This is a genomic window from Lautropia dentalis (assembly GCF_003892345.1).
GTDB lineage: Bacteria > Pseudomonadota > Gammaproteobacteria > Burkholderiales > Burkholderiaceae_E > Lautropia > Lautropia dentalis.
Genome location: NZ_RRUE01000002.1, coordinates 1,435,962 through 1,551,304, shown reverse-complemented (window position 1 = coordinate 1,551,304; position 115,343 = coordinate 1,435,962). Strand labels below are relative to the sequence as shown.

100 protein-coding genes, 2 tRNA genes and 1 pseudogene (2 of these 103 cut by a window edge) are annotated in these 115,343 nt (G+C 65.8%); 67 read left to right on the top strand and 36 right to left on the bottom strand.

Annotated features, from left to right (window positions below; all coding sequences use genetic code 11):
* The 5 genes and pseudogenes from EHV23_RS15370 to EHV23_RS14300 form a co-directional block, all read right to left on the bottom strand.
* Positions 1–707, bottom strand: partial view of an ATP-binding cassette domain-containing protein gene (locus tag EHV23_RS15370; protein ID WP_158615998.1) — the start only. The gene continues 1,621 nt to the left of window position 1, outside the view; only the first 707 of its 2,328 coding nucleotides appear in the window; it begins with the start codon at positions 705–707; its stop codon lies beyond the left edge, outside the window.
* Positions 708–873: 166 nt separating this feature from the next.
* Positions 874–1,176: a type II toxin-antitoxin system RelE/ParE family toxin gene (locus tag EHV23_RS14315; RefSeq protein ID WP_125096657.1), complete on the bottom strand. Its 303-nt coding sequence runs from the start codon at positions 1,174–1,176 to the stop codon at positions 874–876.
* On the bottom strand, positions 1,173–1,367 hold the full coding sequence (locus EHV23_RS14310; protein WP_125096656.1) for an antitoxin: 195 nt from the start codon (positions 1,365–1,367) through the stop codon (positions 1,173–1,175). The genes EHV23_RS14315 and EHV23_RS14310 overlap by 4 nt, the downstream gene beginning before the upstream one ends.
* A gap of 161 nt (positions 1,368–1,528) precedes the next feature.
* Positions 1,529–2,776 carry a multidrug effflux MFS transporter gene (locus EHV23_RS14305; RefSeq protein ID WP_125096655.1) on the bottom strand — a complete coding sequence of 416 codons (1,248 nt, stop codon included), beginning with the start codon at positions 2,774–2,776 and terminating at the stop codon, positions 1,529–1,531.
* Positions 2,777–3,097: 321 nt separating this feature from the next.
* Positions 3,098–3,778: pseudogene (locus EHV23_RS14300) on the bottom strand (YiaD family glycine zipper/OmpA-like lipoprotein); the annotation flags it as partial.
* Between the two features lie 566 nt (positions 3,779–4,344).
* Between EHV23_RS14300 and serC the strand changes: the two are divergent.
* From serC to EHV23_RS14275, 5 genes are all read left to right on the top strand, one after another.
* Positions 4,345–5,427, top strand: coding sequence for a 3-phosphoserine/phosphohydroxythreonine transaminase (serC, locus tag EHV23_RS14295; RefSeq protein WP_125096654.1), 1,083 nt, complete (start codon positions 4,345–4,347; stop codon positions 5,425–5,427).
* A gap of 32 nt (positions 5,428–5,459) precedes the next feature.
* Positions 5,460–6,461: an orotidine-5'-phosphate decarboxylase gene (pyrF, locus tag EHV23_RS14290; RefSeq protein WP_125096653.1), complete on the top strand. Its 1,002-nt coding sequence runs from the start codon at positions 5,460–5,462 to the stop codon at positions 6,459–6,461.
* 89 nt (positions 6,462–6,550) lie between these two features.
* A tRNA-Met gene (locus EHV23_RS14285) sits at positions 6,551–6,627 on the top strand.
* Between the two features lie 386 nt (positions 6,628–7,013).
* Positions 7,014–7,682 carry an AzlC family ABC transporter permease gene (locus tag EHV23_RS14280; protein WP_203229016.1) on the top strand — a complete coding sequence of 223 codons (669 nt, stop codon included), beginning with the start codon at positions 7,014–7,016 and terminating at the stop codon, positions 7,680–7,682.
* Positions 7,679–8,038, top strand: a complete 360-nt coding sequence (locus EHV23_RS14275; protein WP_238990474.1) for a branched-chain amino acid transporter permease — start codon at positions 7,679–7,681, stop codon at positions 8,036–8,038. The genes EHV23_RS14280 and EHV23_RS14275 overlap by 4 nt, the downstream gene beginning before the upstream one ends.
* Before the next feature lie 97 nt (positions 8,039–8,135).
* On the opposite strand, the gene EHV23_RS14270 is transcribed toward EHV23_RS14275, so the two are convergent.
* From EHV23_RS14270 to EHV23_RS14245, 6 genes are all read right to left on the bottom strand, one after another.
* Entirely contained in the window at positions 8,136–8,966 is an 831-nt protein-coding gene (locus tag EHV23_RS14270) for a histidine phosphatase family protein (protein WP_125096651.1), read from the bottom strand.
* A gap of 131 nt (positions 8,967–9,097) precedes the next feature.
* On the bottom strand, positions 9,098–10,015 hold the full coding sequence (locus EHV23_RS14265; protein WP_238990473.1) for an adenosylcobinamide-GDP ribazoletransferase: 918 nt from the start codon (positions 10,013–10,015) through the stop codon (positions 9,098–9,100).
* 20 nt (positions 10,016–10,035) lie between these two features.
* Entirely contained in the window at positions 10,036–11,136 is a 1,101-nt protein-coding gene (gene cobT / locus EHV23_RS14260) for a nicotinate-nucleotide--dimethylbenzimidazole phosphoribosyltransferase (RefSeq protein ID WP_125096650.1), read from the bottom strand.
* A 151-nt stretch (positions 11,137–11,287) separates the two neighbouring features.
* Positions 11,288–13,165: a cobyric acid synthase gene (locus EHV23_RS14255; RefSeq protein ID WP_125096894.1), complete on the bottom strand. Its 1,878-nt coding sequence runs from the start codon at positions 13,163–13,165 to the stop codon at positions 11,288–11,290.
* A gap of 248 nt (positions 13,166–13,413) precedes the next feature.
* A complete protein-coding gene (cobO, locus tag EHV23_RS14250) occupies positions 13,414–13,983 on the bottom strand; it encodes a cob(I)yrinic acid a,c-diamide adenosyltransferase (protein ID WP_125096649.1) in 570 nt (189 codons plus the stop codon).
* A 461-nt stretch (positions 13,984–14,444) separates the two neighbouring features.
* Positions 14,445–15,485 (bottom strand): ABC transporter substrate-binding protein, encoded by a 1,041-nt coding sequence (locus EHV23_RS14245; protein WP_158615996.1) that lies wholly within the window; start codon positions 15,483–15,485, stop codon positions 14,445–14,447.
* A 487-nt stretch (positions 15,486–15,972) separates the two neighbouring features.
* On the opposite strand from EHV23_RS14245, the gene EHV23_RS14240 reads away from it, so the two are divergent.
* The 7 genes from EHV23_RS14240 (at position 15,973) to EHV23_RS15655 (ending at position 27,303) form a co-directional block, all read left to right on the top strand.
* Positions 15,973–16,452, top strand: a complete 480-nt coding sequence (locus EHV23_RS14240; protein ID WP_125096647.1) for a hypothetical protein — start codon at positions 15,973–15,975, stop codon at positions 16,450–16,452.
* Between the two features lie 191 nt (positions 16,453–16,643).
* Positions 16,644–18,065: a tRNA (N6-isopentenyl adenosine(37)-C2)-methylthiotransferase MiaB gene (gene miaB, locus EHV23_RS14235; protein WP_125096646.1), complete on the top strand. Its 1,422-nt coding sequence runs from the start codon at positions 16,644–16,646 to the stop codon at positions 18,063–18,065.
* 185 nt (positions 18,066–18,250) lie between these two features.
* Entirely contained in the window at positions 18,251–19,651 is a 1,401-nt protein-coding gene (locus EHV23_RS14230; RefSeq protein WP_125096645.1) for a tetratricopeptide repeat protein, read from the top strand.
* Positions 19,652–20,177: 526 nt separating this feature from the next.
* Positions 20,178–23,153 carry a FecR family protein gene (locus EHV23_RS16435; protein ID WP_158615995.1) on the top strand — a complete coding sequence of 992 codons (2,976 nt, stop codon included), beginning with the start codon at positions 20,178–20,180 and terminating at the stop codon, positions 23,151–23,153.
* Between the two features lie 286 nt (positions 23,154–23,439).
* Positions 23,440–24,438, top strand: coding sequence for a PhoH family protein (locus tag EHV23_RS14220; RefSeq protein ID WP_125096643.1), 999 nt, complete (start codon positions 23,440–23,442; stop codon positions 24,436–24,438).
* A 202-nt stretch (positions 24,439–24,640) separates the two neighbouring features.
* A complete protein-coding gene (gene ybeY / locus EHV23_RS14215; RefSeq protein WP_125096642.1) occupies positions 24,641–25,120 on the top strand; it encodes an rRNA maturation RNase YbeY in 480 nt (159 codons plus the stop codon).
* Between the two features lie 149 nt (positions 25,121–25,269).
* Positions 25,270–27,303, top strand: coding sequence for an apolipoprotein N-acyltransferase (locus tag EHV23_RS15655; RefSeq protein ID WP_238990472.1), 2,034 nt, complete (start codon positions 25,270–25,272; stop codon positions 27,301–27,303).
* 107 nt (positions 27,304–27,410) lie between these two features.
* Here EHV23_RS15655 and EHV23_RS14205 read toward each other — a convergent pair whose 3' ends face one another.
* The 4 genes from EHV23_RS14205 to EHV23_RS14190 form a co-directional block, all read right to left on the bottom strand.
* Complete coding sequence (locus EHV23_RS14205; RefSeq protein ID WP_125096641.1) at positions 27,411–27,845, bottom strand: DUF29 domain-containing protein; 435 nt, start codon at positions 27,843–27,845, stop codon at positions 27,411–27,413.
* A 63-nt stretch (positions 27,846–27,908) separates the two neighbouring features.
* On the bottom strand, positions 27,909–28,343 hold the full coding sequence (locus EHV23_RS14200) for a DUF29 domain-containing protein (protein ID WP_125096640.1): 435 nt from the start codon (positions 28,341–28,343) through the stop codon (positions 27,909–27,911).
* 63 nt (positions 28,344–28,406) lie between these two features.
* Entirely contained in the window at positions 28,407–28,841 is a 435-nt protein-coding gene (locus tag EHV23_RS14195) for a DUF29 domain-containing protein (RefSeq protein WP_125096640.1), read from the bottom strand.
* A 177-nt stretch (positions 28,842–29,018) separates the two neighbouring features.
* The gene (locus EHV23_RS14190; protein WP_125096639.1) at positions 29,019–29,351 is read right to left on the bottom strand and encodes an iron uptake protein; all 333 of its coding nucleotides are present in this window, start codon (positions 29,349–29,351) and stop codon (positions 29,019–29,021) included.
* Between the two features lie 246 nt (positions 29,352–29,597).
* Between EHV23_RS14190 and EHV23_RS14185 the strand changes: the two genes are divergently transcribed.
* Positions 29,598–31,103: a hypothetical protein gene (locus tag EHV23_RS14185; RefSeq protein WP_125096638.1), complete on the top strand. Its 1,506-nt coding sequence runs from the start codon at positions 29,598–29,600 to the stop codon at positions 31,101–31,103.
* A 259-nt stretch (positions 31,104–31,362) separates the two neighbouring features.
* On the opposite strand, the gene EHV23_RS14180 is transcribed toward EHV23_RS14185, so the two are convergent.
* From EHV23_RS14180 to EHV23_RS14170, 3 genes are read right to left on the bottom strand one after another with little or no spacing between them, the layout of a single operon-like run.
* Complete coding sequence (locus tag EHV23_RS14180; protein WP_203229015.1) at positions 31,363–33,183, bottom strand: acetyl/propionyl/methylcrotonyl-CoA carboxylase subunit alpha; 1,821 nt, start codon at positions 33,181–33,183, stop codon at positions 31,363–31,365.
* A complete protein-coding gene (locus EHV23_RS14175; protein WP_125096637.1) occupies positions 33,180–35,039 on the bottom strand; it encodes a 5-oxoprolinase subunit B/C family protein in 1,860 nt (619 codons plus the stop codon). Before EHV23_RS14175 ends, EHV23_RS14180 begins: the two co-directional genes overlap by 4 nt.
* Entirely contained in the window at positions 35,039–35,815 is a 777-nt protein-coding gene (locus tag EHV23_RS14170; RefSeq protein WP_125096636.1) for a LamB/YcsF family protein, read from the bottom strand. Before EHV23_RS14170 ends, EHV23_RS14175 begins: the two co-directional genes overlap by 1 nt.
* 210 nt (positions 35,816–36,025) lie before the next feature.
* On the opposite strand from EHV23_RS14170, the gene EHV23_RS14165 reads away from it, so the two are divergent.
* From EHV23_RS14165 to otnI, 12 genes are all read left to right on the top strand, one after another.
* Entirely contained in the window at positions 36,026–37,093 is a 1,068-nt protein-coding gene (locus EHV23_RS14165; protein ID WP_158615994.1) for a helix-turn-helix transcriptional regulator, read from the top strand.
* Complete coding sequence (locus tag EHV23_RS14160; RefSeq protein ID WP_125096634.1) at positions 37,093–37,500, top strand: hypothetical protein; 408 nt, start codon at positions 37,093–37,095, stop codon at positions 37,498–37,500. Before EHV23_RS14165 ends, EHV23_RS14160 begins: the two co-directional genes overlap by 1 nt.
* 310 nt (positions 37,501–37,810) lie before the next feature.
* Positions 37,811–39,331 (top strand): TonB-dependent receptor, encoded by a 1,521-nt coding sequence (locus EHV23_RS16530; RefSeq protein WP_125096633.1) that lies wholly within the window; start codon positions 37,811–37,813, stop codon positions 39,329–39,331.
* A complete protein-coding gene (locus tag EHV23_RS16525) occupies positions 39,279–39,431 on the top strand; it encodes a TonB-dependent receptor (RefSeq protein WP_203229049.1) in 153 nt (50 codons plus the stop codon). Before EHV23_RS16530 ends, EHV23_RS16525 begins: the two co-directional genes overlap by 53 nt.
* A 173-nt stretch (positions 39,432–39,604) precedes the next feature.
* Positions 39,605–40,930 (top strand): MFS transporter, encoded by a 1,326-nt coding sequence (locus EHV23_RS14150; protein ID WP_158615992.1) that lies wholly within the window; start codon positions 39,605–39,607, stop codon positions 40,928–40,930.
* Between the two features lie 199 nt (positions 40,931–41,129).
* Positions 41,130–41,969 carry a class I SAM-dependent methyltransferase gene (locus EHV23_RS14145; RefSeq protein ID WP_125096631.1) on the top strand — a complete coding sequence of 280 codons (840 nt, stop codon included), beginning with the start codon at positions 41,130–41,132 and terminating at the stop codon, positions 41,967–41,969.
* 124 nt (positions 41,970–42,093) lie between these two features.
* On the top strand, positions 42,094–43,875 hold the full coding sequence (locus EHV23_RS14140; protein ID WP_125096891.1) for an ABC transporter ATP-binding protein: 1,782 nt from the start codon (positions 42,094–42,096) through the stop codon (positions 43,873–43,875).
* A 66-nt stretch (positions 43,876–43,941) separates the two neighbouring features.
* Positions 43,942–45,753 carry an ABC transporter ATP-binding protein gene (locus tag EHV23_RS14135; RefSeq protein WP_125096630.1) on the top strand — a complete coding sequence of 604 codons (1,812 nt, stop codon included), beginning with the start codon at positions 43,942–43,944 and terminating at the stop codon, positions 45,751–45,753.
* Positions 45,754–45,865: 112 nt separating this feature from the next.
* Positions 45,866–46,303 (top strand): D-aminoacyl-tRNA deacylase, encoded by a 438-nt coding sequence (gene dtd, locus EHV23_RS14130; protein ID WP_125096629.1) that lies wholly within the window; start codon positions 45,866–45,868, stop codon positions 46,301–46,303.
* Positions 46,304–46,354: 51 nt separating this feature from the next.
* The gene (locus EHV23_RS14125; protein ID WP_125096628.1) at positions 46,355–47,026 is read left to right on the top strand and encodes a TenA family protein; all 672 of its coding nucleotides are present in this window, start codon (positions 46,355–46,357) and stop codon (positions 47,024–47,026) included.
* Between the two features lie 29 nt (positions 47,027–47,055).
* Positions 47,056–47,439: a DUF488 domain-containing protein gene (locus tag EHV23_RS14120; protein WP_125096627.1), complete on the top strand. Its 384-nt coding sequence runs from the start codon at positions 47,056–47,058 to the stop codon at positions 47,437–47,439.
* Between the two features lie 169 nt (positions 47,440–47,608).
* A complete protein-coding gene (gene otnI / locus EHV23_RS14115; RefSeq protein WP_125096626.1) occupies positions 47,609–48,442 on the top strand; it encodes a 2-oxo-tetronate isomerase in 834 nt (277 codons plus the stop codon).
* Between the two features lie 7 nt (positions 48,443–48,449).
* On the opposite strand, the gene xth is transcribed toward otnI, so the two are convergent.
* Entirely contained in the window at positions 48,450–49,253 is an 804-nt protein-coding gene (gene xth, locus EHV23_RS14110) for an exodeoxyribonuclease III (protein WP_125096625.1), read from the bottom strand.
* A 710-nt stretch (positions 49,254–49,963) separates the two neighbouring features.
* Between xth and EHV23_RS16430 the strand changes: the two genes are divergently transcribed.
* Complete coding sequence (locus EHV23_RS16430; protein ID WP_275265108.1) at positions 49,964–50,086, top strand: hypothetical protein; 123 nt, start codon at positions 49,964–49,966, stop codon at positions 50,084–50,086.
* 191 nt (positions 50,087–50,277) lie between these two features.
* Positions 50,278–51,417 carry an RpnC/YadD family protein gene (locus EHV23_RS14105; RefSeq protein WP_238990470.1) on the top strand — a complete coding sequence of 380 codons (1,140 nt, stop codon included), beginning with the start codon at positions 50,278–50,280 and terminating at the stop codon, positions 51,415–51,417.
* Positions 51,418–51,433: 16 nt separating this feature from the next.
* On the opposite strand, the gene EHV23_RS16425 is transcribed toward EHV23_RS14105, so the two are convergent.
* On the bottom strand, positions 51,434–52,573 hold the full coding sequence (locus tag EHV23_RS16425; protein WP_125096624.1) for a Gfo/Idh/MocA family protein: 1,140 nt from the start codon (positions 52,571–52,573) through the stop codon (positions 51,434–51,436).
* A 378-nt stretch (positions 52,574–52,951) separates the two neighbouring features.
* Between EHV23_RS16425 and glyQ the strand changes: the two genes are divergently transcribed.
* From glyQ to EHV23_RS14055, 9 genes are all read left to right on the top strand, one after another.
* Entirely contained in the window at positions 52,952–53,854 is a 903-nt protein-coding gene (gene glyQ, locus EHV23_RS14095; protein ID WP_125096623.1) for a glycine--tRNA ligase subunit alpha, read from the top strand.
* Positions 53,851–56,238, top strand: coding sequence for a glycine--tRNA ligase subunit beta (gene glyS / locus EHV23_RS14090; RefSeq protein WP_125096622.1), 2,388 nt, complete (start codon positions 53,851–53,853; stop codon positions 56,236–56,238). The genes glyQ and glyS overlap by 4 nt, the downstream gene beginning before the upstream one ends.
* A 126-nt stretch (positions 56,239–56,364) precedes the next feature.
* On the top strand, positions 56,365–57,309 hold the full coding sequence (locus tag EHV23_RS14085; RefSeq protein WP_238990468.1) for a lysophospholipid acyltransferase family protein: 945 nt from the start codon (positions 56,365–56,367) through the stop codon (positions 57,307–57,309).
* The gene (locus EHV23_RS14080) at positions 57,310–58,296 is read left to right on the top strand and encodes a M48 family metallopeptidase (RefSeq protein ID WP_125096621.1); all 987 of its coding nucleotides are present in this window, start codon (positions 57,310–57,312) and stop codon (positions 58,294–58,296) included. It abuts the gene before it with no gap.
* A gap of 65 nt (positions 58,297–58,361) precedes the next feature.
* The gene (locus EHV23_RS14075; RefSeq protein WP_125096620.1) at positions 58,362–58,904 is read left to right on the top strand and encodes a hypothetical protein; all 543 of its coding nucleotides are present in this window, start codon (positions 58,362–58,364) and stop codon (positions 58,902–58,904) included.
* Between the two features lie 99 nt (positions 58,905–59,003).
* Complete coding sequence (locus tag EHV23_RS14070) at positions 59,004–59,609, top strand: hypothetical protein (protein WP_125096619.1); 606 nt, start codon at positions 59,004–59,006, stop codon at positions 59,607–59,609.
* Positions 59,552–59,761, top strand: a complete 210-nt coding sequence (locus EHV23_RS16680) for a M48 metallopeptidase family protein (RefSeq protein ID WP_125096889.1) — start codon at positions 59,552–59,554, stop codon at positions 59,759–59,761. The genes EHV23_RS14070 and EHV23_RS16680 overlap by 58 nt, the downstream gene beginning before the upstream one ends.
* Before the next feature lie 291 nt (positions 59,762–60,052).
* Positions 60,053–60,472 carry a hypothetical protein gene (locus EHV23_RS14060; protein WP_125096618.1) on the top strand — a complete coding sequence of 140 codons (420 nt, stop codon included), beginning with the start codon at positions 60,053–60,055 and terminating at the stop codon, positions 60,470–60,472.
* Positions 60,473–60,674: 202 nt separating this feature from the next.
* A complete protein-coding gene (locus tag EHV23_RS14055; protein WP_125096617.1) occupies positions 60,675–61,163 on the top strand; it encodes a hypothetical protein in 489 nt (162 codons plus the stop codon).
* 135 nt (positions 61,164–61,298) lie between these two features.
* On the opposite strand, the gene EHV23_RS14050 is transcribed toward EHV23_RS14055, so the two are convergent.
* Complete coding sequence (locus EHV23_RS14050; protein ID WP_125096616.1) at positions 61,299–63,401, bottom strand: peptidase domain-containing ABC transporter; 2,103 nt, start codon at positions 63,399–63,401, stop codon at positions 61,299–61,301.
* A gap of 168 nt (positions 63,402–63,569) precedes the next feature.
* Here EHV23_RS14050 and EHV23_RS14045 point away from each other — a divergent pair, with 168 nt between their 5' ends.
* From EHV23_RS14045 to EHV23_RS14030, 4 genes are all read left to right on the top strand, one after another.
* Positions 63,570–63,983 (top strand): hypothetical protein, encoded by a 414-nt coding sequence (locus tag EHV23_RS14045; protein ID WP_125096615.1) that lies wholly within the window; start codon positions 63,570–63,572, stop codon positions 63,981–63,983.
* A gap of 163 nt (positions 63,984–64,146) precedes the next feature.
* Positions 64,147–64,356, top strand: a complete 210-nt coding sequence (locus EHV23_RS14040) for a hypothetical protein (protein WP_125096614.1) — start codon at positions 64,147–64,149, stop codon at positions 64,354–64,356.
* Positions 64,357–64,900: 544 nt separating this feature from the next.
* Entirely contained in the window at positions 64,901–66,163 is a 1,263-nt protein-coding gene (locus tag EHV23_RS14035; RefSeq protein WP_158615991.1) for a TolC family outer membrane protein, read from the top strand.
* Between the two features lie 10 nt (positions 66,164–66,173).
* Complete coding sequence (locus EHV23_RS14030) at positions 66,174–67,442, top strand: HlyD family secretion protein (RefSeq protein ID WP_125096612.1); 1,269 nt, start codon at positions 66,174–66,176, stop codon at positions 67,440–67,442.
* On the opposite strand, the gene EHV23_RS14025 is transcribed toward EHV23_RS14030, so the two are convergent.
* The 3 genes from EHV23_RS14025 to EHV23_RS14015 all read right to left on the bottom strand — a co-directional run bounded on the left by EHV23_RS14025 (position 67,418) and on the right by EHV23_RS14015 (position 72,541).
* Positions 67,418–68,461: a ribosomal RNA small subunit methyltransferase A gene (locus EHV23_RS14025; RefSeq protein WP_125096611.1), complete on the bottom strand. Its 1,044-nt coding sequence runs from the start codon at positions 68,459–68,461 to the stop codon at positions 67,418–67,420. The two genes, EHV23_RS14030 and EHV23_RS14025, sit on opposite strands and share 25 nt — an antisense overlap.
* A 125-nt stretch (positions 68,462–68,586) precedes the next feature.
* Entirely contained in the window at positions 68,587–70,143 is a 1,557-nt protein-coding gene (locus tag EHV23_RS14020) for a peptidylprolyl isomerase (RefSeq protein ID WP_125096610.1), read from the bottom strand.
* A 46-nt stretch (positions 70,144–70,189) separates the two neighbouring features.
* Positions 70,190–72,541, bottom strand: coding sequence for an LPS-assembly protein LptD (locus EHV23_RS14015; RefSeq protein WP_125096609.1), 2,352 nt, complete (start codon positions 72,539–72,541; stop codon positions 70,190–70,192).
* 307 nt (positions 72,542–72,848) lie between these two features.
* Between EHV23_RS14015 and EHV23_RS14010 the strand changes: the two genes are divergently transcribed.
* The 20 genes from EHV23_RS14010 to EHV23_RS13920 all read left to right on the top strand — a co-directional run bounded on the left by EHV23_RS14010 (position 72,849) and on the right by EHV23_RS13920 (position 90,346).
* Entirely contained in the window at positions 72,849–73,913 is a 1,065-nt protein-coding gene (locus EHV23_RS14010; protein ID WP_125096608.1) for an aminoglycoside phosphotransferase family protein, read from the top strand.
* A 12-nt stretch (positions 73,914–73,925) separates the two neighbouring features.
* Positions 73,926–74,636, top strand: coding sequence for an N-acetylmuramate alpha-1-phosphate uridylyltransferase MurU (murU, locus tag EHV23_RS14005; protein WP_125096607.1), 711 nt, complete (start codon positions 73,926–73,928; stop codon positions 74,634–74,636).
* A gap of 161 nt (positions 74,637–74,797) precedes the next feature.
* Entirely contained in the window at positions 74,798–76,249 is a 1,452-nt protein-coding gene (locus EHV23_RS14000; protein ID WP_125096606.1) for a Rossmann-fold NAD(P)-binding domain-containing protein, read from the top strand.
* A 422-nt stretch (positions 76,250–76,671) separates the two neighbouring features.
* A complete protein-coding gene (gene dusB / locus EHV23_RS13995) occupies positions 76,672–77,700 on the top strand; it encodes a tRNA dihydrouridine synthase DusB (RefSeq protein WP_125096888.1) in 1,029 nt (342 codons plus the stop codon).
* The gene (locus tag EHV23_RS13990; RefSeq protein ID WP_125096605.1) at positions 77,697–77,954 is read left to right on the top strand and encodes a helix-turn-helix domain-containing protein; all 258 of its coding nucleotides are present in this window, start codon (positions 77,697–77,699) and stop codon (positions 77,952–77,954) included. The genes dusB and EHV23_RS13990 overlap by 4 nt, the downstream gene beginning before the upstream one ends.
* A gap of 1 nt (position 77,955) precedes the next feature.
* Complete coding sequence (purH, locus tag EHV23_RS13985; RefSeq protein ID WP_125096604.1) at positions 77,956–79,566, top strand: bifunctional phosphoribosylaminoimidazolecarboxamide formyltransferase/IMP cyclohydrolase; 1,611 nt, start codon at positions 77,956–77,958, stop codon at positions 79,564–79,566.
* 3 nt (positions 79,567–79,569) lie between these two features.
* The gene (gene ruvC / locus EHV23_RS13980; protein WP_125096603.1) at positions 79,570–80,079 is read left to right on the top strand and encodes a crossover junction endodeoxyribonuclease RuvC; all 510 of its coding nucleotides are present in this window, start codon (positions 79,570–79,572) and stop codon (positions 80,077–80,079) included.
* 258 nt (positions 80,080–80,337) lie between these two features.
* A complete protein-coding gene (gene ruvA, locus EHV23_RS13975; RefSeq protein ID WP_125096602.1) occupies positions 80,338–80,922 on the top strand; it encodes a Holliday junction branch migration protein RuvA in 585 nt (194 codons plus the stop codon).
* Positions 80,923–80,925: 3 nt separating this feature from the next.
* Positions 80,926–81,954, top strand: a complete 1,029-nt coding sequence (gene ruvB, locus EHV23_RS13970) for a Holliday junction branch migration DNA helicase RuvB (RefSeq protein ID WP_125096601.1) — start codon at positions 80,926–80,928, stop codon at positions 81,952–81,954.
* Between the two features lie 87 nt (positions 81,955–82,041).
* Positions 82,042–82,497 carry a tol-pal system-associated acyl-CoA thioesterase gene (gene ybgC / locus EHV23_RS13965; RefSeq protein WP_125096600.1) on the top strand — a complete coding sequence of 152 codons (456 nt, stop codon included), beginning with the start codon at positions 82,042–82,044 and terminating at the stop codon, positions 82,495–82,497.
* Between the two features lie 88 nt (positions 82,498–82,585).
* Entirely contained in the window at positions 82,586–83,272 is a 687-nt protein-coding gene (gene tolQ, locus EHV23_RS13960; RefSeq protein WP_125096599.1) for a protein TolQ, read from the top strand.
* 2 nt (positions 83,273–83,274) lie between these two features.
* Positions 83,275–83,745 carry an ExbD/TolR family protein gene (locus EHV23_RS13955; protein WP_125096598.1) on the top strand — a complete coding sequence of 157 codons (471 nt, stop codon included), beginning with the start codon at positions 83,275–83,277 and terminating at the stop codon, positions 83,743–83,745.
* Between the two features lie 19 nt (positions 83,746–83,764).
* Entirely contained in the window at positions 83,765–84,877 is a 1,113-nt protein-coding gene (gene tolA, locus EHV23_RS13950; RefSeq protein WP_125096597.1) for a cell envelope integrity protein TolA, read from the top strand.
* 14 nt (positions 84,878–84,891) lie between these two features.
* Positions 84,892–86,169, top strand: coding sequence for a Tol-Pal system beta propeller repeat protein TolB (gene tolB / locus EHV23_RS13945; RefSeq protein ID WP_125096887.1), 1,278 nt, complete (start codon positions 84,892–84,894; stop codon positions 86,167–86,169).
* Positions 86,170–86,196: 27 nt separating this feature from the next.
* On the top strand, positions 86,197–86,775 hold the full coding sequence (gene pal / locus EHV23_RS13940) for a peptidoglycan-associated lipoprotein Pal (RefSeq protein ID WP_125096596.1): 579 nt from the start codon (positions 86,197–86,199) through the stop codon (positions 86,773–86,775).
* Between the two features lie 42 nt (positions 86,776–86,817).
* Entirely contained in the window at positions 86,818–87,642 is an 825-nt protein-coding gene (gene ybgF / locus EHV23_RS13935) for a tol-pal system protein YbgF (RefSeq protein ID WP_125096595.1), read from the top strand.
* Between the two features lie 305 nt (positions 87,643–87,947).
* Positions 87,948–88,023, top strand: a tRNA-Lys gene (locus EHV23_RS13930).
* 69 nt (positions 88,024–88,092) lie between these two features.
* Positions 88,093–88,362, top strand: a complete 270-nt coding sequence (locus tag EHV23_RS15360) for a hypothetical protein (RefSeq protein ID WP_158615989.1) — start codon at positions 88,093–88,095, stop codon at positions 88,360–88,362.
* A complete protein-coding gene (locus EHV23_RS16675; protein ID WP_125096594.1) occupies positions 88,286–88,654 on the top strand; it encodes a DUF2335 domain-containing protein in 369 nt (122 codons plus the stop codon). Before EHV23_RS15360 ends, EHV23_RS16675 begins: the two co-directional genes overlap by 77 nt.
* A 121-nt stretch (positions 88,655–88,775) precedes the next feature.
* A protein-coding gene (locus EHV23_RS13920) for an IS3 family transposase (protein ID WP_125096502.1) occupies positions 88,776–90,346 on the top strand; the annotation gives its coding sequence in 2 pieces (ribosomal slippage) (positions 88,776–89,223 and positions 89,223–90,346; 1,572 coding nt in all).
* A gap of 142 nt (positions 90,347–90,488) precedes the next feature.
* Here the strand turns inward: EHV23_RS13920 and EHV23_RS13915 are convergent.
* On the bottom strand, positions 90,489–91,790 hold the full coding sequence (locus EHV23_RS13915; protein ID WP_125096593.1) for a DUF2130 domain-containing protein: 1,302 nt from the start codon (positions 91,788–91,790) through the stop codon (positions 90,489–90,491).
* 416 nt (positions 91,791–92,206) lie between these two features.
* On the opposite strand from EHV23_RS13915, the gene EHV23_RS16240 reads away from it, so the two are divergent.
* The 5 genes from EHV23_RS16240 (at position 92,207) to EHV23_RS13885 (ending at position 101,854) form a co-directional block, all read left to right on the top strand.
* On the top strand, positions 92,207–94,534 hold the full coding sequence (locus EHV23_RS16240; RefSeq protein WP_238990466.1) for a diflavin oxidoreductase: 2,328 nt from the start codon (positions 92,207–92,209) through the stop codon (positions 94,532–94,534).
* A 281-nt stretch (positions 94,535–94,815) separates the two neighbouring features.
* The gene (gene cysI / locus EHV23_RS13900) at positions 94,816–96,627 is read left to right on the top strand and encodes an assimilatory sulfite reductase (NADPH) hemoprotein subunit (protein ID WP_125096592.1); all 1,812 of its coding nucleotides are present in this window, start codon (positions 94,816–94,818) and stop codon (positions 96,625–96,627) included.
* A gap of 1 nt (position 96,628) precedes the next feature.
* Complete coding sequence (locus EHV23_RS13895) at positions 96,629–98,113, top strand: NAD(P)-dependent oxidoreductase (protein ID WP_125096591.1); 1,485 nt, start codon at positions 96,629–96,631, stop codon at positions 98,111–98,113.
* Between the two features lie 131 nt (positions 98,114–98,244).
* The gene (locus EHV23_RS13890) at positions 98,245–99,939 is read left to right on the top strand and encodes a GMC oxidoreductase (RefSeq protein ID WP_125096590.1); all 1,695 of its coding nucleotides are present in this window, start codon (positions 98,245–98,247) and stop codon (positions 99,937–99,939) included.
* A gap of 85 nt (positions 99,940–100,024) precedes the next feature.
* Positions 100,025–101,854, top strand: coding sequence for a TonB-dependent siderophore receptor (locus tag EHV23_RS13885; protein ID WP_238990465.1), 1,830 nt, complete (start codon positions 100,025–100,027; stop codon positions 101,852–101,854).
* A 41-nt stretch (positions 101,855–101,895) separates the two neighbouring features.
* Here EHV23_RS13885 and dhbA read toward each other — a convergent pair whose 3' ends face one another.
* The 11 genes from dhbA to EHV23_RS13830 all read right to left on the bottom strand — a co-directional run bounded on the left by dhbA (position 101,896) and on the right by EHV23_RS13830 (position 113,112).
* Positions 101,896–102,720: a 2,3-dihydro-2,3-dihydroxybenzoate dehydrogenase gene (dhbA, locus tag EHV23_RS13880; protein ID WP_125096589.1), complete on the bottom strand. Its 825-nt coding sequence runs from the start codon at positions 102,718–102,720 to the stop codon at positions 101,896–101,898.
* A 207-nt stretch (positions 102,721–102,927) separates the two neighbouring features.
* Complete coding sequence (locus tag EHV23_RS13875) at positions 102,928–103,569, bottom strand: isochorismatase family protein (protein WP_125096588.1); 642 nt, start codon at positions 103,567–103,569, stop codon at positions 102,928–102,930.
* 57 nt (positions 103,570–103,626) lie between these two features.
* Positions 103,627–104,745, bottom strand: coding sequence for an isochorismate synthase (locus EHV23_RS13870; RefSeq protein WP_238990464.1), 1,119 nt, complete (start codon positions 104,743–104,745; stop codon positions 103,627–103,629).
* A gap of 121 nt (positions 104,746–104,866) precedes the next feature.
* The gene (locus EHV23_RS13865; protein WP_238990503.1) at positions 104,867–106,021 is read right to left on the bottom strand and encodes a TonB-dependent receptor; all 1,155 of its coding nucleotides are present in this window, start codon (positions 106,019–106,021) and stop codon (positions 104,867–104,869) included.
* On the bottom strand, positions 105,906–106,973 hold the full coding sequence (locus EHV23_RS13860) for a TonB-dependent receptor plug domain-containing protein (RefSeq protein ID WP_125096585.1): 1,068 nt from the start codon (positions 106,971–106,973) through the stop codon (positions 105,906–105,908). Before EHV23_RS13860 ends, EHV23_RS13865 begins: the two co-directional genes overlap by 116 nt.
* 80 nt (positions 106,974–107,053) lie before the next feature.
* Positions 107,054–107,437, bottom strand: a complete 384-nt coding sequence (gene crcB, locus EHV23_RS13855) for a fluoride efflux transporter CrcB (protein WP_203229042.1) — start codon at positions 107,435–107,437, stop codon at positions 107,054–107,056.
* A gap of 145 nt (positions 107,438–107,582) precedes the next feature.
* Positions 107,583–108,641 carry an ABC transporter substrate-binding protein gene (locus EHV23_RS13850; protein WP_125096583.1) on the bottom strand — a complete coding sequence of 353 codons (1,059 nt, stop codon included), beginning with the start codon at positions 108,639–108,641 and terminating at the stop codon, positions 107,583–107,585.
* Complete coding sequence (locus tag EHV23_RS13845) at positions 108,631–109,650, bottom strand: FecCD family ABC transporter permease (protein ID WP_203229014.1); 1,020 nt, start codon at positions 109,648–109,650, stop codon at positions 108,631–108,633. Before EHV23_RS13845 ends, EHV23_RS13850 begins: the two co-directional genes overlap by 11 nt.
* A 14-nt stretch (positions 109,651–109,664) precedes the next feature.
* Positions 109,665–110,666, bottom strand: coding sequence for a FecCD family ABC transporter permease (locus EHV23_RS13840; RefSeq protein WP_158615988.1), 1,002 nt, complete (start codon positions 110,664–110,666; stop codon positions 109,665–109,667).
* A 97-nt stretch (positions 110,667–110,763) separates the two neighbouring features.
* Positions 110,764–111,684, bottom strand: a complete 921-nt coding sequence (locus tag EHV23_RS13835; protein WP_203229013.1) for an ABC transporter ATP-binding protein — start codon at positions 111,682–111,684, stop codon at positions 110,764–110,766.
* Between the two features lie 114 nt (positions 111,685–111,798).
* Positions 111,799–113,112 (bottom strand): MFS transporter, encoded by a 1,314-nt coding sequence (locus tag EHV23_RS13830; RefSeq protein WP_125096580.1) that lies wholly within the window; start codon positions 113,110–113,112, stop codon positions 111,799–111,801.
* A 481-nt stretch (positions 113,113–113,593) separates the two neighbouring features.
* Between EHV23_RS13830 and EHV23_RS13825 the strand changes: the two genes are divergently transcribed.
* Both EHV23_RS13825 and EHV23_RS13820 read left to right on the top strand, forming a co-directional pair.
* Positions 113,594–114,616 (top strand): ABC transporter substrate-binding protein, encoded by a 1,023-nt coding sequence (locus EHV23_RS13825; RefSeq protein ID WP_125096579.1) that lies wholly within the window; start codon positions 113,594–113,596, stop codon positions 114,614–114,616.
* Between the two features lie 307 nt (positions 114,617–114,923).
* Positions 114,924–115,343: the start of a FecCD family ABC transporter permease gene (locus EHV23_RS13820; protein ID WP_125096578.1), read on the top strand. 639 nt of this gene lie beyond the right edge of the window; the window shows 420 of its 1,059 coding nt (coding positions 1–420); the start codon lies at positions 114,924–114,926; its stop codon lies beyond the right edge, outside the window.

Genomic DNA, 115,343 nt, shown 5'->3' with positions numbered 1-115,343 from the left:
TGCAGCCGCAGTGCCAGTACCGACAGCACGTTGACCAGCCCGTCCGAGAGGCTGGCCCAGTATTCGCGGTCGGCCGCATTCTCCTCGCGCGCCAGCCGCATCATGATTTTGTCGAACGACACGATGATGGCCGCCAGCAGCAGATAGCCCACCACGGCCACCCCGCCCACCCACGGCGAGATGAACCACAGCGCCACCACCGGCCCCACCAGCCGCACCACGCTCTGCAGATAGATGAACTGGCTCTGCGCGAAGTCGTACAGCGCCCGCGTGGTCTGCTGCACCCGGTGCGCCGTTTCCACCCCATGCTGCGCTTCATGCCAGCCCAGTGGTGCCGCATACAGCCGCTCCATCAGGTCGGTAGACACGCGCTGGCGCACCACCAGCGCCACGTTGCGTTCCAGAATGCGCCCCGGCCCGTGCATCAGCCAGCTGGCCAGCGTGGCCAGAAACACCAGCAGCAGCATCTGTCCGGCCTGCGAAAGGCCGTCGATGCCCTGTGCCTGCAGCGTGTTGATGGCCGACCCCGCCAGCGCCGGCACGGCCAGCTTGAAGCCCTGCGAGCCGATCAGCAGGATCACGGCCCACATCAGCGTGCTGCGCCGCCCGGCGGCAAAGCGCCAGAGTTCGCGGTACAGAAAGCCGATGCCGAGCGGAGGGTTGGCGGAAGATGAGGTTGAGGTGGAAGAAGCGGTCTTGTCAGTCATGAAGGAGGCCCTGGTTGATGGCCCTATTCTGACTGATCATGCCTGGCTGTTGTGCCCGGCGGGGTTGGCGCGCCGAGATTTCTGACTATTGGGCATCACATCCTGCAGCGCCCGCTACCAAACCCGGAAAATATCCACTGAGGGTACAGGCAGACGGAACAGCGACTCACCGGGGAAACTTCTGGCTTCCATGGACGATGGCCAGCACCGTGACGCCCTCATCCGATGCCTTGTAGAAGATCACGTAAGGCTGGACCGCAATTTCGCGGGCATCCGGGAACCGGTCACTCACCTTGAACAACCGCGGAAAGCGCCGGAGAGGCTGCACGGCCGCCTGCAGCCGCCCTACAATCGCCAGCGCATTCTGTGGGCTTTGCTCGTTGATGTAGCTGGCTATTTCCAGCAAATCGGACTCCGCCTGCTCACTCCAGACGATAGGCAATACAGGTGGCAGTGAGTCCCTGCTCATCGAGCCTGTCCAGCCTGGGACAGGATCCGCTGGCGAACCTCCGCCATCAGCTGATCGTGATCCTTGCCGGGACCAGTCTCGGCCAGGGCACGTGCGATTTTCTCCCTGACCCACTCCGTATAGCCTGGCTCTTCCTCGGCAGCGGGGTCTTCATGGATCAGGGGATCTTGGGTAGTGATTGCAGCGTTCATGGAAGCTCCAGGATGTATCCGGACATCATACGGGGCGCCGAAAGGCCCGACAAGCCCCGGGCGGGCGCCCGTGCAATGGCCCAGCGGAACCTGCAGAGGCTCCCGGGACCTGTCATGCCCTCCCCCACACGAATCCCTCGGGCCGTCTCCACGAAAGCCGCTCAGGTGTGGGGCGCATCCGTCCCTGCAGGGAACGCCCACGCTGCCCCCCAAGCCAGCACACTCGCCACCAGCGACACCCCCACCATCGGCGCAGGGCTCCCGTTGGACAGGGATGCCACCACCAGGCCGAACAGTGCCGTCACCGCCATCTGGATGAAGAAGAACAGCCCGGACACGGCACCCACCGCCCCGGCATGCGGCTGCATCACCGCAAACTGGCAGGCCGGGATGCTCATGCCCACCGACAGCATGATCGGCACCATCGGCAGCACGATGGCCAGCAGCGACCCCGGAAACACCAGCGTCGCCGCAGCCCAGACCACCGCAAACAGCAGGTTCAGCCGCAGGGCCCGTCCGATGACGCCCTCGGCACCCCAGGCGCCAAAACGGCGCCGGAACACCGATGCCCCGCCCAGATATCCGAGGATGGTCAGCGCAAACACCCCCGCATACTGCACCTGCGACAGCCCCAGCGTGCGCTGCAACACCAGCGACGATTCCGCCACGAACGGAAAATAGGTGCAGTAGATGGCGCTGATGATCAGCGAATGGCGCAGGAAATGCCTGTCGTGCAGCAGGGAACCATAAAGACGGAGAAGTCCCGGCTGCACGGGAAGCTCGCGATCATCCTCTCCGGCATGATGATTTCCGGCAGGATGAACCGGTCCGTGCCGCCCCGGCTTCGTCTCCGGCACCACCGTACACAATGCCAGCAGCACGCCCGCGGCCACCACCGCCAGCACCACGAACACCCAGCGCCAGCCCAATGCCACATCGATGACACTGCCGATGAGCGGCGCCACCACCGGCGACAGCGCCATGCCGGACGACATCCAGCTCAGGTACGAGACCTGCTCGGCCTTCTGAAAACGGTCCCGCACGATGACGCGGCCCACCACCGTGCCGCAGCACCCCCCCAGCGCCTGCAAAAGCCGGGCTGCAATCAGCATGCCGCCCGAATCTGCCAGGGCACAGGCGATGGTGGCCAGCAGATAGAGCGCCGTGCCACCGATCAGCACCGGTCGCCGGCCGTAGCGGTCGGCCAGTGGCCCGCAGACCAGCATCGACACCGCATAGCCCGCCATGTACACCGTCATGGTCAGGCTCAGCTGGAATTCGGACAGCTGCAGTGCCTGCCCGATCACCGGCAGCGACGGCAGATAGATGTCGATGGTGATGCGCGGCAGGCACACCACGGCCAGCAGGATCAGCAGCCAGGCTGCGGGGGAGAGTCTGTCCCTGTTCATGTGTCTCCTCCGTGGGAACAGGTAAAAAAAATCCGGCCCTGTCAGCCCGCATCCCTTTCCGGACGCGAACCGGCAAAGCCGGATTCGGGGAAAGGCCGATCACTGAATGGTCGACGAATACCCGTCGTTGCCGTTGTACGTCCCGTCCTGGCTCCACTGGCCACTGCCGCTGCGGTAGCTGTTTCGCTGTCCCCCCTGCTGCAGGGTGCTGCGCTGGCCATGCTGGTAGCCGTTGTTGTACTGGCCGCCGTTCTGGTTGTACTGCCCGTTGCCGTTGTTCTGGTACTGACCGTTCTGACCATTGCCGTACTGGCCGGCGCGCTGCTGCTGTTCGGGGCTGGCGGCCTGACCCACGTAGATTTCCACGCGGCGGTTCTGGGCTCGACCAGCCGGGGTGCTGTTGTCGGCGATCGGGTCACGGCTGCCGCGGCCGTCGATCATGATGCGCGAGACCTGCACGCCACGGGCCACCAGATAGTCACGGGCGCTGGCAGCGCGGTTGACCGACAGCGGGTTGTTGATGGCGTCCGTGCCCGTGCTGTCGGTGTGACCGATGATCTGCACGGTCGTGGCCGGGTTGGCCACCAGCGTCTGGGCGAAGCGGTCCAGAATGGGCTGGAAGTTCGGCAGGATCGCTGCACTGTTGATGCGGAACGAGATGTCGCTCGGGATGTCCAGCTGCAGCAGGTTCTCGCGGGTCTGCGTCACCTGCACGCCCGTGCCGGCGGTGGCCTCTTCCATGGCGCGCTTCTGCTCTTCCATCTGGCGTGACCAGATGTAGGTGCCCACGCCGGCGATGGCGCCACCGATCAGCGCGCCGTTGCGCACGCCCTTGGCGCCGGAGGTGTTGCCACCAAGGGCAGCCCCCACCGCGGCACCGATGCCGGTGCCGATGGCCGTGCGACGCTGGGTGTCATCCATGCCCGCACAGCCGGCCACCAGCAGCGCCGTGGCCACGGCGGCCACCACCGCCTGGCGGGCACCGGCGCCACGACGGCCCATTTTCCGGGACGCGCCCTGCTCGCCCTGCGCCGGCATCGCCACGGTCTGGGCGGACATCATCACGGCCTTGGCCGGCTGTTCGACAAACTTCGACATGCTGTTCACTCCTTGGGATCTGATCATGTCTGCAAAAGCCCGGAAGCCGCACAGACCTGGCGTCCGGCCTGCCTGACGCGGTGCAGACAATGGGCCAGATTATCACCTGATCCCGGCGCAGACCGTCAATTCCCGTGACGGCCGTTCATCGGGCCGGCCGCTGCACCGCACGGCATGTCCACACTGCGTCCAGTACAACGCTTCATGGACACAATGAGACGACTGGTTGGGCGCCCATCTGCGGCTGTGAGCAGGCCGTGTACAGCAAAGTGCCATGGAAACTTTCCGCCCCCGTCCAGCCGTCCGGCAGTTCACCCGGGCTGTACGCCGGCAGTGTTGCACGGTCTGGCAAGACGGTCCCAGCTTGCACATGATGCCCTGTCGGCACACGGCCCGAACCAGCGCGGGGATGAACAAGTCCATGACACGCTCTAGAATGGCGGGCAGCAACCGCCCGAAGGAGTCTACCCATGCGCAAGCCGTTCAATTTCAGTGCCGGTCCGGCCGTGCTGCCCGAAGCCGTCCTGGCCCGGGCCGCCAGCGAGATGTCCGACTGGCATGGCACCGGCATGTCGGTGATGGAAATGTCGCACCGCGGCAAGGACTACATGGGCATCCAGGCCCAGGCCGAAGCCGATCTGCGTGAACTGCTGAACATCCCGTCCGGATACCGGGTGCTGTTTCTGGCCGGGGGCGCCACGCTGCAGTTTGCGGCACTGGCACTGAACCTGCTGCCCGAGGACGGCAGCGCCGACTACATCGACACCGGCATCTGGTCCTCGAAGGCCATCGGCGAGGCACAGCGCTTCGGCACCGTGCGCGTGGCCGCCAGCAGCAAGGACAGCGGCTACACCCGCGTTCCCGACCGCAACGACTGGAATCTGGATCCGAATGCAGCCTATGTGCACCTCTGCGGCAACGAGACCATCGGCGGGGTGGAGTTCCACGACACGCCCGACGTGGGCCGCGTGCCGCTGGTGGTGGATGCCTCGTCGCACATCCTGTCGCGTCCCATGGACGTGCGCCGCTACGGCATGATCTACGGCGGTGCCCAGAAGAACATCGGGCCGGCCGGGCTGTCGCTGGTGATCATCCGCGAAGACTTGCCCGGTCGTGCCCGCAGGGCCATGCCATCCATTCTGGATTACGGCAAACAGGCCGAAAACGACTCCATGATCAACACCCCGCCCACCTACGCCATCTATCTGGCCGGACTGGTGTTCCAGTGGCTGAAGGATCTGGGTGGGCTGACGGAAATGGCCCGCCGCAATGAGGCCAAGGCCAGGCTGCTCTACGACGCACTGGACGCCAGCAGCTTCTACAGCAACCCGGTGGCGCCGGAGAACCGTTCGTGGATGAACGTGCCGTTCACGCTGGCCGATGCGTCGCTGGATGCCGAATTCCTGAAGGGCGCCGAGGCCCGCGGCCTGATGAACCTGAAGGGGCACCGCTCGGTGGGCGGCATGCGTGCGTCCATCTACAACGCCATGCCGCTGGAAGGGGTGCAGGCGCTGGTGGATTACCTGAAGGAATTCGAAAGGACGCGCGCCTAGGGACCCTCTGCAGCCTTCGAGAACATCCATCCATGAGTTCCAGCTTCGTTCAAACCCTCCGCCAGCGCTGGGCCGCTGCCGATTCCATGCTGTGCGTGGGACTGGATCCGGATCCGGCCCGCATCCCGTCATATCTGGGGACCGGGCCGGCAGCCATCGACCATTTCTGCCGCCAGATCATTGCGGCCACAGCCGACACGGCCTGCGCCTTCAAGCCGCAGATCGCCTACTTTGCCGCCCAGGGCGCCGAAGAGGTACTGGCCGGGCTGATCCGCCATATCCATGCCGACTACCCCGGCATTCCGGTGATTCTGGACGCCAAGCGCGGTGACATCGGCAGTACCGCCCGGCAGTACGGTGTGGAGGCCTTCGACCGTTTCGGCGCCGATGCGCTGACGCTCTCGCCCTTCATGGGTTTCGACTCCATCGAGCCCTACTTCGACTGGGCCGGCCGCGGGCTGATCCTGCTGTGCCGCACCAGCAACCCGGGGGGCAATGACCTGCAGGCGCTGCCGGTCCTGCCCGAGCAGCCCGCCAGCCAGACGGTGGTCACAGGGACAGGGGGCGCTTCCGCCGTATCCCAGGGCGTTCCGCCTACCACGGCCGGCGCGGCCACCACCGTATCGGCAGCCATCACGCAACCGTCGGCACTGACCCACGGGACAGCGGTTGCCGCAGGGCCGGAGACGGTCACGCGCCTCTACGAACACCTGGCCTCACTGGCCGCCGGCCCGTGGAACCGCAATGGCGAGCTGGGGCTGGTGGTGGGTGCCACCTTCCCCGACGAACTGGCCCGCGTGCGTGCGCTGGCCCCCACCCTGCCGCTGCTGGTGCCCGGTGTGGGTGCCCAGGGGGGCGATGTCGATGCCACCGTGCGTGCCGGGCTGGATGCCAGCGGGTACGGGCTGATCATCAATTCGTCCCGCGCCATCCTGTACGCCGGCCAGGGCACGGACTTTGCCGACGCCGCCCGGCAGGTAGCGCTGCAGACCCGCGACGCCATCCGGGCAGCACGGCAGGCCGCACGGGGCTGAATACCAGCCCCTGCCCTGCAAAGGCCACGCCGGGCTTGCCAAGCGCGGAAATCGCTATATAATGCTGTTCTCTGCATTGCAGAGCGCGTGGAGATGTAGCTCAGCTGGTTAGAGCGCACGACTCATAATCGTGAGGTCGGTGGTTCAAGTCCACCCTTCTCTACCACGTATTCCGGCTGGTTGCCCTGTTGCGGGGCAGCGGCCTCAAAGCCCCGCAGGTCAAGCGCCCCCGGGGCTTTTTTCTTGGCTGCATGTTCTTGCCTGTGTGGCACGGCACGTGACAGGTCGGCCAGCCTTGCCTGCGCATGGCGCCCGGTCAGGGTATCTGTTGCCGGCACGGAAACGAATGCGTCCATGACTCATCTGCGGCACAACCTTTCGTGGCACACCGCAGCATCGCACGACACTGCATCGTATACTCGCGAACCACTTCTGCATTCCGGTACCGCGCCTGTGGTGCGGTACGTCACCCGGCCCACCATGCCTCCCAGTACTCCCCCCAGTCCGGAGACATCCTCACACCCGGCCCCGCCTGCGGGCAACGGCAGCCATGTGGAGCCGCTTTCTGCCCTCCGGCTGTCCATCCCCATCGCCATGGGCTACATCCCGCTGGGCATGGCCTTTGGCTTTCTGATGGCACAGGCCGGCGCCGACTGGTGGGTGGCCCCGCTGATGAGTCTGCTGGTCTATGCCGGTGCGGCCCAGTTCATGGCGGTGCCGATGTTTGCGGCGGGTGAATCACTGGCCGCCATTGCGGTGGCCACGCTGGTGGTCAACCTGCGCCACATCTTCTACGGGCTGTCGATTCTGGACCGCCTGCCGCAGGGCCGGCTGGCCCGCGCCTGCCTGGCCTGGCAGCTCACCGACGAGACCTACTCGCTCATCTCCACCCTGCCCGACAGCGCCACACCCCGGCAGATGCTGGGGCTGACCATGATCAATCACGGCTGGTGGCTGCTGGGTACGGTGCTGGGCAACGCCATCGGCATGGGCCTGTCGCCCACGCTGCAGGGGTTCGATTTCAGCCTGGCCGCCCTCTTTGCGGTGCTGGTGGTGGCACAATGGCGCAGCAGCCGTCAGCTGGCGCCCCTCGTCACGGCCATCGTTACCTACACCGTGGGCTGGGCAGTCTATCCGCAGCAGGCCATGCTGCTGGCCATCGGCCTGTCGGTGGGCGTATCCCTGCTGCAGAGTTTCCGCCAGCCGGAGGGGCAGCCATGAGCACACCCGACACCATGCTGGGCGGCTGGCAGGCCCTGGCCGCCATCGTGGTCATGGCACTGATCACCTTCGCCCTGCGGGCCCTGCCCTTCGTGGCGGCCGGGCTGCTCAACCGCTTCCGGGCCATCCGCACGCTGGGGCGGTTTCTGCCGCCGGCCATTCTGGGCCTGCTGCTCATTCACACCATGGTGGGCTTCATCCAGAACGACGCCTCCACCGTGGGTGCCTGGCCCTCACTGGCCGCCCTGGCCGTCACGGTCGTGGTCCAGCTGGCCAGCCGCCACGCCCTGCTCAGCATTCTGGCCGGCACGGGCCTGTACGTGGTGCTGCGCAACGCCTCCGTGCTGTTCCAGTAGCCGGATGACGGGCCTGCGGTTTCTGTGCCAGATGCCGGACTGGCAGATCACTGGCGTTCGCCATCCCGCTCCTGAAGGATGCGGCTGAAGCTGCTGCTCAGCCAGTTGTCGTTGAAACAGCCGCCATCGGCAGAAAATCGCCCGCTACCATCTCACCAAAGCCTATGTGGAATGACGGCCACGCGGATGCTGTCGGCAGGGAGAATGGCAGTTTTCCTGCCGGGCCGAACGCGCCAGAAAAACAGTGCTCGTGGTCTGCCGGACTGTGTGCCGAAGGCTCGTCTGTCGGGCTGAACGGCGGCGCACCTGCCTGCCGCTCCGGCATGGCCGATGGGCATTCCCCAGATACACCGGACAGCCCCGTTCCGCAGGACGCCCCGTCACCACGCCCCTGCCCGGCCAGCCAGCACAATCCGCGAATCACACCGGCATGGGTGATCCACGCCTCGGCGTACGCCCATCCATGCCGGTCCCGCAACGACGGGGTTTCCCATGCCGCCCGGACAGCCTGCAGCCCCTCATGCAGGCGCATCAGGAACTGCGCCACCGACTCACCGTGGCCGCCCGCCCGGTAATGGCCGAAATCGTCGGTCCAGGCCTGCAGTTCGGCTGCCGGCAGATCGGCCCACAGGCGCCCTTCCCAGGCACCAAAATCCATCTCGGCCAGCCAGCCTTCCGGAGGGCGAAGCTGCACGTCGGGGCGCAGGACGTGCAGGGCCTGCAGCAGGGTCTGGCAGCGCTGCAACGGTGAGCTGCGCAGCACGATGCCAGCCGGCAGCCGCGCCGCCAGTGCCTGCGCGGCACGGGCCGTGTCGGCCGGCTGTGCCGCCAGATCGGTACGGCCATAACAGAGCCCGGCCGGCGCCTCGGGGCGTGGATGACGCACCAGCCAGCACAACGGTGCGGCTTCCGCGGGGACATCAACCATCTCCGTGGCAGGCGGCACGGCATTCCCACGCAGCCCCCCGTCGCGGCTGTTCGGAACGATGCCGTCCCCACGATGGGTCGTCTCGCGCCCGCCCCAGGCAGCGTCTCCACGATGAACCGTCCCGGTGCCCTTCACGGTTGTGCCCCCATGATCAGGCACAGCACCAGATAACCGGACACCTCGGCCAGCTGCTGGGTTGCGCCCATGCAGTCGCCCGTGATACCCCCCAGCCTGCGCCGGAAAAACCGTCCCAGCCCCCCCACGACCAGCAGCAGTGTGACCATCACCCCCAAGAGGGCCGCCCCGCCCGCCACCCGGGCCACCAGCAGCACGGCCGGCAGCGCCCACAGTGACGACACCCACAGCGTGCACCGGTCCAGACGCTCCAGCAGCGAGCGCGCCTTGCTGGTACCACCGGCCGCCACGGGCGTTCCCCCCACATAGGGCAGCCATTGCGGCAGCAGCAGGGCCGTCCAGCGCGACAGCACGTGCATGGCCAGCACCAGCAGCATCGCGTGGACCAGCCCCTGCACCTGCAGCAGTGCCAGCAGGCAGAGCTTGAGCAGCAGCACCAGCAGCAGTGTGATCGTGCCGTAGGTGCCCAGCCGCGAATCCTTCATGATGCGCAGCGCCGTCTCGCGGTCTGCACTGCCGCCCAGTGCATCGCCCACATCGGCCAGCCCGTCCTCGTGAAAGGCGCCGGTCAGCAGTACGGTCGCCATGGTCGAGAGCAGCGCCGCCACGAGCGCCACCAGCAGCCAGACGGCATCATGCGCAGGAACGGCTGACATACCGGCCAGCCCCCACACCACCAGACCCAGCACCAGCGCCGCCACGCCACCCACCAGCCAGCCCACGGCTGGAAAATGCGCGGTCGATGCCTTCATCAAGGCCGGGCTGTAGCCCACCCAGCGTGCCACCCGTGCCGGCAGGGGAATGCGCGTGAAAAACTGCAGCGCCAGCAGCACATGGCGCAGCAGATTGCCCTGCAGTTCGGCTGGCGCACCGGGCTCGCCGGATGACGATGGCTCTCCAGACGGCTGTCCCACAGGCGCCTCCCCCTCGTGCCTCAAGGCTGTGCCTCACCCCGGGCCAGTACGGTGGCCAGCGGCGCGATGTCGTTGAGCGTGCGGCAGGCCGATTCCAGCAGCGGCCACACCAGCGTGGCGGCCGATCCCTCACCCAGCCGCATGCCGAACTGCAGCAGCGGGTCGCCCCCCAGGGCATCCAGCATCAGCCGGTGCCCCGGCTCGGCCGACACGTGCGAGAACACGCAGCGCTCCAGCACCGCCGGCTGCAGCCGCGCCGCCACCAGCACGGCCGAGCTGGTGATGAAGCCATCCACCACGATCACCCGGTTCTCCAGCGCCGCCTGCAGGACGGCACCCACCAGCGTGGCAATCTCGAAGCCCCCCAGGGCAGCCAGGGCAGCCAGCGGTTCCGTGGCCGCGGCGTTGCGCACCAGTGCCGCAGCCAGTGCCCGGGTCTTGCGTTGCCGCCCTTCGGCGTCCAGACCAGCCCCCGGGCCGACCACCTGGTCGATGGGCAGATCGGCCAGCCGTGCCAGCAGCAGAGACGCGGGCGAGGTGTTGCCGATGCCCATCTCGCCCAGCAGGATCGCATTGCCGGGCAGCGCCTGCACCAGCGCCCGGCCGTTGCGAATGGCCTGCAGGCACTGTGCCGGCGTCATGGCCGGCTGCCGGGTGGCATCTGCCGTGCCAGCCCCCAGCCGGCGCAGCAGCAGACCGGGCCGCTCGGGCAGCGGCTGCACCACGCCACAGTCCACCACCAGCACCTTCAGGCCATGCTGGCGGGCCAGCACGCTCACCGTGGCCTCGCCGTCCAGAATGGTCTGCATCATCAGCGTGGTCACGGTGGAGGGCCAGGCCGATACACCCTGCGCCACCAGACCATGGTCGCCCGCGCACAGCAGCACGGCGGCATCCTGCAGTTGCGGCGATTCGGTCTGCAGGATCTGGCCGATCTGTACCGACAGCGCTTCCAGCCGGCCCAGCGAACCCGGCGGACGCGCCTGGGCATCCAGCTTCGCCTGCAGGGCAGCCGCGCGGGCCGGATCGAAAACGGGCTCGATGACGGGAATGGTGGCCGCCACATCGGCAGGCGGGAAGAGATCGGAATGCAGGGACGAAAACGAACGGATGTCGGACATGGCAGAACCGGAAGAAAAAGGAACAGGCGCCGTGCATGGAAATCACGGTGCCGCAAGACTCATGCAGAGGATCGGGATACGCAGGAAGCCGCCCTGTCGGGCACGAAACCGTGCCCCGGTGCACTGCCGGGGCCTTTCATTATCGGCCAGTTCAGCCGGATGGCGGACGCCGCCCGGGGCGTGGGAAGCGCATCCCCAGCAACCCGTCCAGCACCCCGGGGGCAAAGCTGTTGCCCACATGATCGGCCAGCCCGTCGAACACGGCCGCCAGCGGACGCGCCTGCTGGCCGAACAGCGCCTGCAGCACGTCATCGTTCTCGAACATGCCGTGCAGGTACACGCCCAGCACATTGCCCCGGGCATTGCACCAGCCCAGACCATCCGGGAGCACGTCGAGAACCCCCACCGCGCCAGGAACACCATGGACACCGATAGCTGCTCCCGCCGCGGCCTCTGTGGCCTCTGTGGCCTCTGCGGATTCTGTGGCTTCTGCAACTTCTGCAACTTCTGCGATTTCTGCGGTTTCCGTGGTTCCTGTGGCTTCCATGACATCTGCGACCTCTGCGGCTTCTGCAACCACTATGGCCTCTGTAGCCCCTGCCATGATGTCCGCCCCCACCGGCTGCGTCTGCCCCTGGTGGATTTCGTATCCCGTCACCTGCACCCCCGACAGCACCGACCATGGCCCCGGCAGTGAGCCGAAGCGTTCCGTCCGGCGCCGCAGCACCTTCTCGCGGCCGAACACCGTCTGCAGCGGCAGCAGCCCCAGTCCCTGGCCAGCGCCATCCAGCCCCAGCGGATCACGCAGCGCCTGCCCCAGTATCTGCAGTCCGCCACAGATGCCCAGCACCCGGCCACCACGGGCCGCATGCGCCCGCACCCAGGCATCCAGCCCCTGCCGCTTCAGCCAGGCCAGATCGGTACTGGTGTGCTTCGAACCCGGCAGGATGATCCAGTCATCCACCGACAGTTCGGGCCGCATGCCGGCCTCCCGCACCGCCACCAGCTGCACACCACGCAGGGCGGCCAGCGGCTCGAACTCATCCAGATTGCTGATGCGCGGCGGCACCAGCAGGGCAATCCGCGCCGGCGCACACACCGGCCGGTCTGCCGGGCATGCGCCGGCCACCTCCACCTGACGTGGGCCGGGTACGCCGTCGTCCTCCCGGGGACCGGCGCTGGCCCTGGCGTTGCCTGCACCGTCACAGCCCTCGGGGGATCTTCCCTGCGCTGCCTGCCGGTCCATGTCACAGAGGGTTCTTCCCTGTGCCGGCTGGCAGCCCCGATCATCGGGAGGACTTCCCTGTGCCGTCTGCCGGTCGCGGTACTGGAACCAGCCATCCTCCTCCGGCAGGCCGTGGCCGGTCCACATCGGCACGGTGGCCACCACCGGCACACCGGTCATCTCCAGCATCCGTTCGGGGGCCGGCGCGAGCAGACCGGGATCCCCCCTGAAACGGTTCAGCACGAAGCCGCGCAGGCGCCTGCGGTCGTCTTCGGGCATCAGCGCCCAGGTGCCGTACAGATGGGCAAAGGCACCGCCGCGGTCGATGTCGGACACCAGCAGGCAGACGGCATCGGCGTGGCGCGCCACCCGCAGGTTCACCACATCGCTGGACTGCAGGTTGATCTCGGCCGGCGACCCGGCCCCCTCGATGACGATCACATCGTACTGGCGGCGCAGGTCGTCCAGCGTCTGTGCCAGCAGCGGCCAGACTTCGGCACAGCGGGCCCGCCAGGGCATGCCGGTCAGCCGGGCATCCACCTGCCCCAGCAGCACCACCTGGCTGCGCGTGTCGGCTTCGGGCTTGAGCAGCAGCGGGTTCATCTGCACCGTGGGCTCCACGCCCGCGGCCAGCGCCTGAAAATACTGCGCGCTGCCGATCTCGCCACCAGCCACCACGCGAGCATTGTTGCTCATGTTCTGCGCCTTGAAGGGCGCCACCCGCAGCCCCTGCCGCGCATACCAGCGGCACAATGCCGTCACCAGCCAGCTCTTGCCCGCCCCGCTACTGGTGCCCAGCACCATGATGCAGCGGGCCAGCCGGCCAGCGGTGTCCGCCGTGCTGCCGGCTGGCGGCACCCCGGCCTCTGCACCCGTGCCGGTCTGAACGCCTGCGCGGACAAGGTCGTCACGGCGCCGGGGACCGTGCTGATTTGCCTGTACACCAGTGCCTGCATCCGCATTGGGGCCATCCTGTGCGCCAACGCCGGCATCCGCACCAGCATCAGCCTGTACGCCCGTACCAGCCACCCGTGACCGTTCACCCACGCCGTTCAGTCCTCGATGCCGCGCTGTGCCGGCACCCCGGCCTCGAAGGCGTGTTTTATCTTGGTCATTTCGGTGACGGTGTCGGCCAGTTCGATGATTTCCGGCGGGCAGCGCCGCCCGGTCAGCACCACGTGCACATGCGGCGGACGATTCCGGAGCGTTTCCAGCACCGGTTCCAGCGGCATCCAGCCGTAGATGAGCGGATAGGTGATCTCATCCAGCACCACCAGAAAATGCTCGCCATCCATGATGGTCTTTCGGGCACGCTCCCAGCCTTCTCGTGCCAGGGCAGCGGATTTTTCCAGATCCTGGCTCTTCCAGCTGAAACCGTCACCCAGACCCTCGATGGGCACCCCCAGCTGTTCGAAGGTGCGGTGCTCGCCAAAACGTGCCGAGGCCACCTTCAGAAACTGGTAGATGTGCACCTTCTTGCCACGCCCGTGCGCCCGCAGCGCCAGCCCGAAGGCGGCCGTGCTCTTGCCCTTGCCGTCACCGGTGTTGACGATGATCAGGCCGCGCCGCTCGCCCTGCCGCTTTTCGTAAGGTTTCTCGCGAGGGGGCTGTTCGATTTCCATGGTCGTCGTTCTCCCGGAAGCTGTTTCCCGAAATGGCTGTTCAGAGGTGTCATGGGCCTGTTCATCCCTGTCCGGCAAGGCTGTCCGCCCTTGTCAGGCAGGGCAACGCCGGCCGTGTGCGGCTTCGGGGTCAGCCGTGCGCAACTTCGGGGCCAGCGTGGGGACGAACGGGTCCAGAACACACTTCTGGAACAGGTCCACGACGCGCGCTATTGTTCCAGCAAATGCCCACCGCCGCATCCGCACCACAGGCAGATTTGCTGCGGGAACATGTCCCACCTGCAGGGAAAGCGCGCCACAGGCTGGCCACCACCTGCTAGGACCGTGCACCACAGACCGGCCTGAACCTGAGCCTGAACCTGAGCCAGAGCCTGTCATGATGGGCCGATCCCCGCGCTGCTGCCGGCCGGGCACCGGCAGGGTGCCGTACGCAGGCTAGACCGCCCCCTGCCATGGAACGGTCAGCGCCGCTTCAGCAGCCGGACCACGCAGTCCCGCATCTGCTGTGCCCCCTCGGCCAGCCGGGGGCCGGGGCGTACCAGCACATCCAGTGCGTCTCCGCCGAACAGGCACACCCGCCCCTGCTGCAGCGCCTTCAGCCGCTGCCAGCCCGGACGCGCCCGCACTGCCGCCAGCCCCTGCTGCTGCGGATCGCTGATCATCAGCACATCGGGCTGCACCTGCAGCGCCCATTCGCGGCTGACCTGCAGATACGCGGGCATGGTGTGTGATCCAGGGCTCCCCCCTGACGCACCGGCATGCCCTTCCCCGTCCGGCGTACCGGCATCCGTCCCCCCTTCCGCATGCCCATTCTGGCGAGCATCCATGTCCGCACGTCCATCCGCATGTCCATCCCGGCGGGCATCCTTGCCCGGCTGCTCACCCGCTGTCATATCCTCGTCACCGGAGATCACATTGGCCAGCCCCAGTCCGGCCAGCGTCTCGCCCAGCAGTGACGAAGGCGTGGCTACCCACGGGGCCGGATCCACCTCCAGCCACACCCGCCAGCCACGCGCGGCAGGCGGCATGGACGCCGCCACCGCATCCAGCTGTGTGCGGATGCCGGCCCACACCGCATCGGCACGCGCCTGCGGCAGGTCCAGCACACGGGCCAGGCGCTGCAGCAGCGGCGCCACATCCGCCTGCCGGCGCGGTGACAGAACCAGCACCGCCACACCCAGTTTCTGCAAACGGTCGGCCACCACACCGCCACTGGCCATCAGCACCACATCCGGCTGCAGCGCCGCCACGCTCTCCACATTGAAGCTGCCCAGACTGCCCAGCTTCGGCAGCGTCGCCACCTGCGCCGGCCAGTTGGAAAAGCGGTCCACCCCCATCAGCCGGTCGCAGGCCTGCAGCACACAGACCGACTCGGTCAGCGCCGGCGAAAGCGACACCACCCGCCGCACCCGCGCCGGCAGGGTCACGGTCATCCCCCGATCGTCCTTCAGCGCACGGTCACCCGCCTGTGCGCGATCATCCAGGCGCGCCTGGCCATCCATACGATCCTGACTATCCGCGCGCCTCCGGGCATCCGCAGGCATCCGGCCGTCTGCATGTATCCGGAGCCCCATATCCATCCGGGTATCCGAATGCCCCCGGCCTTCCGTTCGCACGCTGTCCTGCGCAGCAGGCACCTGACCGGCCGTCGGTACGGGACTGCCAGTCGTCGGCCCGCCCCCAGCCCCCGGAACCGCCGCAGAAACAGCCCCTGCCCCCAGCAATACCCCGGCCAGCACCCGCAAAAACAGCCGCCCGGCCCCACCTCTCAACCTGTTCATCATCACAAACACAACACTTTGCGTCACCGGTCGGCGCGACATTGCGCACATTCCCGGTTACAATCGACAATTCGTAACCTATTGTTCCATATCGGAACACAACATTTCCATTTCCGCAGAACCCGTCCCTGCAGAGACGGGCTCTGGCCGCGTGGCCCCGCATCCCTGCATCCCATGCGGCAGCCGGCCCATCCTTACTGTTTCAGTCATGATCAGCCGACTCTTCAAGCATCGCCAGCCCGCCTACCGGCCCCAGGCCCAGGCCCGCCAGGACGCGCTGCGCAACGAGAAACTGGCCACCCCCAGTCACCTGGCGGAACGCCGCAGCCTGCTGCGCGCCGCGAGCGCCTGGCTGGTCGCCCCGTCGTGTGTGGCCGCGGTCACCGCCGTGGCGCTGGACTTCCTGTCGCCGGCCGTGACGGCCGCACAGAACCGCCACTTTCCCGACGCCACGCAACTGGGCCGCATCCGCTTCGGCCAGTTCCCCGACGCCACGCTGGGCCGCAAGGCCGTCCGGCTGGGTGCCGGTGCCCGCATCTACAACCAGGACAACCTGATCGTGCCGCCCGTGTCCGTGCACGGCAAGAGCTTCGTGGTGGGCTATCTGGCCGGCCCCACCGGTGAAATCACCACCGTCTGGATCCTGAGCGAAGAAGAATACCGCGCCCTGCGCCGGCGCAACCGCTGAACGGCACGGCCCCGCGGCGTTGCCCCACCCCCGTCTTCCGGGGTGGCTTCCCGGGATCAGCAGCGCCTGCGATGCTGTACTGGTGATGCCATGGCTACCCTCTTCTGGACCGGATTTGACCGGGATCAGCACCCCGTCTGCCTCGTACTGCGACCATGCGTCCTGTCTGGACATACCTAACGATATATCGCATGACCCGCAAACTGTACCTGCGCACCTTCGGGTGCCAGATGAATTCGTATGACAGCGAACGGATGGCCGACCTCCTGGCCGAGGCCGAGCACACCGAGCTGACCGACAACCCCGAAGACGCCGACATCGTCCTGTTCAACACCTGCTCCATCCGCGAGAAGGCACAGGAAAAGGTCTTCTCCGACCTGGGCCGCTTCAGGGCCATGAAGGCTGCGCGCCCGGACCTGATCATCGGCGTGGGCGGCTGCGTGGCCAGCCAGGAGGGCGAGGCCATCGTGCAGCGCGCACCCTACGTGGACGTGGTGTTCGGACCGCAGACGCTGCACCGCCTGCCCGAACTCATCCGCGCCAAACGCCGCTCCGGCCAGTCGCAGGTCGACATCCGCTTCCCCGAAATCGAGAAGTTCGACGCCCTGCCGCCGCAGCGCAAGGAGGGGGGCAGCGCCTTCGTCTCCATCATGGAAGGCTGCAGCAAATACTGCAGCTTCTGCGTGGTGCCCTACACCCGTGGCGAGGAGATCTCCCGCCCCTTCGAGGCCGTGCTCACCGACGTGATGACGCTGGCCGACCAGGGCGTGAAGGAAGTGACCCTGCTGGGCCAGAACGTCAACGCCTACCTGGGTCAGGTCGAAGGCTTCGACGCCCCGGCCGACTTCACCACGCTGCTCGACTACATCCACGACATCGACGGCATCGAGCGCATCCGCTACACCACCTCCCACCCGCGTGAGTTCACCGAGCGGCTCATCGAGGCCCATGGCCGCCTGCCCAAGCTGGCACCGCTGGTGCACCTGCCCGTGCAGTCCGGCTCCGACCGCATCCTCGCGGCCATGAAGCGTGGCTACACCTCGCTGGAATACCGCTCCATCATCCGCCGGCTGCGGGCCGCCAGCCCCGGCATTGGCCTGACCACCGACTTCATCGTCGGCTTTCCCGGCGAGACCGAGGCCGACTTCCAGAAAACCCTCAAGCTCGCACAGGATCTGGCCTTCGACGACGCCTACTCGTTCATCTACAGCCCGCGCCCCGGCACCCCCGCGGCCAGCCTGCACGACGACACCCCAGCCGAAGAAAAGGTCGAACGCCTGCAGCGCCTGCAGGCCGTGGTCCAGCAGAGTTCGATGGACATCGCCGGACGCATGGTCGGCAGCCGCCAGCGCGTGCTGGTCGAAGGGCGCTCCAAAAAGGATGCGCACGAACTCACCGGCCGCTGCCCGAACAACCGTACCGTCAACTTCCCCGGCGATCCGGACCTCATCGGCCAGATGATCGACGTGGACATCGTCTCGGCATACACCCACACCCTGCGTGGCGAGCCGGTGGCCGAACAGGTCGAGCGCACACTGGTACGGGTCGCAGCCGAGCGCCGGGCCCGGGGTGAGATCCACGCCCGGGAAATCTCCCGGCCCCGTGCCGCGTAACCCGCTTCGAAGCTCTCATGCGCCCTGTCCCGCTGGCCGTTGCCCTGGCATGTATCACGCTCTCCCTTCCCGCGGCGGCCAGCGGGACGTTCACCACCACGACCAGCGGAACGGCCACTACACGACAGGCCGTTTCCGCCAGCAAAAACGTCCGTGCAGGAACGGCCGTGCCAGCAGGATGGGACATGCCGACCGCTGGCACGGCGATCGTCTCCCGCCCCCGGACGATCATCAACGCAGCCACAACCGGCGTCTCTCCCACAGTCCCAGGCAAGGGTAGTGCCCTGCCGTCTGACACGGCCACCGGTGCAGCACCGCTGGCCGGCAGTTTCTCCGCCCTGCCGGCCCTGCTCGACCGGGCGCGTGCCCTGCTGCCCCGCCAGCCCGAGGCGGCGTGGCGGCTGCTGGAGCCCCACACCTGGACCTACGCCGGCAGCCGCGACTTCGACTACCTGCTGGGTGTGGCTGCCCTGGACAGCCAGCGCCCCGGTGAAGCCGTCATGGCACTGGAACGGGTGCTGGATGCCCATCCCGACGACACCGCCGCACGTACCGAACTGACCCGCGCCTATCTGGCTCTGGGCGAACACGACAGCGCCCGGCAGGTGCTGCAGCAGCTGGTCCGGCAGCCGCAGCTGCCGCTGGAAGCCCGCGAGAGCGTGCAGCGCTATCTGGACATCATCGCCCGCCAGAACAGTGCCAGCCCGCGCCGCTGGCAGCTGGCGCTCAACCTCACCACGGGCCACGACAGCAACGTCAACGCCGGCAGCACCCGCAACCGCTGGATCATCGACGATGGTCAGGTGCTCACCCCGCTCGACGAGAACCGCCCGCACGGCAGCCCCTTTGCCGAACTGGGCCTGCAGTTCCAGCACACCCTGCCACTGTCCGGCACCCTCGGCTGGACAAACACCGTCAACGCCAGCCAGCGCCTCAACCCCCGCCAGCACCGGCAGGACACCGGCACCCTCGGCGTGGGCAGCGGCCTGGCACTCACACGGGGTGCCCACCGTTTCTCGGCCGCCCTCAATCTGCAGCAGATGTGGCTGCAGGACCGCCGCTTCCGCCGCGCCACCGGCCTGCTCGGCCAGTGGCAGTTCGATCCCGACCCCCGGAACCAGCTGGGCCTGTACGCCCAGGTCTTCCGGCTGGACTTCGACGACCAGCCCCTGCGCAACGCCCGCCGTACCCTACTGGGTGCCACCTGGGCCCATGCCTTCCGGGCGCGTGGCAACCCGGTGCTGATCGCCAACCCCTATGCCGGTCGCGAACAGCCCCGTCACACCCTGCCCGTGCTCGACTTCCGGATAGCCGGCCTGCGGCTGGGCCTGCAGCGTGAGCTGGGCGCACGCTGGCGCGCCAATCTGGGCCTGCAGTGGGAAGAACGTCGCCACCGGGGGCCCGACCCCCTCTTCGGCCGCACCCGTCACGACCGCCAGCTGGACCTGCGCCTGGGCGCCGATCATGCGCTCAGCCCGCAGCTCACCCTCAGCCCCCAGCTGCTCCACACCCGCAACCACGCCACCCTGGCCCCCAACGACTTCCGGCGCACGCAGCTGCTGGTGGATGTGCAGTACCGCTGGTAGAACACGGCCCCACCCGGCAGGGCATACTGGCGACACACGACCGGAACCTGCCCGAAGGCCCTACCCTTGGGCGCGGCATGACCGTGTTGGCAGCGCCTTGAAACCATCGAGGATTCTGCACCCCTGCTGCCTTGCAAAGGGGAGTTCACGGCGCACGACCACCTGTCGCTCCTGCGCGACAAACACACCCGCCGAACAGACAGCAAGACCACCATCCATCCAGCCGCCCGGCCGCATTCATCCCCCGCCCCCGACCGGCGCCCCCTGACGGTCGACAACCGGCCCCCATCCCCCTGCCCGGCGACAGGCTGCCCCACCACAATGCGCGCCAGGGAGGATCTCGCTTCAACTGCGGCCTGGCCATGCGCGTATGTGCACCATCCCTCGTGCCTTGCACCGCAACGCCCGCGCAGATCCTCCTCCTCTCTCTTTCGCACCATGTGGTGGACCCGTCGTGGCGCAACCCCGCAATCCGGACAGCCAGGGACCTGATCCCTCCTGCTGCAGCACGCGCTGCGGCTGCACCGTGTCCGCACGGTTTGCCCCCCTGCCGCCCGCGACCTCCGTCTGGACCCCGGCCAGAACCTCCGCCTGGTCTGGCACCAGAGCTTCCGTCTGGAGTCCCGCCTGGCACCCCCGCCGCCTGCTGCAGATCGGCCTGCCGATCCTCGCCCTGGCCATGCCGCCGGGTCATGCCCTTGCACTCGGCCAGCCGGGCAACCTGCCCCCGCCGGCCCCCGCCGCTGCGCCCCTCGCCGCCGGCCGTCTCATCATGGCCAGCGGCGACGTGCGCATCGTCGATATCCAGAGCGTCCCACCGGCGTCCGGGCAGGCATCGGCAGCCTCCGGCGTCGCCCATACCGGCGCCGCATCCACCGGGGTATCCCCATCTGCCACATCGTCCACCAGGGATTCCCCATCCTCCACACCGACCACCGGACAGTCCATCAGAACCGCCCAGGCCGGCGACTGGCTTCATGCCGGCCAGATGATCATCACCGGCGCCCACGGCCGGGCGCAGATCCGCTTCCGTGACGGTGCGCTGGTCTCGCTGCAGCCCCGGTCACAGTTCCGCATCGACCAGTACGCCTATGGAGAAGACCGCCAGCGCAGCTTCTACAGCCTGCTCGAAGGCACCCTGCGGGCCATCTCCGGCGCCATCGGCAAGAAGAACCCCGACGACTTCCGGCTCGACACGCCCACCGCCACCATCGGCATCCGGGGTACCGAGTTTCTCGTACAGGAAACCCACTGCAGCCCACACTGCCAGCCGGGCCAGCAGGACGGCCTGAACGTGGCCGTCAGTCACGGTCGCGTACGCGTCTTCAATGGCGCCGGCGCCATCGATATCGGCGCCGGCCGCGCCACCTGGGTTGCCTCGGCCACCAGCCGCCCCCAGCCCACCACACGCAAACCCGTCATCAGCGCCCCGCCCACCCAGCAGGAGCGCGATGCCGAGCAGAAAGCAGACGAAAGCGCGCAGACCACCGGCGATTCCACACAGGCCGGGTCCACTGCGTCTGACGACGGCTCGTCTACCGGCACCACGTCCAGCGACACCACGTCAACCGGAACCACGTCCAGCGACGGCTCGTCCGGTGACAGCCTGTCCAGCAACAGCGCCTCATCCGGTGCATCCCAAGCGGCAGGCAACACGTTCCAGACGGCAGTGTCCAGCCCGAAGAGCGTCCTGCCTGCCGGCAATCTGGGGCTGCCACAGATTTCCATCCCCCAGCCATCCAGACGTCCGGACGCCCAGCCGCCTGCCACGGCGCCCGTCACACCCGTGCGTCCCACGCCGGCGCCACAGCCGGCACCACGGCCCACACCAAAGCCCGAACCCGCGCCGGCACCGCAGCCCGCTCCGGCTCCCGTGCCCTCTCCCGGCACGACGCCCACGCCGGCTCCGGCCCCCACGCCCAACCCGGCCCCAGCTCCGACACCAGAGCCCACGCCTGCGCCTGCTCCCACGCCCGTCCCGGTACCCACACCGACACCTGCGCCCGCCCCGACACCCGCTCCCTCGCCCGTGCCGGCCCCAGGGCCTGTGCCCCAGCCTGCCCCCATTCCCGGACCCGAGCCAATCCCTCAACCAGCCCCCGGCCCGGTCCCGGCGCCGGAACCTGTGCCCGCTCCGTCACCGGTTCCATCGCCCCTGCCGGTCGTTCCCGTCGAACCCGATCTGCCCGACAACCCGGAACCGGCACGCCCGCGCCCCCCGGCCCCCGAACCTGCTCCGGAGCCTGCCCCCGTGCCGGCGCCCGGCCCTGCACCCGTGCCGTCTCCGGAACCCGCTCCATCTCCGGCCGATCCGGTCATCCCGCCATCGCCCGCACCGGCCCCCACCGACCCGGTCACACCGCCTGCGCCGGCCCCCACCCCCGTGCCCGGTCCACAACCAGCCCCCGGCCCGCAACCGGCACCGGATCCCGCCCCTGCGCCAACCCCCTCGCCAGTGCCGGCGCCTTCGCCGGAACCGGTTCCCACGCCCGAACCGTCGCCCGGTCCGGTGCCTACCCCCGTGCCGGCACCGCAACCCGCTCCTGCGCCCTCACCGGCACCACAGCCCGCACCGGCACCAACACCCCAGCCGGCCCCGGCGCCCGCCCCCCTGCCAGAGCCGGCACCTGTCCCGACTCCCATCCCGGCCCCTGTTCCCGTCCCGGTGCCCCCGCCCGCGCCACCTGCCCTGCCATCCACCCTCGGCACCGGCAGCCACGCGGCCGGCAGCCTGCGCCTGATCACCGCCAACGCCCCCTGGCCCTTCAACTACACCGTGGGCGACACCGCCCCCGCCATCCGGCTGGGCAGTGACTTGCGTCCACAGCGAATCGGCCCCTGCGGCATCCTCGGCAACTGCATGAACTTCGACATGGCCGACACCACCGAGGCCGGCCATGAAGGCGCCGTCACCTGGGGGCGCTTCAGCCAGGGCAGCGTACGTCTGACCCTGCTGCTGATGGATCTGGACAACCAGCTGCAGCAGACCCGCGGCATCCACTATCTGGCCGGTGTCCCCACCGTCACCATGCCCACCACCGGCACGGCCCGCTACACCCTGTCCGGCGCCACCGCCCCCACCTTCAGCAAGGGCGGCGTGCAGCCCGGCACCTTCACCGGCCAGGGCCTCGTGCAGTTCGCCCCCGGCACCGGCACCCAGATCGCGCTGGACGGCGAACTGAAGTTCGGCAGCGACCAGCACTACCGCATGACCACCGACGGCGCCCGCTTCGATGCCCAGGGGCGCCTGAGCCAGATCGGCACCACCAACCTGCGCATGCAGAGCCCCAACACCTTCACCGGGGATCTGCGCGTCCGTTCGCAGGGCAGCAGCGACGCCATGCAATGCGGCACCGGCGACTGCCGGGCGGCCATCAACGGTGGCTTCTTCGGGGACAACGCCACCCAGATGGGCTTTGGCTACACCGTCACCAACCCGAAGCACAGCGGCGAAACCGACACCATCCACGGCGTGGCGGTGATGAAGCGGGAAACACCCTGATTGCCCCGTCCGCACCATGAACGGGTGCGTGTCGCGAGCCTGTTCGTCCCCGCGCGAGCCCCGGTCGTGTGCAGAACGCGTCATGGACTCATTCGTCCACGTGCTGACCTCAGCCGTGTGCCGACAGGGCACCACGCAGGCAAGGCAGCCGCCTTGCCAGAGGAGCCGCCCCACCTCATGCCAGACAACATGGGTAGCGCGCCCGCCTGCACGGCACGGCTGCCCGCTACAATTGGACAAAGGTTTCTCCTCCCGGTCAGCACTGCCCCCCCCTAAAGCACCCTCCATGCCCGTCCAGGCCCAATTCTCCATCGACGAACCCGACAACGCCCGGCTGGCCAGCCTGTGCGGCGCGCTCGACGCCAACCTGCGCACCATCGAAAGCGCGCTGGACGTGCGCATCACCCGGCGCGGCAGCACCTTCACCATCGAAGGCGATGAAACCGCCCCGGCCCGCACCGCCCGCCTGCTGGACAGGCTCTACCACGCCCGCCGTCACCCCCTCAGCAACGAGGAGCTTCAACTGGCCATCATCGAATCCCGTCACAGCAGCCCGGCCGACCTGCCGGTCACCGAAGCGCTACCCCCGCAGTCGCCCGACAACCCCACCTTCCGCACCCGCCGCGGCGAGGTGCAGGGGCGTACCCCCAACCAGCGCAAGTACCTGAAGAACATCCTGGCGCACGACCTGTCCTTCGGCATCGGCCCGGCCGGCACCGGCAAGACCTTCCTTGCCGTGGCCTGCGCCATCGACGCGCTGGACCGCGACCAGGTCGAACGCATCATTCTCACCCGTCCCGCCGTCGAGGCCGGCGAGCGCCTGGGCTTCCTGCCCGGCGATCTCACCCAGAAGATCGATCCCTACCTGCGCCCGCTCTTCGACGCCCTCAACGAGCTGATGGGCCACGAACGCGTGGCCAAACTCATCGAACGCCAGCAGATCGAAATCGCTCCGCTGGCCTACATGCGCGGCCGCACGCTGTCCAACGCCTTCATCATTCTGGACGAGGCCCAGAACACCACGCCCGAGCAGATGAAGATGTTCCTCACCCGCATCGGCTTCGGCTCGAAGGCCGTCATCACCGGCGACATCACCCAGATCGACCTGCCTGCGCCCAAAAAGAGCGGTCTCGTGCAGGCCCAGCGCGTGCTGAAGAACGTCAAGGGCATCGCCTTCAACCGTTTCGAATCCGGCGACGTGATCCGCCACCCGCTGGTGGCCCGCATCGTCGAGGCCTACGAGAAACACGTCGAGAACCGCAAGCGCCCCGTACCGGAGCACTAGGGAATTCCGGGGAGCTTCTGCAAAAGTCTGCGAGCGCGCTGGACCCGGGACCAGAATGAGTCAGAAGACACCATTTCCCGACAGCAGCAGGGCCATTGGCAGCAAATGACAACACGCTGGATCGCCCGGGCATGAAGGCCAAAGTGCCGCAGGACTTTTGCAGAAACTCCCCAGGGCTCTTTCGTCCCCGTGCTGCCCCCACATGAAAAACCACATTTCGCACCCCGCTCACCACCTGTCCCTGCAGGTCCAGATCGATGAAGACACCCTCGGCATCGACGCCCTGCCCGTGGCACGCCCCCAGCTGCGCCGCTGGGTGCAGGCCGCCCTGCGCGCCGATGCCGAAATCGTCTTGCGCTTCGTCGGCCTGGAGGAAAGTCAGGTACTGAATCACCAGTACCGCGGCAAGAACAGCCCCACCAACGTCCTGACCTTCGACTACGCCCACGAGCCCATCGTGCAGGCCGACATCGTCATCTGCCTGCCCGTGCTGGAACGGGAAGCGGCCGAACAGCACAAGCCGCTGCGCAACCATCTCGCGCACCTGGTCATCCATGGCGTACTGCACGCCCACGGCATGGACCACCTCACGGACGAAGAAGCAGCCGACATGGAGGCTGCCGAAGTCGCCCTGCTCAAACGCTTTCGCATCCGCGACCCGTACCAGCTACCCGAAGAATAGGATCGGCCGGCAACCCCCTGCCATCGGCGGGCACGCCCCCCGCATTTGACCAGTTTTACCAGCCGCCCGAGCGGCTGCAGGCACGGCCTGCGTGATGGTCAACCTCTGGAATAATGCCGGCTTTCAGGTTGCCCCGACCGGTTACGCCGATGCCCACTGCTTTTACCCCTTTCTCCTCCCGCAGACCGCTCATACAGGGCCTGCTGGCCCTGCTGCTGGGCGTGGCCCACGCCTTTACCTTCGCCCCCTGGGGCAATGGCTGGCTGCAGCTGGCCGTACTCACTGGCTTTGCCCTGCTGGTCCTGCGGGGCGGGGGGTTTCTGACGGGGCTGCTGTTCGGCATCGGCTGGTTCAGCGCGGGCGTGGGCTGGGTCTACATCAGCATGCACGACTACGGCGGCGTTCCCGCACCGCTGGCCGCGGTGGCCGTCGTGCTGTTTTCCTCCTATCTGGGCCTGTACCCGGCGCTGGGCGCACTGTTTTGCAGACGCAACCACCTGGCCCCCTGGCCCTTCGTCCTCACTTTTTCCGGTGCCCTCACCCTGGCGGAGCTGGCCCGCGGTTGGGTGCTGACCGGATTTCCATGGCTCGGTATTGGCTACGCACAGATCGACAGCCCCCTCGCCGGTTTTGCGCCGGTGGGCGGCGTCTACCTCGTGACACTGGTCACCAGCTTCATCGCAGCCAGTGCTGCCGTGCCCCTGCAGCACGTGCTGACACGGCACACGCCAGCACCAACGCCCCCCATCCTGCCCCTGATGGTGCCATGCCTCGTCTCCGTTGCCCTGCTGGGTCTGGGCACCGTACTGGGGAAACACGCATGGAGCATTCCCGCCGGGAAGCCGCTGAGCGTCAGCCTGCTGCAGGGCAACGTACCGCAGGCCATGAAATTCGATCCAGAAACAGCGGCACTGGCCCGACACCAGTACCTGCAGATGATCGAAAACGCCCCGGCCGACCTCATCCTGCTGCCCGAAACGGCCTGGACCACCCGCTGGGACAACACCGAATCCAGCCTCAAGCAACGGCTCTACCAGTTCATCTTCGACACCGACAGCACCGTGGCGCTGGGCCTGCCACGCTTCGGCCTGGTACGCGTGCCCGGCACACACAAACCCGGCACGGCGCAGAATGCCGCCAATACCGCCAATACCGCCAATACCGCCAATACCGCCAATACCGCCAATACCGCCAATACCGCCAATACCGCCAGTACCACCAATACCACCAATGCCCATGCGCATGCTTCAGGAAAGCGTGCTTCGGAGGAACAGGCAGAGGAACCTGCATCAGGGGAGCAGATATCAGGAGAACGGGCTTCCGGGGAACACGCCTCCGGGAAAGATATGGAGGCATCCGTTGCAAAGGCGGCAGACACCCACGCCCAGGACGCCTGGCAATGGCAGGTCAGCAACAGCGTCGAGGTCTTCACCCGTGAGTCGATTCTCGGCCCGTCGGCCGCCGGTTCCATCGACCGTTCCGGTCGCTACCACTACGACAAGCGCCACCTCGTCCCCTTCGGTGAATTCATCCCCGAGGGTTTCCACTGGTTCATGGCCATCATGCAGGTCCCGCTGGGCGACCAGATGCGTGGATCCCCCCAGCAACCCCTGCTGGACCTGAAGGACCAGCGCATCGGCTTCGACATCTGCTACGAAGACATCTTCGGCGAGGAACTGCTGGACCAGGTGCGGGACCAGCACCCCGCATCCCCTTCAGCACAGCAGGCCCCCGGACACGAACACCCGGAACGGACCACGCCGGACCGCGAGCACACAGGCCGGGACACGGCGGCTGCATCGACTGCCGGTGATGCCTCCGGCACAGGCGCCACCATCCTCGCCAACCTGACCAATCTGGGCTGGTTCGGCAACTCCCACGCGCTGCCCCAGCACCTGCAGATCGCCCGCATGCGGGCCCTGGAAACCGCCCGCCCGATCATCCGGGCCACCAACACCGGCACCACCGCCGTCATCGATGCTCACGGGCACGTACAGGCACAGCTGCCCACGCACCAGGAAGGCACACTGCGTGCCACCGTACAGGGGCACACCGGACTCACCCCCTACGCCCGGCTGGGCGGCAATCTGGCGCTGTGGCTGCTGTCGGCAGCCCTGATGGCCGCCGGTACGCTGCTCGCGCGAAAATTCCGGGCCGCACCGGCATCAGGCGCGGATCGCTGATGCCTGTGCCCAATGCCCGGTGTCTGACCTCTGCCTGAAAACCCGGGTGCTGGCTACCGGGTACGCAGGTGCCTGGGTGGCTGAACACCTCCAGCAATATTCCCCGTTCAGGCCGGTAGCCAGCCCTCGGTCATGATCTGGTCAAAGGACCACGGACACACCTCGGGATACTCGCGTGGCCCCGCCTCGCGCATCGCGATCACCAGCGCATCCTCCCAGGCGTCCTGCCACCAGTCCGGATCGGCCAGCACGGCCTTCAGGCTGGGGGTTTTCTTCACGGCCCGTTCGATACGGCTGCGCTGCAGACGAATGGTCTGCGCCCAGCTGCTGCCCGCCCGCTCCGGCTGGTACTGCCATTTCAGCAGATGTGCCAGCAGCACCGCCATCCGGCTGATCAGCTCACGCTGTTCGCTCTTGCCCACGTCCTCGATCTCATCTGCAATGTGTTCGATGTCCAGCAGTTCATAGCGCCCTGCCCGCAGCAGCGCCGCCTGCTCATTGGCCCAGGCCACGATGTCCTGGTCGTATTTCACCGTCGTCATCCAGACCTCCGATTCACGGCCACCCTCACTACGCCCTCATATCTGCCCACCTGCCTGCATCACTCACGCCGGCAGCCAGCCCTCGGTCATGATCTCCGCCAGCGTCCACGGACACACCGCCGGAAAATCCCCCAGTCCCGTTTCTGCGGCGGCAATGCCCAGCGCCTTGCGCCACACCTTCAGCCACCATGCCGGCTCATCCAGCTTTGCCCGCAGGCTGGGTGTCTCTTCCAGCGCATCGGCAATATCGCCCCGCTGCGCACTGATCGTCAGCTGCCAGCTGCGCCCCCGCCGTTCCGGCTGGTGCTGCCATTTCAGCAGATGTGCCAGCAGCACCGCCATCCGGCTGATCAGCTCACGCTGTTCGCTCTTGCCCACGTCCTCGATCTCATCTGCAATGTGTTCGATGTCCAGCAGTTCATAGCGCCCTGCCCGCAGCAGCGCCGCCTGCTCATTGGCCCAGGCCACGATGTCCTGGTCGTATTTCACCGTCGTCATCCAGACCTCCGATTCACGGCCACCCTCACTACGCCCTCATATCTGCCCACCTGCCTGCATCACTCACGCCGGCAGCCAGCCCTCGGTCATGATCTCCGCCAGCGTCCACGGACACACCGCCGGAAAATCCCCCAGTCCCGTTTCTGCGGCGGCAATGCCCAGCGCCTTGCGCCACACCTTCAGCCACCATGCCGGCTCATCCAGCTTTGCCCGCAGGCTGGGTGTCTCTTCCAGCGCATCGGCAATATCGCCCCGCTGCGCACTGATCGTCAGCTGCCAGCTGCGCCCCCGCCGTTCCGGCTGGTGCTGCCATTTCAGCAGATGTGCCAGCAGCACCGCCATCCGGCTGATCAGCTCGCGCTGTTCGCTCTTGCCCACGTCCTCGATCTCATCTGCAATGTGTTCGATGTCCAGCAGTTCATAGCGCCCTGCCCGCAGCAGCGCCGCCTGCTCATTGGCCCAGGCCACGATGTCCTGGTCGTATTTCACCGTCGTCATCTGCCTGGCCTCCTGTTCACGGCCGCCCTCACCAGATTCCTCGTATCCGATCCTTCATGCCGGATCCACGCACACCAGATCCGGTCGATTTGCACCCGAACTGCTGCCTGCACCAGGCACACGCACACCAATCCGCTCGCATCGACACGCCCACATCACTCCCTCATACGGCCCCGCTCACGCCGGCTGCAACCACCACGCCAGCAGCAGCATCAGCGTCCCGCCGCCGGCCAGCACCAGCCAGACGAGCTTCTGGTTGGCCGACACATAGCTCCAGACGAACGCGGGCACATAGACCACGAAGGTCAGCCCGCCGAACAGCGCCTGCATCTCCCCATAGGGGTAGCCAGCCCGCACCGCCAGCGCAAGCGCCAGCAGAAAGGCCCCCCAGGCAAACGCAAAGCCGCCCACCACACTGACGGCCACCTTCGACGCCATCAGCCATGCACGTGCCCTGCGCTGTTCGGGGGTGCGGTGCAGCGGCATGACATCCTCACCGGCACTGACCATGATGACCTCCTCGCCTGATGGATGAAGCCGACAGTGTAGGGGTATTCCTGCAGCAAGGGAACACAGCGCCCGGCAGTCCCCTCCGTGGCCCCCACCGTCCGGCAGCCCGCAACAACTGCCCGGCAGCCCACCCCCAGTGTGCCAGCCCAAACCCGGCAACATTCCCCCGACAAAACCAACCATGGCCCGGACGCGCACCGGCAATCCGGCGCGCCACGGCATCCTGTCTCTGTCGAGGGGTTCTGCATGCACTCGCTTGCCACCGAGTTTCCGGTCGATCCGGCCACCGGCCCGGACGACTTCCTGCAGGCCATCGTGCACTGGCTCGATACCGACCAGCAGACCAGCCTCCCCACCGACGCCCTGCATGCCCTGCCCCGGAATGTCACCGGCAACCTGCAGGCCCTGATCACCGGGGAACCCAAACGCGCGCTTCCCCCGTTGACCAGCCCGGACGCCACCGAATCCCTGCAGGTACTGGCCACCATCACCCCCCACAGTGACCCGGCACGCCCCCATGAAACGCTGGCCGGCATCAGCTACAGCCGGCGCCAAGGCCCCATTCTCTGGACGACCACCGCCGTCTGGTCCAGCCAGCAGGCCGTCGGCGGGAAGGGGCTGCCCAGCGCCTGGGTGGGCCTGCGGGTTCGCAGCAGCGCCGACGACCCCATGCAGCGCCTGCCCGTCGACCGTCACCCCGCCATCGTCCGCTGCATGCTGGACCGCCTTGGCGGCGGGCAGGATGGCCCGTTCACCGCCAGTGCCTCACCCCGCGCCCTGAGCAGTGGCCATGACCTGATGCTGGCCGCCAGTGCGGTGCTCGGCAGCACCGGCAACCGCATGCCCGTCGTCTACGTCAGCGCAAACTTCCAGCATGGCCACGCCGTCAATCCGGCCCGGCTGGCAAACGAACTGGCCGGACTGGCCCACGTCCTGGTCGAACCCGGCAACAATTTCTCCCGCCAGCTGCAGCGCCAGACCGACGGCGTCAACGTCTATGGCGGTACCGTCGGCATCCACTGGCCCGAGGGGGGCGAAAAACGCGCCTTTTTCCTGGGCTCGCTCTACCGGACGGCTGCCGAACTGCATGACGTGATTCGCGAGGACATCCGCCGCACCCACATCAACCGTCGCCCCCTGCCCCGCTGCACCTGGACCCACCTGCGCGAAAGCAGCTCGCGCAACGCCATCGCCGTGCTCAGGTCATCCGGTTCCGGTTCGGTCGAGGACTACATCCGCAATTTCGACGAAGAACTGGCCGCCCGGGAGCAGCAGCTGCAGGAAGCCGAACATGAAATCCGCCGCCTCGAACAGGAACTGCGACGCCACAGTGCACACCCCGGCGGCATGACCCCGTTGCTCAGATCCGGAGAAGAACGCGACTTCTACGACAACGAAACCCTGTGCATCCTGCTCGATGCACTGCAGGAAGCCAGCCAGCGCGGTGTGCCCGGCGAAAGCCGCCGCCAGCACGTGCTCCTTTCCATCCTGAAGGCAAACCCGCGCCCACCCGGCTGCCTGGCCAGCCAGTACCGCGACACCCTCAAGAACCTGCTGCGTGGTACCACCACCCTCGACACCCGCACCCGACGCGGTCTGGAAAAACTGGGATTCACCATCACCGACGGGGGCAAGCACTACAAGCTGGTCTACCAGGGTGACGACCGCTACACCTATACCCTGCCCAGCAGCGGCAGCGACTACCGCGGCGGCCTCAACGCCGCTTCGGACATTGGGCGGCTAATGTTCTGAGGTTCTGGCGCGTCGGGGCGTCCGCTGATATCGTGTCGCCACTGCAAACCGGCGGAGGTCACGCGCAGAATCCCGGCGTATGCATGCCACCGCTCATCTGCGGGCAGACGAAGAGGCCCATGACACGCTTCAGACAGCCTGACCGCTCACACGCAAACGCTGGACGGTCTGGCGCGCCCCCCATATCTGACCCGTTTCCTTCCCGGGATAAAACCGCCAGCAGCACCGTTCACACCAATGGGCCAAAACCCCGTGCCGCTCACACGATCTCACCCAGCACATCTCCCGCAGACACAGCCGCACCCGCCGCAACCAGCCGCCTGAGCGTTCCCGCCACCGGTGCCGTCACCTGCGTCTCCATCTTCATCGCCTCCATCACCGCCACCGCCCGCCCGGCAGTCACGGTCTCGCCCTCACCCACCTTCCAGTCCAGCAACGTGCCGGCCATCGGTGCCAGTACCGCAGGCTGCGCCGCTTCCTGTCCTGACGCCCCCGGCAAGCCACCTGCGCTCCCCCAGGCTGCGCCCAGGCCCCCGGACCCGGCGGGATGTCCGCCACTCGCCGTCCCATCAGCCCTCAGGCCCGCCGCCCCGGCCACACCGGCGGCCAGCACTCCCACCAGCTGCGCCGGCAGCCCCAGCATCACCCGTCGTCCATCCAGCTCCACCGGCATGCGCACGAGCGGCAGGCTGCCCAGCGGCTCCGGCCGTACCGAGGACGCCAGATCATCGGCAAATTCCGTTTCGATCCAGCGCGTGTGCACATGAAAGCCGCCATCACCCACCGCCACGAAGGCCGGCGCATTCAGCACCGCCCGGTGAAACGGCAGCACGCTCGGCACGCCCTCGATGATGAATTCCGCCAGTGCCCGGCCCGCACGCATCAGCACCTGCTCGCGGCTGTCACCGTATACGATCAGCTTGGCCATCATCGAATCGAACTGGCCGGCCACCACCGAACCACTGTCCACCCCGCTGTCCAGCCGGATGCCCGGCCCGGACGGGGGCACGAACCGTTCGATGCGCCCCGGCATCGGCAGAAAGCCCCGCCCCACATCCTCGGCATTGATGCGAAATTCCATCGCGTGCCCGATGGGTGCCGGCGTTTCCGTCACGGACAATGGCAATCCATCGGCCACCCGCAACTGCTCCACCACCAGGTCGATGCCGGCGGTAATTTCCGTCACCGGATGCTCCACCTGCAGCCGCGTGTTCACCTCCAGAAACGAAATGGTGCCATTGCGACTCACCAGAAACTCCACCGTACCCGCGCCCACATATCCCGCCGCCGCACAGATATCCTTTGCCGCCTGATGAATGCGCGCACGCTGCTCCGCCGTCAGGAAAGGTGCAGGAGCCTCTTCCACCAGTTTCTGGTTGCGCCGCTGCAGCGAGCAGTCGCGCGTGCCCAGCACCACCACATGGCCATGCGCGTCGGCCATCACCTGTGCCTCCACGTGACGCGGCCGGTCCAGATACTGCTCGACAAAGCATTCACCCCGTCCAAAGGCCGTGGTGGCCTCGCGCACGGCCGACGCATACTGCCCGGCCACCTCATCCATCTGCCAGGCCACCTTCAGCCCGCGCCCGCCGCCACCAAAGGCGGCCTTGATGGCAATGGGCAGACCGTGCTCGCGCGCAAAGGCCAGCACCTCATCGGCACTGCCCACCGGGTCCGTCGTTCCAGCCACCAGCGGAGCGCCGACGGACGCGGCGATTTTCCGGGCGGCCACCTTGTCGCCCAGCTGTGCAATGGTGTCGGGCTTCGGCCCGATCCACACCAGGCCGGCATCGATCACCGCCTGCGCAAACGCGGCATTTTCCGAGAGAAAGCCATAGCCCGGGTGCATCGCATCCGCCCCGCTGCGATGTGCGATGTCCAGCAGTTTTCCGATGTTCAGATAGGTTTCTGCCGGGCGCTCGCCCTGCAGCGCATGTGCCTCATCGGCCAGCCGCACGTGCAGTGCATCCTGATCCACGTCGGCATACACCGCCACGCTCTGCACGCCATGATCGGCACAGGCACGAATGATGCGCACCGCAATTTCGCCGCGGTTGGCAATCAGGACTTTCTTGATCATTTTCCATGTTCCACGAAGGGCGCCACCACCCGGAAGCGCACGAAGGTCCCTGCCGGCAGCTGTGCCGCCCGGTCCAGATGATACGGTGCCACACAACCGATCACCGGGTATCCGCCGGTGAGCGGATGATCGGCCAGAAACAGCACGGGCTGCCCATTGGCAGGCACCTGCAGCGCCCCCAGCGCCGTGCCTTCCGAGGGCAGCTCCACCCCGGCATATGCGGCCGCACGCTGCAGCAGTGCTTCTCCCTGCAGCCGCAGCCCCACCCGGCTGGACTGCTGAGTCACCTGCCAGCCCTGCTGCACCAGTCGCCGAAGTGATTCATCATCAAACCAGTCGGTGCGCGGTCCCAGTGTGATGTCCAGTACGATGGCATGTCGCCAGGCAGCCGGGGGGTCTGCCGCGGCCGTGCCCTGCACGGCCACGTGTGCCGTCCCTGAACCCGGTCGCACATCCCCATCCGTCACCTGCGTCTGGGCATCACCCCGTACGGACGTACCGTCACCTGCACCTCTGGCGCCAGGCGATGTCTCCGGCAGGTGCGGCAGCAGCACTTCCAGCGTCGGGCTGCCGGCCTCCGGCGCATCCACCGCACCGCGGATCAGCCCGCCTGCCCGCAATCGCTGGCCCGCCTGCAGCGGTTCCGGTCCCACACCCGCCAGCGTATCGGTGGCGCAGCTGCCCAGTACCGGCGCCACGGCAAAGCCACCCCGTACGCCCAGATACGTGCGCAGCCCGCGTTCGGGCGCCCCCACCGTCAGTACATCGCCCGGGTCCAGTGCCAGTGGCTGGTGACGGACCGCCGGCAGCAGCCGGCCCTGCCCATCCCGCAACGTCAGGGGCCCGGTTGCCCCGGTCAGCGCCACCACCGTGCGCTGCAGCGTCCGTACGGAAAATCCGCCATGCAGCAGTTCGACCACCGGCGCATCCGGCACATTGCCCAGCAGCTGGTTGGCCAGCCGGAAGGCCGTGCGGTCCAGCGCACCGGAGGCCGACACACCCTGCCCCGCCATCCCCGCCCGGCCGGCATCCTGAAACAGCGCCTGCAGGCCGGTGTGCAGCACTTCCAGTACGGTGATACCGTCCGGACCGGGCGCAGCATCCACCCCGGCGTCATGACCATGCAGGCCCGGCACACGCCGTTCAGTCCCGTGCAATGTTGCGCCCGCACCCGCATCGACCACACGCAGGTTTTCTGATTTCCCACGCGCATACGCCGCCTGCAGCGCCGCCCCCGCATCGGTGGCCACATCCACGAACTGCACCCGCATGCCGGGCTGCAGCAGCGCAGGCGTTGCGCGGGCCAGATCCCACATCGGCACGTCGGTCGTGCCGATCAGCTGCCAGCCGCCTGGCGTAGCCCGCGGATATACCCCGCTGAAACGCCCGGCCAGCCCCACGGACCCCGCCGGAATGCGCGTGCGCGGGCTGCTGCGACGCGGCACATCGAACACCGGATCACCACCGGCCAGATAGGCAAAACCCGGCGCAAACCCGGTAAACGCCACCGTCCACACCAACGCCGCATGGCGACGCACCAGCTCGTCCGCCGTCAGCTTCAGGTACGCGGCCATCTCCGGCAGATCCTCGCCGTCATAGCGCACCGGAATCTGCACCAGCTCCCCCGCCTGCTCCCGTGCACGGGGGCGCCCCTGCCGTGAGCGGATCTGCGCCACCAGCGCCGCCTGAGTGCACACCCAGGGCTGAAACTGCACCAGCAGCGTACGGGCCGCCGGCACCAGATCCACCACCCCCTCGACCGGATCGGCCTGCAGTGCCTCCAGCAGGGCCAGCGTTTCGTCCAGACTGGACAGCTCGACCAGCACCGCATCCAGGCTCACGGGCAATATTCGCATCACAGCATCCTTTCATCCACACAGAACGGCCGCAGCACCACCCCGGCGGCAGACAGGGTATCGCGCACCGCCCGTGCCATCGCCACCGCATCCGGACTGTCGCCGTGCACGCAGATCGAATCGGCCGCCACGCGGGCCAGACTGCCGTCCACCGCCTCCACCACGCCTTCCTGCACCAGCCGCAGCATGCGTGCCGCCACCACGCCGGCATCGTGCAGCACCGCGCCCGGCGCACGCCGCGACACCAGCGTCCCCTGCGGGGTATAGCCCCGGTCGGCAAACGCCTCGGCCACCACCCGCAACCCGGCCGACCGCGCCCACGCCGCCAGCGGCGAGCCCGCCAGCACCACCAGCGCCAGATCCGCATCCAGCAGCCGCAGCGCCTCGATCACATCGGTAGCCTGCCGCTCGTCGTGCGCAATGGTGTTGTAGAGCGCGCCGTGCGGTTTTACGTAGCACACCTCGGTCCCTGCCACCCGGGCCAGCGCCTGCAGCGCGCCGATCTGGTAGATCACCCCCGCACGCAGGTCTGCCGAGGCCACATCCATCGCCCGCCGGCCAAAGCCCGCCAGGTCCGGATAGGCCACGTGCGCACCCACACGCACACCCCGCTGCGCCGCAGCCCGCAGCGTATCCAGCCCCCCGGCCGGATCACCCGCATGGAAACCGCAGGCCACGTTGGCACTGGTGACGATGTCGAGCATCGCCGCATCATCCCCCATTTTCCAGGCACCGAAACTCTCGCCCAGGTCACTGTTCAGATCGATCTGCTGCACGTGTTCGTCCTTCGCATGAAATCGTTGATCATCACGTCAAACCAGATATCCATTGTGCACCTGCAGGTTTCGCAGGGACGAATGAGTCTTTGAACCCCCTATCAGGGTGGGCCACAGGGAACCAGGGAAGGCTGACAACGCCCCCATACCATGATAGGTTCTCATTTCCCCCATTCCGGACCCCCATCCCGAAACACACCTGCCTGCGCCATGACTGCCCCCGACCACGGCCCGCAGACCGCCCTGTCCTCCGGCAGAAAGCTCTTCAACAGCTTCATCCGGCACGTCACCTGGAACCCGGAGGGCCTGCCTGCGCCCGACAGCTTCCGGCTGGACCGCGGCAGCTGCCACCTTGCCACCCACTTCGATTCCCGGGGGCTGGGCAAGGGCGACCTGAACGCGCAGGCCTTCGACAATGGCCTGATGGCCAGCATGCTGGCGGCCGACCTGCACCAGCCCGTCACCCGCCTCAACACCCGCGGCGACACGTTTGCCCCCGCCGTGAGCCTGCAGATGATGATGGGTGGCCGCATCGAATGGGTCGATGGCCGGGGGCAGTCCCACCAGAGCCACCGCCATCACGAACTCTGGACCTTCTCCGGCCTGCAGCACTGGCAGCGCTCCTCCATGCTGCCCAGTCTGCTGTCGCAGACCCACGTCACGGCCTCGGTCGAACTGCTCGCACGCTGGCAGGAAGACCTGCCCGATGGCGAAGGGCGCCGCCGCCTCCAGCATTATCTGGACTCGGCCCGGGCCGCCTCCCATTACCACGCCCAGAACCTGCCGGCCGCCATGGGCGGCATCGCCCTGCGCCTGCAGGCCCTGCTGCAGGACAGAACCCCGCCCACCCTGGCCCGGCGCCTGCAGATCGAGGGACTGGCCACGACCCTGCTGGGCCTCTGGCTGGAGATGCCCGAACAGGCCACCGCGGGCAGCCGGCACCGCTGGCAGCGTGCGGTCAGCGATACCCTCGACATCATCCACGCCGAGTACGCACGGAACCTCTCCATCGGCGACCTGGCGCGCCGTGTAGGCCTCAACGAGTGCTACCTGAAGCGTGCCTTTCGCGAACGCACCGGCATGGGCATTGCCGCCTGTGTGCGCCAGCTGCGCCTGAACACCGCCCTGGCCCTGGTCGAGGAGGGACGCGAGCCCATCCACGCCATCGCCCGGCACGTCGGCTACACCAACCCCAGCCACTTTGCCCGGGCCTTCCAGGAGCAGCATGGCTTCCTGCCCTCCGAGGTGCATCCCGACAGATCCCGCGAGGACACGTGATGAACACACCCGACCAGCCCACCGACTCGCCCGGCCGGCAGATGTTCGGGCAGTTCATCCAGCAGGAATCGGCCAGCACGGACGATCTGCCCCAGCCGGATGCCTTCAGCCTCGACATGCACGCCATGCATGTGGGCGCGCGTTTTCACGACCATGTCCTGGGGCACGGGCAGCTGGCCGCCCAGGCCTTTCACAGCGGCCTGCTGGTGAGCGGCCTGCAGGCCGGCCTGCAGCACGACATGGTGCGCACCAACGGCGTCATCGAAGCCCCTCCGCCCTGTCTGGTGCTGGAACTGATGATGGGCGGCCATGTGCAATGGACCGACCGGCACGGCGCCCGGCACCGGGGCGGCCCGCATGGCGAAATCTGGTGCTTCAGTGGTCTGCCCGACTGGCGCGAGCCGTGAGGTCGGCTACGCCAGCCCCAGCCAGTTTGCCCGTGCCTTCCGCGCCCTGCACGGTTTCTCGCCATCGGACGTGCAGCGGCAGCGGGCCTGAGAACCTGTCATGGCCCCATTCGTGGCCAGCACGGGAACGAATGCGTCCATGGCGCACGCAGGACGGAAGCGCACCGCCTCCAGCGTCGGCGTACTGAACAGGCTCTGCACGATCATCAGGGCACGTACGAAAAATTCCCGGTGCTGTCAGGTTTTTCCTGAACGGGGCATCCAAACAGGATGAGAATTCTTTGCATTCAATATTCAAAGGAGACCCATCATGCCCGAAGCCCCGTCCTTCCCGCCCGCACACCTGCAGCCCTCTCGCCGGCAACCGGCTCACTGGTTCCCTGTCTCCCGTCACGCCCGGAAGGCCCCCGCCAGGGCACCACGGCAGGCCGACCATGCGCTCCGGCCACACCCCTTGCCCCTCGCACCAGCCGAGCACCCGCAGTCCGGGCTGTTCGCCCGGCCACGGCCGCTGTTCATGGCCATCCTCGCCGCCTGCCTGGCCATGCCGGCCAGCGCCCGGACGGAGGAAGTCTCCGATCAGGTTCCGCCGGCAGCCGCCACCGCCGGCAGCCCTGCCGTCTCCGGCAGCAGCACGTCTTCACGGCAGGCGCCGGTGGGCACGCCCCTGCTGGCCCAGAGCAGCCATGCCCATGGCCGTGCCACCACCCTGCCGGACGTCACCGTGCACGCCCGCAAGGCCGAGGAAAAGGCAAAGGATCTGCCCTTCACCGTCAGCGTCACCGATGATGTCGATCTGGAAACCCGCCGCATCACCCGCATGGAAGATGTCCTGCGCGGCACGCCGGGCGTGGACGTGAACTCGTGGGGTGGCCCCGACAGCGCCAACGTGCGCATCCGCGGCGTGGGCTCGCTCTACCTGTCCGGCACCGACGACAACTCGGTCGTCGTCAATGTCGATGGCGTGCCCACCAGCGTCTCCAACGTCGGCCTCGGCACCCTGGATGCCGAGCAGATCGAGGTGCTCAAGGGGCCCCAGGGCACCCTCTTTGGCCGCAGCAGCACTGCTGGCGCCATCGATGTGCGCTCGGCACCGCCGGTGCTCAACCACTTCGGCGGACACGTGCGGGGTGAACTGGGCAACGATCATCATCATCTGGCCGAAGGCGTGCTGAACACGCCGCTGGGCGACACCCTGGCCGCCCGCATTGCCCTGCGCCACAGCGCACAGGACCTCTGGTACGAGAACAGCGCCACCGGCCGGCCCCTGTCCCGCCCGGCCGACCTGAACGCCCGCGCCAGCCTGCTCTGGCAGCCACAGGCCGCCACCCAGGTCCTGCTGCGCGCCTCGCGCAATACGGCCAAAAAGTACCAGAGCGCCATGCTGATGCGCCCCTACACCAGCCCGCCCACCCAGGACCTCGACACCGGCAGCAGCATTGCCGGCAACGAGCGCGCCATCAACCAGTACGCCCTGGAAATCCGGCACGACCTGCCCTGGGCACGGCTCACCTCGGTCACGGGTCGCGAAACCATCAACCACGACGAAACCAACCTCACCGGCCGGCGACGTGAATGCCGGCAACCGGCTGCCCGACGTTGCCCGCCTCTCGGTGCTGCTGGGCGTGCAGTGGGAACACCCGCTGCCCGCCTTTGCCGGCCTGGCCGCCCCGACGCTGGATGCCGCGCTCACCGTGCGCCACGTGGGCCGGCGCGCCGCCGACCCGCAGAACTCCTTCGATCTCGACAGCTACCGCAAGATCGACCTGCATGTGGGCGTGACCAGCGGCAGCACCGAGGTCTACCTGTGGGGCGACAACCTGCTGGATGAGCGCTACGACCTGTACGGCTACTACTTCAGCCCCACGCTGACCGTCGGCATGCCGTCACCGGGGCGCAGCGTCGGCATCGGCATCACGCACCATTTCTGACACGAAAAAGACGCATCGCCCGTGGGGGCAGCGCGCCCCGGCCCGATCCCGGAAAAGCGCCTGCCCCCATCCTGGCCCCGGAAAAACGCGCGTCCCCAGCCTGATCCAAAAAAATTCCTGCCCCGGGCCGGTCTTCCCGTCACCGGCACCGGGGCAGGCAGACAATGACCATCATGAGCCCGGATTCCACCTTCACAGGCACCACCGTGGGGGACAGCACCGCTGTCCCGCCCCTGTCACGGCAGGAATGGGCGCTGCTGTGCAGTGCCTACCTCAGCCAGTTCGTGGCCAGCAGCTTCTTCTACATGGCCATGACGGCCATCCTGCGCAGCCGCGGCGTCCCGCTGGAACAGCTGGGCTGGATCTATCTGCTGGGCATCGTGCCCGGCTTCAAGTTCCTGTGGGCACCGGTACTGGACCGCTACGGCTTTGGCCGGCACGGCCATTTCGGCATCTGGCTGGCCCTGATGCAGGCACTGCTGATCATCACGCTGCTGTGGCTGGGTATGCTGCCCATGTCACCGGAGCAGCCCCTGCCGCTGGCCGCCCTCGTCACCGGCTGTCTGCTGATCGCCCTGCTCACCAGCGTACAGGACATTGCCGCCGACGGCCTGTCGTGCCGGCTGCTCGGCCCCGCCCAGCGCGGCCTGGGCAATGCCCTGCAGATGGCCTGCGGCATGCTCGGCTTTGCAGCAGGCGGGGGCGGCGTGCTGATCATGGTCGAACACTGGGGCTGGCAGCCCGCCATCTGGAGCCTGACGGCCCTCAACACGCTCACCCTCGTCCAGGCCCTCGCCTACCGCGAGCCCGCCCACGCCCGGCCTGCCCCTCATGCGCAGCTCACCATCCCGCAGCAGTGGCAGCGCCTGTGGCGCTTCTGGCAGCAGCCCGGCACCGGCTGGCGCTGGCTGCTGGTGGTGGCCACCGCCAATGCCGGCTTCTGCATGGCCTATGGGCTGATGACCCCGATGCTGGTCGATGCCGGCTGGAGCATGGGGCAGATCGGCCAGTACCTGAACATCTACGGTGTGCTCATCGGCACCCTGTCGATGGGCGGCATCGGCCTGCTGATGCGGCGCTGGAGCCTGGCACGCACCATGCGCTGGGTACTGGGAGCGCAGATCCTTGCCGTGTTGGCCGTGATCCTGATGCACTGGGGCCTGAACCGGCACGCGCCCACCGCCCTCATCGTGCTGTGCATTGCCGCCTACATGGCCTTCTACACCCCGGTCGATGTGCTGCTGCCCACCCTGATGATGGAACGCGCCAGCGGCAGCACCCCGGCCACCGACTTTTCCATGCAGAATGGCATCTACTTCGGCAGTGGCATCCTGATCAGCAGCGCCGCCGGCCTGCAGCTGGCCGCGGCCACGGGCTATGGCACCACACTGGGCATCGCCCTGCTGGCCAGCATCGTGCTGGCCGTGGCCATTCCGCGCCTGTGGCGCAGTGCCAATGCCCGGGCGAAAGACCCTCAGAAAAACCCGCGTGCGTCATGAACACATTTATCCCCGCACTGGCCCCTGCCATGTGCCGGCAGGGGGCACTGCACATACACAGAAGCATTCACAGCACAAGAAAGCGTTCACCGTGTCGAACCAGTCCATGACACATGCCGGAACGCCCGGCAGCCAGCACATGATTCACATACGAATCACTGATCCGGAGCCATTCCTGACCACGACAGGAGACCCTCACATGAACCAGACCGTTCCCAACCTTACCGGCGTCCCCGAAACCACCCTCTGGCCCCTGCACAACCGCGCCAGCGAAGCGGCACGCCCCGACGGCTGCATCCACGACCCCAAATGTCTGGAAATCTACCGCGCGCTGGATTACGACTACGATCGCAGCTTCGGCCCCGCCGATGCCTCGCACGGCGTGCGCTCGCAGCTCTTCGACCAGAAAATCGCCGAATTCCTGCAGCAGCACCCCAACGGCGTCATCGTCAACCTGGGCGAGGGGCTGGAGACCGAACGCTTTCGCTTCGAAGAACCGGAATATGCCCAGTCCCTCTGGCTGTCGGTGGACCTGCCCGAAGCCATCGCCCTGCGCGAGCGCTTCATCCAGCCCGATGAACGCCATCTGCACATCCCGCTCAGCGCACTCGATACCGCCTGGTTCGATGCCGTACCACCGGATCGACCGGTATTCATCGCCGCCCAGGGGCTTTTCATGTACTTCACCGAAGACGAGGTCGGCACCCTGACCAAAGCCATGGCAAGGCGCTTTCCCGGTGCACTGCTGATGTTCGATTATCTGAACACCTTCCTGTCCAGAAAGACGATGAGCGACAAGGGCTGGATGAAAACGAAGCATTACCGCACCCCACCCATGCCCTGGGGCCTGGACCGTGACCAGCTCACGCCACTGTTCTCGCGCTGGCTGGAGCAGCCCGTGGAAGTGCACAACGTCACCTTCCTGTATCCGCGCGGCTTCTGGCACTGGTTCGTGCCCTTTGCCGAAAAACACCTGCCGCGCCTGATGAACAGGGTACCGGGCGTGTGCTGGCTACAGCTGCCCGACAGGCAGGGCTGAAACAACGGATCAGGCACCACGCACAGGCACCACCATGGCAGATACCCCTTCTTCCTCCCCGCAGCGCCGCGACGGCCTGTCCGGCGTGCAGCCTTCCCGGCGGGACCGCAGCCCTTGGCGCATCATGGATCCGGTGCGCGGCGGCATCCGCTTTGCCATGGCGCTGGCCATTGGCGGCTCGGCCCTTTCGGTCCTGTCACTGGCCCTGGTGGCATTCACGCTGCACGCCCTGCTGACGACCCCACACGCCTGGCCCTGGGCGCTGATGACCGGCCTGCTGGCCAGTACCGTGGGCGCCTTCCTGCTGCGCCAGGCGGCCTTCCGGCATTCGCACTACGCGGCCTTCCGGCTGGAAGCCATCCTGCGTACCCGGCTGGCCGACCACATCGCCCACCTGCCGCTGGGACGGGTGCAGACACTCGGTGCCGGGCAGATCGCCAAGGTCATTCACGACGACGTGAAAGCGTTGCATGTTTTCGTGGCTGATTCCACCCCTATGGTGGCCCGTGCCTATGCATCCCCCATCATCGCTACCATAGTACTGTTCTGGCTCGACTTGCCGCTGGCATTGGCGGCCCTGGCGGTGCCCGTAATGGGCTTCGCCATTATGGCGATGGTCATGCGCAACAGCCGTGAAATCAGTGAGCGTTATAACGCTGCCCGTGAACAGGTAGCAGCCGCCGTGGTCGAATTCGTGCAGGCCATGCCGGTCGTGCGCACCTTCGACACCGGCAGCACCAGCTTCGGCCGCTACCAGCGCGCCCTGCTCAACTACCTGAAAGTGCTGAAAGACTGGTATGTCAGCATGCGTTTCTCATCGCGATTTTCGCTCGCCATTCTCTCCACTCTGCCCACACTCACCGTGCTGCTGTGGATAGGCGGCTGGAAGTTTGCCCACGACACCCAGGATTTCAGCACCTGGATCGCCGCGCTGCTGATCGGTGCCGGCCTGGCCGAAGCCATCCTGCCAATGATGAGCCTGCATCACCTGGTCCAGAAGACCCTGATCAGCGTCGAGCGCATCCAGCAGATCCTGGCTGAGCCACTACTGCCCGAGGTTCCGGCCCCGGGCCAGCAGCCCGGCGACGCCAGCGTCGTGTTCGAGCACGTCAGTTTCAACTACGAAAAGGCCGAAGGACCGTCGGTACCTGGCGCGGGAACACCGGCTGACACCCGTACAGCCGACAGGGCCGACATCCCTGCCCTGCAGGACGTGAGCTTCACCGCAGCCCCCGGCACCATCACCGCCCTGGTCGGCCCGTCCGGCGCTGGCAAGAGCACCGTGGCCCGCCTCATCCCGCGCTTCTGGGATGTGGACGCCGGCCGCGTGCGGGTGGGCGGCACGGACGTGCGGGACATGACCGCCGACACCCTGATGCAGCAGGTGGCCTTCGTCTTTCAGGACACTTTCCTCTTCGCCACCAGCATTGCCGACAACATCCGCCTCGGCTGCCCCGACGCCCCGATGGACGACGTGATCGCCGCCGCCCGGGCCGCCCAGGCCCACGACTTCATCAGCGCCCTGCCCAGGGGATACGAGACCCATGCCGGCGAGCGCGGTACCTTCCTGTCGGGCGGACAGCGCCAGCGCATCACCATTGCCCGCGCCATCCTGCAGAACCGTCCCATTCTGGTGCTGGACGAGGCCACCGCCTTTGCCGATCCCGAAAACGAGGCAGCCCTGGTCCGCGCCCTCTCGGCCCTGATGCACGGCAAGACCGTACTGATGGTGGCCCACCGGCTGGCCACCATCCAGAACGCCGACCAGATCCTCGTCTTCGACCAGGGGCGCCTGGCCGAACAGGGGCGGCATGACGAGCTGCTGCAGCGCCACGGCGTCTATGCGCGCCTCTGGCAGAGCGGTCAGGATGCCGGGCAATGGAGCCTGCAGATTCCCGTCGATTGACTCCCCGTGACGGACCCTCTCATCGGCGCAGAGTCTCTTCGCGGACAACCCAAGATTCACCCCACCATGAACCATCGCACAGCCACCCACCAAGCCAGCCAACCGGATGTGCAGCATACCCATATTACCCCTTGGCGTGAAACCCTGCGGCAGCTGCTGCGCTCAGCTCAGCCGCACAGCCGCGCCTTCGCCCGTTCTCTGTGGATGATTCTGACCGCCGCCATCCTACATGGGCTGGCGCTGGCGTGCATCATTCCTCTTTTCCAAGCACTGCTGGACGGGCACACACCCAACTGGCACACAGCCCTACTTTGGCTCGTTCTGATCCTGCTGCTGACGCTGACCGTGCAAACCCTACGCTGGCAGGCCCAGGATTTCGACTACGATGGCATGCAAGCCGACGCCATCCACAACCTACGCACCCGACTGGGTGAACAGCTGCGCCGCATGCCTCTACTGAAGCTGCAGAGCCGGCGCACTGGAGAGCTCAGTGCTGTACTGCTCGGCAACGTCGATGAGAACCTCAACTACACCCTGACGATCTGCGGAGGCCTCATCAACGGCGTCGTCACGCCCCTGGTTTCCGCACTAGCCACCCTGTTATGGGACTGGAAACTGGGACTGGCCATGCTGCTGGTATTCCCAGCTATCATTCCGCTGCATCGCTGGCGCCGGCCCCAGCAGCAAAAAGTGGTGCGTGAACTGAACGATGCCCATACCCGCTGCCATGGCGACATCATCGAGTACACCCAAGGGTTGGCCGTCCTGCGGGCCAGCCGGGCCACAGGCTCCCATGCCGGCCAGCTGCAAGACACGGTTGAATGGCTGGAACGGCTGCAGGTCGACAGCCAGCGTCAGGGCATCAAGGCCAACGTCGTGATCTCCAGCGTGACGGAGGCCGGCATGCTGCTGATCATGGCCGCCGGCGTCACTTGGGTCACTCAGGGCCAGCTGGATCTGACCACACTGGCCGCCGTCACCATCATGCTGGTACGCTTTGCCGAACCACTGGCCCTTGTGTTCATTATGACGGGGATCATCGAGCACATCGAAACGGCTCTGATTCAGATCGACGAGCTGCTGGCCATCGAACCGCTACCGCAGCAGACACCGGCGCAGGTACCGCAGCAGTTCGACATCCGTTTCGATGACGTCACCTTTGCCTATGAAGCCCGCCCGGTGCTGTCCGGTTTTTCGGCCACGCTCCCGGCCCGCAGCATGACCGCCCTCGTCGGCCCCTCCGGCGGCGGCAAGACCACCGTCACCCGCCTGCTGATGCGCCATGCCGACCCGCAGCACGGTACCGTGACCATTGGCGGCGTGGACGTACGTGCCATCGAACCGGAACGGCTCAACCGGCTGGTGTCCGTGGTGTTCCAGGACGTGTACCTGTTCGACGACACCGTGCTGGCCAACATCCGCATGGCACGCCCCGAGGCGACGGATGCCGAAGTCCACGCAGCCGCCCGGGCCGCACACTGCCTGGAATTCATCGAGCGCCTGCCACAGGGCTGGAACACCCGCATCGGTGAAACCGGCGGGCGCCTGTCGGGCGGCGAACGCCAGCGTCTCAGCATTGCCCGTGCGCTGCTCAAGGACGCCCCCATCGTCGTGCTGGACGAGCCCACCGCAACACTCGACACCGAAAGCGAACGGGCCGTGCAGCGGGCCATCGAGACACTGGTGAAGAACCGCACCGTCATCGTCATCGCACACCGCCTCTCCACCATTGCCGGTGCCGGGCAGATCATCGTCGTGGACCAGGGCAAGGCACTGGAGACAGGCACCCACGAGGCACTGCTGGCAGGCAACGGACGCTATGCCGCCCTGTGGGCCGCACAGCAGCGTGCCAAACAGTGGCGCGCCGGGAGTGCCTGACGGATTCCGCGCCCTTACCCCTTCAAACGCAGGGAGAATGCGACACCCCGTCACAGCAGCGCAGGGAGAATGTAACGTTCCCTTCTCACAGCGCCTGCCAACACACCCTTCCATGCACCTGCTCATCCAGCGCGTCACCGAAGCCCGGGTCACCATCGCGGGTGAAACGGCCGGCGCCATCGGCCACGGCCTGCTCGTCCTCGTCTGCGCCGAACCGCACGACACCGAAGCCACCGTCAGCAAGGCCGTAGCCAAGGTTCTGAAACTGCGCATCTTCTCCGACGAAGCCGGCAGGATGAACCGCAGCGTCCAGGACGTGGGCGGTGGCCTGCTCATCGTCAGCCAGTTCACCCTGGCCGCCGACTCCCGCCAGGGCAACCGGCCCAGCTTCACCGGCGCTGCACCAGCGGCCCGGGGCGAGGCGCTCTACGACGCCTTCGTGGCCGAGGCGCGCCGGCTGCATCCCACCGTCGCCACCGGCCGCTTCGGCGCCGACATGCAGGTGGCCCTCATCAACGACGGACCGGTCACCATCCCGATGCAGGTGTGAGACAGCAGTAAACTCACTGGCTCAGCCACAAAAAACCACAGGAGACACCCCATGACAGGCTTTGCAGCCACCCTGCGTACCGAAACCGCCAGCGACTGGCAGGCCGCCATCACCCACCGCTTCGTGGATGAAATCTTTGCCGGCACGCTGCAGGACCAGCATCTGCGCCCCTATCTCGTGCAGGACTACCAGTTCTGCGACGCCTTCGTGGCCCTGCTGGGCGCTGCCATTGCCAGTGCCGACCAGTTTGCGGCACGGGTGAGGCTTTCGCAGTTCGCAGCCATGGTCACCAGCACCGAAAACACCTACTTCCAGCGCTGCTTCGACCTGCTGGGCGTCCCCGACGCCGACCGCATCTCGCCGCCCCTGGCCCCGGTCACCCGCCAGTTCCAGCAGCTGATGCAGGAAGCCGCCGCCACCCGCCACTATGCCAGCGCACTGGCCGTCCTGTGCGTGGCCGAGGGGCTTTATCTGGAATGGGCCGGCCAGCCGGACAGGCCACTGCCGCAGAGCGGCTTTCAGCACGCCGAATGGATCACCCTGCACGCCAACGACTTCTTCCGCGACTTCGTCGGCTGGCTGCGCAGCGAACTGGACCGGATGGGTACAGGTATCTCCCCGGCAGAACAGGACGAGGCCCGGCAGTTCTTTCACCGCGCAGTGGCTTTGGAACGCGCCTTTTTCGATGCGGTCTATACTGGGGCACTCGATCCACGGGCCTGAGTGTCTGGGCCGATACAGGAGGCTGTCGCATGTCCCATCCCCCGGTCACCATCCATACCCGCCGCGTCTACGAACCCCCACAACCCACGGACGGCACCCGCGTGCTGGTGGACAGGCTGTGGCCGCGCGGCATGCGCAAGGAAGATGCCCCCTTCCAGCTGTGGATCCGCGACGTGGCCCCCAGCAACGAGCTGCGGCACTGGTTCGGCCACGACGAGGCACGCTGGGATGAATTCCGCGAAAAATACATTGCCGAGCTGTCGACCAACCTCTCCAGCCTGCAGCCGCTGCTCGACATGGCCCGTCAGGGGCCGCTCACACTGCTCTATGCCGCGCACGACGAGGCACACAACAATGCCATCGTGCTGGCCGCCTACCTGAAGGACCTGCTGTCTCCCAAAAAACCCCACTGACTCATCGTCCCATTTTTTCAAAGGGCGTCTGGAGCGTGTCATGGGCTCATTCGTCCCCACGCTGGCCCCGAACCCGCGTGCGGAACACGCTCCCGTTCCTGCTGCCCCGACATGATTCGGGCAAGCAGACGCCTGCATCACGCATGTCTTCATCCCCTGGGGCTCCGCCATGCCACGCTTTGCTGCCAACCTGTCCTTTCTCTACACCGAACTCCCCTTCCTGGAGCGCTTTGCCGCCGCCGCCGAAGATGGCTTCAGGGGGGTGGAATACATGTTCCCCTATGAATACCCGGCCGAACAGCTGGTGGAGCAGCTGCAAAGGCACAAACTGGAACAGGTACTGATCAATTCACCAGCCGGCGACTGGAACGCCGGCGAGCGCGGACTGGCCTGCATTGCCGGCCGTGAAGCCGAATTCGCCGCCAGCATCGACAAGGCCATCGAATACGCCCACGCACTGAAGTGCCCACGCATCCATGTGATGGCCGGCCTTCGTCCCCGCGTCACCGAAAGCACCGAAACCGGGGCCGCCGCCCTGGATGAAGCCATTGCATCGTGGGACGACACCTACCTGAAAAACATCAGGGTGGCAGCCAAAAAGGCAGAGACCGCCGGCGTGCAGCTGCTGCTGGAACCCATCTGCCAGCACTGCATGCCCCGCTACTACATGGATGACCCGAAGCTTGCGCGCAACGTCATCCGCAAGGTGCGCAGCGAAAACCTGAAGCTGCAGCTGGATCTCTTTCACATCCAGCAGATCTGGGGTGATCTCACCCACATGATCAAATACCAGATGGAATTCAACCGCCTGGGCCACGTGCAGATTGCCGGTGTGCCGGACCGGCACGAGCCGGACATCGGCGAGGTCAATTACGACTGGCTCTTCAGGGTGCTGGACGAAACCGGCTACGACGGCTGGGTGGGCTGCGAATACAACCCGGTGCGCGGCGCCGTCCCCAACGGCACGCACGACGGGCTGGGATGGATGCGCAAGTGGCTGTGAACCAGCCTCATGCCCCGGCCCCCCACTCGACAACGACGGGCGTATGGTCGCTGGGTTTTTCCAGCTTCCGCGGCCCCTTGTCGATCCAGCAGCGCGTGACCTGGGGCTTCAGGTCATCCGTCACCAGAATCAGGTCGATGCGCAGACCCGCATTGCGCCGAAAGCCCAGCATCCGGTAGTCCCACCAGCTGAAGAACTTCGGCTCCTGCTCGAACAGCCGGAACGCGTCGTGCATGCCCAGATCCAGCAGCCCCTGCAGCGCCGCCCGCTCGGGTTTTGACACCAGAATGCCATCGGCCCATTTTTCCGGGTCGTGCACGTCGGCATCTGCCGGCGCAATGTTGAAATCGCCCGCCAACATGATGGCGGTGCCCGGCTCCTCCTGCTGCAGCTGCCTTATCCACTGCTGCATGGCGGCAAACCATGCCAGCTTGTACACGTACTTGTCACTGTCCACCGCCTGCCCGTTGGGGCAGTAGGCGCCGATCACCCGCACGGGACCGGCCGGCGTACCGAAGCGCGCTGACACCACCCGCCGCTGCGCATCCTCGAACAGCGGGTTGTCGAGATGCACACCTTCGGGGGTGTAGCCCCCTTCCCTGCGGTACAGCAGCGCCACGCCGTTGTACGTGGGCTGGCCGGTGAAGATCACCCCATAACCGGCTGCTTCGATGGCCTCCTGCGGGAATTTGTCGTCCGTCAGCTTGGTTTCCTGCAGGCACAGAAAATCCACCGGATTGGCCGCCAGCCAGTCCAGCACATGCTGAAGACGCATCTTCAGTGAATTGACGTTCCAGGTTGCAAGCTGCATCACGACTCCTCGAAAAGGCCCATTGTACGCTGGCCGCTCACGCCCCCGACCGGCTGAGCATCGGGACCAGAACAGAGATGACGATCAGGCTGATCATGAAGGCAATCGATTCGAAAGCGCCATACCTGCCCTTCAGAATCCGTTTCATGATCAGACTTCTGGCCAGAAGAACGGCAGGCGCCACCAGCGCCCCAACAGCCAGTGTCCTGAAAAAATCCGATGCCCTGAGGAAATCTATAAAATGATCCATGCCGTTCCTCCTTCCGTTTCACTTTCAGGTTGAAGAGTTCTATCGATCAGACAACCATCGTGATTCATGGGGGCGGTGTCCGGCTGCAGTAGCGGCTGCACCGGTTCAGCACATGCTGAAGACGCATCTTCGCGAATTGACGTGCGAGGTTGTGAGCTGCACGTGTTGGACACGCCAGCGCGAAGCAGATAAAGGGAGGGAGGACACGACCCCACAGGCCGGCCCTCCCCAATGACAAGGGATGGCACATCCATCCCAAAAACAGTCCGGGGCGCTTGTCATCACGCCACCGGCTGGCTGGATCAACGCCAAGACGGCCCCAGTCTTGCAAGCCCCTACGGGAACGCCCTTATTGTTCAACACTACCAGCACACTGACAGTCATGCCATCATCTCATCCACTCCCGTCACCTACGGACAGGCAAGCACACCCGCAGCAAGCCGCGCCCCTGAAAGATTGCGTGAAACTCGGTTCGCTGCTGGCATCGATTGCACAGGAAACAGGCGGGCTGATCGAAGAAGAAGTCGGCCGGATCGACAGCCTGCGCGACCATGCCCCACCCGAGAGACTCGAATTCAAATGATCGTTCCCGACGCCAATGTCATTTCGGAATAGCCGCATCCAGCATCAAGCACAGCGGTTACGTCAACATCAGCCCCGCTCCGACAGGGCGGCAAGAAAAGCAGCCTAGGCCATCTGGCTCAGCCATCAGACGGATGTTCAGTCCTCTGTCAATCTGGTGAAATGCCCGCATTCCATCCCAGGGCCTTCACCATGAATGCCAGCAGAACCCGCCACCACTGTGTAGCCCCGGCCCCTGCACCTTCACAGGGCGATACTCCCCGGCTGGATACATCCCCAGCCACAGAACGAGGGAGCACCCCACCCGGGGGCAGCCCCGCAGGCACTGCCGCCGACAGCGGCCAGCGCGTCAGCCATGACCAGAACTTCAAGAATCTGATCGTACAGTACCCGCGGCAGGCGCTGCAGTTCTTTGCGCCGGCCGAGGCCGAAGGTATCGACCGGCGGGTGAAGATCACCCCCGTCCGGCAGGAGCAGCTCAAGCCGCACCTGACCGACAGCTTCTTCGAACTGGACGTGCCGCTGCTGCTGGAATGGCCCGATGGCCGGCGCGAGGCGCTGATCTTCATCGTCGAGCATGAGTCGGACCCGGGCCGTTTCAGCATCACGCGCCTGGCCTCCTACTGCCTGGCGGTGGCCGAGGCGATGGGTACCACGCGGGTGATCCCGGTGGTCATCTTCATGCGGGACGGGCGGAACATCCCCCGCAGCATCACGCTGGGGTCAGACAGGAAGGACTACCTGCACTTCGAATACATCCCCTGTGTGCTGCCCCAGCTGCAGGCCATGGCGCATCTCACGACGGACAACGTGGTGACGGCCCTGTTGCTGCCGCTGATGCACTATGCCCGCGAGCACCGGGTCACGGTGTATGGCGAAGCGGTCCGTTCATTCTTCCGGCTGGAACGGAACGCCAACCGGCGGAGAAAGTACATTGATTTCATTGACATTTACGCTGATCTGGATGAGGATGAGCAGCGTGAGTACGCAGAGCGCTATACCGAGGAGGGCGCGCACATGGCAGGCATGAGAGAACGCTTTGAACAGCTTGGCGAACAGCGCGGCATCCAGAAGGGCCTTCTGAAGGGACTGGAGGAAGGCCGCAGGGAAGGTCGCATGGAAGGTCGTGAGGAGGGCCGTGAAGAAGGCATCCAGCTGGGTGAGGAGCGCCGCCTGCGCCAGATGCTGGCAAAGCTGCTGTCAGGCCGCTTTGGTCCACTGGATGCAGCCACCGAAGCCCGCCTGCAGAACGCCAGTCTGGAAACCCTCGATCACTGGAGCGACCGCATCCTGACCGCCAGCACTCTCGACGAGGTGTTCCGGCTGCAGTAGCGCCGCCCGGGAAGCCTCACTCCCCCGGATACATCACGCCCCACTGCCGCCGCACCTCGGTCAGCACAGCCATCACTTCCTGGCTCTGGGCCAGCAGGGCGGCAGCGTCATCGCAGGCCGGGGCGGCACCCGGCACGGCAGAGGTCAGCCCAGCGGCCCGCATGGATGGTGGCAACAGCCCCTCACCTGCAGCAGCCACTGATGCCGTCCCCCGCTGCTCCGGCTCTCCTGCCTGCCCCAACCCCCCAGCCTGCCCCAGCCCCCCAGCCTTCCACCCATCCAGATAGTGCTGCATGTCCCGCACCTCGTACTGCAGCGCCTCCTCCCGCCGGCCGGCCGTCACGGTCTCGGTCCGGCCATCGTCGGTCCAGTGGATGAGGGCCGAATCGGCCCGCGGATACTCGCTGATCTCGATGTAGCCCTTCTCGCACGACACCACGCCGCGCTTGGGCTGTTTGGCAGTCAGGCTCAGCGCCATCACCACCAGCTGGCCCCGGTCGTTCTTCAGGATGATGCCCGACTGCTCATCCACCCCGGTCGGCGCCAGCTCGGCCGTGGTCAGCACCTGCGTGGGCACGGCATCCAGAAACCAGCGCGCAAAGGCGGTGGCATAAACGCCGATGTCCAGCAGCGCACCGCCCGCCAGATCCCTGCTGAAGAAGCGGCTCTCCGGGTCGAACACCCGCCAGCTGCCGAAGTTCACCTGCACCAGCCGCACCCGCCCCAGCGCCCCGCTGCCGATCAGCGCCCGCAGCTTGCGGTACAGCGGCATGTGATGGATGGTCATGGCCTCCAGCACGAGCACGTTCTTCTGCCGGGCCAGCGCGCACACCTCCGCCAGCTGCCGGCTGTTGAGGGTGATGGCCTTTTCGCACAGCACGTGTTTGCCAGCCTCAACGGCGGCCTTCATCCAGTGGTGGTGGGAATCGTGCGGGCTGGCGATGTAGATCACGTCCAGATCCGGATCACTCACCAGGGCGTCCGGCGTGGCATGCACACGCTGGATGCCATATTCCGCGGCCAGTTCCTGCGCCGTCTCTTCCCGCCGGCTGGCAATGGCCTCGATGCGGCCATTGACCGCCTGCAGCGCGGCCGCCATGCCACGCGCCGCCGCGCCTGCGCCCAGAATGCCCCAGCGCCAGTGTCCGTTGCCCATGTCCAGTATCCTCCTGATGCGATGTCTGCAGGGGTGACGGCCCTGCCCGGGCAGGGCATTCGTCCTGCCCCACCAGAACAGCCGACGCAGTAACCGGTACAGCCCGCGACCGGATCAGCCAGCCCCCGGCAGCACCCCAATGATCCTGCCATGATTCTGCCACCGCCCCGCCGACCGGGTGCCCCGGCACGATAGAATCACCCCAAACCGTGACGGGGCAAGAGAAAGGGCTTTCATCCCTGTCTTCCCGGACCTGCATGCCGCAACTGCCTCGCCCATTCCGGCAGGGCAGCCACCTGCTGCAGAAACCTGTTTTCTGCAGCCGGCCCATGCACCCGTCCAGCACCGTTCACCAACCCGCAGAACCAGACATCATCCATGCTGACCTTCCAACAGATCATCCTGCGCCTGCAGGAATACTGGGACAAACAGGGCTGTGCCCTGCTGCAGCCCTACGACATGGAGGTGGGGGCCGGTACCTTCCATACCGCCACCTTCCTGCGCGCCATCGGCCCCGAGCCCTGGCGGGCCGCCTACGTGCAACCGTCGCGCCGCCCCAAGGATGGCCGCTATGGCGAGAACCCCAACCGGCTGCAGCACTACTACCAGTACCAGGTCGTGCTCAAGCCGGCGCCGCCCGACATTCTGGATCTGTATCTCGGTTCGCTGAAGGCGCTGGGGCTGGACCCGCAGGCCAATGACATCCGCTTCGTCGAGGACGACTGGGAGTCCCCCACACTGGGCGCCTGGGGCCTGGGCTGGGAGGTCTGGCTCAACGGCATGGAGGTGACACAGTTCACCTACTTCCAGGAGGTCGGGTCGCTGAAGTGCCTGCCCACCACGGGCGAAATCACCTACGGGCTGGAACGCCTGGCCATGTACCTGCAGAAGGTGGAGAACATCTTCGACCTGCAGTGGGCGCCGGGCATCACCTACCGCGACGTGTTCCACCAGAACGAGGTGGAGCAGTCCACCTACAACTTCACGCTGGCCGATACGGCCATGCTGTTCACCCATTTCGACGACTACGAGCGCGAGGCCCGCCGCCTCATCGGGGCACAGCTGGCCCTGCCCGCCTACGAAATGGTCATGAAATGCTCGCACACCTTCAACCTGCTGGATGCGCGCGGCGCCATTTCGGTCACGGAACGTGCAGCCTACATCGGCCGGGTACGGGCACTGGCCCGCGGGGTGGCACAGGCCTATTACGAGTCCCGTGAACGCCTGGGCTTCCCGATGATCACCGCAGAGAACCACGCCAAACTGGGAGCCCGTCCATGAGCCAGCTTTCCCGACACCCTGCCCTGCTGGTCGAGCTGCAGACCGAAGAGCTGCCCCCGCACGCGCTGACCCGGCTGGCCGACAGTTTTGCCGAAGGCATCCGTTCGCGGCTGGCATCGCACCAGCTGCTGGCCGACGAGGCTGCCACACCTGCCATCTACGCCACGCCACGCCGGCTGGCGGTGCGCATTCCCGGCGTACGGGCCGAGGCCGATGCCCGTGAAATCCAGCTGAAAGGCCCGTCGGTGGCCGTGGGGCTGGATGCCAGCGGCCAGCCCACCATGGCCCTGAAGAAATGGGCCGAGAAACAGGGCGCCGATGTCTCGGCCCTCACTCGTGGCAGCGACGGCAAACAGGAGGTGTTCTTCTGGAAGAGCACGCAGCCCGGTGCCGTGCTGGCCGATGTGATCGGCGACATCATCACCGAAACGCTGGGCCAGCTGCCCATCCCGAAGGTCATGACCTACCAGCTGGCCGACGGGCTGACCACGGTCAGCTTCGTGCGCCCGGCCCATGGGCTGGTGCTGCTGCACGGCAGCGAGGTACTGCCGGCCACGGTGCTGGGTCTGCAGTCGGGCCGCACCACGGTGGGGCATCGCTTCCTGTCCAGCGGCCCCCTCGACATCCGTGACGCCGACAGCTACGCGCAGCAGCTGCGCGACGAGGGCCGTGTGGAGCCGGACCATCAGGCCCGCCGCGTGATGATCGCCAACGAACTGGCCCGGGCCGCGCAGGAAAACCAGGGCATTCTGGCCGTCAACGGCGAGGAGCAGCAGCAGGTGGCTGCGCTGCTGGACGAGGTGGCGGCCCTGGTGGAATGGCCCGCCGTATACACCGGAAAGTTCGATGCGGATTTTCTGGCGGTACCGCAGGAATGCCTGATTCTGAGCATGCGTACCAACCAGCGGTACTTTCCGCTGTTCGATGCCGGCAATACCCTGAAGAACCAGTTCCTGATCGTCTCGAACATGCGCATCGATGATCCGTCCGGCATCATCGACGGCAACGAGCGCGTGGTGCGCCCGCGTCTGGCCGATGCGCAGTTCTTCTACGACCAGGACCGCCAGCAGACGCTGGCCGACCGGCTGCCGCAGCTGGCGCAGGTGGTCTATCACGCCCGTCTGGGCACGCAGGCCGAACGCAGCACCCGCATCCAGCGGCTGGCTGCCGCCCTGGCACCGGCCACGGGCGCCAGCGCAGCCGATGCCGAACGCGCGGCCCTGCTGGCCAAGACCGACCTGCTCACCGGCATGGTGGGCGAGTTTCCCGAGCTGCAGGGCATCATGGGCCGCTACTATGCGCGCCACGACGGCGAAAGCGAGGCCGTGGCCAATGCCATTGCCGAGCACTATCAGCCCCGGTTTGCCGGCGACGCCCTGCCCGCCTCCCCCACCGGGCTGGCGCTGGCCCTGGCCGACAAGCTGGAAACGCTGGCCGGTATCTGGGGCATCGGACAGCGCCCCACCGGCGACAAGGATCCGTTCGCCCTGCGCCGCCATGCGCTGGGCGTCGTGCGCATCCTGATCGAAGGCAGGCTGCCGCTGGCCGTGCCGGCGCTGCTGGCACAGGCATTCGGCGTGTTCGACAACCTGCCGCAGCCTGCCTCCACCGCCGCTGGCGACGATGCGCAGGCTGCTGCGGCCTCCGTCCCGACGGACAGGGCAGGCAGCAAGGCCGATGCATCCTCCGGCCATCCACAAAAAGGTACCGGTGCGGACAGGGCCGGCAAGGGCGGCAAACGCAAGGCCGTCGAACCGCAGCCCTTCACCGCCGACGTGGCCGGGCTGTCGGCCTTCATCGCCGACCGGCTGCGCAGCTACCTGCGCGACCGCGGCTTTGGCGGCGCCGACATCGAGGCCGTCCTGGCCACCGGTCTGGAAAGGCTGGACCTGCTGGAGGCGCGTCTGGCCGCACTGGCCGCCTTCCGCCAGCTGCCCGCCTTTGCCTCGCTGACCGCCGCCAACAAGCGCATCGGCAACATCCTGCGCAAGTCGGCAGAGGCCGAAGGCAATAACCGGGAAGCCGGTGGCGGCACGATTTCTGCCTGCGGCAAGACCGGCAGCACCGGTACGCCAAACGGCAGTCCGTCTGGCTCCGCCCGTGTTTCACCGCCCGCCGTGGACGCCGCGCTGCTGCAGGAGCCTGCCGAGCGCGACCTGCACCAGGCACTGGTGGCCCTGCAGCCGCAGGTTGCCACCCACATGCAGCAGCAGGACTTCACGGCCGCCCTGCAGGCGCTGGCCGCCCTGCAGGCACCGGTGGATGCCTTCTTCGAGCAGGTGATGGTCAACGCCGACGACCCGGCCCTGCGTCGCAACCGTCTGGCCCTGCTGGCGCAGCTGCACACGCTGATGAACCAGGTGGCCGATCTGGCACAGCTCTGAAATGGCCAGGGAGCCACCGCACAGGTACGGCGGCCCACCGTGTCCTGCCGTCCTGTCGAATGCCCCTGTTTTCCCGCTGCTGCGGCGTGCCGCAGCAGTACCTGATGCAACCCAGACGAGGGTTTCATGTTCGCCTTCATCCGCTCCGTGCTGTTCGTGCTGATCATGGCCATCACCGTCATGGTGTGGGCCACGGCCACCGTGCTGTGCTTCTTCCTGCCGGTGCGCGTGCGCTATGCCGTGGCATCCAGCTGGCCCCGCCTGATGCTGCAGGTGGGCCGCTGGCTCTGCGGCATGCGCTGGCAGGAAACCGGCACGGAAAACCTGCCCGACGGCCCGGCCATCGTGCTGGGCAAGCACCAGTCCACCTGGGAGACCTTCTTCCTGCTCTGCCACATGCCACGGCCGGCCGCCTTCGTGTTCAAGCGTGAGCTGCTGTTCCTCCCCTTCTTCGGCTGGGCCATCGGCATGCTGGACATGATGCACATCGACCGCCGGCATGGCCGCCGCGCCTTCGAGTACATCGTGAAAAAGGCCGGCAAGCAGCTGCACGACTACGGCCGCTGGATCGTGATGTTTCCGGAAGGCACCCGCTCGCCCCCGGGCAAGCAGCAGGTCTACAAATCGGGCGGTGCCCGGCTGGCCCTGAAGAACGACACGCCCATCGTGCCGGTGGCCATCAACGCCGGCCGCTGCTGGCCCAAGCGCCCGTTCACCAAGCAGCCCGGGCTGATCACCGTGTCGTGGGGGCCGCTGATCCCCGTGGCCGGCAAGACCTCCGAGCAGATCAACCAGGAGGTGGAGCTGTGGATCGAAACGGAAATGCGCCGCATCGACCCCGACAGCTATCCGCCGGGGGATGTACCCCCCATCGTACAGGCCATGGCCGGAGAAACGCCTCCCCGGAATACGCAGGCCACGGCAAACGGCACGGCACACGGGGACGAGCCGTCACAACCACCGGAAACGGCCACCCGGCAGACGGAAGCGGCAACGGGCCCCACATCTGCTGTCACCGCAGCGCCGGCGCATGCAGATTCAGCCCCTCACGACAATGCAGGACCCACCTGAATGGGCCTGTTTTCCTGGCTGAAGCAGTCACTCAGGGGGCATGACCCGCATGATCGCGGCATACGCCCCTTTTCTTTGGATGGCAACGGTTCGTCCGCCCCTGCGCAGCGCCCGGCCCGCAGCGGCACCGGGCGCCATGCGGCACAGCATTCGCCTTCCAGGGCGCAGCCCGAGCCCCTTTCGGACAACACCACCTTGCCATCCTCCCGCCACCGTCCTTCCGGCGCCCATGCGTCTGCGTCGCCCGCCCATACCATCGTTCTCTCCCGGCTGGGCGAGCCCTTTCTGGTGCCCTACCGGGTGCGTCACTCGGCACGCGCCCGGCGGCTGGGGCTGCGCATCAACGCGCAGGGGCTGGAAGTGGTGCTGCCGCAGCGCTCGCGACTGCCGGAGGCCGACATTGCACGGGCCATTCGCGAACACGAAACCTGGGTCATTGCCAAGCTGGCCGTCTGGCAGCAGCGTGCCGAAGCGCGGGATGCCCGCCGGCCCCGCTATACCGATGGTGGCGAGATTCCGCTGCTGGGCCAGACACTCACGCTGCGCACCCAGCCCCACTCGGAACACCGCCGCAGCCAGGTACGCCAGATGGGCACCGAACTCTGGATCAGCGGCCCCGCAGCCCGCGACGATGCACAGCTGAAAAGCGCCGTGCAGGCCTGGCTGAAGAAGCAGGCCCGGCCGCTGTTTCTGGAACGCATGCAGCCCTACACGGCACGCCTTGGCCGGGCCCCCAGCAGCGTGAGCCTGAACAGCGCCCGCACCCGCTGGGGCAGCTGCAGCCGCGACGGCAGCATCCGGCTGAACTGGCGACTGATCCAGTACGACACGCCGCTGATCGACTACGTCATTGCCCACGAGCTGGCCCATCTGGTGGAACTGAACCACAGCCCCCGCTTCTGGGCGCAGCTGGAAGCCCTGATGCCCGATTACCGGGTGCACCAGAAGCGGCTGGCAAATACGCCGGATGTACTGGTGGAGGATTGAAATCCAAGCGGAGATGCATGGCCGTGGCCACAATCCCAAACAGCAGGCCGGAAGAGACACCTGACATGACAGCCTCCCTGACCATTCCCAGGTACTGGATAGTCCCCAGCGCACGCCGCCGGTATATCCTGCTTATGTGGGTGCTGCCCACACTGCTGCTGTTTTCGGGTATTACCATCCAGCTGAGCAGGAAATACGGTGACTGGGTCAACAGCACCGCAATCATGATGTTCGTCGTGAACGCAAGGTTCGCCGTTGGCCCGCGCCTCGTTCTGCGCAGGGAGGCTTCAGGCAGCGTGCAAACCAGCAGACAGTTCTCCCTGCCCGGATGGACGTTGCACGAAAAGGTGCTGGACCTCTCGGCCTATACCTCGGTAAAAACCACGCTGTGGTGCTCGACGCCCTCGCTTGAACTGTGTGGACCGGGCAGGAAAAACCTGGAAATATCCCAGTGCTGGCAGACGGGCCTCACCAGACGCCACCGCATGAGGTCGTTGCGTGCATTCCTGCGCATGGGCCGGGAGCTGGCTATCACGCTGGAAATCAGGAATGAGGGACTGCATCGCCGCGGCCAGCCCCCTGCCCGGTCCAGCCAGACTGGGGCATGAACCGGACGAGAGGATGCCCCCCCTCCGTCAGACGGCAAGGACGATACCGCGCTGTCATGCTACCTTGCATAGACCACAGCCACCTGCCGGGCAACACGGATGGAAACGCCGCCCCTGACCAGAAAACCTGCTCCATCAACCTCCAGAGAGCTGGTCATTTCCCGGCGCTGGATCAATTCCCAGGGTAAATGGATCGCGCTACTGCTCGACTTCCTGATCATACCGGTCATGATCGTCAGAGTGCTCGAGCTGAGCGGCTCGCTGACCAGCCCGCTCAACGCCACGCTGCTCATCCCCATCGTGGTGATGGTCTGGCAGTTTTCCTCACCACGTGTCCGTGTCAACGCGCAGGCGCGTCGTACCAGAAAGCTGATCCAGCAGCGCTATCTGCTGGGATTGAAATGCGGTCAGCATACACTGGATATCATCCCCTATACCCGCGTGGCTGTCTCCCTGCATGGCAGCCAGCTTTCACTGGAGCTTGAAGCACCCGGCAGGCCACCACTGACGCTGGCAAGGGCCAACCAGTATGGCTGGCTCACCAAACGGCACTTCCACAGTGACATCCGCACATTCATGCGCATGAGCCGTGAAGTCGCGCAGATCCTGCAGATCGAAGACCGGGGACTTCACCGCCATGGGAAGATATTCGACCGCAAGGCACGGACAGCTGCAACGGCAGCCTCCGGTCGAACTGGCGGCTGATCCAGTACGACACGCCACTGATCGACTACATCATTACCCACGAGCTGACCCATGGGTGTCAACGCCGATTGAAAACTGACCCAGGGTGCCGAAGTAAAGCTGAACCACAGCCCCCGCTTCTGGGCGCAGCCGAAAGCCCTGATGCCCGATGACCGGGTGCACCAGAAGCGGCGGGCCAACACGCCGGATGTGCTGGTAGAGGATTGAGGACACCTGGGGCCTGATAGGGATATGGCATCGAGGCGCCGTGCTGCGCTACCATCGGAAACGTCTGTGCCATGCGGCACGCGATGGAGCAAGGCATGGCCACACAGGTGATCATTCCCGCCAGATACTGCCCTTTCCCCCGCTGGTGGATGCTTGTATATTGCCTGGCTGGCTTTTTGCTGGCACTGGCAGGCGTACTCCTGTCCGAACCTGGCCATGCAGGTTTTCTGGTTCTCATGCTGCTCATCCTGCTGCGTGCGCCGCTCCAGACACTGGCAAACCGGAGCGAGACCATCATCGACAGCCACGCCCGGGAAAGGGGCTGGGTTCTCAGGAAAACCGGCCTGCTGGGCACAAGGCACGGACCGAAACAGGCAACAAGGGAGCTGGACATCTCTCCCTACCGCTACGCCCGGGCCACGCTCGTGGCGAACGCGCTGGGCCTCCAGCTCGACCTGGAACTGGGCGCCCCCGGTCAGCCACCGCTGCAACTGTCACAGGCAACGTACTTTTGCTTTACCCGGCAACAGCGCCGCAACATGGTCCGCACCTACCGGAACATGAGCCGCAAGGTTGCGCAGATTCTGCAGATCGAAGACAGGGGGCTGCACCGCTACGGAAACGCCCTTCGCCATACATCCCGGAGGGGGACATGACATGGCAGATCATGCCGGCCTGATATCCGCCACGATCAGCGAGACAATACCGCTCTGTCATACTACCTGCACTGAATGGAGCACAACCACCTGCCAGCCAATACGGATGCAAGCACAATCCCTGACCAGAGAACCTGCCCCGTCAACCCCCAGAGCGCTGGTCATTCCCCGGCGCTGGATGACCCCCCTGAGTAAACAGCTCATGCTGCTGATCGACTGCACGAGCACACAGCTGATGATCGCCGGGATGCTCTTGCTGGGGGTGACAGAAGGCTCTCTGACCAGCCCGATCAATATCGTTCTGCCAATCTCCATCGGGATCATGCTCCAGAATTATTTCCCGCCGCGCGTTCATGTCGATGCACAGACACGCCGTACCGGCAAGCTGATCCAGCAGCACTACCTGCTGGGGCTGAAATGCTGGCGGCGCACACTGGACATCTCCCCCTACACCCATGTCACAGTTTTTCTGTTTGGTGGCAACCTTTCGCTGGAGCTTGAAGCCCCCGGTAGGATGCCGCTGACACTGACATGGACCGGCCAGAGTGGCAGGCTCACCAAACGGCACGACCACAGTGACATCCGCACGTTCATGCGCATGAGCCGGGAGATTGCGCAAACCCTGCAGATCAGGGACCGGAAGCTGCAACGCTACAGAAGCCCCTTTCGCCGCAAGGTCCAGCAGTCCTGAGAATCACGAACCGGGCTGGTCCGGACCGGTTCCATGGCGTCTCACGCCTCGTTCATACCCACGCGGGCCCCGGGCCACCTGCTGACACGGCACATGGCAAGGCTGGCCGCCTTGCCAGACAGGGCAATACCCGCATCAGCCAGCCCCCTTCTGCAGGTCTGCCGTCATGACATCTTCCGCAACCTTCCCCTGATCGATCCGCACGATCCGCTCGGAAAGTGCAATGGTCTGCGGCCGGTGTGCAATGGACACCCGGGTCACGGGCACGGACCGGAGCGCCTGCACCACATGCAGCTCGCTTTCCAGGTCGAGGTGGCTCGTTGCCTCGTCCAGCACGATGATCTTCGGCGCCCGGTACAGCAGACGTGCCAGCAGGATGCGCTGCTTCTGACCACCGGAAATGCTCACCCCCAGCTCGGACACCAGCGTCTCATACCCCATCGCCATCGACTCGATGGTGTCGTGGATGCACGCCTGGGTGGCAGCCTGCCTGAGCCGGTCCCAGTCGACTTCCGGCTCGAAGCACGTGATGTTCTGGGCCAGCGTGCCGGCCAGCAGCTGGTCGTCCTGCATGATGACCCCCGCCATTCTGCGGATGTCATCGATGTGCAGCGTGCGGATGTTGACCCCACCAATGAACACCTCTCCGCTGACCGGGCGCAGCATCCCCGTCAGCAGCTTCAGCACCGTGGTCTTGCCGCACCCGGACGGGCCAACCACCGCCACCGACTGCCCGTCCGGGATGGTCAGCGACAGATCTTTCAGAATCCACGGGTCGTGCTCCGAATAGCGAAAGCTCACGTTTCTGAATTCGATGTCCCCCGTCAGCGACTTCAGCTGCCGGCGCTCGACCCCGAACTCCCTGTCCTCGGGCTCCTCGAGGGCTATTTCGGCAATGCGCTCGGCATGCATGCCCAGCATGCGGATGTCGATGACCAGATCGATGAATGAACTGGCCCGCTTGGTGAACTGCTCCTTGTAAGCGATGAAGGCCAGCAGCATCCCCAGCGACAGCTCCCGCGACAGCACCTGCATGCCGCCCACGTACAGCAGCGCCATCGACTCGATGCCGAAAATGAGGGTATTGACGCTGGAGAAGATCATCTTCAGCTTTTCTGTCTTCACATCCCGGTTCTGGGTGTCGGCCATCCGGTTACGCCAGTTGGACACCCGCCACGGCGTCATGCCGTACTGCTTGATGGGCACCACGGCACGAATCGATTCCAGAAAATACGAATTCTCCCGCCCAAACAGCACGATCCGTTCCTCCGAAGCATCCCGCAACGGCCGGTAGAACACAAACCGGGCAATCAGGTACAGCAGCACCGCCACCACCACGATGCCCGCGAGTTTCGGGCTGTACAGCAGCATCATCCCCAGCGTCAGGATGGTCACGGCGCCATCCATGAGACCGGAAATGGCGCCCTCGGCCAGGGTCTTGCGTATGGATTCCAGCGACTGGAAGCGTGTGGAAATATCGCCCAGCGACCGCTTGTCGAAGAACAGCCAGGGCAGACCCATCAGATGCTGGAACAGATTGGCCGCCCACTGGATGGCCAGCTGCTGGTTCAGCCGCAGGGTCATCCACCCCCGCGCCATGCGGATGAGAAACTCCACCAGCGCCAGCACACCGCCGCCCAGCACAGCCACCAGCAGCAGATCCTTGTCGGACGTGACCAGCGCGCCGTCCACCACCCATTGGGTGACCTGGGGCACCAGCAGCCCCACGATCTCCAGCCCGATGGCCATGACCAGAATGTTGGTCAGTGCCATTTTCAGGCCGACCATGGTGCCGGTCAGCTCGCGCAGCTTCACGCGCGGCGCCTTCTTGACCTTCTGGAACGAGGCATTGGGCGAAAGCTCCAGCGCAATGCCGGTGAAGTGCGGTGACACCTCCCGCAGGGACATGACGCGCTTGCCCTTGCCCGGATCGTGAATCACGACCTTCTTGCCCCTCACCCGCTCCATCACCACATAGTGGTTCATGTCCCAGTGCAGCACACAGGGAACCTGCAGCTTTTCCAGCTCTTCCAGCTCCAGCCGGACGGGACGGGCGGAGAAACCCGTGCGCTGTGCGTAGTTGATCAGCTGCGCCAGGTTGACGCCTCGCACCGACGGCGGCATTTTGCGCCGCAGCTCGGCCAGACTGACGTTGTGGCCGTACGCCGTGGCGATCATCGCCAGACAGGCAAGACCACACTCCTGATTTTCCGACTGCAGAATGCTCTGAACCTTCATCAGCTACCCATGTAGAGCGCGTCATGGGCTCATTGGCCCCCGCGCAGACACCAAAATCGTCACAAGACAGACAGTCGATGATACGGGACGGGGAAATGAGACCTGACATACGCCGCAACGAAACAGCGTCACGGCAATGTTTTGTTTCATTATTTATTTCAGGAAAACATGAAGCTTTCTGGACAAAGACCGTGTTCATGCCGACAGATGTGGCAGTACCTGCTGCACCAATCCGGTTGTCGCTCCAATCTTTTTCTCTTTTATTGGCAAAAAGACAACAAAAACCATCGCCACTTTGCACAGGAACCCCGCGAAACATGGCAGGGGTGGGTGAGATCAGGCAGCGAATTCGAACGTAAGATTCCTTCACACGTTCAGGCTAGTTCGGTCCGTTCGGTAACAAATGAACTGACAGCCATTGCGGGCGGTGATCTTGAAGATGACATCCGTACGATGTCGGCATCCTGGGGCGCCGCTGGCGGGGTACTTGGTTCTATTGCAGGAACCATCTCCAATATTTTAGGCCGTCAAGACGAGAACAAGCCATCAATTGGAGGAGGATTCGGTGGAGGGTCATGGTAAACCCGTCTTGAACGAATCGATTTTTGGCAACGTGATCAGCATGCCAAGATACACACTTTCCTTCACAAGCAAGTCAGATTGGTAAAACATCACACCAACGATTTTCAGGAAAACAAAATTAAATTCACATTTTTTAAAATCCACATCTTTCAAGGAGATGATCATGCGTGAGCTGAATCAAAACGAACTGAATACCATTGCTGGTGGTGATAGCAACCATTTCGCCAATGCGGGCTGGGATATTGGGAAAGCGCTTGGAACTATGGTCGGCATCGTGGGTGGCCCAGCAGCATCGGGAAACCCTGTCTTCACGAATGCCCTTGCAGGTTTCAAATTTGGTCTCAGGATCGATAATCTTTTGCGTCAAAAATAATCCTGTTCTGGCACCGGCATCACATCATGGATTGACGCCGCTTCGTGGCCGGGCCAACACACCCGCACGCCGGATAGGTGCTGTCCTGACCCGACTGATGGCTGAAAGGGATACATATCCCTTTCCCTGCAAAGCAGAACTGATGAGACAGACTCACATTCATGATCTGCAGCAAAGTCAATGCACCGGCAAGCGAATTTCCCGGCACGAGCTGACGCATGCCCAGAATGAATGGCCATCAGCGCCTGACATCAAAGAAGCCATCCCCCTTTGATGTCAGGCGATTTCACGTGACCTGCCCGAGCCCCGTTCACCCTGATGGCGAAATTTGTTATCCACCCCTTTCACCTTCACCTTACACCCGCTCGGCAACAGTAACGTCGCGCAACACAGAAACACTTTTCGTTGACCCACCCAAGGCAAAATAAGAAGTCGATCCGAAGGAGCACACATGGCATCACGAAAGCCCCCATTTCTTCTGGCCACCTTGCTGTCGTGCCTCCTTTGCGGAAATGCCCTGGCGTTTGGCCCGTATGAGGCCTACATGGAGGCCACATCCCACGACCCCACCTACCTGAAGGCCCGGGCCGATCATGCCGCCATTCAGGAAAACGTCAGCATCAGCCGGGCCAGCCTGCTGCCCAGCATCACGGCCGAATCCCGGAACACACCAAAGAACGCCCAGTCGATCACGGTCCGCGCGCCGTCCGAGGAGTATCTGACCTTCAAGCGGCGCTACAGCAGCCACAGTGCGTCCGTGACGCTGCAGCAGCCGCTCTTCGACCTGCGTCGCTGGAACCAGCTGAAGCAGTCGAAGGCCGCGGCAGAAGCCAGCCGGTACAACCTGATGGAAGCCTCCCAGAACCTGATGATCCGGGTTTTCGAGGCCTACATCGAGGCACTCTACGCCAAGGACCAGTACCAGATTGCCCGTTCCCAGCACGATGCCTACGCGGAAGAACTCAAGCGCAACCAGTCCGCCTATCGCATTGGCGATGCCACGCGCACGGACGTGGCCGAAACGCAGGCGCAGCTGGCGGCCTCCGAAGTAGCGCTGGAAGACGCCAACGACGCCATGCTCGTGGCCATGCAGAACCTCTCGCAGATCACCGGGAGCAAAATCTCCGGCATTGGCGCCATCGCATCCATCAAGCCCGGCTACATCGATCACCTTCCCCAGCTGAAGACGCAGGACATCGGCCACTGGAAGTCGCTCGCGCTGAACAACAACCGGCGGCTGCTCCAGGCGCGCAAGTCCGTGGAAGAGGCGCGCATTGCACGTACCAAGGCAAAATCCGAGTACGCGCCCACGGTCAGCCTGGTGGCAGATCACACCCGCAACACGCCCCGCACCGACGAAACCCTGGACCATCGCTACCGGACCAGCAGCATCGGCGTGGCGGTGAGCATACCGCTGTATTCGGGCGGGTCGACCAACGCGACCGTGCGGCAGGTGAATCATGAAATCGAGAGCCGGATGCGCAACGCCGAAGCCATCACCCACGACATCATGACCAATCTGGAGCAGAAGCACCGGCTTCTGACCAGCGGGCTTCTGCGCATCACGGCGCGGCAGCGGGCCGTCAAGGCCGCACAGACGGCGCTGACGGGCAACCGCGTTGCCGTCATCGTGGGCGACCGGGTCAACATCGACATTCTGGATGCCACCCAGCAGCTGTACTCGGCCCGCAGCGCCCTGAACCGCGCCGTCTACGACAACCTCAAGGCCATCATCTACCTGAAGTACTATGCAGGCATACTCGCGCCCTCGGACATCGAGGACATAGACAAGCTTTTCGAGGGATAACCCCCTTTTCATGAACAACGGCCTGTTCCGGGAAGAAGCGTCCACAAAACGGGGGCTTCACGACATGGGCTCGGTGTACATACACCAGCCGCCGAGCTACTACACCATATCCATCTCGATGCTGCTCGTCGTGACGGGCATCATCCTGTATGCCTACTTTGGCACCTACACCAAAAGGGCCACCGTGCACGGGCTGGTCATGCCCGAGAACGGCCTGTTCCGCGTCACCTCCCCCGCTCCCGGCCAGGTTTCGGGCATCGAGGTGCGGGAAGGCGAGCACGTCAGCAAGGGACAGCCGCTCTTCCGGATCACCAACGCCCAGATCAGCAAATCCGGCGAGACGAACGAGCAGGTCCGCAAGCAGATCAGCAAGCGCATCTCGCTCATGCAGGACCGCATCGAGCGCTCTGCGGCCAATCACGACCGCGAGAAGGAACTCATCGAACAGCGGCTGGAGGCCATGACTTCCGAAATATCCCAGCTGGAGCACGAGCTGCAGATCCTCGGCCAGCGGGAGGAAATCGCCCTTTCCCAGAAGGAGCGCATCGGCAAGCAGGCCAAAAAGGGCTTTGCCTCGCTGTCCAGGCTGGGGCAGGCCGAGTCCGAGCTGCTGGACCTGAGCCGGCAGAAGCTCACGGCAGAGCGGGAGATATCGTCACTGCACCGCGAAAAATCGTCCCTGTACTCGTCCATGGTGGACATCACCAACCGCCACCAGAGCCAGCAGACGGAATCCGAAAACTCGCTGGCCTCGCTGCGCCAGGAGCTGGCAGAACTCGATGTCCGGCAGGAGTCGATCACATCAGCCCCCTTCAATGGCACGGTCACCGGCGTACACGCGCGGGAAGGCACGACGGTCACGACCTCCTCCCTGCTGGCCAGCCTGATACCGGACAACGCAAAACTCACCGCCTACCTGTACGTGGCAGAGAGCAAGGCCGCCTTTCTGGCAAAGGGACAGAAAGTCCGGATCCGGCTCGATGCCTACCCCTACCAGAAGTACGGCATGGTCACGGGGTCCGTCACGGCCGTGACCCAAAGCCCCTACGCCATTACGGAGCTGCCCGCACACGTGGCCACCGCGGTGCAGAGCGACAACGAGAACCAGAGCCTGTACTACCAGGCCAGGGTCGAGCTGGATTCACAGAGCATTCGCGCCAATGGCGAAGACACGAAGCTCAAGGCGGGCATGATTTTCGAGGCGGATGTGATGCAGGAAAAACGGCGCCTCTACGAATGGGTGCTGGAGCCGATCTACTCGATGACGGGCAAGTTCTGAGTCGCTCCCACCAGAGCATCCGCCAGTGCATACCACGCCTCGGCCGGAATCTGCTCCGGCCGCTGGCTAAGGTCCGTCAGCGGCATCAGCCGCGGATCGGCCGAAGCCGCCCGTTCCAGCGAAAATGCCGGATACTGCTGGGCCAGCCAGCTTCCCAGCGTGCCACGCAGCATCTTGCGCCGCTGGGCATAGGCGGCCAACAGGGCGGCTTGCAGCGGCGCAGTGGCGGTGGTGACGGGCTGCGCCCGGGGCACCATGCGCACCACGCTGGAATCCACCTTCGGCGGCGGGTCGAAGGCATCGGGCGGCACGTCGAACAGTTTGGCCACGTGGTAGTGGTTCTGCAGAAACACCGTCAGCCGCCCCATGTCACTGCCGGGCGCAGCCACGATGCGGTCCACCACCTCCTTCTGCAGCATGAAATGCTGGTCTTCCACGCGGTCGGCCACGGCAATCAGGTGCAGCAGCAATGGACTGGAAATGTTGTAGGGCAGATTGCCCACGATGCGCAGTTTGTGCGCACGGCTGGCTGCCGCTGCCCTTGCCGCTGGCATGCCGGTGGCTGCCGCCCTTGCTACTGCCGAAGTGCCGGAGTCCACTTCCCCCTTTCCTGCTGGCATGCCGGCATTTGCCCCGTCGTCCCCCGGCGCCGCTGCGCCTGGCAGGCTGCCGCCACCGGTTCCATCCGCCAGCGCAGCAAAATCCACCTGCAGCACGTCCTGCTGCACCAGCGTGAGTGCATCGCCAAACAGGGCCTGCAGGCGCGGTGCCAGGTCCCGGTCGATTTCGATGACGGTGATGTGCCCAGCCTGGGCAATCAGCGGGGCGGTGAGCACACCGGTGCCGGGGCCGATTTCGATCAGCCGGTCACCGGGCTTCGGGGCAATGGCCCGGACGATGGCGTCGATGTATGCGCGGTCGGCCAGAAAATGCTGGCCAAAGCGCTTGCGCGGGATGACACCGCCGGGCCGTTTTTCACGGCCGGCCTGCGCCCGATGATGGGGGGACCTGTTTTTCATGGGCCGATGCTTCACTCAAACGGGCGTCATCACGCCATCATCACGCCGCCGCCACCACGGCCACCACGCTACAACCATCAGGCCGACAGCACGCGCTGGATGCGTGCCGTGCATTTGCAGAACCATCACGACCCGCTCCGGACCGCGGTTTCTCCCCGGGCCGCGGCATCGTTGCGGGCGGCGGCATCGCTCTTGTGGCGATATTCCACATAGGTGCGGTCGCGCAGCTCGCGCAGCCACTGGTTGTAGGCATCGCCCCCCTTGGCCTCGCGCAGCTTGTGGCGGGCGGCGTTGCGCAGGCGTTCGGGCGATTCGGTGTCGGTGCGCCGGCCCAGCACCTGTACGAGGTGCACGCCGAACTGGGTGCGAACCGGCTCGCTGATCTCGCCGTCGTGCAGGCCCTGCAGGGCCTGTTCGAATTCGGGCACCGTCTCGCCCGGATACAGCCAGCCCAGATCACCCCCTTTGCTGGCCGAGCTGTCGCTGGAAAAGTCTTTTGCCAGGGTGGCGAAGTCGGCCTTGCCGGCCTCCACGTCACGCTTGAAGAGCGACAGCCGCCGTTCGGCCTCGGCCTCGCTTTCGGGGGACGAAACCGGCAGCAGGATGTGGCGGGCGTGGATGAGTTCCACGGTGCTGGCAGCCGCATCGGCGCGTTTGTCCTGCAGCTTCAGGATGTGAAAGCCGGCCGGGCTGCGGATCGGGTCGGTCACGTCGCCCGGTTTCATGGTCCGCAGGGCGTCGGCAAACAGGCCGGGCAGCTGTTCGGCCTTGCGCCAGCCGATCTCGCCACCGCCGGCCGCATCACCGGCATCGGAGCTGTTCTGGGCCAGAGAGGCGAAGTCCTCGCCCTTGCGTGCCCTGGCCACGAGGTCGGCGGCGCGCTTCTGCTGGCGTTCGACGGTCTTTGCGTCGGCATTTTCGGGCAGCTTGACGAGAATCTGGCGCACGTCGTATTCGGGCTGGGCCACCTTGCCGCTCTTGGCCAGCTCGGCATCGATCTCGCCCTCGGAGATGGTGACGTTGCTGGCGGTTTCACGCTCGCGCAGGCGGGCCGCGACGATTTCCGCCACCAGCTGGCGGCGGAAGGCATCGAAGGTGACGCCCTCGCCTCTCAGCCGCTCTTCGAGCTGCTGGGTGGACAGGCCGTTGTTCTGGGCCACGTCGGCCACGGCACGGTCCACTTCGGCGGCGGAGGGCTTGAGGCCGTAGTCGTCGGCGTACTGCTCCTGGGCCAGCTGCAGGATCATCTGCTCCAGCACCTGCCGGCGCAGCTCGTCGGGGGCCGGGGTGGGCGCGCCAGGGGTGGCGGCCATGCGTCCTTCGATGAGGTGCATCTGGGCCTGCAGCTCGCTTTCGGTGATCACCCCCTGGTTGACCACGGCCACGATGCCATCCAGCGGCTGGGTGCCATCGGCCGGCCGGTCGGCATCCGCATCGTCAGGGGTGCTGCTGCCGGACGAACTGCCACCGAACAGGCCGGACGTGCCATTGCCCGCCGGAGAGGACAGGCCGCCGCCATATCCGCCGCTGCCGGGCGACGAGGGCGATGCCCCGGCCTCGCCTCCGGCACCCGGTACGCGCAGCCCCTGGGCGTGGGCCATCAGCGGCAGGCACACCAGGGCAGACAGCAGGGCTCGGGAAAGGACGGTCAGTGCCGGCTTGCCGGCGGCAGTTTTTCTCATGGGGTGTCGACTCATGGCGTGGCCAGCCGGGCCGTGCCGGCTGGCGTCATTCATATCCGTAATAGCGCACCGCCGGTGCGAGGTTGTTGTCGGGCAGGCTGTAGCCGGGAATGTTGCGGGTCAATATACCAAACGGATCCTGCCCGAAGTGGCCAAGCCCGCGCAGATCGAACTGGACATAGCCGACCGTGGACGTTTTGTGGGTGGTGGTGACGAAGCGGTGTGCCACCACGCGCACGGCCCAGCAGTCCTCGGCGTACTCCACGCCCAGCAGCCCCTCGACCAGCCCCGGTTTGGTGGTGGCCGTGCTGGCGTTGGCAGGATTCTGCTTCAGGAAGGAATAGTTGATGCGGCCCAGCGCCGTCCAGTTGCTGGCAATGGGCCAGGCCAGCGAGGTGTCCCACTGGGCGTATTCCTTGGACTGGTAGCGCACACCGGCATTGAACAGCTTGCGGCCACCGGGGCGGTAGCGGTAGCTGAGGTTGAGGCGCGGCACACGGCGGTCCTTGATGGCGTACTGCACCCCGGCGTTGACGCTGTGGCCGCCCCGGAAGTCGCCCCCCGCGGCCAGCAGGATGTCGGAGCGGCGGTCCACCCGCACCGGCTGGCCGGGAATGGTCACGTCCTGGCTGGAGAAGTAGAAGCGCTCGGCCACGGCCAGGCGCAGGCGCTCGACCCCGGTGGCCGATTCGATCTGCCGGCTGACCAGGGCGGCGGTGAGGTGGTCGGCATCGGCAATGCGGTCGTGGCCGGTGAAGGAGTTCTCGCTGAAGAGCTGGGCAAAGCTGAGGTCGGTGGCCGCGCTGTCGAAGACGGGAACGTCATCCTGGTTGCGGTACGGCGTGCGCACGTAGAAGAGGCGCGGCTCGAGCGTCTGCGTGGTGGCCTCGCCCAGCCAGCGGCTGTCGCGCTCCAGCACGATGCCCGAATCGACCGAGAAGGTGGGCAGCACGCGCGACATCGAGCGGCCGGTGGTGGATTCGCGGTTGAGCGAATAGTAGCTGGCGTGCAGGCCCAGCTTGGGAGTGACGAACCAGCCGCCGCCCTGGATGGGGTAGCTGATCTGCGGGTTGACGACCATCCGCGCACCCTCCACGGCCCCGGGACGCGGGTTGCGGAACTGGGTCAGGTCCACCAGCGTGGTGAGGTCGAAGCCGTCGAGATCCACCTTGTTGTTGGTGAACTGCAGCTGCGGCACCTTCTCGTACGGGGGCGCCAGGCGCGCCTCCAGGATGTTCTGGTAGCGGATGCCACGCACCATCATGTTCCAGTCGCCCATGCTGCGGGTGAAGTACATCTCGCGCGGCAGCGAGCGCTCGGAGGCGTCGATCAGGGTGTTGGAGTAGTCGACGAAATAGTTGTCGTCGGACACGCCCTGCAGGTTCCAGGCCCCGTTCCAGCCCAGAACACGGGAGAAGATCCCCGTGGATTCGTAGGAGTGGCGGGCATGTTTGGTGTCGCTGTCGCGCGGGATGTAGTCGAGCCGCACGTTGCCCTGGGCCGGCCGCGTGAGGAAGCGGAATTCGTTGCCCAGCCGGATGCCGCGCCGGGTGGTGATCTGCGGCGAGACGGTCAGGTCGTAGTTGGGTGCCAGGTTGAAGTAGTACGGCGCAGTGACGCCCAGGCCCGAGCGCGAGTTGATCGACACGGTGGGGAACAGAAAGCCGCTCTGCCGGGCGTCGTTGAGCGGAAACATCACCACCGGCATGCGCAGCAGGGTGTGGTCACGCACCTTGAAGCGGGCGTCCTTGCCATAGCCCCGGGCCCGTTCGAGGTCGAGGTCCAGCTGCCGGGCCTCCAGCCGCCAGGCCTCGTTGTCGGGCTTGCAGCTGGTAAAGCTGCCGTTGAAGAGCTGCATGAGCTTGCTGCCCTCGAAGTCGATGCGGTTGGCCTGGCCCCGCACACCCACGGTGGTGAGGTCGTAGGTGGGCGATTCGAAGCTGCCCTTGCCGCTGTCGAGCTGCAGCTGCAGGCGCGGACCGGCCACCCGGGTGCCGGCCTGTTCGATGGTCACATCCCCCACGGCATCGACCCGCTGCAGGTCGCGCCAGTACTCGATGCGCCGGGCCGACAGCGAGGTGCCGATCTTGCGCAGCTCGGCCTCCCCCTCGAAGATGGTGACCGGGCCGTTCTGCGTGGGCTGGGTGGTCATGCGCTGCGAACTGCCGAAGACGGGCAGCTCGCGTTTTTCCTGCGTGGTGAGCGGCAGGTCCAGCGCCGGCGCCAGCTGCAGGTCGACCGGCTGGTCGACGGGCTGGCGGGGCGCCCCGGCACGCCCGCCCCGGCGGCTCTGGGACGCGACCTGCCCCCTGCCGGTACCGTCTGCATCGGCCGCCCAGCTTCGGGCAGGCCAGGCACTGGCAAGCGCGGCCGAGACGGCAAGGGCCAGCGCGGTCATACGGAAAGTGCAGTCTGGAAGCGACACAGGCACGATGGCTCCGGTGGGTTACGGCAGAAGAAAGGGGTGGGATTGTCTATTATAGGGAGCACGCTGCAGCGCAGTGGCCCGGCTTTCTGCCCCGGATGAAAATTCGTGTGGTCTGCCAGTCGCCGCGCACAGGAACCGTTGTCTGCGTACTGCATGCGGGCGATCAGCACAGCCTGCAGCACGCGGCGGCCTGCGCCATGATGGCTGACGTGTCTGCCTTTCTGCACCAGTTCAGCCATGGTTCCGACGTCTTTTTCCCATCACCCCCTCCCTGCCGATGCCCGACACGCCTGCCTCCCCCGCCTCCTCCAATGCATCCCCCGCCCGTGACGGGCGCCTGCAGGCACTGAAGACCTGGCTGGCCGGGCTGCCGGCCACGTACGGACTGGACATCGCCTCGCTGGCCCCCGCCTCCAGCGATGCCAGCTTCCGGCGCTACTTCCGGCTGACCGCCACTTCGCCACAGGGCAGCCTGATCGTCATGGACGCCCCGCCGCCACAGGAAGACTGCCGCCCCTTCGTGCACGCCGACCAGGTGTTCGGTGCGGCCGGTCTGACGGTGCCGGGCGTGCTGGAGGCCGATGTGGCGCAGGGTTTTCTGCTGCTGGGCGATCTGGGCAACCAGACCTACCTGTCGGTGCTGGATGCACAGACGGCGCCGCGCCTGTACGGTGCCGCCAGCGAGGCGCTGGTGAAGCTGCAGCTGGCCAGCCAGCCCGGCGTCTTTCCCGAGTACGACCGGGCACTGCTGCTGCGCGAGCTGATGCTGTATCCGGACTGGTACATCAGCCGCCACAAGGGCATCACGCTGACGGAGAAGGAACGGCAGGTGCTGAACGACGGCTTCGACAGGATTCTGGCCAATGTGCTGGCCCAGCCGCAGGTGTATGTGCACCGCGACTGGCACAGCCGCAACCTGATGGTGCTGGACGAACCCCGCCTGCCCGGCGTGCTGGATTTTCAGGATGCCGTGTATGGGCCGATGACCTACGATCTGGTGTCGATCCTGCGCGATGCCTACATCCGCTGGGACGAGGAACAGGTGCTGGACTGGTGCATCCGCCACTGGGAGCACGCACGCGCCGCCGGACTGCCGGTGCCGGCCGATTTCAGCGATTTCTACCGCGATTTCGAATGGATGGGCATCCAGCGCCACCTGAAGGTGCTGGGCATCTTTGCACGCCTGAACTACCGCGACGGCAAGGCGGCCTACCTGAACGACATGCCGCTGGTGGCGCATTATGTGCACGTGGCACTGCGCCGCTATGACGAGCTGGCACCGCTGTGCCGGCTGTTCGAGAAAATCGAGGGCATTTCAGCCGATCATCGTTATACATTCTGAGCAGGTATCCGCATGAAAGCCATGCTGCTGGCTGCGGGGCGCGGCGAACGGATGCGCCCCCTCACCGACCACACCCCCAAACCGCTGCTGAAGGCGGGCGGCAAGCCACTGATCGTCTGGCATCTGGAAAAACTGGCGGCCGCCGGATTCAGGGAAGTGGTCATCAATCACGCATGGCTGGGCGAGCAGATTCCGGAGGCCCTGGGAGATGGCTCGGCCTTCGGTCTGCGGCTGCAGTATTCGGCCGAGGCCGAGGCACTGGAAACCGCCGGCGGCATTGCCCGGGCGCTGCCGCTGCTCACCGAGGGTGAGCCCGCCAATGCGCCCTTTGCGGTGATCAGCAGCGACGTGTGGAGCGATGCCGGTTACGACCAGCTGGTCGCAGCCGCCAAACGGCTGGACGGCAACGACGCCGACTGCTGGTGCCTGATGGTGGACAACCCGCCCCATCATCCACGGGGCGATTTTCTGCTGGACGATGGCCGGCTGCACCTGCTGCCCAATGCCGGCACCACGGCCACCGGCGTCACCTATGCGGGCATCGGCGTGTTCTCGCCCGCCATGTTCAGCCACATGGCCGACGGCATGCGTGCGCCCCTGCGGCCGCTGCTGGAACTGGCCATCGAGACGGGCCACGCACTGGGCACACGCCACACGGGGCGCTGGTTCGACATCGGCACGCCGGAGCGGCTGGCCGAGCTGGACCGGCTGCTGGCAGCCTGAAGGCCCATCCACACGAAAACCCACCCAACACACAGGTGGGTTTCCTGGGGTACCCCCCAGCCGTACGCTGCCGGTGGTGCCCTGCCTGCACGCCGCAGATGCCAGCGCAGGGATGGGATGAGTCCACCACACGCGCTGAGACAACCTGGAGACCACAAACCATGCATGTACGGATCGAAGGTACCGGGCCGGTGGCACTGGCCACGGCCCTCTGGATGGTACGCGCCGGCATTCCCGCGCAGCAGATCGCCCTGCCCCTGAACCGGCAGGCCACCAGCATCCTGCCGGCCGATGCCCCCCGGCGCGCACTGGCGCTGTCGGAAGGATCCCGGCAACTGCTGGCACGGCTCATTCCGCTGCCACCGGCCGGGCAGATCGACACGGTGGAAATCTTCCAGGGCGGCCGCAGTGGTCACACCACCATCCGCCAGACCGATTTTCCGCTGCCGGCCCTGGGCTGGGTGGTGGTATGGGAAGAGCTGATCGGACGATTGCACGAGGCGGCGGAACGCCACGCCTTCGCCTCGCCGGACGATCCGGCCTTTGCCTACCCGGACCTGCGGGTGCACGCCGGTGGCATGCCGCCGCCCGACCAGCGGGATGCCAGCGCCTTCGATGTCCGCGACAGCGGTCAGGCGGGGCTGCTGTTCGAGGTGCAGGTGAACGGCACGCAACGCACGGCCTTCGAATGCTTTCGGCCAAACGGCCCGCTGGCACTGCTGCCTGCCCCCACGCTGGCGCCCGGGGCACTCGCCGGCAGTACCGCCGCGGATTCTGCTGCGGCTGCGGCGGGCGTCGCGCCCTCTGCAGCCAGCATGCACGCTGCACCCGGCACACCCGCTGCGGGCAGCGCGGCTGGTGCACCCGCCACGCGCACGGCCGGCACACGCTACACGGTGGTCTGGAGCGACGCGGCCCCCGAAAGCCGGCGGCGGGCAGCACTGTCCACCGACGCGCTGACGCTCGAGCTGCGCGAGGCACTGCGCCAGACCCTGGGGGCGCGACACTGGCACCGGCACCGGGAGCACTTCGGGTCACTGCAGGTGGTCACACCGGCCGTGGCCGTGCCCCTGCCCCGGACGAGCCGGCACAACATCGTGGCGCCCGACGAGGTGTGGATCGGCAACGCCGCACAGGCGCTGCATCCGGTGGCCGGCCAGGGGCTGAACCTGGGGCTGCGCGATGCGTTCACGCTGGCCCAGTGCCTGGGCGATGCCTGGGCCAGTCTGCAGGCGGGCACGCAAGCGCCCACGTCATCCGGTTCCACGACGGCGCACGTTCCGGACACGGATACAGGCGAAACGACATGCGGGGCCACCATGCCGGATGCAGCCGTACAGGGGCCAAACACACAGGGGCCAGCCGTGCCCGGCCCGGCAGTGGACCGGGCGCTGCAGGCCTACGCGCAGGCCCGCCGCCGCGACCGCACCCTCACCATCCAGGGCACCGACCTGCTGGCCCACAGCTTTGGCTGGCCCATCGCCAGCCGGGTGCAGTCGGCACTGCTGGGTGCCATGCACGTGGCACCCGCCCTGCGCATGCCGCTGGCCCGGGCGCTGGTGTTCGGGCACCGGCAGCCGCTGCAGGCCCGGCGGGCGGGCTCTCCGGGGTGAACAGGTCCATAATAGGGCTTGGGTGCCGTGGCCGGGGTGTGTCATGAACGCAGTCGTCCCCGGGCGGGTGACTCCGGCTTGCCGTCGATAGTGCCGGCGTGTCGGGCATGGCCTTCGTCCCCGGACGGCAGCCTGCGGCCGTCTGCTGACAGGGCGCCCTGCGCAGCGGGGTCGACCGAAGGCTGACCGAAAAATCACCCTGCACGCAGACCTGCCGCCGCGCTTGCGGTATCATCGCGCCCCCGCCTGCTGCTCGCGCGGGGCAGGCCAGCCGCCCACAGGGGCCGTCCTGCCCTTTCCGGCTGCCCATCCCCGCGCCTTCTGCGCGCTTTTGCCCGTTTTCGCCGGCACGCCCGCTGCGTGCCTCTTCCTGCGTCATGTCGTCCCTGTCCGCCCACCCTGCATCCCGCCAGCCCGCGCCGCTGCACATCGGCCCGTATGCGCTGCCGCACCGTGCACTGGTGGCTCCCATGGCCGGCGTGACCGACCGGCCGTACCGCCAGCTGTGCAAGCGGCTGGGGGCCGGTTATGCGGTATCGGAAATGGCGGCGTCCAACCCGCAGCTCTGGCACAGCGTCAAGACGGCCCGCCGCATCGACCATGCCGGCGAAATGGAACCGAAGGCCGTGCAGATCGCCGGGGCAGATCCGGCCATGATGGCCGAGGCCGCCCGCTTCAACGTGGAGCGCGGTGCGCAGATCATCGACATCAACATGGGCTGTCCGGTCAAGAAGGTCTGCAACGTGTTTGCCGGCTCCGCCCTGATGGGCAACGAGCCGCTGGCCGTGCGGATCATCGAGGCGGTGGTCAGTGCCGTGCCGGTGCCGGTCACCGTCAAGATGCGCACCGGGGTGGACCCGGACCACCGCAACGCCGTGCAGCTGGCCCGTGCCGCCGAATCGGCCGGCGCCGTGATGATCACCGTGCATGGCCGCAGCCGGGCCTGCCGCTACCATGGGCCGGTGGACTACGCCACCATCGGCGAGGTCAAGGCGGCCGTGCGCATTCCGGTGGTGGCCAATGGCGACATCGATTCCCCCGAAAAGGCCCGTGACGTACTGGCGCAGACCGGTGCCGACGCGGTGATGATCGGTCGTGCCGCCCAGGGCCGGCCGTGGATCTTCCGCGAGGTGGACCATTTTCTGGCCCACGGCACGCATCTGCCCGCCCCCACGTGGCGCGAGGTGCGCGATGTGCTGCTGGCGCATCTGGACGATCACTACCGTTTCTACGGAGAATTCACCGGCGTGCGCTCGGCCCGCAAGCACATCGCCTGGTATCTGCAGGCGCTGGCGGGCAGCCGTCCGGACGCAGCCACCGAGGCGCTGCGTCAAGCCATCAACACCTGTGAGCAGGCCGACGAACAGGTTCGTCTGCTCGAACGCTACTTCGCCGATCGCGCGCCCTGCCTGGACAACGGCATCGATCAGGGAGACACCCAAGCATCATGAACAAACCCCCGATGACCCTGCAGGAAGCCGTGACCCTCAACCTCGAAAAATACTTCGAGGATCTGGACAACACGCAACCCGGCCTGATCTACGCCATGGTCCTGTCGGCCGTGGAGAAACCCATGCTCGAAGTGGTGATGCGCCACGCAGGCGGCAACCAGCTGCGTGCCTCGGCCATGCTCGGCATCAATCGCAACACACTGCGCAAGAAGCTCTCGACCTACGGTCTGCTCAACAGCCAAGGAGGAAACTGACATGTCGATCAAGGTGCACGCCAGCGGGGTGAACAAACCCGCCGATCTGCCCCCTGCCCCGGTCACGCGCGCGCTGCTCAGCGTGTTCGACAAGACGGGGGTGCTGGAATTTGCCCGCGGCCTGCACGCACTGGGCGTGGAAATCCTCTCCACCGGCGGCACGGCCAAATTGCTGGCCGACAACGGCGTGCCAGTCATCGAGGTGTCGGACTACACCGGTTTTCCGGAAATGCTCGACGGCCGCGTCAAGACACTGCACCCGAAGGTGCACGGTGGCCTGCTGGCCCGGCGTGATCTGCCCGGCCACATGCAGGCACTGGATGAACACGGCATCGGCCGCATCGACCTGCTGGCCGTCAACCTCTATCCGTTCCAGCAGACCGTGGCCCGTCCGGACGTGACGCTGGACGAGGCCATCGAGAACATCGACATCGGCGGCCCGGCCATGCTGCGCGCGGCAGCCAAGAACCACGCCGGCGTGACGGTGGTGGTCGATCCAGCCGACTACGCCACCGTGCTGGCACAGCTGCAGACACAGAAAGCCGTCGATGGTCCCACCCGCTTCGGCCTGGCCGTCAAGGCCTATGGCCACACCGCCCAGTACGATGGCGCCGTGGCCAACCATCTGTCGGCCATTGCCACCAGCGGCGAAAAGGCTCCGCTGCCGCGCACCCTCACGCTGCAGTTCGAGCAGGTGCAGCCCATGCGCTATGGCGAGAACCCGCACCAGCACGCCGCCTTCTACCGCGAGGCCACGCCTGCGGCCGGTTCGCTGGCCACCTTCCACCAGCTGCAGGGCAAGGCGCTGTCGTACAACAACATCGCCGATGCCGATGCCGCCTGGGAGTGCGTCAAATCGTTCGAACAGACGGCCTGCGTGATCATCAAGCACGCCAATCCGTGCGGTGTGGCGGTGGGTGACACCACGCTGCAGGCCTACCGGCTGGCCTTTGCCACCGACCCCACCTCGGCCTTCGGCGGCATCATCGCCTTCAACCGGCCGGTGGACGGCGACACGGCCCAGGCCCTGTCGAAGCAGTTCGTCGAGGTGCTGCTGGCACCGGGCTTCTCCGAAGATGCACTGGCCATCATGAAGGGCAAGCCCAATGTGCGCCTGCTGGAGATCCCGATGGCCCACGCCAGCAACCGGCTCGACCTCAAGCGCGTCGGCGGCGGCCTGCTGGTGCAGGCGCCGGACGAGCATCGTCTGCAGGCCAGCGCCCTGAAGGTGGTCACGGAGCGCCAGCCCACCCCGCGCCAGCTGGCCGACCTGCTGTTTGCCTGGCAGGTGTGCCACTACGTGAAGTCCAACGCCATCGTCTACTGCAACAACGGCCAGACGCTGGGCATCGGCGCCGGCCAGATGAGCCGGGTGGACTCGGCCCGCATCGCCTCGATCAAGGCGGAGAATGCCGGACTGGACCTGCGCGGTTCGGTGGTGGCGTCCGACGCCTTCTTCCCGTTCCGCGACGGGCTGGACGTGGTGGTCGATGCCGGTGCCACGGCCGTCATCCAGCCGGGTGGCTCGATGCGCGACCAGGAGGTGATCGACGCCGCCAACGAGCGCGACGTGTGCATGGTGTTCACCGGCGTGCGCCACTTCCGCCACTGATCCATGCGCATCCTGGGCATAGACCCCGGCCTGCGCGCCACCGGGTTCGGCCTGATCGACACCCGGGGCGACGCGATGCGCTATGTGGCCAGTGGCGTCATCCGTTCGGGCGAAGGACACCTGCCCGAGCGGATCGGCCGCCTGCACCAGGGCATCGTCGAGCTGGTGCGTGAGTACCGGCCCACCGTGGCCGTGTGCGAGATCGTCTTCGTCAACGTCAACCCCAAGTCCACGCTGATGCTGGGCCAGGCCCGCGGCGCCGCCCTGGGGGCACTGGTCACGAGTGGCATGAAGGTGCACGAGTACACCGCCCTGCAGATCAAGCAGGCCGTGGTGGGCTATGGCCGCGCCACCAAGGAGCAGGTGCAGGAAATGGTCAAACGCCTGCTGTCGCTGCCCGGCGTACCCTCCACCGACGCGGCCGACGCACTGGCCTGCGCCATCTGCCACAATCATGGCGGCCCCGTCATCGGCAGCCTGGGACGCAGCCTGCGCTCCGGGCGGGTACTCTGATACATCCGGCAGCCCGCATGGCAGCATGCGGGCATGGCCCATGTACATCCCCGGTTGTCGTGCCGCTGACACTGGCAACGCATCACCGGCTGCCGGGATGTGGCCCATACAGGATGTGGCCCATATACATTCGCACGCGCCGTGTCGCATGACGCGAAAAATCACCGTCGCCCATCGGCCGAACGACCACTTCAGTCCGGCACTGTGTAAAATGCCAGTCTCAGCCTCCCGGCATTCCATCCGGTATTCCATCCTGCCATGATCGGTCGCATCCACGGCACCCTGGTGCACGTCAATCCACCCGACATTCTGGTCGACGCCCATGGCGTGGGCTATGAAATCTCGGTGCCCATGAGCACACTCTATGACCTGCCGCCGGCCGGCCAGCCCGTCACACTGGTCACCCACCTGGTGGTGCGGGAAGACGCCCAGCTGCTCTACGGTTTTCTCACCGAAGGCGAGCGCACGGCCTTCCGCGCCCTCATCAAGGTGTCGGGCATCGGGCCGCGCATGGCGCTGGCCGTGCTGTCGGGGCTGAGTGTCGACGACCTCTCCCGGGCCGTGGCCGAACAGGAAACCGGCCGCCTCACCCGCGTGCCCGGCGTGGGCAAGAAAACCGCCGAGCGCCTGCTGCTCGAACTGAAGGGCAAGCTGGCGCCGGTGGCCGAGGCAGCCCAGGGCGGCGGCGGTGTCCTCTTCTCCAGCAGCGGCGACATCCTGCGCGCCCTGGTGGCCCTGGGGTATTCCGAGAAGGAATCGGCCGCTGCCGTCAGTCGCCTGCCCGAGGACATCAGCGTCAAGGATGGCATCCGGCAGGCCCTGAAAGGGCTGGGGAAGAACTGAGCCATGCCCATCGAACACGACCGCCTGATCGACGCCGCCCCGGCCTCGATGCAGGAAGAACAGCTGGAAAAAGCGCTCCGCCCGCGCAAGCTGGCCGACTATGTGGGGCAGCGCAAGATTCGCCAGCAGCTCGACATCTTCATCGAGGCCAGCCGGCGCCGGCAGGAGGCACTGGACCACGTGCTGCTGTTCGGCCCGCCCGGGCTGGGCAAGACCACACTGGCGCACATCATCGCCGCCGAGATGGGCGTCAACCTCAAGCAGACCTCCGGCCCCGTGCTGGAGCGCCCCGGTGATCTGGCCGCACTGCTGACCGGGCTGGACCGCAACGACGTGCTGTTCATCGACGAGATCCACCGCCTCTCGCCGGTGGTGGAAGAAATCCTCTACCCCGCGCTGGAAGATTTCCAGATCGACATCATGATCGGCGAGGGACCGGCGGCCCGTTCCATCAAGCTGGACATCGCGCCCTTCACGCTGGTGGGCGCCACCACCCGCGCCGGCATGCTGACCAACCCGCTGCGCGACCGCTTCGGCATCGTGTCGCGCCTGGAGTTCTACGAGATCGACGAGCTGCAGGCCATCGTGCAGCGCTCGGCCCGGCTGCTGGGCGCCGACATTGCCGAAGACGGGGCCAACGAGATCGCCCGCCGCTCCCGTGGCACCCCCCGCATCGCCAACCGGCTGCTGCGCCGCGTGCGCGACTACGCCGAAATCCGCGCCGACGGCCGCATCACCGGCCCGGTGGCCGATGACGCCCTGGGCATGCTGGATGTGGACGCCATCGGCCTCGACATCATGGACCGCAAGCTGCTGCAGGTCATCATCGAGCGCTTCGGCGGCGGCCCCGTCGGTCTGGACAACGTGGCGGCGGCCATCGGCGAGGTGCGCGACACCATCGAGGATGTCATCGAACCCTACCTGATCCAGCAGGGCCTGCTGCAGCGCACCCCGCGCGGCCGCATGGTCACCGCCACCACCTGGGAGCACTTCGGGCTGCCCGTGCCCAGCAGCGATAAGGCCGGGGACTGAGCCCCGCTTCCAGCCGGGTGGCGCCGATACCACAGCGGCATGCGGGCCAGTGCGGCAGAGCTGCAACAGGCCAGTTAGAATCGCTCCGTGATACAACTGCATTCAATCGATGTCCGGGTCTACTACGAAGACACGGACGCGGGTGGCATCGTCTACTACGCAAACTACCTCCGGTTCTTCGAGCGTGCGCGCAGCGACTGGTTGCGCGCGCAGGGCGTCGACCACCAGCGGCTGGCTGCCCAGAATGGTCTTGCGCTGGTCGTGCGCCGCTGTGCCATCGAGTACCACCGCCCGGCCCGGCTGGACGACCTGCTCGCCGTCGACACCTGCCTGACCGATCCGGCCCTGGACATCCGCCGCGCCTCGATCCGGCTCCAGCACCGTGCCCGCAACCGGGCCGATGGCAGCCTGCTGGTCTCCGGCCCCGTCCAGATCGCCTGCGTCGAGCTGGCCACCATGCGCCCGGCCCCGCTGCCGGACGAGGTGTTCAACCGGCTGCGCAGCCACGCCATGTCCCTGCCGGCAGACCCGGGCACACCCTGACCCGGTGCACGCGCCTGACGTGCGCCTGTCGGCGAATATCCCGGCTCAGACGTTCTGAGCCTTTCACAGGACCCAACCGATTTTCCCGATGAACGCCCAAGACCTCTCGATCCTGTCCATGATCACCAACGCCAGCGTGCTGGCCCAGGCGGTCATGGCCCTGCTGCTGGTGATCTCCCTGGTGTCGTGGACGATCATCTTCCGCAAGTGGTTCACCATCAAGTCGGCGCAGCGCGCCACCAACCGCTTCGAAGAAAAGTTCTGGCAGGGGGCCGAACTCAACGCCCTCTATCAGGAAGTCTCCCACGCCAGCAAGGATCCCGGCCCCATGGCCCGCATCTTCGAGGCCGGCATGAAGGAGTTCCGCCGTGCCCGCCAGAACGGCGCCACGGGCGGTGCCGATGCCAGCAATGTCGTGCTGGCCCCCGCCTCCCGCGCCATGCGCGCCGCCTTCCAGCGTGAAATGGACGCACTGGAATCGTCGTTGGCCTTCCTGGCCTCGGCCGGTTCGGTCAGCCCGTACATCGGCCTGTTCGGCACCGTCTGGGGCATCATGAACGCCTTCCGCGGCCTGGCCGACGTGCAGCAGGCCACCCTGGCCTCCGTCGCCCCGGGCATTGCCGAGGCACTGGTGGCCACCGCCATCGGTCTCTTTGCCGCCATTCCGGCCGTGGTGGCCTACAACCGCTACGCCTATGAAATCGAGCGCCTGGCCAACCGTTTCGAGACCTTCATCGACGAGTTCTCGAACATCCTCGACCGTCACGCCCGCTGATCATGCCTGCCACCCCTACCCGTCGTCGCGGGCGCGGCAAGCGCCTGGTCAGTGACATCAACGTCGTCCCCTACATCGACGTGATGCTGGTGCTGCTGGTGATCTTCATGGTCACCGCGCCCTTCGTGCCCACCAGCACCATCGACCTGCCCACCGTGGACGCCACCCCACGCCAGCCCGAACCCTACATCGAGGTGCAGGTGGCGGCCGACGGCAAGCTCACGCTGCAGCCCCGCAACCAGCCCGGTTCGCACGAAATCGAGGTCACCCGCGACAAACTGGCCGGCGAACTCAAGCAGCTGCTGGCCAGCAGCGAGGAGCAGGGCCTGCGGGGCCAGCCGGTCGTCATCAGTGGCGACAAGCAGGTCCGCTACGAAACCATCCTCGAGGTGATGGGTGACATCAAGCAGCAGGGTGTCTCGCGCGTGGGCCTGATGGTCAAGCCACGGTCCGGCGCCGCCCGCGCCTCCTGATTCCACTTCCTTCGCGCGCATGGCCAGACAGCACGCCGATCCCACCCTCCAGGGCAGCAACGCGCACAGCCTGCTGTCCTTCCTGCTCGCCCTGCTGATGCACGCAGGGCTGGGCGTGCTGCTGTTCGTCGGCATCAGCTGGCAGCAGCCACAGCCCGAGGTGGTGCAGGCCGAACTCTGGATCCCGATGGAAGACCTGCCGTCGCCCGAAGAGGTCCAGCAGCAGGCACAGCCCGAACCCCAGCCCGCGCCCGAACCTCCAGCGCCGGCCCCCACGCCGGCGCCCAAAGCCGCACCTGCTCCCGAACCGGAGCCCACCGCTGCCCAGCAGCCCGACCCGGCCATCGCCATCGCGAAGGCGAAGGAAGAGGCCGAGCGCAAGGCCGCCGAGGCCCGCAGGGAAGAAGAGAAGCGCCGCAAGGCCGAGGAAGAGAAGCAGCGTCAGGAAGCCGAGGCCCGCGAGCGTGAACGCGCCCGCCAGCAGGAAGAAAAACGCCAGGCCGAACAGAAACGCCAGGCGGAAGAAAAGCGCAGGGCCGAGGAACAGGCCCGCCGCGAGCGGGAAGAAGCCGAGCGCAGGGCCGCCGAAGAGAAACAGCGCGAGGAAGCCCGGAAGAAACAGCAGGAAGAGGCCCGTCAGCGCAAGCTGGCCGAGGAAAAGGCCGCGCAGGAAAAGGCCGAGAAGGAAAAGGCGGCACGCAAGGCAGCCGAAGAGAAGGCCGTCGCTGAAAAGGCAGCCGCCGAAAAGGCCGCCCAGCAGCGCAAGGCAGCCGAGGCCCGCCGCAAGGCCGCCGTGTCGGCCCTGCTCAGCCAGGCCGGTGATGCCGAGAGCACCACCGTCCACGGCAGCACCAGCGGCTCCCGCGATGCCGGCTATGCCGCCCGCGTCAGCTCGGCCATCCGCGGCAACACCACGTTCACCCAGTACGTGTCGGGCAACCCGCAGGCCGTCTTCGATGTCCGCCTCAGCGCCAGCGGCAAGGTGCTGGATGTCAAGCTGAAGCAGAGCAGCGGCAACGGCGCCTGGGACAGTGCCGCCGAACGGGCCATCCGGCGTACCGACCCCTTCCCCTGCCCGAAAACCGGCAGCTGTGAGACCACCCTGGAAATCCATCACGGCCCACAGGATTGAGTCATAATCGAATGATGAACAGACGCGCATTCCATCTTGGTACCCTGGCCATCGCCCTGGGGCTGACCACACCCCTGTACGCGCAGACCATGCGGATCGACGTCAGTGGCGTGGGTGCCCGCCAGGTACCCCTCGCCCTGGCGCCCTTTGCGGGCACCGGCTCGCTGCCCCGCACGCTCGACACCGTCATCGGTGACGATCTCAAGCGCAGCGGCATGTTCCGGCTGGTCAACGTCACCGGCTCGTACAGCGAGAACACCCCACTCGACATGAGCGCCCTGCGCAGCCAGGGTGCCGACTCGATCCTCGTCGGCTCGGTCAACCCGGTGGCCAACGCGCGGGTCGAATTCCGCTACAAGCTGGCCGACACCATCCGCCAGTCGGTCCTGTCCGAGGCCACCATGACGGCCGGCGAGAACGACGTGCGCCTGGCGGGTCACCGCATCGCCGACACCGTCTACGAGAAGCTCACCGGCATCAAGGGCATCTTCTCCACCCGCATCGCCTTCGTGAGCAAGCAGGGCAACCGCTACCGCCTCAACGTGGCCGACTGGGACGGGCAGAACGTCCAGACTGCCCTCAACGCCACCGAACCCATCATCTCGCCCACCTGGTCGCCCGACGGCAAGCGGCTGGCCTACGTCTCGTTCGAAACGCAGAAACCCGTGGTCTACGTGCATGACCTGGCCACCGGACAGCGCCGGGCCGTGGCCCAGTTCAAGGGCAGCAACAGTGCCCCGGCCTGGTCGCACGACGGCCGCAACCTGGCCGTCACCCTCACCCGCGACGGCGGTTCGCAGATCTACCAGGTCAGTGCCGAGGGCGGCCAGAGCGCGCGCCGGCTCACCCAGTCCAGCAGCATCGACACCGAGCCGGTGTACTCGCCCGACGGCAAGTTCCTCTACTTCACCTCCGACCGCGGCGGTGCCCCGCAGATCTACCGCATGCCCGCCACCGGCGGTGCCGCCACCCGGGTCACCTTCGGCTCGTCCTACAATGTCTCGCCGCGCATGAGTCCCGATGGCCGCAACATGGCCTACGTCACCCAGCGCGACGGGCGTTTTCTCATCGCCCTCAAGAACCTCGAAAGCGGCGAAGAGAAGCTCCTCACCGACACCGGCGAGGAAGAATCACCCAGCTTCTCCCCGAACGGCCAGTGGGTCATGTACACCACCCGCGCCGGCGGCCGTGAGTACCTGATGGCCGTCTCCGTCGACGGACGCATCAAGCAGCGCCTGTCCAGCGACACCGGCAACGTGCGCGAGCCCGCCTGGGGCCCGTTCACCTGGTAATAATTTCAAATCAACAGGAGCCCACCGATGTTTTCCTCCCTGAACAAACGCCGTCTGCTCAGCCTGGGGCTGGGCCTTGCCATCCTGAGCGGCTGCACATCGGTCGACCTGGGTGAGTCCGAAGAGCACCAGGTCAGCCCCGCCGACGAAGCCAGCCAGAACGCCGATGCCAACGGCATGAACGGCGGCAACGCCAATGGCGTCAACGGCCACGACATCACCCCCATCGAAGGGCAGGATCCCAACGCCGATCCGCTCAACGACCCGAACAGCCCGCTGGCCCAGCGCGACATCTTCTTCGAATTCGACAGCTTCGCCATCCTGCCCGAGTACCAGGGCATCGTCGAGGCCCATGCCAACTACCTGTCCCAGCATCGTGACAAGCATGTCGTGCTGGAAGGCAACACCGACGAATTCGGCAGCCGCGAATACAACCTCGCCCTCGGCCAGAAACGTGCCGATGCCGTGCGCCGTGCCCTGAGCACCCTCGGCGTGGACGAGAACCAGATGGAATCCATCAGCTTCGGCGAAGAGAAGCCCCGTGCCCAGGGCACCGATGACGCTGCCCGTTCGCAAAACCGCCGCGTCGACATCAAGTACCGCTGATACGGCGCCCGGCTTCCCCGGCCGCCCCCTCTGGAACCGACCATGATGCTTCTGCGCACCCGCCCCGCCCCCCTCAAGGCCACGGCGCTGGCCCTGCTGCTGGGCACCAGCCTGCAGCTGGCCGCCCTGCCCGCCCACGCCGCCATCTTCGGCGACGACGAGGCACGGCAGGCCGTCCTGAACCTGCGTACCAAGGTCGATGGCCTGCAGCGCGACTTCTCCCGCCAGCTCAACGAGCTGTCCCGCAAGCAGAACGACATCGAGCAGCGCCTGGGCCGGCTGGAGGTCAGCCAGAAGGCCGGCCTCTCGCGCCAGAACGACATCGACAGCCTGCGCCAGGAAGTGGCCCAGCTGCGTGGCCAGCTGGAAGATGCCCTCAACCAGCTGCAGGAAGCGCAGAAAAACCAGCAGACTGCCTCGGCCGACATCGACTCGCGCCTCAAGCGCTTCGAACCGGTGGAGGTGACGGTCGATGGCCGCAAGTTCACGGTCGAACAGACCGAGAAGCGGGAATTCGACGAAGCCCTGGGCCTGTTCCGCAAGAGCAGCTTCAAGGCCGCCGACCAGGCCTTTGCCGCCTTTGCCAAGGCCCACCCCGAAAGCCCGTACCTGCCCACGGCCCTCTACTGGCAGGGTGGCGCCCAGTATGCCCAGGGCAGTTACAAAACGGCCATCAGCACCCTGCAGGACCTCATCAAGCGCTTCCCCGACGGGCCACGCACGGCCGACGCCCTGCTGCTGATCGGCAATGCCCAGTCCGACGCCGGCAACGACAGGGCCGCCCGCCAGACCTTCACGCGCATCACGCGGGAATTTGCCGGCAGTGGCGCTGCCAACGCGGCGAAGGAACGTCTCAAGGGGCTTTGAGGCAATTGGGCAGGTCTCATTCTCCCTGCATCATCTGGCCCGGCCAGCTGGTTCCATCCGGCAGGCGTTTCACCCGTGTGACCTGCCCACGCAGTCCCGGGGCAAGCCCGGTCGGCTGCAACGCTGCCGCCGATGGATGACGACCGGTCCACACAGCACCGGAGCGAATCGAGCCCCATCCAAAAATTTTTCGGGCAGGGCTTGCAAAGCCCAAAAAGCCCTGATATCATGCTGTTTATTCGCTGATCGACAAACGCAGCGAACGACTTGCAGACAGCAGCTAACGGTTTGCAAGTTTTTATTTTGGGTCGTTAGCTCAGTTGGTAGAGCAGCGGACTTTTAATCCGTTGGTCGTAGGTTCGAGCCCTACACGACCCACCAGTTTTTTGAGAAAAGCACTTACCTCGGAAACGTCGTAAGTGCTTTTTTTTTCGAAAACAGGAGAGCGTCATGAAAGCCTACAAAGTTATCGGTGCGATTCCTGAAGTCTTCTCGTTGAAACCCAGCGATTACAGCCGCTTCATGGTTCGCTCATCGCCATCTATGATGATGCATCGAAACTGGAAACAGGTTGGCGCCCGCCTGGCCCAGGCCATTGAAGCCGTCGATACAGAAATTTCGACTTCCCATAAGGTCGTGAAAGATGGCAAGAGCGAAGAGAAAGACAGGTCAACAATCGGGTACTTCGCCGCAAGCCCGTCCGTATCGCGAGTCAAATAGTTTTACGCCACAACAGGAACTTGCGGAGATCTCCCACATCCTTCCTGGCCAGGTTCCCGTTTCTGAAAGAGTTCGGGAGCTGGCGCGGGGAGAGCTTTATCAAGGCCCCATCCCACATCCAGATATTTTCAGGGGCTATGGCGAGGTCATCCCTGACGCTCCCGAACGGATATTACGCGTATTTGAACAGGACTCAGCCCACGCCCGGGACATTCAGAATACCGCGTTGCGCCTGCAGCAAGAAGACAACAGGCGCGTCCACTGGATGGCCTACAGCCTGATAGCAGGGTGATACATGCTCGCAGGATTTTTCGCGTATCTGGACAAAGATACCCTGGCAATTGCCCTATGAGGCAGAATAGGTGTCCGATGTATAGACTTCCATAACCCGAGGGCGAAACAGGACAAGGAACGTGGCCAGATACGGAAAGGCATTCAAGGACAGGGCAGTGGCCAGACTGCTGCCACCGGAGAGCGCTCCGGTGGACGTGGTGTCGCAGGAGCTGCACATCTCGGCAGCAACGCTGGAACGGTGGCGTGCCGCTGCGCTGGCGGCGCCCGACAAGGAGCGCATCTGGACGCCGGCTGCACGCATGCAGGCCATCATTGCCACGGCAGCGATGGACGAGGCCAGCCGCAACGCCTGGTGCCGCGAGAAAGGCATCTATCCCCAGGAACTGGAGCTGTGGCGAGAGACAGCCACCCATTCCCTTGAAAACCCGGAAGAGGCCTCACAGAAGGTGCAGCGCGTCACCCAGGCCACCCGGCGCCGGGTCAAGGAGCTGGAGCGGGATTTGAGGCGCAAGGAGAAGGCGCTGGCCGAGACCACTGCGTTGCTGGTTCTGCAAAAAAAGTTGGATGCGATCTTCCATCCGGACGGGGGCGGGGACACATGACAGCCCTGGAAGATCGCCGAATCATCGTCCGGCACATCGACGAGGCCCATGCAGCCGGAGCCCGGCTTGTGCCGGCCTGCAAGGTCGCTGGCATCACGGCCAGAACCCTGCAGCGCTGGCGCACAGAGGACGGCCAGGTCCTGCCTGATGGGCGTCCCACGTCCAGCCGGCCCCGGCCGGCCCACGCACTGACCGAGGAAGAGAAAGCGCTCATGCTGGCCACTGCCAACGCCCCCCGCTTTGCCGACTTGCCACCGGCACGCATCGTGCCGATGCTGGCCGATGAGGGCGTCTACATCGCCAGCGAATCGAGCTTTCAGCGCGTGCTGCGTGCAGCCGGGCAGAACCGTCGCAGGGGGCGGGCTCGTTCCCCTGCCAGACATCGTCCTCCCACCACACACGTGGCCACCGCACCGGGTCAGGTCTGGTGCTGGGACATGACGTACCTGCCCAGCAAGGTCCGGGGCCAGTGGTTTTACCTGTACCTGATCATGGACCTGTACAGCCGCAAGATCGTGGGCTGGGAGATCCATGAGCAGGACAGCGCCGAGCATGCCGTGCGGCTGCTCAGGCGTGTGGCGCTCTCGGAAGATATTCATGCAAAACCTCAGCGTCCGGTGCTGCACGGTGACAATGGCAGCACGCTCAAGGCCACCACGGTACTGGCCATGCTGAACTGGCTGGGTATCCGGCCCTCCTACTCGCGGCCGCGCGTCTCGGACGACAATGCATTTGTGGAGGCGCTGTTCAAGACGGCCAAGTACCGGCCGGAGTTCCCTGCGGGTGGTGTGGCCAGTCTGGATGAGGCTCGGCAGTGGGGGCACCGGTTCGTGGCCTGGTACAACGACGAGCACCGGCACAGCCGGATTGGCTACGTGACGCCGAGCCAGCGACATTGCGGACAGGACGTGGACATTCTGCAGGCCCGGCACCGTCTGTACGAGATGGCGCGCAGCCAGACACCATCACGCTGGTCGGGCAATACCCGCAACTGGCAACCCATCACGAGGGTCACGCTCAACCCGGAGCGTGACAGCGTGGCTCAGGCAGCCATCAATCCGCGCGATAACGGACAGGTGGCTGCATGATCCATCGGACAACTGCCTTGACTTTCACCGATTGCCATGCTGTGCTCTACCCTCGCGGGAACCATTGCCAGCTTCTTCCAGCAAAAATCAGTGGAAAGCCGCAACAAGGACAGGCATTGAATCTGTTTCGCTGGATAAGGGGTCACTCCTCCTCCGGCCCCTCCAGCGCCTCGAACCCCATCCCCTCGATTTCCGGCAGCTGCGCCCCCGCAATGCCCTGCAGATCGCCATACATGCCGGTCATGCCGGCCACCATCCGGTCGATCTGCGCCTGACGCTTGGCCCACTGTTTCTGGATCACCTTGCGTTCCCTGTCCAGATCATCCTGCATGGCATCGAAAGCTTCGCGAATGGCGCTGACCCGATGCCGGAAATGCGGTCCGGTCAGGTACTGATACACCAGTTCGGCCTTGCCCTGCAGCCCCTCCCCCGCCAGCCGGGTCTGATGCACCTGCAGAATGGACGTGCGCAGCAGGTTGGCCACCGCCAGCGCCGTTCGCGGCCCCGTCACCCACACCCCTTCCCGCACATCGAAGGTCTCGATCTCCTTCGGCAGCGCCTGGCTGACCAGAATGGCCACGTCCGCCTTGGCCGCCCGCTGGTCGTTGCGCAGCTTCTCCAGCCAGCCCTCGCTCCAGTTGCGCGTGCGCTTCGATTCCCACAGGATCCGTCCCGCCACCTGGCCACTCTGGCTCAGCACCGTGTGCAGCACATCACCGCCGAACTCGCCCTTTGGCACCGGGTCGATGGTGTCGAACGCAAAGCGCTGGCGCAGGGTGTTTTCCAGATCCAGCTCCTGCGCCTCGCCCTGCAGCTGCTGCGAGCCCTGTTCGGCCCGCTGCTTCAGCTCGGCAATCTTCTGCTGCATCGAGGCAATCATCTGGTCCTTCTCCACCACCTTCAGGCGCAGGCTTTCCTCGGCCTCCTGCCGGGCCTTGCCGCGTACCGCCTCCAGCCCTTCCGACACACGCTTCTCCACCGTCAGATCCAGCTCCCGGCGGGCATCCTCCAGCTCGCGCTGCCTGCGCAGCATGTCGGCCTGGGCCTGCTGCGCCTCGGCCAGCTTCGCATCACGCGCCTTCAGCACCTCCTGCAGCTCGGCCAGCGCCTTTCGGCCTGCGGCCAGCTCATCGGCCGCCGCCGCCTTTGCCTTGCGTGCCTCCTCCGCCACCACACGCTCACGCTCGGTGCGCAGCCTTGTCTCCACCTGTTCGGTCACCTGCGCCTGCAGCTGGCGGGTCTGCTCGGCAAGCGCCGTCTCGCGCTCGGCCATGGCTTTGGCCTGCGTCTGCAGCTGCGCCTCGCGCTGGGCAAAGTCGGCATCCCTGGCCGCCAGCTGCCGCTCGTACTGCTCGCGGGTGGCCGCCACCAGGGGCGCCGCCAGCGATTCGGTCAGCCGCACCGTGGTATGGCAATTGGGACAGGTGATGGTGGGTTCGGACATGGCAAATGCAGCAGAAAGCGTGAAAAGAAAAAACCGGAGAGCGCCACCGCGCAAGGCTTCGCACCTGATGCAGCAGACGCGGGTCAGCGTATGTGACGGGTTCATGCGCCCCCCAAACCGACCCCGGCGCCGTGCCGGCAGAATGCCGCGCAGGCAAGGCCGACTGCCTTGCCGGACAGGGCAGCGCCGGCAGAACAACGGATGATATCCGCCCTCCCGGGCGCCGGACCAACACCGACCCAACATCGCCACAACATCGCCACAACATCGCCACAACACCGCCACAACATCGGCGCAACACCAGCCACCACCGTTGCAATATTCAGAATCGGCATGTCGTTCGGCAAAAGCCTTCGTTCGCACAGGGGCAATGCCACGCTTATCTTTGGGGGCAATAATCCAACGACAGACACATCATGACACCCGGCACCCCGCTTCCCCCCGAACTGCTGTTCCAGCTTGGAACCCTGTCGCCCCTGCAACTGGCCTGGCTCTCGGGCTACTGCTGGTCCCAGTGCACGCAGGCCGATGCCATGCTGCGCGCGGCAGCGGGCCTACCGCTGGCAACACCGAACGGCGCCGCAGGCTTCCCCTCGCCCTTTGCCGGGCAGCCTCAACCGTCCTCACCTGCCCCGGCCGGCTTTGCACCGGCAGGCGCCGCACAGCCCTTCTTCAACCAGGCGCCATTTCCGCAGGGACAGCCCTTTCCCGGACAGTTCCCGTCTGGGCAGGAGGGGGCGGGACAACCCTCCCCCGCCCAGGCCGTCCCGGCCACCGGCACGACAGCAGGTACCGCAGCGGCTTCCCGCCGCATCACCATCCTGTCGGCCTCGCAGACCGGCAATGCCCGCCGGGTGGCCCAGCAGCTGCACGACAGCCTGAAGGACGCCGGCCTGCACCCCAGCCTGGCCAGCGTGGGCGACTACAAGAGCAAGACACTGCCCGACGAGGACATCGTGCTGCTGCTCACCTCCACCCAGGGCGAGGGCGAGCCACCAGAAGAGGCGGTGCCCCTGCACAAGTTCCTGTTTGGCAAGAAATCCCCCAAACTGGATGCCCTGCATTTTGCCGTGCTGGGGCTGGGGGATTCGTCCTATCCCAAGTTCTGTCAGGCCGGCCGCGACTTCGACGCACAACTGGAAAAACTGGGTGCCCGGCGCCTGCACGAACGCACCGACTGCGATCTGGATTTTCAGGCAACCGCAAGCGCGTGGGTAACTGCCGTCACGGAAAAACTGCAGAAAATCGCGGCTGCACCGCAGGCAGGATCCGTCGACGCAGCAACAGCCGGAGCGACCGGAACGACAGGCATGCCCGGACAACCGGGGCAGCAGGCTTCCCAGGGACAGCCCGCCATGCCCGGACAGCCCGGTTCGGCGGCAGCCAGCCCGTTCGGCTTTCCCTTTGGCACGCCCTTCGGCAACCCGTTTGCCGCCCCGGCTGGCGGATTCGTTCCGGGACAGGGATTTCCGCCGGGCACGGGTGTGCCCCCCGCACCGGGCATGGCGCCGGGCGTCTACCCCCATGCCCCCGCCTTTGCCGCCTTCCAGGGCGCCGGCGCCGCCATGGCCATGACCCCGGAAGCCGGCGCGGCCACCGCAGCGCCCGAAGCGGAACCCGCCGTCAGTGCCTGGACCCGCAACGCCCCCTTCACGGCCACGCTGTCCACCCGCCAGAAAATCACCTCGCGAAATGCCGAAAAGGATGTACAGCACATCGAAATCGACCTGGAAGGCTCGGGCATCCAGTACCAGCCCGGAGATGCACTGGGTGTCTGGCCCGTCAATGCCCCGGCACTGGTGAGCGAGATTCTGGAGCGTCACAAACTGGACGGCACGGAAACGGTGAAACTGGCCGACGGCAGCGAAGCCACGCTGCGCGACGCCCTCACCCACCATGCCGACATCACGCAGAATACGCCCACACTGGTGGAGCAGTACGCAGCGCTGAGCAAGCTGCGCCCGCTGCAGGAACTGGTGGAAGACCGCAAGGCGCTCGACGCGCTGCTGGCCACCACGCCCCCGGTGGGCCTCTTTGCCGAGTACCCCCATCCGCTGCCGGCGCAGCAGCTCTTCAGCCTGTTCCGCCCGCAGTCGCCGCGTCTGTACTCCATTGCCTCGGCCCAGGACGAGGTGGGCGATGCCGTGCATCTGACCGTGGGCGTGGTGCACCTGCGCCACCATGGCCAGCACTACATGGGTGCAGCCTCCGGCTATCTGGGCCATCTGCTGGAAGAAGATGACGACGTGCGCGTCTTCATCGAACCCAACCGGAATTTCCGCCTGCCGGCCGACGACGACACCCCCATCATCATGATCGGCGCAGGCACGGGCGTGGCTCCGTTCCGTGCCTTCATGCAGCAGCGGGGTGCGGCGGGTGCCACCGGAAAGAACTGGCTGATTTTCGGGAACCAGCGCTTCACCGACGACTTCCTGTATCAGGCCGAATGGCTGCAGTACCGCAAGAGCGGCCTGTTGACCCGTGCCGATCTGGCCTGGTCCCGGCAGGGCGAGCACAAGGTCTATGTGCAGCACAAGCTGCAGGAAGCCGGTGCCGATGTCTGGCAGTGGCTGCAGGAAGGCGCGCACGTCTATGTTTGCGGCGACGCCACCCGCATGGCCCGTGACGTGGAAAATGCCCTGCTCGACATCATTCGCACCCACGGCAGACTGGATGAGGACGATGCCGACGATTATCTGAACACCCTGCGCGAAGACCGTCGCTACCAGCGGGACGTCTACTGACCACGACTGCACCGCACCAGCCGGGGATACCGGAACGATTCACTGACCACGACCGTGCCAGCCAGGGACACCAGAACGGGGGTGTCCCTTTTTTTCTCCCAGAAAGAAAACGATTCCCATGAGCATTCGCAGGCGTATGAATTTCTGCATATAAACCCCTGCAGAAAGCGGCTTATGACGGCACATCATGTCGTGCTGAAAAACCCTTCGTTTCAACAGGGGGGTTTTCACCTTAAAGTGACTGCAAGCCACACAGCGCACGATATCTGCAGGAGCCCGTCATGTCCCACGTTCTGGAAGAAAAACCTCAAGCCGCCAAACGCCCGCCGGTGGACGAACGCGCCAAACTGCCCGATGCCCCCTGGGCCGACAACGAGCGCCTGAAAGGCGGCAGCGCCTACCTGAAGGGCACCATCCGCGAAGACCTGAAGGATGGCCTGTCGGGCGGATTTCGGGGCGACAATTTCCAGCTGATCCGCTTTCACGGCATGTACGAGCAGGACGACCGCGACATCCGTGCCGAGCGTGTCTCGCAGAAACTGGAGCCACTCAAGAACGTGATGCTGCGCTGCCGTCTGCCCGGTGGCGTGATCAAGCCGCAGCAGTGGCTGGGCATCGACAAGTTTGCCTCCGAACAGACGCTCTATGGCAGCATCCGCCTGACCAACCGGCAGACCTTCCAGTTTCATGGTGTGCTGAAGGACCAGATCAAGCCGATGCACCAGTGGCTGCACCAGCTGGGGCTGGACAGCATTGCCACCGCCGGCGACGTGAACCGCAACGTGCTGTGCACCAGCAACCCGGTGGAATCGTCACTGCACCGCCAGGCATGGGAATGGGCGGCCCGCATTTCCGAGCACCTGTTGCCGCGCACGCGGGCCTATGCCGAAATCTGGCTGGATGGCGAAAAGCTCCATTCCACCGAAACCATGCCCGCCCAGCCCGTCATCGAAAAGGCGCTCAGTGGTGATGCCACCGAGCCGGTGCTGGGCAGGAACTATCTGCCCCGCAAATTCAAGACCACAGTGGTGATTCCGCCGCACAACGACGTGGACCTGCACGCCAACGACCTCAATTTCATTGCCATTGGCGAGGGCGACAGACTGCTGGGCTTCAACGTGCTGGTGGGCGGTGGCCTGTCGATGGAACATGGCAACACCCGCACCTACCCCAACGTGGCCCGGGAATTCGGCTTCATTTCGCTGGACAAGGTGCTCGATTGCGCCGCGGCCGTGGTGTCGGTGCAGCGCGACTGGGGCAATCGCAGCGACCGCAAGAATGCCAAGACCCGCTACACGCTGGAACGGGTGGGCACCGATGTGTTCATTGCCGAAGTGGAAAACCGCATGGGCGCAAAATTCGAGCCCATCCGCCCCTACCGGTTCACCACCCGCGGTGACCGCATCGGCTGGGTGCAGGGCGAGGAAGGCAACTGGCACCTGACACTGTTCATCGAGAATGGCCGGCTGCTGGATTATCCCGGACGCCCCCTCAAAACGGGCATGCGCGAAATCGCCAAAGTCCACCAGGGCGATTTCCGGCTGACCGCCAACCAGAACCTGATCGTGGCCAACGTGCCGGCGGCCGAGAAGGACCGCATCGAGGCCATTGCCCGCGAGCACGGGCTGATCAGCTCCCGGGTCAGCCGCCTGCGCGAAAACGCCATGGCCTGCGTGTCGCTGCCCACCTGCCCGCTGGCCATGGCCGAGGCCGAGCGCTTCCTGCCCACCTTCATCGACCACGTGGATGAACGGATGACCTGGCATGGCCTGCAGGACGACCACATCGTGCTGCGCGTCACCGGCTGCCCCAATGGCTGCGGCCGCGCCATGCTGGCCGAGATCGGTCTGGTGGGCAAGGCCGTGGGCCGCTACAACCTGTATGTGGGCGGCAACCGCGAGGGCACCCGCATCCCGCGGCTGTTCCGCGAGAACATCACCGAGCCGGAGATTCTGGACATCATCGATGGCTGGCTGGCCGACTGGGCGAAGCACCGCGAGCCCGATGAAGGCTTTGGCGATTTTGCGGTACGCACCGGCATCACGAAACCCGTGCTGGATGCCCCGCGTGATTTCTGGGAGGCGGCGGCCTGACATGTCCTGGTTTCCATTCTTTGCCGATCTGAACGACAAGCCGGTGCTGCTGGTGGGTGCCGGCGAGGTGGCCACCCGCAAGGCCGAGAGCCTGCTGGCCGCCGGTGCCCAGCTCCGGGTGGTGGCGCGAACGCTAGCCCCCGCCTTCGAACGGTGGCTGCAGGAAGGCCGCATCGCCTGGCTGGGCCGCACCTTCTCCCCGGCGCATCTGGACGGTGTTTTTCTGGTGACGTCCGCCACGGGCGATGCCGCAGTGGATGCCGACGTATTTGCCGCAGCCAGCGCCCGGCAGGTGTTCTGCAATACGGTCGACAGCCCCGAACACTGCAGCTTCATCGTGCCCGCCGTGGTGGACCGCGGCCCGCTGCAGGTAGCCATATCCAGCGGTGCCACCGCGCCCGTACTGGCCCGGTACTGGCGCCAGAAAATCGAGGTGATGCTGCCACAGCACACCGGTGCGCTGGCCACGCTGGCCGGCCAGTGGCGGCGGCAGGTGCAGGCCAGGCTGTCCGGCATGCGTGCGCGACGCCGCTTCTGGGAGCACATTTTTTCCGGCCCGGTGAACACGCTGGTGGCACAGGGCCAGCTGGAGGCAGCCAGCCAGTTCCTGGCGGCGCAGCTGGAAGCCAGTGCATCCACCGGCACCCCAGTCAACAAGGCAGAAACAATGACACATACAGCATCGATGTCACCGGACATCGCAGACCCGGCAATTTCTGCCAGCGGCCATGACGCCCCGGAGACCTTCCTGACGTCCCGGCGCCCCGCAGAACAGCGCGCCGCAGAACAGCCTCCTGTCACACCGGCCCCGATCCCGGCCCTTCACACCGGCGACCTCGTCGTGGTCGATGCCGGCAGCAGCGATCCCGGACAGCTGACGCTGCACGCCCTGCGCGCCCTGCAGGCAGCCGACCTCGTCGTGCATGACCCGGCCCTGGCCGATGGCATTCGCCAGCAGATCCGCAAGGATGCCGAAAAGCTTGCGCTGCCCGACGGAAACGGCGCCGGAACGGCACCTGCCCATCCCGTTCTGCACCGCTGGTCCACCCCCATGGACCTCGCCCAGCCCCACACCTTCGGCAGCCTGATCCCTGCCCCTGCAGGCGTCCCCTGTGCCACGCATGCAGCCAGCCATCATGCAGAAAGCGCTCATGCCCCACATGCCGCGGCCAGTGCGTTGCATACCCAGCGTCTGGTGGACGAAGCATGCTGGGGCAAACGGGTGGTCTGGCTGCGCGGCGGCTGCCACGATGCCCGCATCAATCATCTGGCCACCGCGCACACACCGGCACAGGCCGCCCCCCGGCTCGTGATGCTGCTGCAACAGGCCGGCGTTCCCTGGCGCCATGTACCCGGTGTGAGTGCAGCGCCCGCCACGCCCTGGCGAAATACGGGCGAAAGCACCGCGGCCATGTCCACGGCCGTGCCGGCTGTGCACGTTCCATCCGTGGCCAAAACACAACGACCACAGCGGCTGGCCGCCTGAAAACCGGCTGATTTCGTACTGCACGGCCCTTCAGAAAAAAATAGTTCGAGTATTGAGCATCAGGCTTCCTATAATGGTTGCAGGCGCCGTTCGGCACCGTGCCGGACGGCCCGTCCACCGGACCCTGCGCCATGCTCGTATCTCCTCACTCCATTCCCGACCAAAGCACGCTGAACACCGACGTCTGCATCGTCGGTGCCGGCCCCGCTGGCCTGGCAGCCGCCCAGGAGCTGCTCGACAGCGGCCTCGATGTCATCCTGCTCGAATCCGGCGGCGAAGAACCCGATGCCGCCACCCAGGATCTGGCGGCCGGCGTCTCGGAAGACACGCCCGATCTCTACCCCGACATCATCTGGTCGCACGACCGCCGCTTCGGCGGCACCTCGGTGCAATGGGACGTACGAGTCAACGGCACCACCAACTGCCACCTGGCCACCTTCGACCCCATCGACTTCCAGAAACGCGACTGGATGCCACACAGCGGCTGGCCCATCGATTACGACACGCTGCATCCGTATTACCTGCGGGCCATGAAGCTGTGGGAAACCGGCGTGGATTCGCTGGACATCATGCCGTGGGTGTCGGATGAGCGAAAACTGCTCGCATTCAAAAACGATGCCCTCGAAACCAAGCTGTACATGACGGGCTCGCAGGCCGCTCTGACCCAGGGCATCGGCGGCCGCGTGAAGGAAAGCAAAAACATCCGCCTGATCATGAAGGCCAACGCCGTCGAGCTGGACACCAACGAAAATGCCAGCACCGTCACCGGCGTGAAGGTAGCCTGTCTGGACGGGCGCCGTTTCACCGTGGCGGCCAGACAGGTCATTCTGGCGCAGGGGGGCTTTCAGGTACCCCGCCTGCTGCTGGCCTCCGACCGGGTGGCCAGGGATGGCCTGGGCAACGACCACGGGCTGGTCGGCCGCTTCCTGATGGACCGGCAGATCGTCAAGACCGGCATTCTCTACCCCAACGAGCCCATCTCACGCTTTGGCCTCTATGACCTGCAGCACCGCGGCATTGCCCACGTGCTGGGCAAACTGGCCATTCCGCAGCGCACGCTCGAAGAAAAACAGCTGATGAACGTCACCGTCGGGCTCAATGCCCAGCCGGCGTTCTCGCGCGTGCGGCTGGCACAGCGGCTGTTCGGCCGCGGCACCACCTTCCGCTCGCCCGCCTATTATTCGCTGCGCAAGCTGATGCGCGACGTGCGCGCCCGCCGCATGCCCGAGCGCCCCCTGCATCATCTGGGCAGGGTGCTGGGCGGGCTGGACGACCTGGTGTTCATCAAGGTGGCCCGCGCCCCGTGGCTGCAGATTCCATATAACCGCGACAGCGGTGGCTGGTACGAGGCCCCGCACCGCGACCAGTTCTTCAAGGTCATCGACCTCTACCAGATTGCCGAGCAGTCACCCGATCCGGACAACCGCATCACGCTGAGCAGCGAACGCGACGCCACCGGCATGCGCCGGCCCACCGTGCATTTCCGCTGGCGCGACCTCGACATCCGCAGTGCCCTGGGCTCGCAGGAAATCGTGAAGAACGCCCTCGAGGAGGCCGGCATCGGCCGCGTGCTGATGGAGCGGCGCGACGGCATGCCGCTGGTCACGCAGATGACGGCGCACCACCCGGCCGGAACGACCCGCATGGCCGACGAGCCCACCGAGGGCGTGGTGGACCGCAACTGCCGCGTCCACGGGGTGGACAACCTGTATGTAGCCAGCAGCGCCGTCTTTACCACCGGCGGCTGCGCGCCCCCGACGCTGACCATCGTGGCCCTGACCGTGCGCATCGTCGATGCCGTCAAGGCCAGTCTGGGCAAGGGCTGACGGGCGGACTGCAGCGTGCCCTTCCCGAAGGGCCACGGGCATCTCCGCCCCTGGCCCTTCGCATACGGACCCGCCTTTCCCCCATTTGCGAGCCCGCCAGCAGAACGGCGGCGATACCTGGGACCAGCTGGTCATTCGCGGCATGGAGGTGCAGAACCGCACCAACTACCGCCTGAACGGCTCCATGCCCATCATGAACTTCTCGCAGGTGCCCATGGAAAACAAGGCCCGCGTGGAAGTGCTCAAGGGCGCCTCGGCCCTGTACTACGGCTTCACCGCGCCGTCGGGCATCGTCAACTACGTCACCAAGCGGGCCGGCCTGCATCCGGTCACTTCGGTGGGCCTGCGCTTCGACAGCAACGGCACCGCGCTGGTCAGTGCCGACCTGGGCCGCCGCTTCGGTGACGAAGACCAGTACGCCCTGCGCCTGAACGCCGCCGGAGGCAGGCTGGGCAGCTATCTGGACGGCGTGGACGCCGGCAACCGCAGCTTCGTCTCGGCCGCCTTCGACTGGCGCGTCACCAGCCGCCTGATGCTGCAGGCCGACTTCGAATACGATCACCGCTGCGTGGTGGAACAGGCAGCCGTCACGCTGCCCACCGCCGTCAACGGCGTCATCACCCTTCCGCGCGCCGTCGATCCGAAGAAACTGGTCGGCCCCGACTGGTCCACCTTCCGTGCCGACACCACCAACCTGCAGCTGCGGGCCGACTACGCGCTCAACGACGCCTGGGCCCTGACGCTGGAAGCCGGCCGCTCGAAGGTGGACCGTGACCGCACGCTGCCCACCTTCCGCTTCACCAACGCCGCCGCCGTGGCCACCGGGGCTGGCAGCATCCGCGGCAACATGCAGAACAACGTCAACACGTCCGATCTGCTGCGTGCCGAACTGGCCGGCATCGTCGAGGCAGCCGGCATGACGCACAACATCACCGCCGGGGTGGCCAAGGCCGACAAGGAACAGGAGCCGGTCTACCAGCGCAACTACACCGCCACCGGCCAGAACCTGTACAACCCGGTCCGCCTGACCAACTACACGTTCACGGCCCGCCCGGCCAACCCGACCTCGCCGCTGCTCGAAACCACCGACCTCGGCGTGTACGCCATCGACCGCGTGGAAATCTCACCGGAATGGCAGGTCATCGGCGGTCTGCGCTACAGCAGGTACAAGAGCGACCAGGGCACCAACCACTACCGCGCCACAAAAACCACCCCGATGGCCTCGGTGGTCTACAAGCCGGCCGACGACCTGTCGTTCTACGCCTCCTACGGCAAGGCCCTGGAAGAAGGCGAAACCGCCCCCAACGGCTCGGCCAACCAGAACCAGCGCATGCGTCCGGGCGTGAGCGACCAGTACGAGGTGGGGGGCCGCTGGCAGATGCCCAACGGCACGCTGCTGTCGGCTGCACTGTTCAACATCAACCGGCCGGGCTACTACACCAACGCCCAGAACATCTTCACGGCCGATGGCGAGCAGCGCTACACCGGTCTGGAGCTGTCGGCCCAGGGCGAGCTGGTCAAGAACGTGAACTGGCAGTCGTCGCTGATGCTGCTGGATCCGAAGTTCCGCAAGATCAACGACCAGTACAACGGCAAGCTCCCCGAAAACGCCGCCAAACGCACGGCCAGCCTGTTCCTGTCGTATGACATCGACGCCCTGCCCGGCCTCTCGGTCAACGGCGGCGCCTATTACACCGGCCGTCGCCCGGTCAATGACCTGAACCAAGCCTGGCTGGGTGGCGTGACGCTCTACAGCGCCGGCGTGTCGTACCAGGCCCGCCTGTTCGAGCGCAACACCACCTGGCAGCTCAACATCGACAACCTGGCCAACAAGCAGTACTGGGCTGCCGCCGGCACCCGCCTGGCCGCCGGTGCGCCGCGTGTCATCAAGCTGGGGCTGAAGGTGGATCTGTAATCCGTTCAGGGGGGACGACCTCCCCCCGTTCCCAGAAAAGCTCAGGCGCCCAGCGTCGCCCCGCCGTCGATGACGATCTGCTGCATCGTGATGTGCCCGGCCTGGTCGGACGCGAGGAACAGCACGGCATCCGCAATGTCATCCGGCGTGGCGATCTTGCCCAGCGGGATGCCCAGTTTGTAGTCTTCGGGCAGCCCCTCGATCAAGCGTTTCTGCCCGGCCGGATCACCCAGCATGCCGGCCAGCATCGGGGTGTTGGTCGATCCCGGCGAGACGATGTTGCAGCGCACCCCAAAAGGTGCCATTTCCAGCGCCACCGTCTGGCTCATCGCGGCCATGGCCGCCTTCGAGGTGCAGTAGGCCAGCATGCCGATGCGCGGCACCACGGCCGCGTTCGACGCAATGTTGACGATGGCGCCGCGGCGCTGCGCCTTCAGTACCTGCGCCCACTGCTGAATCAGGTGGAAGGGGCCGGTGACGTTCACGTCCAGACATGCCTGCCAGTCGTCGGCGCTCAGCGTATCCAGCCCGCCCATGCGCAGCACGCCGGCGGCGTTGACCAGCACATCCAGCGAATCCCAGCGCTGGCGGATCTGGGCGCATACCCGTGCAATGGCGGCCGTATCCGTCAGGTCCACCTGCAGCTGGGTCAAGGCAGCGGCGCTGGCAGATGCAGAAGGGGAAGCGGAGGACTCATGGGCGCCTCCCGTACCGGGTTGCGACCCGGTGGGTGCCTGCCGGTCCAGGCCGATCACCTCGGCACCTTCCCCGACAAAGCGCTCGGCAATGCGTCGGCCTATGCCCTGGGCCGTGCCCGTGGCCAGGACGCGTTTTCCGGAAAACCGCCGGGTGGATGTTGAATTCATGGTCATGACAGGGGGCTCCCGTATGAGGTCGATTCAGGAAAATGAAAAACAGCCGCTGTCACCCGGGCGTGTCATGGACGCATTCGTCCCAGAGACATGCCCTTTGTGCGTGCAGGACCGGGCGGCAGGGCTGCGGTCGGATCAGTTTCCCGTGGATGTGATGTCCTTCGTGGCCCAGCCATACCAGCGCTCTACCGGCTGTTCAGATCAGTTCTCCGTGGATGTGATGATGTCCTGCGTAGCCAGCACCACCCCAGCCCGGGTGGCCACATACTGCAGGGCCATCCGGTGCTCGGCCTCGGAAAAATCGGCCACGGCATCACCCACCAGGAAGGGTTGTATATCCTTCATGAAGGCTTCCACGGCCGTGATCATGCAGCCGATGTGCGCATACACGCCCACGATGACCAGCTGGTCGCGTTGCTGTGCCTTCAGCCGCTCTGCCAGATCACTGCGCTGGAAGGCACTGTAGCGCCACTTGTCCAGCACCACATCACCGGCGGACGGTGCAATCTCCGGCACGATGGCCTGCTGGGCCGCATCTGCTGCCGGCAACCCGGGTCCCCACATGTCGTTGAGCAGGGCACGGTCGCCCGCGGGCTGCTGATGGGGCTGGGCCGTGTAGAACACAGGCACCCCGTGCCGGGCCGCCCACCGTTTGAGTGCGGCAATGTTGCCGATCAAGGTTTTCAGCAGTGCCGAATCCGGTTCGTAAAAGCGCAGAAAATACTGCTGCATGTCGTGAATCAGCAATGCGGCCCGGCCGGGCTGGAGTGCCCAGTTCACCTTGTTCTGCGGAAAACTGTCGGGCATGGGCAGCGAATAGCTGCAAATGGCAGGGATGGCCATGGTTCGGGAGTTGGGGATGAGGAAGGTTTCGTGGGAACGAAGAGCCCGTGACACACGCTACGAAATGCCGCAGGCATGCAGCATCGTGCGCTGCTTGGTCTGCACCTCGTTCCATTCCGAATGGGGGTCGGATTCGGCCACGATGCCGGCACCGGCGTAAATCTGCAGATGCTCGCCGTGCAACACGCCACTGCGGATGGTGATCACCCATTCACCATTGCCATCGGCGTCCATCCAGCCGGTGAATCCGGTGAACAGCCCCCGGTCGAAGGGTTCGATACTGCGGATCAGTGCGTTGGCCGCATCACGCGGCGTACCGCACACCGCAGGTGTGGGATGAATGGCGCAGGCCAGCTGCAGGGCATTGGCCGGCGGATCCTGCAACGTACCATGAATCTGCGTGGACAGGTGCCAAAGCGCAGCGGTACTGATCAGCGAAGGTGCCTCCGGTACCTGCAGGGTAGCGCAGAGTGGCGAGAGCCGCGCCCGGATGTCATCGGTCACGAAGCGGTGCTCGTGATGATCCTTGGACGAAGCAGACAGACGGTCCGCATGGATGCGGTCTGCCTCCGGATCGGGCAGGCGCCGGGCCGACCCCGCCAGCGGATTGGACTGCACCGTGTACTCGTGCCGCCGGATCAGAAGCTCCGGGCTGACGCCCACCAGATAACCGCCGTCGGGCAGCGGCACCTGCAGCAGGTAACCGCTGGGATTCTGCTGGCGCAACCGGCTGCGCAGCGCCTCCACGAACGGCGGCGCGGTGAACGTCAGACGGCTGGTGATGGCCAGCACCGCCTTGGCCGGTGCATGGGCGGCACAGGCTGCGGCTGCCCGGGCCACACCCGCCTCGAAACCTGCCTGGTCCGGCTGGGTCACCAGGCTTTTCAGCCCGGGCATGGAAGACACCACAGGGGTATCCCAGCTGGAAAGCCATTCGGCCTGCTGCGGGACGAACAGGCAGCTCGGCTGATGCACATCGAACGGCACGGCGCCCACCACGATCGGCCGGGCAATGCCCGCAGAACGGGCACGCCCAAACGCCTCACGGATATGCTGCTGCAGTGGACCGTCAGGCGAGGCACTCCCATCGGCAGGCGTCTGGATGACCTCCTGAACGCCCGCCGTACGCAGGGTATGAGGCCCATGCGAAAAAAGAAAAGCGGCGTCCGCGGGCATGGAATGCCCATGCCGAGCGAAGGGGTTATCGAGATCATCCCTGGCAGAAAACATGACAACCACCAATAGTAGAAATGCGTACGATTCTACATCGTGATGAGCGACCGTACAGTCGACGAGGTCAGAAGCTGAACCTCACCCCCATGCCAACCGTACGTGGTTCGAGCATGGAGGCAACGATCCCTCCAGCCGTACGGTCATCATATTTCAGCGTGGGCTTCTTCGCGTCGAACATGTTGTCCACGTAGCCATACAGCTCCCAGTCACGGGTGAGCTGCCATGAGCCCTGCACGTTGCCCACCGTGTACCCCCCTACCCGGTACGCGGCCAGGTTCTCGTCGGACGAGAAGTAGCCGTCACTGTGTCGAACGTCTGCATGCAGGGAAACCTGATCGGTGATGTTCCAGTCAAAGCCCGCCGACAGGGTATACCGGGGAGACGATCCAAACCGGTTGCCCACGAAGGCCTGGCCATCGAGGCTGGAAAACCGGTTGATACGGGTATGCAGATACCCCAGACTGCCACGCAGCTTCAGGCTGTCACTCACCTCATACGCAGCGCCCAGCTCGGCACCATAGGACTTTGCACGATCGGCATTGCGCACCACATTGCCGAACACGACGCCGTTCAGATAGTCCGGCACGACCGTCTGCGCATCCTTGTGCAGTGCATGAAACACGTTGGCATTGATCTGCAGCCGGTCATCCAGCGCCTTCATGCGCATGAACAGCTCCCGGTTGATGACCGTCTCCGGCGCAAATTCAAAGAACCTGCCCGACGCAAAGCTCAGCCCCGTTCCGCCGGGGTTGTAGCCCTTGTTCACCATGACCCCGGCCGTGAGCGCGGGGCTGAAATCGTAGGACAACGCCACTTTGGGAAGCACGGCATGGTAGCTGTGATCGAAGTCCAGCGCTGCCCGCGCGAGGCTGGATGTCCCCGTGCGCTTCACACTGTCATACTGGTAGCGAAGCCCGCCCGTCAGCATCCACGCAGGGGCGAAGCGCCAGCTGGCTTCGGAAAACACGCCCACGCTGCTCTTCACGTCGTGAAAGGACGACAATCCGCGCACATTGAGCCGGTCGTCCGATGTGACGTGGTCGTAGAAAACACCGGCAACACCACTGAGCTGGTCACGGGAATGCCCAAGGTTCAGACGAAGTTCATCGGAAATGTCCCGATAATCGATATTGCCCCCCCCCGTTCGTCCAGGGCACCGAATAACGGGTGGTTTTCCCGTCGGTGTACTGAAACTGGTTGTTGATGCTGGCCATGCCATCCAGATCATAGCGGGTATCGCTGACTGCCGTCCACGCCTGGGATTTGAACGTGGGCATGGTCAGCGTCCGGTTCTGCAGCTTGTCGTAAGGTGGCGCTGCCGCTTCGGTAGAAGGACGGTTGGTGCGTGTGTGTGCAACCGTGAGCTTCGATTCGAGCCCGGGTACCGCGGAAGGTGTCCAGAGAAGCTTGACGCGACCGTTGAAATCCTTGAGCCCCGTGTCCGTGTCCCCCTTGCTGTAGCGTGGATTGACGTAATCGATGAATGTGTCGCGCCCGCTGTAGTCGAGTGCAACCCGGGCGGCCAGCTCGTTGTCCAGCACCGGCCCCGAGAACATGACGGAAGCACGACGACTCTTCAGATTGCCCGCCTGGAGCTGCGCCTTCCCTTCCCGCTGGAAGGTTGGATCCTTGGTATGGACGATGATGGCACCCGCAATGCTGTTGGCGCCCTGCGCCGATGTCTGCGGCCCCCGGAACACCTCGACCGAATCCACATCCCAGATGGAAGTACCCCCGAATGTGGATTCCCAGTAACTGAGGTAATGGCCATCCAGGTTGATTCTGGCCCGCGGCACGGTACCGCCAAAGAAAGCACCCGAGCCCGAGTTCGACCCCTGTCCATCCGTCCCGCGAATGACGGGCGCCCCAACCGAACCGTTGTAGACGACATTGGGAATGTCCCGCAGCATGTCGTCAACTTTCCTGGCATCCGCCCTGGCCTTCATGTCCTGCGGGCGCACGACGACCACGGAGGAGGCGGTTTCGCGGACGCTGCGCTGGACTTTCTCACCGGTCACGGTGACTTCATCGAGCAGGGCCGGGCCCCTGCCCGTTGAAGCATCTGCCACCTGGGCCAGTGCGCCGGAAGAGGCACAACCCAGAACGACTGCCAGTGTCACATCTCTGAACGGAACGTGTACCGCAGCCGAAAATTCTTCGATCCTGTACATATCCTGATGTCTCCTTGTCGTGTGTCACAAGATTCCTGCAAAACCCGATTCCCATGATCATCATGGGGATCAATCGCTTTTCATAACAGCCTCCAGGCGCCCACGGAAAACAGTCCGAGGGCCGTCATGAACAGGGAGCCCACCACGTGCAGACCAATGGCAGTAACGGCCCACAACAACCTCCCCTGCTGAATGAGGGAGACGACTTCGGCGGAAAATGTGGAAAAAGTGGTGAGCCCTCCCAGAAACCCCGTGATCACGAACAGTCGCCACGCCGGCGCAAGGTCGGCACACAGCACCAGAGCCCCCGAGGCAACGCCAATCAGATACCCTCCCAGAAGATTGGCTACCAGCGTACCGGGAGGAACGGCAGGGAAAAGCGCGTTCAGTGCCAGCCCGAGTCCCCAGCGCAGGCATGCCCCCATGCTGGCGCCGGCCGATATGGCCAGCAGCTGCGTCATCAGATGAATGGAGCGCAATCGACCTCCCTGCTGGCCGGGACCATGACCCTGGTTTCCTGAACACGCATGCGGCTCCCCGCAGAAATCCCCTTCCGCCGACAGGCATGAATTACCCTGCCCTGAACCTCATGTACCCGAACCATATCCGCTATCCCAAACGAGCGCTCTGCTGACCGATCCATTGCTCCATGCCATCCAGTGCATACAGCGCGCTCTGAATGGAAGGCGTCGTCACCTGTGAAGAATCCATGAATACCATGCGCCCTTCCCTGGCCGGTTTCAGGAACCGATCCCAGCCCGGCATCAGACGGCTCAGCGCCTGCTTCGTTGCTGTCTCGCCCCCGTGGGCAGATGTGTAATTGTTCATGACCACAAGAAGGTCCGGATCGAGGCGCCCGAAGACCTCGACATTCACGGGCATGAGCAGGGTGGAGCCCAGCCCGCCATCTGCCCCCGTTTCCGGCAATGCAAGACGCACGTACCCCAGGTCTGCCATGGCCTGGACCAGGCCCGACATGTTTCCAACCACATTGACCTGATCGGTCAGCAGCACGGCGATCCAGGACCGCTTCCCGGCTTCGCCCGGCAGACGGGACTTCAGTGCAGATACCCTCTTCTGGTACATCTGCCAGCGCTCGCCGAACACGGTCTCCCTTCCCAGCAGGGCTGCCAGTCGCCGCTCCACATCGATGCCCTGCACATGGCGAAACCCCACCGGCTGCACGTAGACGGGCGCAACGGACGAAAGCCGTTCCAGCTTGCCGGTATCCAGCTCCGACCCGATGATCAGATCCGGCCTGAGCGCCCTGAGCTGCTCGAGGTCGATCTGGCCAAGCGCGCCGAAACCGCGAGGCTTTGCCCGTCCAGGCCCGAACAGCGCCTCGACGAAGTCCACCCGGGTGGCGAACCTCCCGCTGCTGTCACGCCCATAGGCGCCAACCACCTCGACACCCAGATCCATCAGCGGAATACCCAGCAGTGGTTCATGCATGACCACGATCCGCTCCGGATGTACAGGAATGGCAACCGTGCGCCCGGATCCATCGACGACGTTCCGCATCCGTTCGGCACGGGGATCATTCCCTGCCCATGCGGGAGCCCACGGGCCTGCAACCAGCGTGGCAAGGCATCCCGCAAGCAGCCGTCTCCGGCCAGGCCCCTTACCCTCTCCGAAAGGAACACGTGAACCGCCGTGATCACGCAACATGGTGCCTCCTCATGAGAATGACTGCCAACGGTACACCAGTCAGGATGATGATCACGCCAATGGGCAGCCCCCGGTCATGGGCAATACCCCGCGAGACCGTATCTGCCAGAACGACCATGACACCTCCCGTCAGGGCAGACAGATACAGTCTCGCCCGTGCCCCTGCAGCAGCCATGAAGGCCACCAGATGGGGCGCCATCACCCCGAGCAGCGTCAATGGCCCGACCACCGCCACCGCGGCCGTGTTGCAGACGACGGCAAACAGCAGCAGCCGGGGACGCGAACGCCCGACCTCCTCTCCGATGCTCTGTGCCAGTTCATCTCCCAGCTCGAGCGCGCGTGTCGGAGGACCTGCCCACAACACCCCCACGAAACAGGCAAGGAACAGGGGAAGCATCCAGAACATGTTCCGGGGGCTTGCCTGAAACAGGGTTCCCAGCATCCATTCGGACAGGGACTGGGAAACTTCCGGCGGCATGTAGAGCAACAGAACGCCAGATACGGAAGAAAGGACCGATTCGACGGCAATCCCCATGAGAAGAAGTGCCAGGGAATTTCCCCGTTCCCGTCCCGTCAGCATGAACAGCACCAGCGCAACGCCGCAGCCACCTGCCAGGGCACACAGGAAAACCTGCCACTGCGGCGCGGAAGGCGCCAGAACCAGCACGAGCATGACCGACACGATCGCCCCCTGGCTCAACCCGAGAACACCGGGATCCGCCAGCGCGTTCCGGGTCACGGACTGCAGGATGGCCCCGGACAGCGCAACGGAATATCCTGCCGTGAACCCGACGACGATGCGGGGAATCCGGATGTCGTACAGCGCGTAATGCTGGTCAGGAGACAGCGCCCCGCCCCAGAAAACATCCAGTGGTACGGAAATGCTTCCGGTGCCCAGCGCAAGCAGCACGAGAGCGGCCAGAACCCCGATCAGCGCCAGTGCAACCCGAATGTCTCTCTGGCGGATCTGCAATCCGGCCGGCAGCCGGAGAACGCGATCGCCGGCCACAGATGTCGACCACCTCATGCCCCCGGCCCCCTTCTGGATTTCATGTAGAAATGCCGGACCATGATCATGAATGCAACCCCGCCCACCATGTCGAGAACGACACCCGTATTGACCGTATAGGGACGGAAAACGGTCTGCGCCACCCAGTCTCCGGACACACACAGGGCCGCTCCCGTCACGGCAGCCAGGACAAAGCCTCCGGCAAGACGATTTCCCGCCACAGGGCGCACCATGTGCGGAACGACGAGTCCAACAAACCCAAGGGGACCGGACACCACGACTGCAGAACCACCGCAGGCCAGCGCAGCAATCATGCCGGCAAGACGGACCACCCGGGTATCCACGCCGACGGATGCGGCCTTCTCGTCACCCATCATCATTGCAGCCAGAGGCCTGCCAAGCATCAGCAGCAGCAGTACCGACAGGACACCAATCCACCAGAAGGCGGCCAGTCTGTCCACATAGGCCGGATTGACACTGCCCATGCTCCAGTTCATGAACTCCAGCCTTCGATCCGGATACTGAAGCAGCACGGCACGCGTAATGCCCGTGAACAGCATCGACACGAACGCTCCCGAGAGAATCAGGACGGCCCCGCTTTTCATCCCCCGCCCCGCGTACAGGGCAACCATCAGCAGGCAGAGTATTCCGGCCCCAGCCCCCGCCAGGGCAGCCATGCCCTGGACGAAGGGCGATGCATCGAACAGCACGCCCGCCACGACACCGAGGCAGGTGGCCGCGGCGCTCACCCCCAGGCTGCCCGGAGAGGCCAGTGGATTCCGCACCAGTACCTGCAGCGCCAGCCCGGAAACGGCCAGCATCGCGCCGGCGTACAGCGCAACCAGCATGCGCGGGATCCGCTGGTAGAGAAGAATGGCCTGGGCGTAGCTGTCATCCTGACCGTAGAACAGTGCCGCAAACACCTGCCGGCCAGTCAGCCCCTCGATACCCTGCAGGCCGATCACCACGAGAACCGCAAGAGAAACGGTCAGCAGCAACAGGACACGTGAAACCAACACTCACCTCCAGCCGAAAACCTGCTTTTTCACGACGAAGAGCCACACTTCTGTGTTCAATACGGCACGACGGAGACTACACAGTCACCAGAGCGTGTCATAGGCCCGTTCGTCCCCGCGCCCTCCCCTCCGGGCGCGCAGAACAAGACGGCAGGACCACAGAATCCTGTACGGCGGGAAGACAGACCCATCGCCCGTTCCGCTCGAACACATCCGCATTCACGCCGTATACCGACCGAATGACATCCGCGGTCATGACACGGTGGACAGCCCCCACGGTGACGATACCGCCTTCTTTCATCATCACGAGCCTGTCTGCGAATGCAGCTGCCAGATTGAGGTCGTGCAGGACCAGCAGGATCGTCTTCCCCCTGTCTCTCGCCAGTGTCCCAAGCAGCCCCAGAACGGCGTACTGGTACTTCATGTCCAGATGATTGACCGGTTCATCCAGCAGAATGATGCTGGAATCCTGCGCCAGTGCCATGGCAATCCATGCACGCTGGCGCTGTCCACCGGAAAGGATGCTCATCGCTGTTCCCGCGTGCGCCCTCAGACCCATCGCATCCAGGGCTTCCCGGAAACGCCCACGGTCAATGCCGTCAGGCCCCCCGAAAAAACCATGACGGCCGTAAGCCGCCATTTCCACGATATCCCCCACCGTTGCGTATTCCGGGCAGATCACGTCCTGGGGCATGTACGCAACCAGTCTGGACATCCGTCGCCTGCCCAGGCGCTGGACAGAAATGCCCTCCAGCATGATGCTCCCCGACCTGACCGGGACAAAACCCATGATGGCCTTCAGAAGCGTACTCTTGCCACAGCCATTCGGTCCCACCAGGGCAGCGAGCTGACCGGCGGGGAGCGTGAGTGACAACGCACTGAGCGCATCGGGCATGCCCCGGCCATATCCGGCGCACAGATCCCGCACGATGATCCCGTCGTGGACCTCCCCCTCACCGGCCCCGGCAACGGTGTACGTGCCAGGCCGCCCTGTCTGTCGCATGGACTCATGCATCATGCTGAACCGCCTCATTCTCTGCCCGACAGCACCTGACCCATACCATGGACTGTCTGGCTCAGCCGGGCTTCCGGGGCGAATCGTGGACTCATTTTCCGCCATTCAGGCCAGCCTTCACTTTCCCGACCGATACACCCCCACCTTCACCCCCAGCGCCACCATGGCAATCAGCGCCGGCACGGCCACCACGGCAAAGATGTCCGGCAGGCTCACCTGCCGTGCCGTCAGCGCAGCCACCAGAAACGAGCCGGCAATGCCGCCGAAACGGCCGATGCCCAGCATCCAGGCCACGCCGGTGGCCCGCCCTTCGGTGGGATAGAAGCCGGCTGCCAGCGCCGGCATCGAGGCCTGGGCGGCATTCATCACCAACCCGGCCACGAACACCACAAGCATCAGCAGACCGTGGTCGCCCATGGCCTGGCCGATGGCCCAGACGGTCAGCGCCGTCCCTCCATAGCCCAGTGCCAGCACCCCGCTGCCATTGAAGCGGTCCATCAGCCAGCCCAGCGCCACGGCCCCCACGCCACCCAGCGGGAACAGGGCCGTGACCAGCGAGGCGGTGCGCGGATCCATGCCGCTTTCACGGAACAGCACCGGCATCCAGTTGATCAGCGCATAGAACACCACCAGCCCCATGAAGTAGGCCACCCACAGCATCAGCGACCCCAGCAGGTAATGCCGGGACAGCACGAGGCCGATGCCACGGGCTGGCGCCTGTTCACGACGCACCTCCTGCTCCCGGCGGCCCCCCTTCGCCCGGCGGACCTGCAGGTACCGGGGCGATTCCGGCAGCCACAGGAGCAGGGCAGCCACCAGCACCAGCGGCGCCACGCCACCCAGCTGCAGCACGCTGCGCCAGCCAAAGGCCGGAATCAGCCAGCCGGCCAGAAAGCCGCCCAGTGCAGCGCCCAGCGGAAAGCCGCAGAACATGGCGTTGGTGATGAAGGCGCGGCGCGATGGCGGGCTGAACTCACTCATCAGCGTGACGGCGTTGGGCATGGCAGCACCCAGCCCCACGCCGGTGATGAAGCGCAGTACGGTCAGCATCTGCAGGTCAGGCGAAAAGGCCGAGGCCAGACAGGCCACGCCGAAGACCAGCACCGAGGCCGTCAGCGTCAGCCGCCGGCCCCAGCGGTCGGCCACCGGGCCGGAAAGCAGCGCCCCCGCCGCCAGACCGAACAGGGCCGCGCTGAGCACCGGCGCCAATGCCGGCTTGGCCACACCCCATTCCTGCATCAGCGAGGGCGCGATGTAGCCAATGGCAGCCGTGTCGAAGCCGTCGAGCAGCACCACCAGAAAGCACAGCGCAAAGATCAGCCAGCGTACGGCCCCTGCAGACGGGCTGTCGATGGCCCCTGCTGCCTGGCCAGATGGTCTGGGCGCATGCCCGGTTGATGGGGTTGCCTTGTCGGTGCGGTGATCGGGCATGATCGGTGTCCCCCTGCATGTGCCGGCGGGGCCATGACGTACCCCGCGGGTGGTTTCGGGCCGTGGCAGGTTTGCCCTCCATCTGGCCGAAACGAAAAAGTAGAAAAACGAGCCGCGATGATAGCGCCCCATACCCCGGCGCGTGTCATGGACGCGCTCTGCTGAAAGGAAAACTGAACACACCCACAAAATCACCCGGGTCACTGTTTGACGGGTGCCAAACAGATTCCTATACTGTCGCCGCTCTGAAGGCCAGAGCACAAACGCGTCTTATTTAGCATTCAGCAGGCTGCGCTGCCTGCACGGGAACCAAAGTACCGCAGGATTTTTGCGGAGGCTCCCGGAGGCAGGTGCTCTGCGCCTGCGGCACGCATCTCCTGTCGTGCCTGGCTGGCATCGTTCATCAGCCAGTCCCCTGCTGACTCACATCCTCTTCCCTGCAGCCCCACCGGGGCATCCCCCACTCAACGGAGCAAAATCCATGTTCTCCCGCAAAGTCATTGCCGCCACCCTGCTGTCGCTGGGTCTGGGCGTTTCTGCCACGGCAGCCAACGCCACCACCTATCCGCTGAAGCTCGAGAACTGCGGCTATCCGCTGACCTTCGACAAGGCGCCGGCCCGTGTGGTCACCGTCGGCCAGGCCGGCACCGAAATCCTGTACTCGCTGGGTCTGGCCGACAAGGTGGTCGGTACCTCGGTGTGGTTCAACCCGGTGCTGCCCCAGTTCAAGGCCGTCAATGCCAAAATCCCCCGCCTGGACGACAACGCCCCCAGCTTCGAATCCGTGGTCGACAAGAAGCCGAACCTGGTGGTGACGCAGTTCGAGTGGCACATCGGCAAGGAGGGTGTGGTCGGTACGCGTGAACAGTTCCACGACCTGAAAATCCCCACGTACTCGCTGCTGTCCGACTGCGAAGGCAAGAACAACACGCAGGGCTCCGACGGTACCCGTACCGACGCCTACAACATCAACACGCTGTACAAGAGCATCGACCAGCTGGCCACCATCTTCAACGTCGAGGCCAAGGGCAAGGAACTGGTCAGCGGCCTGAAGGCCCGTGAAGCCGCCGCCGTCGAGAAAGTCAAAAAGGCCGGTGTCAAGAACCTGTCGGCCGTGGTCTGGATGTCCAGCGCCGACATGGAATCCGACCCGTGGCTGGCCGGCCAGAAAGGTGTGGCCGGCTACATGCTGAACCAGCTGGGCATCAAGAACGTGGTCACCTCCAGCGAGGAATGGCCGACCGTGGGCTGGGAAACCGTGGCCAAGGCCAACCCGTCGATGATCATCATCGCCCGCATGGACCGTCGCCGCTTCCCGGCTGACGACCACGAGAAGAAAATCGAGTTCCTGAAGAACGACGCCGTGACCAAGCACATGGACGCCGTGAAGAACAACCGCTTTGCCATCGTGGACGCCGACGCCCTGCAGGCCTCGATCCGCATCGCCGGCGGCATGGAGTCGATTGCCGACACCGTGGTCAAGATGAAGGGCCACAAGCACTGAGCTGCGTTTTCCGAAACGCCACGCTTCGAGGTCTGAACGGAGCACACCGCGCCATGCAGGACGGCGCCCCGCCACCGGGGCTGCCTGTCCTGCCGGCAGCACACGTGTCCTGAACGGGCCACGACCAGGCGGGCAGCAGTCCGTGGACGGTACACCTTCCCTGAAGGCCATGCCCACCCCGGCCGCTGTCCGCCTTCCCGCTTCAACAGCCCGTGCAGGGCCGTCCTGCACAGGGGCCGCCGGCCAGGATGACCATCCCGATGCGCTGACCCGCCCTGCCGTCTGCCCTGACACCACTTTCCCGACCATGGCTCCCCCTGCCCAAAAATCTCCCACCGTGCTGTGGCGCGTGACCGGCATCACCGTCATCGCCCTGGCCGTGCTGTTCCTGACCATGATGCTGTGCATGTCGGTCGGCGAGATCAGCATGCCCTTTGCCTCTATCCGCGATGTGCTGGCCAACCACCTGCTGGGCCTGAACATCGAGGTCGAACCCATCGATGACGGCATCATCTGGAACTACCGTCTGACCCGTGCCATCGTGGCCGCCTGCTGCGGCGCCGGTCTGGCGCTGTCGGGGGTCGTGCTGCAGACGCTGCTGCGCAACTCGCTGGCCGATCCCTACCTGCTCGGCATCTCGGCCGGTGCCTCCACCGGTGCGGTGCTGGTCACCATCGCCGGCGTGGGCGGTGGTCTGGTCTCGATGACCTTCGGCGCCTTCATCGGC

Bases quoted from the DNA above. Each gene is read 5' to 3' on its own strand.
- EHV23_RS13865 (WP_238990503.1), bottom strand. From the start codon at position 106,021: ATGGCATGGCCAGCATCAACAACCAGTTTCAGTACACCGACGGGAAAA.
- EHV23_RS14255 (WP_125096894.1), bottom strand. From the start codon at position 13,165: ATGGTGCTGGGCACCAGTAGCGGGGCGGGCAAGAGCTGGCTGGTGACG.
- miaB (WP_125096646.1), top strand. From the start codon at position 16,644: ATGACCCGCAAACTGTACCTGCGCACCTTCGGGTGCCAGATGAATTCG.
- pal (WP_125096596.1), top strand. From the start codon at position 86,197: ATGTTTTCCTCCCTGAACAAACGCCGTCTGCTCAGCCTGGGGCTGGGC.
- tolA (WP_125096597.1), top strand. From the start codon at position 83,765: ATGGCCAGACAGCACGCCGATCCCACCCTCCAGGGCAGCAACGCGCAC.
- EHV23_RS13915 (WP_125096593.1), bottom strand. From the start codon at position 91,790: ATGTCCGAACCCACCATCACCTGTCCCAATTGCCATACCACGGTGCGG.
- EHV23_RS14025 (WP_125096611.1), bottom strand. From the start codon at position 68,461: ATGAAAAACAGGTCCCCCCATCATCGGGCGCAGGCCGGCCGTGAAAAA.
- EHV23_RS14125 (WP_125096628.1), top strand. From the start codon at position 46,355: ATGACAGGCTTTGCAGCCACCCTGCGTACCGAAACCGCCAGCGACTGG.
- EHV23_RS14240 (WP_125096647.1), top strand. From the start codon at position 15,973: ATGATCAGCCGACTCTTCAAGCATCGCCAGCCCGCCTACCGGCCCCAG.
- EHV23_RS16675 (WP_125096594.1), top strand. From the start codon at position 88,286: ATGGCAAGAGCGAAGAGAAAGACAGGTCAACAATCGGGTACTTCGCCG.
- EHV23_RS14055 (WP_125096617.1), top strand. From the start codon at position 60,675: ATGCTGCTGATCGACTGCACGAGCACACAGCTGATGATCGCCGGGATG.
- EHV23_RS14160 (WP_125096634.1), top strand. From the start codon at position 37,093: ATGAACACACCCGACCAGCCCACCGACTCGCCCGGCCGGCAGATGTTC.
- EHV23_RS13870 (WP_238990464.1), bottom strand. From the start codon at position 104,745: ATGCCCGCGGACGCCGCTTTTCTTTTTTCGCATGGGCCTCATACCCTG.
- cysI (WP_125096592.1), top strand. From the start codon at position 94,816: ATGTCCCACGTTCTGGAAGAAAAACCTCAAGCCGCCAAACGCCCGCCG.
- EHV23_RS14220 (WP_125096643.1), top strand. From the start codon at position 23,440: ATGCCCGTCCAGGCCCAATTCTCCATCGACGAACCCGACAACGCCCGG.
- EHV23_RS14165 (WP_158615994.1), top strand. From the start codon at position 36,026: ATGACTGCCCCCGACCACGGCCCGCAGACCGCCCTGTCCTCCGGCAGA.
- EHV23_RS14035 (WP_158615991.1), top strand. From the start codon at position 64,901: ATGGAGGCCACATCCCACGACCCCACCTACCTGAAGGCCCGGGCCGAT.
- EHV23_RS15360 (WP_158615989.1), top strand. From the start codon at position 88,093: ATGAAAGCCTACAAAGTTATCGGTGCGATTCCTGAAGTCTTCTCGTTG.
- glyS (WP_125096622.1), top strand. From the start codon at position 53,851: ATGAGCCAGCTTTCCCGACACCCTGCCCTGCTGGTCGAGCTGCAGACC.
- EHV23_RS14120 (WP_125096627.1), top strand. From the start codon at position 47,056: ATGTCCCATCCCCCGGTCACCATCCATACCCGCCGCGTCTACGAACCC.
- EHV23_RS13830 (WP_125096580.1), bottom strand. From the start codon at position 113,112: ATGCCCGATCACCGCACCGACAAGGCAACCCCATCAACCGGGCATGCG.
- EHV23_RS14270 (WP_125096651.1), bottom strand. From the start codon at position 8,966: ATGGTTGATGTCCCCGCGGAAGCCGCACCGTTGTGCTGGCTGGTGCGT.
- EHV23_RS14070 (WP_125096619.1), top strand. From the start codon at position 59,004: ATGGAAACGCCGCCCCTGACCAGAAAACCTGCTCCATCAACCTCCAGA.
- EHV23_RS13850 (WP_125096583.1), bottom strand. From the start codon at position 108,641: ATGTTGCGTGATCACGGCGGTTCACGTGTTCCTTTCGGAGAGGGTAAG.
- dtd (WP_125096629.1), top strand. From the start codon at position 45,866: ATGCACCTGCTCATCCAGCGCGTCACCGAAGCCCGGGTCACCATCGCG.
- EHV23_RS14180 (WP_203229015.1), bottom strand. From the start codon at position 33,183: ATGATCAAGAAAGTCCTGATTGCCAACCGCGGCGAAATTGCGGTGCGC.
- xth (WP_125096625.1), bottom strand. From the start codon at position 49,253: ATGCAGCTTGCAACCTGGAACGTCAATTCACTGAAGATGCGTCTTCAG.
- EHV23_RS14015 (WP_125096609.1), bottom strand. From the start codon at position 72,541: ATGACCGCGCTGGCCCTTGCCGTCTCGGCCGCGCTTGCCAGTGCCTGG.
- cobO (WP_125096649.1), bottom strand. From the start codon at position 13,983: ATGGAAATCGAACAGCCCCCTCGCGAGAAACCTTACGAAAAGCGGCAG.
- ruvA (WP_125096602.1), top strand. From the start codon at position 80,338: ATGATCGGTCGCATCCACGGCACCCTGGTGCACGTCAATCCACCCGAC.
- EHV23_RS14030 (WP_125096612.1), top strand. From the start codon at position 66,174: ATGAACAACGGCCTGTTCCGGGAAGAAGCGTCCACAAAACGGGGGCTT.
- EHV23_RS13875 (WP_125096588.1), bottom strand. From the start codon at position 103,569: ATGGCCATCCCTGCCATTTGCAGCTATTCGCTGCCCATGCCCGACAGT.
- EHV23_RS13825 (WP_125096579.1), top strand. From the start codon at position 113,594: ATGTTCTCCCGCAAAGTCATTGCCGCCACCCTGCTGTCGCTGGGTCTG.
- EHV23_RS14145 (WP_125096631.1), top strand. From the start codon at position 41,130: ATGAACCAGACCGTTCCCAACCTTACCGGCGTCCCCGAAACCACCCTC.
- EHV23_RS15655 (WP_238990472.1), top strand. From the start codon at position 25,270: ATGCCCACTGCTTTTACCCCTTTCTCCTCCCGCAGACCGCTCATACAG.
- otnI (WP_125096626.1), top strand. From the start codon at position 47,609: ATGCCACGCTTTGCTGCCAACCTGTCCTTTCTCTACACCGAACTCCCC.
- EHV23_RS13955 (WP_125096598.1), top strand. From the start codon at position 83,275: ATGCCTGCCACCCCTACCCGTCGTCGCGGGCGCGGCAAGCGCCTGGTC.
- EHV23_RS13860 (WP_125096585.1), bottom strand. From the start codon at position 106,973: ATGTACAGGATCGAAGAATTTTCGGCTGCGGTACACGTTCCGTTCAGA.
- EHV23_RS13890 (WP_125096590.1), top strand. From the start codon at position 98,245: ATGCTCGTATCTCCTCACTCCATTCCCGACCAAAGCACGCTGAACACC.
- EHV23_RS14045 (WP_125096615.1), top strand. From the start codon at position 63,570: ATGAAGCTTTCTGGACAAAGACCGTGTTCATGCCGACAGATGTGGCAG.
- ybeY (WP_125096642.1), top strand. From the start codon at position 24,641: ATGAAAAACCACATTTCGCACCCCGCTCACCACCTGTCCCTGCAGGTC.
- EHV23_RS14020 (WP_125096610.1), bottom strand. From the start codon at position 70,143: ATGAGAAAAACTGCCGCCGGCAAGCCGGCACTGACCGTCCTTTCCCGA.
- EHV23_RS14150 (WP_158615992.1), top strand. From the start codon at position 39,605: ATGAGCCCGGATTCCACCTTCACAGGCACCACCGTGGGGGACAGCACC.
- EHV23_RS13990 (WP_125096605.1), top strand. From the start codon at position 77,697: ATGAACAAACCCCCGATGACCCTGCAGGAAGCCGTGACCCTCAACCTC.
- EHV23_RS14185 (WP_125096638.1), top strand. From the start codon at position 29,598: ATGCACTCGCTTGCCACCGAGTTTCCGGTCGATCCGGCCACCGGCCCG.
- EHV23_RS14305 (WP_125096655.1), bottom strand. From the start codon at position 2,776: ATGAACAGGGACAGACTCTCCCCCGCAGCCTGGCTGCTGATCCTGCTG.
- EHV23_RS14040 (WP_125096614.1), top strand. From the start codon at position 64,147: ATGCGTGAGCTGAATCAAAACGAACTGAATACCATTGCTGGTGGTGAT.
- EHV23_RS14075 (WP_125096620.1), top strand. From the start codon at position 58,362: ATGACAGCCTCCCTGACCATTCCCAGGTACTGGATAGTCCCCAGCGCA.
- pyrF (WP_125096653.1), top strand. From the start codon at position 5,460: ATGAGTTCCAGCTTCGTTCAAACCCTCCGCCAGCGCTGGGCCGCTGCC.
- tolB (WP_125096887.1), top strand. From the start codon at position 84,892: ATGAACAGACGCGCATTCCATCTTGGTACCCTGGCCATCGCCCTGGGG.
- EHV23_RS14275 (WP_238990474.1), top strand. From the start codon at position 7,679: ATGAGCACACCCGACACCATGCTGGGCGGCTGGCAGGCCCTGGCCGCC.
- dhbA (WP_125096589.1), bottom strand. From the start codon at position 102,720: ATGAATTCAACATCCACCCGGCGGTTTTCCGGAAAACGCGTCCTGGCC.
- cobT (WP_125096650.1), bottom strand. From the start codon at position 11,136: ATGTCCGACATCCGTTCGTTTTCGTCCCTGCATTCCGATCTCTTCCCG.
- purH (WP_125096604.1), top strand. From the start codon at position 77,956: ATGTCGATCAAGGTGCACGCCAGCGGGGTGAACAAACCCGCCGATCTG.
- EHV23_RS14135 (WP_125096630.1), top strand. From the start codon at position 43,942: ATGAACCATCGCACAGCCACCCACCAAGCCAGCCAACCGGATGTGCAG.
- ybgF (WP_125096595.1), top strand. From the start codon at position 86,818: ATGATGCTTCTGCGCACCCGCCCCGCCCCCCTCAAGGCCACGGCGCTG.
- EHV23_RS16240 (WP_238990466.1), top strand. From the start codon at position 92,207: ATGACACCCGGCACCCCGCTTCCCCCCGAACTGCTGTTCCAGCTTGGA.
- ruvB (WP_125096601.1), top strand. From the start codon at position 80,926: ATGCCCATCGAACACGACCGCCTGATCGACGCCGCCCCGGCCTCGATG.
- EHV23_RS14010 (WP_125096608.1), top strand. From the start codon at position 72,849: ATGCCCGACACGCCTGCCTCCCCCGCCTCCTCCAATGCATCCCCCGCC.
- EHV23_RS14245 (WP_158615996.1), bottom strand. From the start codon at position 15,485: ATGGATGGCCAGGCGCGCCTGGATGATCGCGCACAGGCGGGTGACCGT.
- EHV23_RS14205 (WP_125096641.1), bottom strand. From the start codon at position 27,845: ATGACGACGGTGAAATACGACCAGGACATCGTGGCCTGGGCCAATGAG.
- EHV23_RS13895 (WP_125096591.1), top strand. From the start codon at position 96,629: ATGTCCTGGTTTCCATTCTTTGCCGATCTGAACGACAAGCCGGTGCTG.
- EHV23_RS14085 (WP_238990468.1), top strand. From the start codon at position 56,365: ATGTTCGCCTTCATCCGCTCCGTGCTGTTCGTGCTGATCATGGCCATC.
- EHV23_RS14050 (WP_125096616.1), bottom strand. From the start codon at position 63,401: ATGAAGGTTCAGAGCATTCTGCAGTCGGAAAATCAGGAGTGTGGTCTT.
- ruvC (WP_125096603.1), top strand. From the start codon at position 79,570: ATGCGCATCCTGGGCATAGACCCCGGCCTGCGCGCCACCGGGTTCGGC.
- EHV23_RS14140 (WP_125096891.1), top strand. From the start codon at position 42,094: ATGGATCCGGTGCGCGGCGGCATCCGCTTTGCCATGGCGCTGGCCATT.
- EHV23_RS16530 (WP_125096633.1), top strand. From the start codon at position 37,811: ATGCCCGAAGCCCCGTCCTTCCCGCCCGCACACCTGCAGCCCTCTCGC.
- EHV23_RS13835 (WP_203229013.1), bottom strand. From the start codon at position 111,684: ATGATGCATGAGTCCATGCGACAGACAGGGCGGCCTGGCACGTACACC.
- EHV23_RS14080 (WP_125096621.1), top strand. From the start codon at position 57,310: ATGGGCCTGTTTTCCTGGCTGAAGCAGTCACTCAGGGGGCATGACCCG.
- EHV23_RS14310 (WP_125096656.1), bottom strand. From the start codon at position 1,367: ATGAACGCTGCAATCACTACCCAAGATCCCCTGATCCATGAAGACCCC.
- EHV23_RS14200 (WP_125096640.1), bottom strand. From the start codon at position 28,343: ATGACGACGGTGAAATACGACCAGGACATCGTGGCCTGGGCCAATGAG.
- EHV23_RS14000 (WP_125096606.1), top strand. From the start codon at position 74,798: ATGCATGTACGGATCGAAGGTACCGGGCCGGTGGCACTGGCCACGGCC.
- glyQ (WP_125096623.1), top strand. From the start codon at position 52,952: ATGCTGACCTTCCAACAGATCATCCTGCGCCTGCAGGAATACTGGGAC.
- serC (WP_125096654.1), top strand. From the start codon at position 4,345: ATGCGCAAGCCGTTCAATTTCAGTGCCGGTCCGGCCGTGCTGCCCGAA.
- EHV23_RS14315 (WP_125096657.1), bottom strand. From the start codon at position 1,176: ATGAGCAGGGACTCACTGCCACCTGTATTGCCTATCGTCTGGAGTGAG.
- EHV23_RS16425 (WP_125096624.1), bottom strand. From the start codon at position 52,573: ATGGGCAACGGACACTGGCGCTGGGGCATTCTGGGCGCAGGCGCGGCG.
- tolQ (WP_125096599.1), top strand. From the start codon at position 82,586: ATGAACGCCCAAGACCTCTCGATCCTGTCCATGATCACCAACGCCAGC.
- EHV23_RS14060 (WP_125096618.1), top strand. From the start codon at position 60,053: ATGCTGCTCATCCTGCTGCGTGCGCCGCTCCAGACACTGGCAAACCGG.
- murU (WP_125096607.1), top strand. From the start codon at position 73,926: ATGAAAGCCATGCTGCTGGCTGCGGGGCGCGGCGAACGGATGCGCCCC.
- EHV23_RS14230 (WP_125096645.1), top strand. From the start codon at position 18,251: ATGCCGACCGCTGGCACGGCGATCGTCTCCCGCCCCCGGACGATCATC.
- EHV23_RS14190 (WP_125096639.1), bottom strand. From the start codon at position 29,351: ATGGTCAGTGCCGGTGAGGATGTCATGCCGCTGCACCGCACCCCCGAA.
- EHV23_RS14195 (WP_125096640.1), bottom strand. From the start codon at position 28,841: ATGACGACGGTGAAATACGACCAGGACATCGTGGCCTGGGCCAATGAG.
- EHV23_RS14175 (WP_125096637.1), bottom strand. From the start codon at position 35,039: ATGCGAATATTGCCCGTGAGCCTGGATGCGGTGCTGGTCGAGCTGTCC.
- EHV23_RS14105 (WP_238990470.1), top strand. From the start codon at position 50,278: ATGAATGCCAGCAGAACCCGCCACCACTGTGTAGCCCCGGCCCCTGCA.